Annotated in this window: 119 protein-coding genes and 1 tRNA gene (2 of these 120 only partly in view); 68 read left to right on the forward strand and 52 right to left on the reverse strand. The window is 59.5% G+C overall.

The features are described 5' to 3' along the window. From Q1A63_RS18655 to Q1A63_RS18665, 3 genes are all read right to left on the reverse strand, one after another. Positions 1-613, reverse strand: the 5' portion of a protein-coding gene (locus Q1A63_RS18655) for a DUF2145 domain-containing protein (protein ID WP_298974443.1). Its footprint begins 188 nt before the window's first position; the window shows 613 of its 801 coding nt (coding positions 1-613); the start codon lies at positions 611-613; its stop codon lies off the left edge, out of view. Positions 614-638: 25 nt separating this feature from the next. Continuing rightward, complete coding sequence (locus tag Q1A63_RS18660; protein ID WP_298974444.1) at positions 639-968, reverse strand: hypothetical protein; 330 nt, start codon at positions 966-968, stop codon at positions 639-641. A gap of 192 nt (positions 969-1,160) precedes the next feature. Continuing rightward, positions 1,161-2,639, reverse strand: coding sequence for an NAD-dependent succinate-semialdehyde dehydrogenase (locus Q1A63_RS18665; RefSeq protein WP_298974445.1), 1,479 nt, complete (start codon positions 2,637-2,639; stop codon positions 1,161-1,163). A gap of 86 nt (positions 2,640-2,725) precedes the next feature. Between Q1A63_RS18665 and Q1A63_RS18670 the strand changes: the two genes are divergently transcribed. The 4 genes from Q1A63_RS18670 to Q1A63_RS18685 all read left to right on the forward strand — a co-directional run bounded on the left by Q1A63_RS18670 (position 2,726) and on the right by Q1A63_RS18685 (position 5,988). Further along, positions 2,726-3,514, forward strand: coding sequence for an alpha/beta hydrolase (locus Q1A63_RS18670; protein WP_298974995.1), 789 nt, complete (start codon positions 2,726-2,728; stop codon positions 3,512-3,514). A gap of 121 nt (positions 3,515-3,635) precedes the next feature. Next, a complete protein-coding gene (locus tag Q1A63_RS18675; protein ID WP_298974446.1) occupies positions 3,636-4,859 on the forward strand; it encodes an aminopeptidase P family protein in 1,224 nt (407 codons plus the stop codon). 198 nt (positions 4,860-5,057) lie between these two features. Then, a complete protein-coding gene (locus tag Q1A63_RS18680) occupies positions 5,058-5,324 on the forward strand; it encodes a hypothetical protein (protein ID WP_298974447.1) in 267 nt (88 codons plus the stop codon). Between the two features lie 13 nt (positions 5,325-5,337). Continuing rightward, positions 5,338-5,988 carry a DUF1523 family protein gene (locus Q1A63_RS18685; RefSeq protein ID WP_298974448.1) on the forward strand — a complete coding sequence of 217 codons (651 nt, stop codon included), beginning with the start codon at positions 5,338-5,340 and terminating at the stop codon, positions 5,986-5,988. On the opposite strand, the gene Q1A63_RS18690 is transcribed toward Q1A63_RS18685, so the two are convergent. Further along, positions 5,985-6,362 (reverse strand): histidine triad nucleotide-binding protein, encoded by a 378-nt coding sequence (locus Q1A63_RS18690; RefSeq protein WP_298974449.1) that lies wholly within the window; start codon positions 6,360-6,362, stop codon positions 5,985-5,987. The genes Q1A63_RS18685 and Q1A63_RS18690 overlap by 4 nt on opposite strands. A gap of 9 nt (positions 6,363-6,371) precedes the next feature. Next, positions 6,372-7,949: a DUF5928 domain-containing protein gene (locus tag Q1A63_RS18695; RefSeq protein ID WP_298974996.1), complete on the reverse strand. Its 1,578-nt coding sequence runs from the start codon at positions 7,947-7,949 to the stop codon at positions 6,372-6,374. A gap of 143 nt (positions 7,950-8,092) precedes the next feature. Between Q1A63_RS18695 and Q1A63_RS18700 the strand changes: the two genes are divergently transcribed. After that, entirely contained in the window at positions 8,093-8,911 is an 819-nt protein-coding gene (locus tag Q1A63_RS18700) for a sulfotransferase family protein (protein WP_298974450.1), read from the forward strand. Between the two features lie 8 nt (positions 8,912-8,919). Here the strand turns inward: Q1A63_RS18700 and Q1A63_RS18705 are convergent, their stop codons facing one another. Continuing rightward, a complete protein-coding gene (locus tag Q1A63_RS18705) occupies positions 8,920-9,771 on the reverse strand; it encodes a hypothetical protein (protein WP_298974451.1) in 852 nt (283 codons plus the stop codon). A gap of 162 nt (positions 9,772-9,933) precedes the next feature. Between Q1A63_RS18705 and smpB the strand changes: the two genes are divergently transcribed. The 3 genes from smpB (at position 9,934) to Q1A63_RS18720 (ending at position 12,605) form a co-directional block, all read left to right on the forward strand. Further along, on the forward strand, positions 9,934-10,422 hold the full coding sequence (gene smpB, locus Q1A63_RS18710) for an SsrA-binding protein SmpB (protein WP_298974452.1): 489 nt from the start codon (positions 9,934-9,936) through the stop codon (positions 10,420-10,422). A 144-nt stretch (positions 10,423-10,566) separates the two neighbouring features. Next, the gene (gene sseA / locus Q1A63_RS18715; protein ID WP_298974453.1) at positions 10,567-11,421 is read left to right on the forward strand and encodes a 3-mercaptopyruvate sulfurtransferase; all 855 of its coding nucleotides are present in this window, start codon (positions 10,567-10,569) and stop codon (positions 11,419-11,421) included. Further along, positions 11,421-12,605: an amino acid aminotransferase gene (locus Q1A63_RS18720; protein WP_298974454.1), complete on the forward strand. Its 1,185-nt coding sequence runs from the start codon at positions 11,421-11,423 to the stop codon at positions 12,603-12,605. The genes sseA and Q1A63_RS18720 overlap by 1 nt, the downstream gene beginning before the upstream one ends. Before the next feature lie 136 nt (positions 12,606-12,741). Here the strand turns inward: Q1A63_RS18720 and Q1A63_RS18725 are convergent, their stop codons facing one another. Together Q1A63_RS18725 and Q1A63_RS18730 are read right to left on the reverse strand one after the other, a co-directional pair. Then, a complete protein-coding gene (locus Q1A63_RS18725; protein ID WP_298974456.1) occupies positions 12,742-14,061 on the reverse strand; it encodes an ammonium transporter in 1,320 nt (439 codons plus the stop codon). Between the two features lie 27 nt (positions 14,062-14,088). After that, a complete protein-coding gene (locus Q1A63_RS18730; RefSeq protein WP_298974997.1) occupies positions 14,089-14,427 on the reverse strand; it encodes a P-II family nitrogen regulator in 339 nt (112 codons plus the stop codon). A 256-nt stretch (positions 14,428-14,683) separates the two neighbouring features. On the opposite strand from Q1A63_RS18730, the gene Q1A63_RS18735 reads away from it, so the two are divergent. Beyond that, a complete protein-coding gene (locus Q1A63_RS18735) occupies positions 14,684-16,879 on the forward strand; it encodes a PBP1A family penicillin-binding protein (protein WP_298974458.1) in 2,196 nt (731 codons plus the stop codon). 107 nt (positions 16,880-16,986) lie between these two features. Here the strand turns inward: Q1A63_RS18735 and Q1A63_RS18740 are convergent, their stop codons facing one another. Both Q1A63_RS18740 and Q1A63_RS18745 read right to left on the reverse strand, forming a co-directional pair. Further along, positions 16,987-17,586, reverse strand: coding sequence for a phospholipid-binding protein MlaC (locus Q1A63_RS18740; protein WP_298974459.1), 600 nt, complete (start codon positions 17,584-17,586; stop codon positions 16,987-16,989). Continuing rightward, the gene (locus tag Q1A63_RS18745; RefSeq protein ID WP_298974460.1) at positions 17,576-18,355 is read right to left on the reverse strand and encodes a VacJ family lipoprotein; all 780 of its coding nucleotides are present in this window, start codon (positions 18,353-18,355) and stop codon (positions 17,576-17,578) included. The genes Q1A63_RS18740 and Q1A63_RS18745 overlap by 11 nt, the downstream gene beginning before the upstream one ends. Before the next feature lie 450 nt (positions 18,356-18,805). Here Q1A63_RS18745 and Q1A63_RS18750 point away from each other — a divergent pair, with 450 nt between their 5' ends. The 5 genes from Q1A63_RS18750 to Q1A63_RS18770 are packed head-to-tail and all read left to right on the forward strand — an operon-like array spanning position 18,806 to position 22,402. After that, positions 18,806-19,264 carry a RidA family protein gene (locus tag Q1A63_RS18750; protein WP_298974462.1) on the forward strand — a complete coding sequence of 153 codons (459 nt, stop codon included), beginning with the start codon at positions 18,806-18,808 and terminating at the stop codon, positions 19,262-19,264. Then, the gene (locus Q1A63_RS18755) at positions 19,261-20,028 is read left to right on the forward strand and encodes a glycerophosphodiester phosphodiesterase family protein (RefSeq protein ID WP_298974463.1); all 768 of its coding nucleotides are present in this window, start codon (positions 19,261-19,263) and stop codon (positions 20,026-20,028) included. The genes Q1A63_RS18750 and Q1A63_RS18755 overlap by 4 nt, the downstream gene beginning before the upstream one ends. A 47-nt stretch (positions 20,029-20,075) precedes the next feature. Further along, a complete protein-coding gene (locus Q1A63_RS18760; protein ID WP_298974465.1) occupies positions 20,076-21,263 on the forward strand; it encodes a GNAT family N-acetyltransferase in 1,188 nt (395 codons plus the stop codon). Then, the gene (locus tag Q1A63_RS18765; protein ID WP_298974467.1) at positions 21,260-21,556 is read left to right on the forward strand and encodes a 4a-hydroxytetrahydrobiopterin dehydratase; all 297 of its coding nucleotides are present in this window, start codon (positions 21,260-21,262) and stop codon (positions 21,554-21,556) included. Before Q1A63_RS18760 ends, Q1A63_RS18765 begins: the two co-directional genes overlap by 4 nt. 3 nt (positions 21,557-21,559) lie before the next feature. Then, positions 21,560-22,402: a mechanosensitive ion channel domain-containing protein gene (locus tag Q1A63_RS18770; protein ID WP_298974468.1), complete on the forward strand. Its 843-nt coding sequence runs from the start codon at positions 21,560-21,562 to the stop codon at positions 22,400-22,402. A 52-nt stretch (positions 22,403-22,454) separates the two neighbouring features. Here the strand turns inward: Q1A63_RS18770 and Q1A63_RS18775 are convergent, their stop codons facing one another. Further along, positions 22,455-22,943 carry a peroxiredoxin gene (locus Q1A63_RS18775; protein WP_298974469.1) on the reverse strand — a complete coding sequence of 163 codons (489 nt, stop codon included), beginning with the start codon at positions 22,941-22,943 and terminating at the stop codon, positions 22,455-22,457. 97 nt (positions 22,944-23,040) lie between these two features. Between Q1A63_RS18775 and Q1A63_RS18780 the strand changes: the two genes are divergently transcribed. Genes Q1A63_RS18780 through Q1A63_RS18790 form a run of 3 tightly spaced genes read left to right on the forward strand, consistent with a single transcriptional unit; the run spans position 23,041 to position 24,994 of the window. Further along, positions 23,041-24,249 carry an FAD/NAD(P)-binding oxidoreductase gene (locus tag Q1A63_RS18780; protein ID WP_298974470.1) on the forward strand — a complete coding sequence of 403 codons (1,209 nt, stop codon included), beginning with the start codon at positions 23,041-23,043 and terminating at the stop codon, positions 24,247-24,249. Continuing rightward, complete coding sequence (gene rsmD, locus Q1A63_RS18785) at positions 24,246-24,803, forward strand: 16S rRNA (guanine(966)-N(2))-methyltransferase RsmD (protein WP_299632369.1); 558 nt, start codon at positions 24,246-24,248, stop codon at positions 24,801-24,803. The genes Q1A63_RS18780 and rsmD overlap by 4 nt, the downstream gene beginning before the upstream one ends. A gap of 17 nt (positions 24,804-24,820) precedes the next feature. Continuing rightward, a complete protein-coding gene (locus tag Q1A63_RS18790) occupies positions 24,821-24,994 on the forward strand; it encodes a hypothetical protein (RefSeq protein WP_298974476.1) in 174 nt (57 codons plus the stop codon). Here Q1A63_RS18790 and map read toward each other — a convergent pair. Continuing rightward, a complete protein-coding gene (gene map, locus Q1A63_RS18795) occupies positions 24,991-25,809 on the reverse strand; it encodes a type I methionyl aminopeptidase (RefSeq protein WP_298974479.1) in 819 nt (272 codons plus the stop codon). The genes Q1A63_RS18790 and map overlap by 4 nt on opposite strands. A gap of 65 nt (positions 25,810-25,874) precedes the next feature. Next, positions 25,875-26,582, reverse strand: a complete 708-nt coding sequence (gene sfsA / locus Q1A63_RS18800; RefSeq protein WP_298974481.1) for a DNA/RNA nuclease SfsA — start codon at positions 26,580-26,582, stop codon at positions 25,875-25,877. Between the two features lie 50 nt (positions 26,583-26,632). Between sfsA and Q1A63_RS18805 the strand changes: the two genes are divergently transcribed. From Q1A63_RS18805 to Q1A63_RS18820, 4 genes are read left to right on the forward strand one after another with little or no spacing between them, the layout of a single operon-like run. Further along, on the forward strand, positions 26,633-27,358 hold the full coding sequence (locus tag Q1A63_RS18805; RefSeq protein ID WP_298974484.1) for a molybdopterin-binding protein: 726 nt from the start codon (positions 26,633-26,635) through the stop codon (positions 27,356-27,358). Further along, positions 27,355-28,077 carry a GNAT family N-acetyltransferase gene (locus tag Q1A63_RS18810; protein WP_298974487.1) on the forward strand — a complete coding sequence of 241 codons (723 nt, stop codon included), beginning with the start codon at positions 27,355-27,357 and terminating at the stop codon, positions 28,075-28,077. The genes Q1A63_RS18805 and Q1A63_RS18810 overlap by 4 nt, the downstream gene beginning before the upstream one ends. Positions 28,078-28,079: 2 nt before the next feature. Further along, positions 28,080-28,652, forward strand: a complete 573-nt coding sequence (locus tag Q1A63_RS18815; protein ID WP_298974490.1) for a peroxidase-related enzyme — start codon at positions 28,080-28,082, stop codon at positions 28,650-28,652. Continuing rightward, positions 28,649-29,605 (forward strand): OmpA family protein, encoded by a 957-nt coding sequence (locus Q1A63_RS18820; protein WP_298974492.1) that lies wholly within the window; start codon positions 28,649-28,651, stop codon positions 29,603-29,605. Before Q1A63_RS18815 ends, Q1A63_RS18820 begins: the two co-directional genes overlap by 4 nt. Positions 29,606-29,681: 76 nt before the next feature. Here the strand turns inward: Q1A63_RS18820 and Q1A63_RS18825 are convergent, their stop codons facing one another. The 4 genes from Q1A63_RS18825 to Q1A63_RS18840 form a co-directional block, all read right to left on the reverse strand. After that, positions 29,682-30,587, reverse strand: a complete 906-nt coding sequence (locus Q1A63_RS18825) for a LysR family transcriptional regulator (RefSeq protein ID WP_298974494.1) — start codon at positions 30,585-30,587, stop codon at positions 29,682-29,684. Between the two features lie 151 nt (positions 30,588-30,738). Continuing rightward, entirely contained in the window at positions 30,739-31,476 is a 738-nt protein-coding gene (locus tag Q1A63_RS18830; protein WP_298974495.1) for a hypothetical protein, read from the reverse strand. Beyond that, complete coding sequence (locus Q1A63_RS18835) at positions 31,473-32,003, reverse strand: RNA polymerase sigma factor (RefSeq protein WP_366524384.1); 531 nt, start codon at positions 32,001-32,003, stop codon at positions 31,473-31,475. The genes Q1A63_RS18830 and Q1A63_RS18835 overlap by 4 nt, the downstream gene beginning before the upstream one ends. A 106-nt stretch (positions 32,004-32,109) precedes the next feature. After that, entirely contained in the window at positions 32,110-34,137 is a 2,028-nt protein-coding gene (locus Q1A63_RS18840; protein WP_298974497.1) for an NADPH-dependent 2,4-dienoyl-CoA reductase, read from the reverse strand. 108 nt (positions 34,138-34,245) lie between these two features. Between Q1A63_RS18840 and Q1A63_RS18845 the strand changes: the two genes are divergently transcribed. After that, on the forward strand, positions 34,246-34,692 hold the full coding sequence (locus Q1A63_RS18845) for a GNAT family N-acetyltransferase (RefSeq protein ID WP_298974499.1): 447 nt from the start codon (positions 34,246-34,248) through the stop codon (positions 34,690-34,692). Further along, complete coding sequence (locus Q1A63_RS18850) at positions 34,689-35,171, forward strand: RNA pyrophosphohydrolase (RefSeq protein ID WP_298974501.1); 483 nt, start codon at positions 34,689-34,691, stop codon at positions 35,169-35,171. The genes Q1A63_RS18845 and Q1A63_RS18850 overlap by 4 nt, the downstream gene beginning before the upstream one ends. Here Q1A63_RS18850 and Q1A63_RS18855 read toward each other — a convergent pair. The 3 genes from Q1A63_RS18855 to nth are packed head-to-tail and all read right to left on the reverse strand — an operon-like array spanning position 35,168 to position 37,394. Beyond that, positions 35,168-35,764, reverse strand: coding sequence for a GNAT family N-acetyltransferase (locus Q1A63_RS18855; RefSeq protein ID WP_298974502.1), 597 nt, complete (start codon positions 35,762-35,764; stop codon positions 35,168-35,170). The two genes, Q1A63_RS18850 and Q1A63_RS18855, sit on opposite strands and share 4 nt — an antisense overlap. A gap of 2 nt (positions 35,765-35,766) precedes the next feature. Continuing rightward, on the reverse strand, positions 35,767-36,753 hold the full coding sequence (locus Q1A63_RS18860) for an adenosine kinase (protein ID WP_298974504.1): 987 nt from the start codon (positions 36,751-36,753) through the stop codon (positions 35,767-35,769). Further along, positions 36,750-37,394: an endonuclease III gene (nth, locus tag Q1A63_RS18865; RefSeq protein WP_298974506.1), complete on the reverse strand. Its 645-nt coding sequence runs from the start codon at positions 37,392-37,394 to the stop codon at positions 36,750-36,752. The genes Q1A63_RS18860 and nth overlap by 4 nt, the downstream gene beginning before the upstream one ends. 146 nt (positions 37,395-37,540) lie before the next feature. Here nth and Q1A63_RS18870 point away from each other — a divergent pair, with 146 nt between their 5' ends. The 4 genes from Q1A63_RS18870 to Q1A63_RS18885 all read left to right on the forward strand — a co-directional run bounded on the left by Q1A63_RS18870 (position 37,541) and on the right by Q1A63_RS18885 (position 41,002). Beyond that, positions 37,541-38,626, forward strand: coding sequence for a Hint domain-containing protein (locus Q1A63_RS18870; protein WP_298974508.1), 1,086 nt, complete (start codon positions 37,541-37,543; stop codon positions 38,624-38,626). Between the two features lie 51 nt (positions 38,627-38,677). Next, positions 38,678-39,544, forward strand: coding sequence for a bifunctional helix-turn-helix domain-containing protein/methylated-DNA--[protein]-cysteine S-methyltransferase (locus Q1A63_RS18875; protein WP_298974510.1), 867 nt, complete (start codon positions 38,678-38,680; stop codon positions 39,542-39,544). Positions 39,545-39,677: 133 nt separating this feature from the next. After that, positions 39,678-40,346, forward strand: a complete 669-nt coding sequence (locus Q1A63_RS18880) for an OmpA family protein (protein WP_298974512.1) — start codon at positions 39,678-39,680, stop codon at positions 40,344-40,346. Between the two features lie 113 nt (positions 40,347-40,459). Further along, positions 40,460-41,002, forward strand: a complete 543-nt coding sequence (locus Q1A63_RS18885; protein ID WP_298974513.1) for an NAD(P)H-dependent oxidoreductase — start codon at positions 40,460-40,462, stop codon at positions 41,000-41,002. On the opposite strand, the gene Q1A63_RS18890 is transcribed toward Q1A63_RS18885, so the two are convergent. After that, entirely contained in the window at positions 40,999-41,415 is a 417-nt protein-coding gene (locus Q1A63_RS18890) for a VOC family protein (RefSeq protein WP_298974515.1), read from the reverse strand. The two genes, Q1A63_RS18885 and Q1A63_RS18890, sit on opposite strands and share 4 nt — an antisense overlap. 76 nt (positions 41,416-41,491) lie before the next feature. Beyond that, complete coding sequence (locus Q1A63_RS18895) at positions 41,492-42,523, reverse strand: FAD-binding oxidoreductase (protein WP_298974516.1); 1,032 nt, start codon at positions 42,521-42,523, stop codon at positions 41,492-41,494. 63 nt (positions 42,524-42,586) lie between these two features. Between Q1A63_RS18895 and mnmD the strand changes: the two genes are divergently transcribed. Continuing rightward, positions 42,587-43,264 (forward strand): tRNA (5-methylaminomethyl-2-thiouridine)(34)-methyltransferase MnmD, encoded by a 678-nt coding sequence (gene mnmD, locus Q1A63_RS18900; RefSeq protein WP_298974517.1) that lies wholly within the window; start codon positions 42,587-42,589, stop codon positions 43,262-43,264. After that, entirely contained in the window at positions 43,261-44,130 is an 870-nt protein-coding gene (locus Q1A63_RS18905; RefSeq protein WP_298974518.1) for a DMT family transporter, read from the forward strand. The genes mnmD and Q1A63_RS18905 overlap by 4 nt, the downstream gene beginning before the upstream one ends. Here Q1A63_RS18905 and Q1A63_RS18910 read toward each other — a convergent pair. Further along, positions 44,095-46,068 carry a lytic transglycosylase domain-containing protein gene (locus Q1A63_RS18910; RefSeq protein ID WP_298974520.1) on the reverse strand — a complete coding sequence of 658 codons (1,974 nt, stop codon included), beginning with the start codon at positions 46,066-46,068 and terminating at the stop codon, positions 44,095-44,097. The genes Q1A63_RS18905 and Q1A63_RS18910 overlap by 36 nt on opposite strands. Before the next feature lie 127 nt (positions 46,069-46,195). On the opposite strand from Q1A63_RS18910, the gene dapA reads away from it, so the two are divergent. Together dapA and Q1A63_RS18920 are read left to right on the forward strand one after the other, a co-directional pair. Next, positions 46,196-47,071 (forward strand): 4-hydroxy-tetrahydrodipicolinate synthase, encoded by an 876-nt coding sequence (gene dapA, locus Q1A63_RS18915; protein WP_299632370.1) that lies wholly within the window; start codon positions 46,196-46,198, stop codon positions 47,069-47,071. Positions 47,072-47,173: 102 nt separating this feature from the next. Beyond that, complete coding sequence (locus Q1A63_RS18920; protein ID WP_299632371.1) at positions 47,174-48,337, forward strand: M20 aminoacylase family protein; 1,164 nt, start codon at positions 47,174-47,176, stop codon at positions 48,335-48,337. On the opposite strand, the gene Q1A63_RS18925 is transcribed toward Q1A63_RS18920, so the two are convergent. The 6 genes from Q1A63_RS18925 to Q1A63_RS18950 form a co-directional block, all read right to left on the reverse strand. Next, positions 48,334-49,206: a DmsC/YnfH family molybdoenzyme membrane anchor subunit gene (locus Q1A63_RS18925; RefSeq protein WP_299632372.1), complete on the reverse strand. Its 873-nt coding sequence runs from the start codon at positions 49,204-49,206 to the stop codon at positions 48,334-48,336. The two genes, Q1A63_RS18920 and Q1A63_RS18925, sit on opposite strands and share 4 nt — an antisense overlap. Then, complete coding sequence (locus tag Q1A63_RS18930; protein ID WP_298974528.1) at positions 49,206-49,967, reverse strand: 4Fe-4S dicluster domain-containing protein; 762 nt, start codon at positions 49,965-49,967, stop codon at positions 49,206-49,208. The genes Q1A63_RS18925 and Q1A63_RS18930 overlap by 1 nt, the downstream gene beginning before the upstream one ends. 160 nt (positions 49,968-50,127) lie before the next feature. Beyond that, the gene (locus tag Q1A63_RS18935) at positions 50,128-52,941 is read right to left on the reverse strand and encodes a molybdopterin-dependent oxidoreductase (protein ID WP_299632373.1); all 2,814 of its coding nucleotides are present in this window, start codon (positions 52,939-52,941) and stop codon (positions 50,128-50,130) included. Positions 52,942-52,956: 15 nt separating this feature from the next. Further along, positions 52,957-53,955, reverse strand: coding sequence for a phosphate acetyltransferase (gene pta / locus Q1A63_RS18940; RefSeq protein WP_299632374.1), 999 nt, complete (start codon positions 53,953-53,955; stop codon positions 52,957-52,959). A gap of 44 nt (positions 53,956-53,999) precedes the next feature. Next, positions 54,000-55,778, reverse strand: a complete 1,779-nt coding sequence (gene xsc, locus Q1A63_RS18945; protein ID WP_298974533.1) for a sulfoacetaldehyde acetyltransferase — start codon at positions 55,776-55,778, stop codon at positions 54,000-54,002. Between the two features lie 70 nt (positions 55,779-55,848). Then, a complete protein-coding gene (locus Q1A63_RS18950; protein WP_298974534.1) occupies positions 55,849-57,345 on the reverse strand; it encodes a PLP-dependent aminotransferase family protein in 1,497 nt (498 codons plus the stop codon). A gap of 270 nt (positions 57,346-57,615) precedes the next feature. On the opposite strand from Q1A63_RS18950, the gene Q1A63_RS18955 reads away from it, so the two are divergent. Then, positions 57,616-57,975: a hypothetical protein gene (locus tag Q1A63_RS18955; protein WP_298974535.1), complete on the forward strand. Its 360-nt coding sequence runs from the start codon at positions 57,616-57,618 to the stop codon at positions 57,973-57,975. A gap of 122 nt (positions 57,976-58,097) precedes the next feature. Here Q1A63_RS18955 and ppk2 read toward each other — a convergent pair whose 3' ends face one another. Continuing rightward, a complete protein-coding gene (gene ppk2, locus Q1A63_RS18960; protein WP_298974537.1) occupies positions 58,098-58,988 on the reverse strand; it encodes a polyphosphate kinase 2 in 891 nt (296 codons plus the stop codon). Positions 58,989-59,178: 190 nt separating this feature from the next. On the opposite strand from ppk2, the gene Q1A63_RS18965 reads away from it, so the two are divergent. Then, the gene (locus tag Q1A63_RS18965; RefSeq protein ID WP_298974539.1) at positions 59,179-59,496 is read left to right on the forward strand and encodes a DUF3775 domain-containing protein; all 318 of its coding nucleotides are present in this window, start codon (positions 59,179-59,181) and stop codon (positions 59,494-59,496) included. Between the two features lie 73 nt (positions 59,497-59,569). Here Q1A63_RS18965 and Q1A63_RS18970 read toward each other — a convergent pair whose 3' ends face one another. Together Q1A63_RS18970 and Q1A63_RS18975 are read right to left on the reverse strand one after the other, a co-directional pair. Further along, positions 59,570-59,824, reverse strand: coding sequence for a YMGG-like glycine zipper-containing protein (locus tag Q1A63_RS18970; protein ID WP_298974541.1), 255 nt, complete (start codon positions 59,822-59,824; stop codon positions 59,570-59,572). Positions 59,825-59,935: 111 nt separating this feature from the next. Continuing rightward, positions 59,936-61,330, reverse strand: a complete 1,395-nt coding sequence (locus tag Q1A63_RS18975; RefSeq protein WP_299632375.1) for an aminotransferase class III-fold pyridoxal phosphate-dependent enzyme — start codon at positions 61,328-61,330, stop codon at positions 59,936-59,938. A 340-nt stretch (positions 61,331-61,670) separates the two neighbouring features. Here Q1A63_RS18975 and Q1A63_RS18980 point away from each other — a divergent pair, with 340 nt between their 5' ends. From Q1A63_RS18980 to Q1A63_RS19000, 5 genes are all read left to right on the forward strand, one after another. Next, positions 61,671-62,300, forward strand: coding sequence for an FAD-binding oxidoreductase (locus tag Q1A63_RS18980; protein ID WP_298974545.1), 630 nt, complete (start codon positions 61,671-61,673; stop codon positions 62,298-62,300). A gap of 341 nt (positions 62,301-62,641) precedes the next feature. Continuing rightward, positions 62,642-63,643: an ABC transporter substrate-binding protein gene (locus tag Q1A63_RS18985; protein WP_298974547.1), complete on the forward strand. Its 1,002-nt coding sequence runs from the start codon at positions 62,642-62,644 to the stop codon at positions 63,641-63,643. Positions 63,644-63,753: 110 nt separating this feature from the next. Then, positions 63,754-64,560: an ABC transporter ATP-binding protein gene (locus tag Q1A63_RS18990; protein WP_298974548.1), complete on the forward strand. Its 807-nt coding sequence runs from the start codon at positions 63,754-63,756 to the stop codon at positions 64,558-64,560. Further along, positions 64,557-65,825, forward strand: a complete 1,269-nt coding sequence (locus Q1A63_RS18995; RefSeq protein ID WP_298974550.1) for an ABC transporter permease — start codon at positions 64,557-64,559, stop codon at positions 65,823-65,825. Before Q1A63_RS18990 ends, Q1A63_RS18995 begins: the two co-directional genes overlap by 4 nt. 232 nt (positions 65,826-66,057) lie before the next feature. Further along, positions 66,058-67,080 (forward strand): fatty acid desaturase, encoded by a 1,023-nt coding sequence (locus Q1A63_RS19000; RefSeq protein ID WP_299408477.1) that lies wholly within the window; start codon positions 66,058-66,060, stop codon positions 67,078-67,080. A gap of 141 nt (positions 67,081-67,221) precedes the next feature. Here the strand turns inward: Q1A63_RS19000 and Q1A63_RS19005 are convergent, their stop codons facing one another. The 4 genes from Q1A63_RS19005 to Q1A63_RS19020 form a co-directional block, all read right to left on the reverse strand. Further along, on the reverse strand, positions 67,222-69,321 hold the full coding sequence (locus tag Q1A63_RS19005) for a DEAD/DEAH box helicase (protein ID WP_298974552.1): 2,100 nt from the start codon (positions 69,319-69,321) through the stop codon (positions 67,222-67,224). A gap of 187 nt (positions 69,322-69,508) precedes the next feature. After that, on the reverse strand, positions 69,509-69,949 hold the full coding sequence (locus tag Q1A63_RS19010) for a carboxymuconolactone decarboxylase family protein (protein ID WP_298974554.1): 441 nt from the start codon (positions 69,947-69,949) through the stop codon (positions 69,509-69,511). Positions 69,950-70,110: 161 nt separating this feature from the next. Further along, a tRNA-Ala gene (locus Q1A63_RS19015) sits at positions 70,111-70,186 on the reverse strand. Between the two features lie 118 nt (positions 70,187-70,304). Further along, positions 70,305-70,640 (reverse strand): TIGR02300 family protein, encoded by a 336-nt coding sequence (locus Q1A63_RS19020; protein WP_298974557.1) that lies wholly within the window; start codon positions 70,638-70,640, stop codon positions 70,305-70,307. Between the two features lie 112 nt (positions 70,641-70,752). Here Q1A63_RS19020 and Q1A63_RS19025 point away from each other — a divergent pair, with 112 nt between their 5' ends. The 3 genes from Q1A63_RS19025 to Q1A63_RS19035 all read left to right on the forward strand — a co-directional run bounded on the left by Q1A63_RS19025 (position 70,753) and on the right by Q1A63_RS19035 (position 72,776). Continuing rightward, positions 70,753-71,445, forward strand: coding sequence for a SprT family zinc-dependent metalloprotease (locus Q1A63_RS19025; protein WP_298974558.1), 693 nt, complete (start codon positions 70,753-70,755; stop codon positions 71,443-71,445). A 48-nt stretch (positions 71,446-71,493) separates the two neighbouring features. Then, positions 71,494-72,144: a GntR family transcriptional regulator gene (locus Q1A63_RS19030; RefSeq protein WP_298974561.1), complete on the forward strand. Its 651-nt coding sequence runs from the start codon at positions 71,494-71,496 to the stop codon at positions 72,142-72,144. Positions 72,145-72,293: 149 nt separating this feature from the next. After that, a complete protein-coding gene (locus Q1A63_RS19035) occupies positions 72,294-72,776 on the forward strand; it encodes a GNAT family N-acetyltransferase (RefSeq protein WP_298974563.1) in 483 nt (160 codons plus the stop codon). A 3-nt stretch (positions 72,777-72,779) separates the two neighbouring features. Here Q1A63_RS19035 and Q1A63_RS19040 read toward each other — a convergent pair whose 3' ends face one another. Continuing rightward, positions 72,780-73,742: an acetyl-CoA carboxylase carboxyltransferase subunit alpha gene (locus tag Q1A63_RS19040; protein WP_299632377.1), complete on the reverse strand. Its 963-nt coding sequence runs from the start codon at positions 73,740-73,742 to the stop codon at positions 72,780-72,782. Between the two features lie 63 nt (positions 73,743-73,805). Continuing rightward, on the reverse strand, positions 73,806-74,402 hold the full coding sequence (locus Q1A63_RS19045) for a LysE family translocator (RefSeq protein WP_298974567.1): 597 nt from the start codon (positions 74,400-74,402) through the stop codon (positions 73,806-73,808). A 71-nt stretch (positions 74,403-74,473) separates the two neighbouring features. Between Q1A63_RS19045 and Q1A63_RS19050 the strand changes: the two genes are divergently transcribed. Next, entirely contained in the window at positions 74,474-74,926 is a 453-nt protein-coding gene (locus Q1A63_RS19050) for an Lrp/AsnC family transcriptional regulator (protein ID WP_298974568.1), read from the forward strand. Positions 74,927-74,994: 68 nt separating this feature from the next. Here the strand turns inward: Q1A63_RS19050 and Q1A63_RS19055 are convergent, their stop codons facing one another. Further along, the gene (locus tag Q1A63_RS19055) at positions 74,995-75,465 is read right to left on the reverse strand and encodes a DUF302 domain-containing protein (protein ID WP_298974569.1); all 471 of its coding nucleotides are present in this window, start codon (positions 75,463-75,465) and stop codon (positions 74,995-74,997) included. Positions 75,466-75,531: 66 nt separating this feature from the next. Next, positions 75,532-76,488, reverse strand: coding sequence for an L-malyl-CoA/beta-methylmalyl-CoA lyase (locus tag Q1A63_RS19060; protein ID WP_298974570.1), 957 nt, complete (start codon positions 76,486-76,488; stop codon positions 75,532-75,534). 251 nt (positions 76,489-76,739) lie between these two features. Here Q1A63_RS19060 and dgcN point away from each other — a divergent pair, with 251 nt between their 5' ends. The 3 genes from dgcN (at position 76,740) to Q1A63_RS19075 (ending at position 79,700) form a co-directional block, all read left to right on the forward strand. Continuing rightward, positions 76,740-77,741, forward strand: coding sequence for an N-acetyltransferase DgcN (gene dgcN, locus Q1A63_RS19065; protein WP_298974571.1), 1,002 nt, complete (start codon positions 76,740-76,742; stop codon positions 77,739-77,741). Between the two features lie 59 nt (positions 77,742-77,800). Continuing rightward, a complete protein-coding gene (dgcA, locus tag Q1A63_RS19070; protein WP_298974573.1) occupies positions 77,801-78,766 on the forward strand; it encodes an N-acetyl-D-Glu racemase DgcA in 966 nt (321 codons plus the stop codon). A gap of 73 nt (positions 78,767-78,839) precedes the next feature. Then, positions 78,840-79,700: a D-amino-acid transaminase gene (locus tag Q1A63_RS19075; RefSeq protein ID WP_298974576.1), complete on the forward strand. Its 861-nt coding sequence runs from the start codon at positions 78,840-78,842 to the stop codon at positions 79,698-79,700. 41 nt (positions 79,701-79,741) lie between these two features. On the opposite strand, the gene Q1A63_RS19080 is transcribed toward Q1A63_RS19075, so the two are convergent. Continuing rightward, positions 79,742-80,299 carry a hypothetical protein gene (locus tag Q1A63_RS19080; protein WP_298974577.1) on the reverse strand — a complete coding sequence of 186 codons (558 nt, stop codon included), beginning with the start codon at positions 80,297-80,299 and terminating at the stop codon, positions 79,742-79,744. Positions 80,300-80,364: 65 nt separating this feature from the next. Further along, a complete protein-coding gene (locus Q1A63_RS19085; RefSeq protein ID WP_298974578.1) occupies positions 80,365-80,676 on the reverse strand; it encodes a DUF1244 domain-containing protein in 312 nt (103 codons plus the stop codon). Positions 80,677-80,883: 207 nt separating this feature from the next. Here Q1A63_RS19085 and pyk point away from each other — a divergent pair, with 207 nt between their 5' ends. The 14 genes from pyk to Q1A63_RS19155 all read left to right on the forward strand — a co-directional run bounded on the left by pyk (position 80,884) and on the right by Q1A63_RS19155 (position 93,827). Then, positions 80,884-82,332 carry a pyruvate kinase gene (gene pyk, locus Q1A63_RS19090; protein WP_298974580.1) on the forward strand — a complete coding sequence of 483 codons (1,449 nt, stop codon included), beginning with the start codon at positions 80,884-80,886 and terminating at the stop codon, positions 82,330-82,332. A 34-nt stretch (positions 82,333-82,366) separates the two neighbouring features. Further along, positions 82,367-82,591 (forward strand): hypothetical protein, encoded by a 225-nt coding sequence (locus Q1A63_RS19095; RefSeq protein ID WP_298974583.1) that lies wholly within the window; start codon positions 82,367-82,369, stop codon positions 82,589-82,591. A gap of 141 nt (positions 82,592-82,732) precedes the next feature. Continuing rightward, positions 82,733-82,933, forward strand: a complete 201-nt coding sequence (gene rpmI / locus Q1A63_RS19100; RefSeq protein WP_298920221.1) for a 50S ribosomal protein L35 — start codon at positions 82,733-82,735, stop codon at positions 82,931-82,933. A gap of 17 nt (positions 82,934-82,950) precedes the next feature. After that, a complete protein-coding gene (gene rplT, locus Q1A63_RS19105; RefSeq protein WP_138662406.1) occupies positions 82,951-83,316 on the forward strand; it encodes a 50S ribosomal protein L20 in 366 nt (121 codons plus the stop codon). Positions 83,317-83,498: 182 nt separating this feature from the next. Next, the gene (locus tag Q1A63_RS19110; RefSeq protein ID WP_298974586.1) at positions 83,499-84,398 is read left to right on the forward strand and encodes a lysophospholipid acyltransferase family protein; all 900 of its coding nucleotides are present in this window, start codon (positions 83,499-83,501) and stop codon (positions 84,396-84,398) included. Positions 84,399-84,518: 120 nt separating this feature from the next. Next, positions 84,519-85,328 (forward strand): ABC transporter substrate-binding protein, encoded by an 810-nt coding sequence (locus Q1A63_RS19115; protein ID WP_298975001.1) that lies wholly within the window; start codon positions 84,519-84,521, stop codon positions 85,326-85,328. Between the two features lie 7 nt (positions 85,329-85,335). Further along, entirely contained in the window at positions 85,336-86,145 is an 810-nt protein-coding gene (locus Q1A63_RS19120; protein ID WP_298974588.1) for an amino acid ABC transporter permease, read from the forward strand. After that, positions 86,132-86,869 carry an amino acid ABC transporter ATP-binding protein gene (locus Q1A63_RS19125; protein ID WP_298974590.1) on the forward strand — a complete coding sequence of 246 codons (738 nt, stop codon included), beginning with the start codon at positions 86,132-86,134 and terminating at the stop codon, positions 86,867-86,869. Before Q1A63_RS19120 ends, Q1A63_RS19125 begins: the two co-directional genes overlap by 14 nt. Before the next feature lie 99 nt (positions 86,870-86,968). Further along, positions 86,969-87,961 carry a hypothetical protein gene (locus Q1A63_RS19130; RefSeq protein ID WP_298974591.1) on the forward strand — a complete coding sequence of 331 codons (993 nt, stop codon included), beginning with the start codon at positions 86,969-86,971 and terminating at the stop codon, positions 87,959-87,961. 118 nt (positions 87,962-88,079) lie between these two features. Beyond that, a complete protein-coding gene (gene pheS / locus Q1A63_RS19135) occupies positions 88,080-89,153 on the forward strand; it encodes a phenylalanine--tRNA ligase subunit alpha (protein ID WP_298974593.1) in 1,074 nt (357 codons plus the stop codon). 22 nt (positions 89,154-89,175) lie between these two features. Then, positions 89,176-89,946, forward strand: coding sequence for a type 1 glutamine amidotransferase (locus tag Q1A63_RS19140; protein ID WP_298974595.1), 771 nt, complete (start codon positions 89,176-89,178; stop codon positions 89,944-89,946). 57 nt (positions 89,947-90,003) lie between these two features. Then, positions 90,004-90,810 (forward strand): polyhydroxybutyrate depolymerase, encoded by an 807-nt coding sequence (locus Q1A63_RS19145; RefSeq protein ID WP_298974596.1) that lies wholly within the window; start codon positions 90,004-90,006, stop codon positions 90,808-90,810. Positions 90,811-90,897: 87 nt separating this feature from the next. Next, positions 90,898-93,297, forward strand: a complete 2,400-nt coding sequence (pheT, locus tag Q1A63_RS19150) for a phenylalanine--tRNA ligase subunit beta (protein ID WP_298974598.1) — start codon at positions 90,898-90,900, stop codon at positions 93,295-93,297. Positions 93,298-93,377: 80 nt separating this feature from the next. Next, on the forward strand, positions 93,378-93,827 hold the full coding sequence (locus Q1A63_RS19155; RefSeq protein ID WP_298974599.1) for a YtoQ family protein: 450 nt from the start codon (positions 93,378-93,380) through the stop codon (positions 93,825-93,827). 83 nt (positions 93,828-93,910) lie between these two features. On the opposite strand, the gene Q1A63_RS19160 is transcribed toward Q1A63_RS19155, so the two are convergent. After that, entirely contained in the window at positions 93,911-94,615 is a 705-nt protein-coding gene (locus tag Q1A63_RS19160; protein ID WP_298974601.1) for a glutathione S-transferase N-terminal domain-containing protein, read from the reverse strand. A 147-nt stretch (positions 94,616-94,762) separates the two neighbouring features. Here Q1A63_RS19160 and mscL point away from each other — a divergent pair, with 147 nt between their 5' ends. Continuing rightward, on the forward strand, positions 94,763-95,191 hold the full coding sequence (gene mscL, locus Q1A63_RS19165) for a large conductance mechanosensitive channel protein MscL (protein WP_298974603.1): 429 nt from the start codon (positions 94,763-94,765) through the stop codon (positions 95,189-95,191). A gap of 56 nt (positions 95,192-95,247) precedes the next feature. Here the strand turns inward: mscL and Q1A63_RS19170 are convergent, their stop codons facing one another. Continuing rightward, complete coding sequence (locus Q1A63_RS19170; protein WP_298974606.1) at positions 95,248-95,529, reverse strand: DUF1330 domain-containing protein; 282 nt, start codon at positions 95,527-95,529, stop codon at positions 95,248-95,250. Positions 95,530-95,629: 100 nt separating this feature from the next. Here Q1A63_RS19170 and Q1A63_RS19175 point away from each other — a divergent pair, with 100 nt between their 5' ends. Then, positions 95,630-96,526, forward strand: a complete 897-nt coding sequence (locus Q1A63_RS19175; protein WP_298974608.1) for a LysR family transcriptional regulator — start codon at positions 95,630-95,632, stop codon at positions 96,524-96,526. Here Q1A63_RS19175 and ald read toward each other — a convergent pair. Beyond that, positions 96,516-97,634 carry an alanine dehydrogenase gene (gene ald / locus Q1A63_RS19180; protein ID WP_298974609.1) on the reverse strand — a complete coding sequence of 373 codons (1,119 nt, stop codon included), beginning with the start codon at positions 97,632-97,634 and terminating at the stop codon, positions 96,516-96,518. The genes Q1A63_RS19175 and ald overlap by 11 nt on opposite strands. 139 nt (positions 97,635-97,773) lie before the next feature. Here ald and Q1A63_RS19185 point away from each other — a divergent pair, with 139 nt between their 5' ends. Continuing rightward, entirely contained in the window at positions 97,774-98,232 is a 459-nt protein-coding gene (locus Q1A63_RS19185; RefSeq protein ID WP_298974613.1) for an Lrp/AsnC family transcriptional regulator, read from the forward strand. 148 nt (positions 98,233-98,380) lie between these two features. Here the strand turns inward: Q1A63_RS19185 and Q1A63_RS19190 are convergent, their stop codons facing one another. Both Q1A63_RS19190 and rpsU read right to left on the reverse strand, forming a co-directional pair. After that, positions 98,381-100,270 (reverse strand): GGDEF domain-containing phosphodiesterase, encoded by a 1,890-nt coding sequence (locus tag Q1A63_RS19190; RefSeq protein WP_299632379.1) that lies wholly within the window; start codon positions 100,268-100,270, stop codon positions 98,381-98,383. A 272-nt stretch (positions 100,271-100,542) separates the two neighbouring features. Beyond that, positions 100,543-100,749: a 30S ribosomal protein S21 gene (gene rpsU, locus Q1A63_RS19195; RefSeq protein WP_007118112.1), complete on the reverse strand. Its 207-nt coding sequence runs from the start codon at positions 100,747-100,749 to the stop codon at positions 100,543-100,545. A gap of 114 nt (positions 100,750-100,863) precedes the next feature. Here rpsU and Q1A63_RS19200 point away from each other — a divergent pair, with 114 nt between their 5' ends. From Q1A63_RS19200 to Q1A63_RS19210, 3 genes are all read left to right on the forward strand, one after another. Next, on the forward strand, positions 100,864-101,562 hold the full coding sequence (locus tag Q1A63_RS19200; RefSeq protein ID WP_298974626.1) for a COQ9 family protein: 699 nt from the start codon (positions 100,864-100,866) through the stop codon (positions 101,560-101,562). 105 nt (positions 101,563-101,667) lie between these two features. Next, a complete protein-coding gene (locus Q1A63_RS19205; RefSeq protein WP_298974629.1) occupies positions 101,668-102,654 on the forward strand; it encodes an NAD(P)H-quinone oxidoreductase in 987 nt (328 codons plus the stop codon). A 63-nt stretch (positions 102,655-102,717) separates the two neighbouring features. Then, entirely contained in the window at positions 102,718-103,692 is a 975-nt protein-coding gene (locus Q1A63_RS19210) for a quinone oxidoreductase (RefSeq protein WP_299632419.1), read from the forward strand. 17 nt (positions 103,693-103,709) lie between these two features. Here the strand turns inward: Q1A63_RS19210 and Q1A63_RS19215 are convergent, their stop codons facing one another. Next, entirely contained in the window at positions 103,710-104,339 is a 630-nt protein-coding gene (locus tag Q1A63_RS19215; RefSeq protein ID WP_298974634.1) for a ribonuclease T2, read from the reverse strand. Between the two features lie 139 nt (positions 104,340-104,478). On the opposite strand from Q1A63_RS19215, the gene Q1A63_RS19220 reads away from it, so the two are divergent. From Q1A63_RS19220 to Q1A63_RS19230, 3 genes are all read left to right on the forward strand, one after another. Continuing rightward, complete coding sequence (locus Q1A63_RS19220) at positions 104,479-105,252, forward strand: DUF1013 domain-containing protein (protein WP_298974637.1); 774 nt, start codon at positions 104,479-104,481, stop codon at positions 105,250-105,252. 118 nt (positions 105,253-105,370) lie between these two features. Next, entirely contained in the window at positions 105,371-106,471 is a 1,101-nt protein-coding gene (locus tag Q1A63_RS19225; protein ID WP_298974638.1) for an endonuclease/exonuclease/phosphatase family protein, read from the forward strand. Positions 106,472-106,599: 128 nt separating this feature from the next. Then, positions 106,600-106,941, forward strand: a complete 342-nt coding sequence (locus tag Q1A63_RS19230; RefSeq protein WP_298974640.1) for a RidA family protein — start codon at positions 106,600-106,602, stop codon at positions 106,939-106,941. Here Q1A63_RS19230 and recR read toward each other — a convergent pair. The 4 genes from recR to Q1A63_RS19250 all read right to left on the reverse strand — a co-directional run. Then, the gene (recR, locus tag Q1A63_RS19235; RefSeq protein ID WP_298974642.1) at positions 106,938-107,531 is read right to left on the reverse strand and encodes a recombination mediator RecR; all 594 of its coding nucleotides are present in this window, start codon (positions 107,529-107,531) and stop codon (positions 106,938-106,940) included. The two genes, Q1A63_RS19230 and recR, sit on opposite strands and share 4 nt — an antisense overlap. 104 nt (positions 107,532-107,635) lie before the next feature. After that, positions 107,636-107,980 (reverse strand): YbaB/EbfC family nucleoid-associated protein, encoded by a 345-nt coding sequence (locus Q1A63_RS19240; RefSeq protein ID WP_298974644.1) that lies wholly within the window; start codon positions 107,978-107,980, stop codon positions 107,636-107,638. Between the two features lie 51 nt (positions 107,981-108,031). Beyond that, a complete protein-coding gene (locus tag Q1A63_RS19245; RefSeq protein WP_298974646.1) occupies positions 108,032-108,430 on the reverse strand; it encodes a Rid family hydrolase in 399 nt (132 codons plus the stop codon). Further along, positions 108,423-109,563 carry the 3' portion of a DNA polymerase III subunit gamma/tau gene (locus tag Q1A63_RS19250; RefSeq protein WP_298974648.1) on the reverse strand. The gene runs 626 nt beyond the window's last position, so 1,141 of the gene's 1,767 nt are visible here — the last part of the coding sequence; the start codon falls outside the window, past its right edge; its stop codon occupies positions 108,423-108,425. Before Q1A63_RS19250 ends, Q1A63_RS19245 begins: the two co-directional genes overlap by 8 nt.

Below are 109,563 nucleotides of genomic sequence, written 5' to 3' on the forward strand. Positions count from 1 at the left end.
GGTCAAAATGTGCCGCGATATTGGCCTTGATCTGCGCCTGATCCGTGGTGCCGTAGAGGCTCGCCATCAGCACATCAAGCGTGTGTTCGGTGCAGTTTTGAAACTGCGGTGTCATTGGATTGGCAAGCACCGAATAGCTGGCGTTGTGCAGCGACACATAGGTCGGGCTGGCGATCACCTGCAGCAGTTTCTTTTGCAGTCTCGGGTCGGGGATGATGACACCTGCGTCCAGTTCAAAGACACCGGCGAAGAAGTCCGCGGGGCTGTCCTGCACCAACCGGCTTTGGGAATCGTCGTCTGCCAGCTGGTAAAGGTTATAGACCCGGTAGCCTTTGTCGGTTGTGCCATCTGCACGCTGGATGGTCGAGTAGACCCAATAGGCGACGTGGGTGTAGTCGATCCCGCCGGGCAGGGTTTCGGGGTCCCGCCCAACGCGCCCGACGATGGCCACATGGGCCCCTCGGGCGGCGAGGTCCTGTTGCAGCGTGGTGGCGAAGACCAGAACTTCGGCGCGGGGCAGGACGGGTTGCGCGTCTTCGGCGCTGCCGGCCCAGGAAAGGGACGGCAGCAGCAATGTCAGCGCGATGGCAAAGAGGGTCAGAAAACGTTTCATATCGAGGTCTCCCGGAAATTTGTCGTTAGTCCAATGTGGGCGCCGCGTTGGGCATCACGGTGATGTTGATGGTCTGTTGCGGGCGGCTTGCGTGACCGATGTCAGCGCCCAGGTCGATGGCGCTGGTGCCAATCTCTTCCAGGGCAGACCCTGTCAGGGCGATGGCGGATCCCACGGCAACAATCGGTACCGAAGCAACAGTCGCCGCGCCCGAAGAGACGGCAGCGCCCCCGTGGCTCGCGGCTTCACCACTGTGATAGGCGGCCTCAGCGGAGTGCTGACCACTGGGGCCTGCAAAGGCGGCGGTTGCGGAAACAGCCATGGTCAGACCGATGAGAGCAGAGCGAATAAACATTGTTGTTTTCCTTTTGTGAACATTGTTCATAACAAATAGGAGGGCGCAGTGATTCCGTCAACATATTTTTTGAACAACGTTCACAAAAATCGGAAATTCATTGTGGTGCGATGTGGAATGTTCATGAAAATAGGGGCTGGACACAAAAAAAGAGCCGCAAAAATGCGGCTCCTTTGGTCGATGTCGCTGCTTTCAGACTGACATGCAGATGTATTTCATTTCCAGATAGTCTTCGATGCCGTGGTGCGAGCCTTCGCGCCCGAGCCCGGATTGCTTCACCCCGCCGAAGGGGCCGAGCTCGGTTGAGATGATGCCGGTGTTCACGCCGACAATCCCATATTCCAGCGCCTCGGCGACTTTGTACACGCGGCTGAGATCTTTGGCGTAGAAATACGAGGCCAGACCAAAGATCGTGTCGTTGGCCATGGCGATGACTTCGTCTTCATCCTCGAATTTGAAGAGCGGAGCGAGCGGGCCGAAGGTCTCTTCGGTGGCGACCTTCATGTCCTGCGTGACCCCTGTGACCACGGTGGGCTCAAAGAAGGTGCCCCCCATCTCATGAGCTTTGCCGCCCGTCAGGATCGCGCCGCCGTTGTTCACGACGTCGTCCATATGCTCTTTCACCTTCTCGACCGCGTCCTGGTTGATCAGGGGACCGGTGGTCACACCTTCTTCGAGACCGTCGCCGACTTTCAGGTTTTCGACGGCGACCTTCAGCTTGGCGGCAAAAGCGTCATAGACCCCGGCCTGCACGTAGATGCGGTTGGCGCAAACGCAGGTCTGGCCATTGTTGCGGAATTTGCAGAGCATCGCGCCTTCGACGGCTGCATCCAGATCGGCGTCATCAAAGACAATAAAGGGCGCATTACCACCAAGCTCCATGGAGCATTTCATGACCTGATCGGCGGCCTGCTTCATCAGGATGCGCCCGACTTCGGTTGAGCCGGTGAAGGTCAGTTTGCGCACGGCAGGGTTTTCGCAGAACTCCTTGCCCACTGCGGAGGACGAGGAGGAGGGCACCACGTTGAACACCCCCGCCGGAATGCCGGCGCGTTCCGCCAACACGCCCATGACAAGGGCAGAGAGCGGCGTTTCGGCCGCAGGACGCGCCACGAAGGAGCAGCCAACCGCAAGGGCAGGGGCGGCCTTGCGCGTGATCATCGCATTGGGGAAGTTCCACGGCGTGATCGACGCGGCCACCCCGATGGGTTGTTTCAGCACGGTGATGCGTTTGTCGCGCTGATGACCGGGGATGGTCTCGCCATAGACGCGCTTGGCCTGCTCGCCCATGAATTCGATGAAGCTGGCGCCATAGGCGATCTCACCTTTGGCCTCCGCATGCGGTTTGCCCTGTTCGGCGGTCAGGATCGTGCCCAGATCGTCGGCATTCTCCATCATCAGGTCGAACCATTTGCGCATCACCGCCGCGCGTTCCTTGCCCGTCCAGGCGGCCCAATCTTTCTGCGCTTTTTCCGCTTGGGCAATCGCACCAGCCACCTGGGCACGGCTCAGATCAGCCACCTGGGCAATCACATCGCCCCGGGCGGGGTTGGTCACATCAAAGGTGCCGTCCTCCCCATCGACCCATTGCCCGCCGATGTAGGCGCGAGTTTCCAAAAGGGTGGGGTCTTTGAGCAGGGATTTGAGATCGGTGTTTAGAATATCTTTCATTTCGGGTCCTCCACGAAAATGGCTGTGGTTCTCAAATCAACTCTGAGTATGATTGTCCAGTTCCGATAAAGAGGGTGAAACAAATGATGCCATTGGACGATGCCTATGCGAATGCCGCCTACATAGAAGGGGCAGAAACATATCCGCCCAAATGGGCGGCGGCGGCATCGGCGTTTCGCCAGGGGTTGGGGCCGCGTGCCGAACTCGGCCTGTCTTACGGTCCGAGCGACCGTCAGGTGTTTGATTTCTTTAACGTCGAAGGTGTGTCGCGCGGGACGCTGATCTTTGTGCATGGCGGGTATTGGAAGGCTTTCGACCACAGCTATTGGTCTCATCTGGCAGCGGGTGCGATGGCATCGGGCTGGTCCGTGGCCCTGCCAGGTTACGATCTGTGTCCGCAGGTGCGCATCTCGGAGATCACGCGTCAGATTGCGATGGCGGTCACGAAAATCGCGGATCGCAGCGTTGATCCCATCGTGCTCGCGGGTCATTCGGCGGGGGGGCATCTGGTCTCCCGGATGATGGATCCGCTGGTATTGCCGGAGCCTGTGCGTCGCCGGATCGAGCGAGTTGCGCCGATTTCGCCCGTGGCTGACCTGGCCCCGCTGCTTGAGACATCGATGAATGAGATACTGAACCTGGACGCGGATGAGGTTACGGCCGAAAGCGTGACCAACATGGCCCCACCGCAAGAGGCGTTGGTGAAGATTTGGGTTGGCGGGGATGAACGCCCGGTGTTTCTCGAGCAGGCCGATGCGCAGGCGAAGGCTTGGGGCGTGGGGCAGGTAATTGTGCCGGGAAAGCACCATTTCGATGTGATTGAGGCGCTGGAAGAACCTGAAAGCGATCTGGTGCGGTTTCTGACCCGGCAATAGGCCTTGATCGCGGGCATGGAATCATCCAAGCATTCAACTGGCTGCGGGCGATGGCGTCGTCCGGTGGATGGCCATGATTTGTCCTGAACGCCGGGACCTTTCTGCATAAGGAGGGTCTGACATGACCACCCAGAAACACTCTGATCGCCCGGAAATCTACCGCTATCACAATGGTGAAAAATCGCCTTTGCCTTTTGCAGCGGCTGAATATGAGGCGCGCCTGACCGAGCTGCGGGAACGGATGGAGGCTGCCGGCGCCTCTGCGGCTGTCTTCACGTCGATGCATAATATCGCCTATTATTCCGGCTTCCTCTACTGCGCCTTCGGGCGGCCCTACGGTCTGGTTGTGACGGATAGGGATGCAGTCACCATCAGCGCGGGCATCGATGCAGGCCAGCCGTGGCGGCGCAGCTTTGCCGATAACATCACCTATACCGACTGGCAGCGCGACAATTTCTGGCGCGCTGTGGCCTCGGTGACCGGCAAGAATGCGATCATCGGCTATGAGGGCGACCACCTGACGCTGATGCAGCGCGACAAGCTGGAGGATTTCCTGAACCCGCTCACGATGGTGGACCTCTATGAGACCACGATGCGCCAGCGGATGCATAAATCCGACGCCGAGATCGCGCTGATCCGCCATGGTGCGCAGGTAGCGGATGTTGGCGGCTATGCGATCCGGGAGGTGATCAAACCGGGCGTGCGAGAGATCGAAGTGGCCATGGCCGGACGTGACGCAATGGAGCTGGAGATCGCAAAGCGGTTTCCGAATGCGGAATACCGCGATACCTGGGTCTGGTTCCAGTCGGGCCTGAATACCGATGGCGCGCATAACCCGGTTACGGGGCGGGTGCTGGAACGGGGCGATATTCTCTCTCTCAACGCCTTTCCGATGATTTCGGGATATTACACGGCGCTCGAACGCACGCTGTTTGTCGGGGAGGTGGATGCGGCGAGCCTGAAGATCTGGGAAGCGAATGTCGCGGCGCATGAATACGGCATGAGCCTGCTGAAACCGGGTGTGTCCTGTGCTGATGTCACCCATAAGATCAATGATTTCTTCGCCGAGCGCGACCTGCTGCGCTATCGCACCTTTGGCTACGGGCATTCCTTTGGCGTGCTGAGCCACTACTACGGGCGGGAGGCCGGGTTGGAACTGCGCGAGGACATCGACACGGTTCTGGAGCCGGGTATGGTGATCTCAATGGAACCGATGCTGACAATTGCGGCGGATCAACCGGGCGCGGGTGGCTACCGGGAGCATGACATTCTGGTGATCACCGAAGAGGGCCACGAGAACATCACCGGCTACCCCTATGGGCCTGGGTTTAACGTCGTGGGCTGACGGGCAGCGGCATAGGTTGTGGCGGCCCAGCCAACCGGACCGGTTTCGGGCAGGGCACGGCCGACCACAGACCTGATTGGACCTTTCCAACGGGTGCTACATTTGCGAAAGACCATGAGAAACTTGCGCAGGCGGGGCATGTAAATTGCGTTCACATACCCTATCTAATAGCACAGGCGCATAAACCGGGAGATGGGCATGTTCGCACTGGCACGATTGCTGGTCATTGGCTTCGTCGTTTTGACGATCATCTATGTCTGTCTCTCCTTCTATTCACGCGCGGTCAGACGCGGTAAACTCGAAGCAGAGTGGGACGCGGCGCGGGGTCCGGGCAACCGCGAGAGCTTTGTGCGCGCTGGATTGCAAGACTATGACAGCTCGCTGCGGCGTAAGCTGATCCTCGGGGTCTACGTCATTCCGACCATTGCGGTTGGCCTGCTGATCTATTTTACGAATTTCGCCTGAGAAAGGGCCTGTCATGTTTTACGTTAAATGGGGTTTCATCGCTGTCATCTGGACGCTGATCGTGGCGGTGTTCCATTACACGCTGCCTCAGGTCGATATTGTACGTGTGACAGACACCTATGAAAAACGGATTGATCCCGGTGAAAACCGCCTGTTCTGGGCGCAGGCTGATGCAGGGTCAAATCCAAACGCTACCAGCCGTGATGTGTTCTTTATCCAGACCCGCCGGGCCGACAATCGGGTGATGGTCTATCGCAACGAAGACACGGGCTGGGGCTGGCCGCCCTATTTCAAGTTCGACACTTCCAACCTGCAGGCCGAAGCGGCAGATGCGAAATCAACAGCCGCCGACCCGCAGTACATTGCCATTCGTCACTATGGATGGCGGTTGGAGTTTTTCTCGATTTTCCCCAATGCCATTTCGGTCTGGCCGGTGGAGGGGCCGGAGGCCAGCAAGCCTTTGCCCTGGTTGAACACGCTGATCCTGTTGTTTTTCGGCGCAATTTTCTATGGCATTTGGGTACGCTGGCGGCGTTTCCGCGAGGCGCGGATCGACCCGAAACTGGAAGAAATTCAGGACAGCTGGGAAGCCGCCGAGGACAACATGGCCGAAAAACGCAGCCGGTTCCGCCGGTGGTGGGCCGCCAAGCGCCGCGGATACTAGGCTTTTGCCAGCATCCGCCCCAACGCACGCCCGCCCAGAATGTGCACGTGCAGATGCGGCACTTCCTGCACGCCGTCCGCCCCGGCATTTGAGATCATACGAAACCCATCGCCGGCGGCGAGGGTGACGCCTTCCATGCGGCACACCTCGCCGATGGCGCGGGTGTAATCGACAATCTCCGCCTCCGATGCCTCAGCGGCAAAGTGGTCGTAACTGATATAGGGTCCTTTGGGGATCACCAGCACATGTGTGGGCGCCTGCGGATAAAGATCGCGGAAGGCAAGGCTGTGGTCCGTTTCCAGCACAGTCGTATTCGGAATTTCGCCGCGCAGGATCTTGGCGAAGATGTTCTGATCATCGTAGGCGTAGCTCATATAGGCTCCTCAATCGGCAAACAGATGCGGGTTGCCTGCAATCTCGCGCGCGGCATCGGGCGAGATTGACAGGAATTCGGCCAGCGCCTGCGCATTGTCATCCATGTCACCGGATTCACGAATGCGGCTGTAGTTTTTGAAATCCGCATCGCGAATGCGGTCGCTTTCGAAGATCATGTCGTTGCGAATGGTCGGCAGCAGGCGTTCGAGCGTCTCAGACGAGGTCTGCTCGCCTGCCAGCCCGACACGCATGGCGTGCCCGATCAGATAATCATCGGTGAAACTACACTCGATCTCGAGCAGTCGGGTCACGGATCTGTCGGCGGCGAAATCCTGCAGCAGCTCGATGTTGCCGGGATCCATGCAGACGATCATGCGGTCCGTCTCGTAGAAATCAAACAGCATCCGCATCAAGGCGCGCCGGTGGCGCGTGCGTTTTTCCAGCGAGGTCTGGATGCCGCCAAGGTCGGGCAGGGGCGTGTCTTCTTCGTTAAAGAGATATTCGACCGCAGGCACATTTGTCGTCTGTCTGATCCGCTCCAACACGCGTTTGGCCACGTGCCATTTCTTGCAGACCACAACCAGCAATTCGCGTTCGCGGCCAAGGGTCGATTCCGTTTCCCAGAACCGCGAAGCAAAGCGGCGACCGATCCGGCCCCGACCCGTCAGGAACTTGAACAGACTGGGACCTTCTCCCGAAATCTGGAAATGCACGCCCGATGCCGCATAGAGCAGTCCAAGGCGACGTTTGAGATCCCGTGCTTCGGGGCTGATCTTGCGGGCAAAAAGGTAGTCCTGACTGATCAGCATGTCGTAGTGATCGTTATAGAACGTCACCGGCATCCCATAATCCGTGAACATCAGGAAGGTCAGGGTGCGGCTGCGGATCTCCGGTTCAGGCACAAGATGGGGCACGATGGTCTGAAAGAAGGTCTCGTCCGGGATCCAGGTGGTCGAAAAAAATCGCATCACGTCGCGGCGTTCTTTGATGAAAGCCAGCACCTTTTCCACGGTTTCTCGGCGCAGGCACCACCATTGGCTGCCGATCCTGATCTGGATGTCGTCGGGCAGGGTGCGCTGCAGTTTCAACCGGCGTTGCAGCTCCATCGAGGCGTAGAAAAGCGGCTTGTTTTTGCGCTCGTTAAAGAAGTGGCGGTAGATCAACCGCTCCTCCTTCATACCGGTCTTGATCCAGTCACTTTCGAAATAATCGAAGTTTTCAATGAAATCCGCATCGTTTTCACCAAGAAACTGATGCGTATATTCGGCGGTCTTGATGGCCATGCAATCGCCCGACAGCATGTAGAAATGCGTCGCGCGCGGATAGGCCTCGACCGCCGCCTGCACCGCGTTCAGAGTGGCCTGAACCAGGGACCACTCGCCCCAGCCGCATTTCACGCGGCGTTTGACGAAGGTTACATTTGCGTTCCCATTCAAGGCCTTGCGGATTTTGTCGTAGTGATCGGGGTTGGCGCGCGCATCAAAATGGACCGCCATGTAGTCGCCTGCCGCGGTCAAGCGCTCCGCTTGCCGGATGATGGCATCGGGATCTTTATGGCACAAAAGGATAAAGGCGATCTTTGCCACGATGAAACTGGTCTGCTCTTTTTTCTGCCACTCTATACTTTGATAAGCATGAAGGCGCATTGAATAAACTGTATTTTTTTGCTTTTTTCGCAACCAACACGTGCTGCGTTCCCAAACGCGCCGGTCGAGCAGGAGTACGACAGATGGGTTTTCCCGGAACCTGGATGACCACAAGTCAAAGCATGGTGTACCGTGTGGTGCCCAAATGTGCCTGCTCCACCATTGGTCAGATCATGTATTATTCCGACCACGGAGAGTTCTTTGAGGGCGACATTCACGATGCAAAAGAGGGGCTGCACAAATGGGCGCTGGAGGACAGCCAGGCACCGATCACCGACAATGTGCAACAGCACAAATCCTATGCTTTCACCTGCGTGCGCAATCCTTACACGCGGATTCTAAGCTCCTTCTTTGACAAGATTTGCGGGATTCAACGCAACGGCAAGCGGTATCGCGGCAATCTGGTGCCCCAGCTGGCACAAAAATACGGGATCGACGTGGGGGGCGACGACGGTGAGGGCGCGTTTGATCAGATCGCTTCGTTCAGGCGGTTTTTGCTGTTCGCGCGGGACACCATAAAGTTCCGCAAACCCATGGACCCGGATATCCACTGGTCCGCCATGTCCGGTCATGTCAGCACCTTTATCGTGAATGGCGGGACCTATGACAAAATAGTCTGGACGGAGCAGTTCAATGACGGGATGCAGGATGTTCTAAAAGCCATTGAGACACCTTTCCCGATCACGCTGGACAAGGTGCCGAGGTTCAATGAGAGCGAAGGGCACGGCCCCAAACGTATCCATGCGGTCGAGGATTATTTCGACGATCTGTCGATGCATCTGGTCTATGAGATTTACAAACGCGATTTCGAACTATTCAAATATGACTTTGAAAATCCGGGCAACAAGCTGCCCCTCAGCGAGATCGACCTCGACGAAGTGCACGCCAAGCTGGGCGACTGATCACAGCCTCAGGAACCGCTGAACGGCCCCAACACACTGGTGCGGTGATCGACCTGGAAGATGTGATTGTAGAGCTGTGCCACCCATTGCTTGCCCTCCATCGTCTGTTCCAGGTGCCCCAGTGCCGGCCCGATGAGCGGCTGCACCTGTGACCAGAAAAAATCGGGGAATTTCTCCATCAGGTCCACCGCGCTTTCATAGCCCAACTGCTCGGCCATGCCGGTTTCCTGAAATTCCAGGAACAGCGCACCGATTTTGCGGTGATAAAACGGATCGGCCATCTGCCCAATCAGATCGGCGGCACGCACCAGCGCAGGTTCGCTCGAGGTGGAGTGATAATAGGGGTCGTCGGGGACCGGAAATCGCGTGTAGTCCACGGCCGTTGCTATTCGTTCTTCGTCAATCAGAACCGATTCTGAAAATCGCTTGCGCGCGTACATCATACCCCGGTCGACATGGTAGGGCGCAAGGAAGGCATCCGAGCCACCGCGCGGCGGTGTGATTGTATTTCCCTCAGCGTCGATCACAACCGTCGATCCTTTATCACCTTCGCAAATGTCGCGCAGGTACCCGATGTCATGGACCAGCAGAGAGATGATATAGTGCAGCCAGTCACGCGGCTGGATGGCCTCGGTCACCAGTCTGCCGCGCATGATCTGTTGGCCGACCAGTGTGACCATAATGGTGTGTTCCGCGTTGTGATAGAGCGCGTCAGAATTTGCGAGACGTTCGAGGACCATCTTGGCGCAGCCATTGATGTAGGCGGCATATTCGGGGTCGCGACCCGAGAAATACTGGAGAAACGTCTCCGACAGATGTTCGCCGAAAGAAGACGCCAGCGTTGCCGTCGGATTAAACATCGGGAGCTCCCGGTCAATTGTCGTTAGATCGTCATACAACATTTTATTGTGAACGCCTAATGGGAGAGTGTCACGATCAGAAAACACGTTTTGGGTGCTGTCCTTTGCTGTTGAGACCGGGCCAACTTGCGCCTTCACGCGTCTGGGATTACATCACCAAGTATGGCCCAGGTAAAATCTGCATCAAAGTCCGATCCCAACTACAAAGTCGTGGCCGAAAACCGGCGTGCGCGCTTTGACTATGCGATCGAGGAAGACATCGAATGCGGGATCATTCTGGAAGGATCAGAAGTGAAGTCGCTGCGGATGGGCGGGGCGAATATCGCGGAGAGCTATGCTGCGGTCGAGGAGGGGGAACTGTGGTTGGTCAACAGCTACATCGCCCCCTACAAGCAAGCGAAAACCTTCCAGCACGATGAACGGCGCCGCCGCAAATTACTGGTCTCGCGCAAGCAGCTGTCGGACTTCTGGAATGCGACTCAACGCAAAGGCATGACATTGGTGCCGCTGGTGCTTTACTTCAATCACCGGGGCATGGCGAAGATCAAAATCGGCGTCGCCAAAGGTAAAAAGCTGCACGACAAACGGGAGACGGCGGCCAAGCGGGACTGGTCGCGTCAGAAGTCGCGGCTGATGAAGGATCACGGCTAGGAAAAACCCGCTCTGGCGCTGCTCAGATCCGCCGGAAACGGGCGTCTTGTCATGCGGGCTGCTGGCCATCGCTGCGCAAGTGGACTTGATACCAAAGCCCGTGGGCGGTACCCAGAGTTTGATTTGCACCGCCGGGAGACTCGCATGGCTGATGATCCAAAAACACTGGTGTCCACCGCATGGTTGGCCCAACACCTGAAAGATCCCGATTTGCGGATTTTGGATGCCTCCTGGTATCTGCCCGAAGCGGGCCGCGATGCGCGCGCCGAATACGATGCGGGGCACATTCCGGGCACCCGGTTTTTCGACATTGACGAGATTTCGGATCACCGCTCCGATCTGCCGCATATGGCGCCGCCCGTTGAGAAATTCATGTCGCGTCTGCGCGCGATGGGCGTGGGAGATGGGCATCAGGTTGTGGTCTACGATGGGGCCGGGCTGCTGTCGGCCGCCCGCGTCTGGTGGCTTTTCCGTCTGATGGGGCAGGAAAACGTGGCCGTGCTGGACGGTGGATTTCCCAAATGGCAAGCGGAGGGGCATCCGGTGGAGGACATGCCACCGATCATCCGCGACCGTCACATGACCGTGCGGATGCAGAACCAGTTGGTGCGCGATGTCACGCAGGTCTCCTCTGCGTCCAAGCTTGGCGATCATGTGATCGTTGACGCCCGCGCCGCCCTGCGGTTTCGTGGAGAAGCGCCGGAGCCGCGTGATGGGCTGCGCGCCGGTCACATCCCGGGGTCGCGCAACGTGCCCTATGCGGACCTGCTGAACGCTGACAAGACGATGAAAGACCCCGAGGCCTGCCGCGCGATCTTTGACGCCGCTGGTGTTGATTTGACGATGCCCATCATCACTTCCTGTGGGTCCGGCGTGACCGCGGCCATTCTGGCACTGGCGCTGGAACGTCTGGGCCATGCGCATTGGTCGCTTTATGATGGATCCTGGGCCGAATGGGGCATGTTTCCCACGGTACCTGTCGCAACCGGAGACGCTTGATGTTTGAAACCCTGGAAAAACGACCTGCCGATGGCATTCTTGCCCTGATGCAGATGTACAAGGACGACCCGCGCCAGACCAAGATTGATCTGGGCGTAGGGGTCTACAAGGATGCAACGGGCCTGACACCCGTGATGCGTGCGATCAAAACCGCAGAGCAACAGCTTTGGGAACAGGAAAACACCAAGGTCTACACCGGACTGGCGGGCGATCCTGCGTTTTCGGACGCGATGATTAAGCTTGTCTTGTCCGACGCCGTGGCGCGCGACACCATCGCAGCGGTCGCAACGCCGGGCGGCACAGGTGCCGTGCGGCAGGCCTTTGAACTGATCCAAATGGCGCGACCTGAGGCGCGGGTTTTCGTATCCGACCCAACCTGGCCAAACCACATTTCGATTCTGGGGTATCTTGGCATCGAGGTGGTGCGGTACCGGTACTTTGACGATGAAAGCCGCGGTGTCGATTTCGATGGCATGATGGAAGACCTGCGGCAGGCCAAGGCGGGCGATGTCGTGCTGCTGCACGGCTGTTGTCATAACCCGACGGGTGCAAACCTGAACATGACGGAATGGCAGGCGGTTGTGGAGGTGTTGAACGACACCGGTGCCGTGCCGATGATCGATATTGCGTATCAGGGGTTCGGAGATGGTCTGGAGGAAGATGCAGCGGCAACGCGTCTGGTTGCCGCGTCGGTGCCGGAGTGCCTGATTGCCGCCAGCTGCTCGAAGAACTTCGGCATTTACCGCGAAAGGACCGGCCTGTTGATGGCGGTGAGCCAGAATGCGGAGGCCCGCAAGCTGCATCAGGACACGCTGGCGTTTCTGAACCGGCAGAATTTTTCTTTCCCGCCGGATCATGGGGCGCGGTTGGTGACGATGATTCTGAACGATGAGGCGCTGCGCAAAGACTGGATGGCTGAGGTTGAAGAGGTGCGCAGCAGCATGCTGGGCTTGCGGACCCAATTGGCCAATGAGTTGCAGCGCCTGTCCGGATCTGACCGGTTTGGTTTTATTGCGCAGCACCGGGGGATGTTTTCCCGACTGGGTACGACCCCGCAAAAGGTCGAGGAGATGCGGGAGAAAAACGGCATTTACATGGTGGCGGACAGTCGCATGAACATTGCGGGGCTGAACGCCGAAACCGTGCCGATTCTGGCCAAGGCGATCATCGACGCGGGTGTCTGATGTTCGGCGCGGAGGGTAAGAGGTATTGGCCTCCGGCGGGGATACTTAGTGCCAAAAGAATGTGGGGCCGCATGGCTGTTTGCAAAAGAAAGCCCGGGCGCGAAGGCCCGGGCTTTTTAGTTTGTTCTGAAAGGGCTTATCCCTTGGAGAAGTCCGGATAGGCTTCCATACCTAGTTCGCTGGTGTCGAGTCCGTTTATCTCAGCCTCTTCGCTGACGCGAATACCCATGGTGGCCTTCAGGATGGACCAGACGATGAGGCTGGCCACGAAGGTGAAGACACCGTAGCCAATGATCCCCATCAATTGCGTACCGAGGCTGGCGTCGCCGTAGAAGATGACGGCGATGGTGCCCCAGATGCCCGCCAGAAGGTGAACGGGGATTGCGCCAACCACATCGTCGATCTTGAACTTGTCCAGCATCGGGACTGCGAAGACCACGATCACGCCACCAATGGCGCCAATCCAGAGCGCGCCGAAGAGCGTGGGCGCCAGGGGTTCGGCGGTGATGGAGACGAGGCCCGCAAGCGCGCCGTTGAGCACCATGGTCAGATCGACTTTCTTGTACATGACCTGCGTCAGGATCAGAGCTGTTACAGCACCGGCAGCCGCCGCCATATTGGTGTTGGCGAAGATGCGCGAGACGTCGGACACATCACCGACAGTGCCCATCGCAAGCTGCGAGCCACCGTTGAAACCGAACCAGCCGAGCCACAGGATGAACGTCCCCAGGGTCGCCAGCGCCAGGTTGGAGCCGGGCATCGGGTTCACGCGGCCGTCCTTGTACTTGCCCAGACGCGGACCAAGCACGATGGCACCGGCCAGAGCGGCCCAACCGCCAACCGAGTGCACGACGGTGGAACCGGCGAAGTCGGAGAAGCCTGCTTCGGACAGCCAGCCGCCACCCCACTGCCAGGAGCCGGAGATCGGATACATGACGCCTGTGAGGATGATCACGAAGACCAGGAATGGCCAGAGCTTGATCCGCTCGGCCAGTGCACCTGACACAATCGATGCTGTGGCGGCGACAAAGACCAGCTGGAAGAAGAAGTCCGACCCGATGGAGGCATAATCCAGTGCTGCATCCGCAGCCGCAACACCGACTGGGTCAAGCGTTGTTGTGGAGAAGAATGGGCCCACCCAACCGGCAATGATCCAGCCGTCGCCAGGGTACATCAGGTTGAAACCGATGAGCCAATACATTATCGCGGCAAACGAATAGAGCGCGATGTTCTTGGTCAGCTGCATGGTCACGTTCTTGGACCGCACGAGGCCCGCTTCGAGCATCGCGAAGCCTGCGGCCATGAAGAAGACCAGGAAGCCAGCCACGAGGAACAGGAGCGTTGTCATGATATACGGGCCGATTTCATCGAAGCCCGGTGCCGCGTCCTGTGCGAGAGCCAGCGTCGGCAGCGCGGTGAGCGCCGCTGCGATGGCGAATGTTTTGAGGTTTTTCATAAGTCTTATCCCTAAGCTACAGCGGCTTCACAGCGCGTCTTCGTTGGTTTCGCCGGTACGGACGCGAACGGCCTGATCGACACTCAGAACGAAAATCTTGCCGTCGCCGATTTTTCCTGTGTGCGCGGTCTTGGTGATCGTTTCGACCACCTGATCAACGGCGCTTGCCGCCACGACGATCTCGATTTTGACCTTCGGCACGAAATTCACCGCGTATTCAGCGCCGCGATAGATTTCGGTGTGACCTGACTGTGAGCCAAAACCTTTGATTTCGGTTACCATCATGCCGCGCACTCCGGCTTCGGTCAGTGCTTCACGCACCTCCTCCAGCTTGAACGGCTTGATTGTTGCAATGATGAGTTTCACCTCGTGTCCCCTTAACTTGGCAGAGTTCTCTGCAATGGTTGCGCCTGAAGAAAACGTCATCGGGTCGTGAACATGAAAGTTTCGGGGGGTAGTTCTCGGGAGAAACCGAAGTGAGTTGATCAATTATTAGGCGTTTCGAAAAAATCGCTTAATAATTAATCAAACAAATAATGATCTTTCGTACTGCCACCACCTCAACAATTCCGTCCAGCCGGGGTAAGCTGCACAAAACAACACTGGGCCGGGCAGGTTCTTCATGAGTGATTCACGTAAAGGCAGGCGGCCACTGGTCGCGGATAAGCGCTACGGTGCGCAACCGAAAAAGGCGCGCAAACCCAAAGCCAAGCCGAAAGCAAAACCGCGCAAGACCGCGCGGCGTCGCACGCCAGCGAAGAAGCGCGGCGGTATCATCGGCTTCTTTCAACGCATCATCCGCTGGATCTTGCGTCTGATCTGGCGTGTGACCTGGCGGATCGGCGCGGTCGTTTGCCTGATGCTGGGGCTGATGGTTGGATACTACTATACCACGCTGCCAGACGTGACCGAGCTATTGGATGCGCGTGCGCGCGGATCCGTGACCATGCTGGACGATGCCGGGCAGGTTTTTGCCTGGCGCGGTGATCAGTTCGGTGGCGTTGTAACCGCAGATACGGTCTCGCCACATCTGCGCAACGCGATTGTTGCGACCGAAGACAAGCGGTTCTACCGTCACTTCGGCCTCAGCCCGCGGGGCATTGCAAGTGCCGTGCGCATCAACCTCAGCGAGGGGCGCGGTCCCCTATCCGGGCACGGCGGGTCCACGATTACGCAGCAGGTGGCCAAGCTCCTGTGCCTCGGAGTGCCGTTCGATCCGACGGTTCAGTCCGAAGCGGAATACGAGGCGGAGTGTCGTCGCGGTACGATCAAACGCAAGGCGTCCGAGGCCATCTACGCGCTGGCGATGGAGGCGAAATACTCCAAGGACGACATCCTGACGATCTACATGAACCGTGCCTTTCTGGGCGCGGGCGCGCGTGGGTTCGAAGCGGCGAGCCAGCGATATTTCGGTAAGTCAGCCGCAAATGTGAACCCGGCTGAGGCTGCGATGCTTGCGGGGCTTCTGGTGGCCCCTACACGCTTCGCCCCGACGAATGACCTCACGCGGTCGCAGGGGCGGGCGGCAACGATTGTTCGCCTGATGAATGAACAAGGTTATCTGTCGGACGCTGAAGCCCGCGATGCTCAAAGCAAACCTGCGCAGTTGTCACAGGCGGCCGAAGCGCGGGCGGGCGGGTATTTTGCCGATTGGGTGATGTCATCAGGGCCGGAATTCTTCACCCGGAAGACCACCGAAGATGTGATCATCAGAACCACCCTGGATCAACGCATTCAGCGCGCCGCGGATGAGGCCATGCAATGGGTGTTCGAGAACAAGATCCGCGACGGCAGCAAAGCACAGGCCGCCATCGTTGTGATGTCTGCCGACGGCGCGGTGCGCGCGATGGTGGGCGGGCGCAAGACCAAGGTCGCGGGGGCATTTAACCGCGCGGTTCAGGCGAAACGCCAGACCGGCTCAGCTTTCAAGCCGTTCGTTTATGCGGCAGCCCTTGATCTGGGGTATTCCCCGAATGACACGGTTGTAGACGAACCGCTGACCATTAATATCCCCGGGTCGGGCCCCTGGTCGCCGCGCAACTACACCAACAGGTTTTATGGCAAGGTGTCCTTGACCCAGGCCTTGCAGGACAGCCTGAACATTCCAGCGGTCAAGGTTTCTGAATTCGTGGGCCGAGATCTCGTGCGGCAGGTTGCCAGCGAATTCGGCCTGCAGAGCGATCTTGCCGCGGGGCCGGCACTGGCGCTGGGCGCGTCCGAAAGCACGCTGATCGAAATGACCGGGGCCTATGCGGGCATTCTGAACGGTGGATCGTCGGTTGTCCCTTACGGTCTCGTCGAGCTTCGGCTTTTGGGCGACGATGAGCCGTTGATGGGGACCGGCGGCGGCATTGGTGAGCGGGTGGTGCAGGAACCGGCGGCGCGGCAGCTCATCTACATGATGGAGAGGGTGGTCTCAGAAGGCACCGGCAAGCGCGCGCAGTTCGGCGGGCGTCAGCTGGCGGGGAAAACCGGCACGACGCAGGCCGCACGCGACGCCTGGTTTGTCGGGTTCTCTGCGGACTACGTGGCCGGGGTCTGGATGGGATATGACGACAACACTCCCTTGACCGGCGTCACAGGCGCGGGTCTGCCTGCCGACATCTGGCGTGAGACCATGATGCGCGTGCATGAAGGTGTGCCGCTCAAGCCTTTGCCCCTGATGTTGCCCTCACAATCAGGGGAGGTCCGCGAACCGTCTGGGGGCCAACAGGGCGGCGGTGCGGTCGGAGTTCTGGAAGGTCTATTGCGCGATATTCTGGGCGGTGGCGGCGGGTCCGGAAATACGCCGCCAAATGCCAATGGCGGCGATCGCTAGATCGGGTTCAGCCCTTCTCGGAACACCTTAAACATCGGGTCCCGAGAAAGGCGTTGAAATCTTGATTTCAAGCAGCCTTGGGGGACCCGAGTTGTTCGGGAGGTGCCTTAGCCCGCTTTCTTAAGGTCCGCGATCATCGCGTTGATGTCGCCGCCCCGGCGGTCGAGCATCGAGCCGATCTCGCTCCGTTCTGTCAGGAGCAAGTTGACGCCTTCGATGAAGATGTTGAAAAACTTGTTTCTGCCGGATTTGTCGGAGACATGGAAGGAGACCTCAAAAGGTCCGTCGCCGCGCAGATAGGCCAGCGTGTTGATTTCATAGCCAGCCTTGATCTGACGCGCGGATTGCACCTCGACACGGCCGCCGATGAAATCACGGAACTGCTTGCCGTACTTCCGGGCGATATAGCCGGTAAAGGCATCATTGAACGCACGCTTTTGCGACGCAGACGCGGAGCGGCCATCCGCCCCCAGTGCGTATTGCGCCATGATGTTGACGTCCGCGTAGCGCACGAAGAGCTTTTCGAACTCGCGCAGGACGGCGCTGTCGGACTGACCGGAACTGATGACCCGGTCAATGTCTGCGACAACCTCGTCCACGAGTTTACGGGCATCTGTTTCGGTCAAAGCAAGCGCGGGCTGCGCCGTCAGTAGAGCGAAAGCGGCGGTACTCAGGAAAAAATCTCTGCGGTTGAGATTACTCAGCATAGGGGTCCTCATATGGGTCTGCTGCAAATGGGTCGACGTCTTCGCGGGCCTCCTGGCCCAATTCGAAACGGCGGTTCTGAAGGTAGATCAAACGAGACTGTGAATAGCTGTCGGTACTCTCGTAAAGCACCGAATCGATGGTGTCGCTGAACCGTTCCCGGTCGTTCAGGACGGCGCCACCCTTGGCGGTGGGCGGGATCAGCTCGGCATCGCCGTCGAGTGTGTTGTAGGTCAGCGGGTTAGTGAAGAAATCGACCACCAGACCAACCGTGTCACGCTGAGTGGAGGGTCCAAAGACCGGCAATTCGATGTAAGCGCCTTCGCCAACGCCCCAAACTGACAGGGTTTCCCCAAAATCAGTGTCATGGGCGGGGATCTTGAGCTCATCCGCCGCATCAAAGAAGCCACCGATCCCGATGGTCGTGTTCATCACGAAACGCAAGGTGGCAATACCGGTGCCGCGCAGGTCACCCTGCAACAGGCTGTTGATCGCAACGCCCGGCATGCCAAGGTTTTCAGAGAAATTGTTGACAGTATTCCGCATCTCAACGGGCACAACGCCGTAGCCCTGTGCCACTGGGCGGACCAGGTTTTTGTCCAGACCCTTGTTGAACGCGTGGACTTTGCGGTTCTGCGTCTCATAGGGATCGTTGATTCCATTGGAACGGGTGGCCACGTCCTGCGATGTGGCACAGGCGCTCAACGTCAGCGCAGCAACCAGAAGAACAGAGGGTCGCGCGAAAGCCTTGATTTTTAAGGAAAGAGACACTGGGATGATCCTGCAAAAACTGTGGAGAGGTAGGTAATTCTTTTTGTGAGGATGCCTAGGGGGCAACAGGTGGGTAATCGTATGATGTGGCAGATGCGCGACAGCGCAACTCTAACTTGATTGTGCGTATAACGTCCACAGCAACGGCCACAAGGTGAGACTTGTAAGCGGAAATGTGAGCGACGGGTAGGTGGAACCTGCCGCTCTTGACTAATCTCGACCACTTTCGCGTTGTAAGAGCGCGAAATTATATTTTATTTACAATAATTTAATCGGTTGGGTCGACGACACCTGCAGTCACGCATAACATAATTGCGGTTCGGCATAGCCAAGGTGGTTTGGCATTTGCGCAGATTGGTGAAGTGTGCAGAAGCTCAAATTGCACCCTTGACCGGAATGCGTCATTACTCGGCAGAATATCGCTTTGATCTTACTCAAAAGGACCCTGCTATGAGTTTTGCTTCCCGCCTCGCCGACCTTGGTGTGTCTCTGCCCGATGCGCCTGCCCCTGCAGCCAACTACGTACCTTTCGTGAAATCCGGCAGCACCCTTTATGTTTCAGGGCAGATCTCAAATGGCCCCGATGGGCTGGTGACGGGCAAGCTGGGCGCGGATATGGACGTCGACGCCGGGGCTGCGGCTGCGCGCCTCTGTGCGATCAGCCTGCTGGCACAGGTCAAAGCGGCTTGCGGGGGTGACATCGATGGTCTGCTCCGGGTGGTCAAGCTGACGGGCTTCGTCAATTCGACGGCTGATTTCACCGATCAGCCCAAGGTGATCAACGGCGCGTCAGATTTCCTGGTCGAGGCCCTGGGCGATGCAGGTCGCCATGCGCGCTCTGCCGTATCGGCAGCGGCTCTGCCCTTGGGTGTTGCGGTTGAGATCGAAGGCATCTTTGAAATCAAATGATGGTCGCCCTGCCAGAGCCCTTTCTGACCACGCCGCTGGCACATCGTGCCTTGCATGATGTGTCAGACGGTCGACCGGAAAACAGCCGGGCGGCCATCCGTGCGGCGATTGCCGCAGGCTATGGGATCGAGATCGACGTGCAGCAAAGCTCTGATGCGCAGGCCATGGTCTTTCACGACTACGTGCTGGACCGGCTGGCCGAGGCATCAGGTCCCGTAAGGGCGCAAACCTCGGCGACTTTGGCGCAGACAGCTTTACGCGGCGGTGAGGAGGGCATCCCCGATCTGCCGGAAATCCTGTCACTGGTGGCCGGACAGGTGCCCATACTGATCGAGATTAAGGATCAGGATGGCGCAATGGGGCCGGATGTTGGTCCGTTGGAGGCGGCTGTTGCCAGCGCATTGGAAGGGTATTCAGGGCCGGTAGGTGTCATGTCGTTTAACCCGCATTCTGTGATCCGGATGGCCGCGCTATGCCCGGAGACCCCACGCGGTCTTGTGACCGAAGCCTATGAGGAAAAGAATTGGTCACTGCCTGCTGAGACACGCTCGCATCTGCGCGAAATTCCAGACTATGAGAGGGCGGAGTGCAGCTTCATCAGTCATAGCATCCATGATCTCGACCGCCCGCGCGTGGCGGAATTGAAAGCGCAGGGTGCCGCGGTGCTGTGCTGGACAGTGAGATCGTCGGAAGATGAAGCACAGGCGCGCAAGGTTGCGCAGAATATTACCTTTGAGCAGTACCTCGCGGCGCTTCCCGCTTGATCCGGGACGTCGGGGCCACACCTTAGGCAGGGGCAAGGGTAAAGTTGATGCAGGAACAGGAATTCGAAATCCGGATCATTCCGTCGCTGCGCGCAATCGACGCGCAGGATTGGGATGCCTGCGCCTGTCCCGAGGCCACAGATGGCGCGCGGCCCAATGATCCCTTCACCACCTACCGGTTTCTGAGCGCGCTGGAAGAAAGCGGATCCGTCGGCACGGGCACGGGCTGGCAGCCGCAGTACCTCACGGCCTATGTGTCGGGGCAGTTGATTGGCGTGGCGCCGATGTACGTCAAATCCCACAGTCAGGGTGAGTACATCTTTGATCACAACTGGGCGCATGCCTACGAGCGCGCGGGTGGGCGATACTATCCGAAACTGCAGATCGCGGTGCCACACACACCGGCGACGGGCAGGCGGCTGCTCGTCAGGCCGGGGTTCGAGGATGCAGGCACCGCTGCACTGATCCAGGGCGCGGTGCAACTGGCGGATAACAACAACATTTCGTCCTTGCACCTGACCTTTTGCACCGAAGAGGAAGCACAACGCGGCGCAGCCATCGGGCTGATGCTGCGCAAAACGCAGCAGTTTCACTGGCAGAACGATAGCTACGCTCAATTCGATGATTTCCTTGCGTCCCTGAGTTCGCGCAAGCGCAAGAACATCAGAAAAGAACGGCGGCAGGCGCAAAACTTTGGTGGTGAGATCCACACGATTACCGGGGATGCGCTGCAGCCGGAGCATTGGGATGCTTTCTGGCGGTTTTATCAAGATACCGGCGCGCGCAAATGGGGAACACCCTATCTGACCCGGCGGTTTTTCGACATCGCGCAGGAAACTTTGCGAGATGACATCGCGCTGGTTCTGGCGGAGCGGAACGACCGCTGGGTGGCGGGCGCGCTGAACTTTATCGGTGCTCAGGCGTTATACGGCAGGTATTGGGGATGCACCGAGCATCATCCATGTCTGCATTTTGAGCTTTGTTATTATCGCGCCATCGACATCGCAATCGAAATGGGGCTCGACCGCGTCGAAGCCGGCGCACAGGGCGAACACAAGCTGGCACGCGGCTATTTGCCGAACCCGACGTGGTCTTTGCATTGGGTGAATGACCCCAGTTTCGCCAATGCTATAGACAGTTATCTCAAGGCGGAGCGTGACGCTGTAGATGAGGAGATAAATGTGTTGACCGAATTTGGCCCGTTCAGACGGGCAGATGTTGAGGAACAGGAATGACAGAAAAACTGAGCGAAGAAACCAGAGGCCCGCTGCTGGAACCCCTCTTTGCCGCGGGGTGGGAAATGGTGGACGGGCGCGACGCGATCCAGAAAACTTTTGTTTTCAAAAACTTCGTGGATGCCTTCGGGTGGATGACCCGCGTCGCCATCTGGGCTGAGAAATGGGATCACCATCCTGAATGGCACAACGTTTACAAGACTGTGCAGGTGGTGTTGACCACCCACGACGTCGATGGCATTAGCGCGCTCGACGCAAAGCTTGCGCGCAAAATGGACAGTCTGGCGGAGTAAACGATGGATGAGTTGTTAGCGACTGAAATCTGGCAGGGGAAAACCGTGTCGGATCTGCTTACTTTGGACTTCCTGCTCAGCACGGCGGGGTCGGTGCTGGCGGCCATCGCAATCCTCTTTGTTGGGTGGACTATCTCGGCGTGGCTGCAGCGCCGCGTTCGGGCGCTGGGGTTCAAATACGCGCATCTTGATGACATGCTCTTCGACTTTCTGTCGTCGATTGTCCGGTATCTGGTGCTCGGGTTCACCTTTCTTTTTGTTCTCAACACTTTCGGCGTGCAGACGACCTCCGTGGTGGCGATCATCGGTGCGGCGGGTCTTGCGATCGGCCTGGCCCTGCAGGGGACGCTGTCCAACATCGCGGCGGGCGTGATGTTGATCCTGTTCCGGCCCATCAAACTTGGCGATTTCGTCGATGTTGGTGGGACCATGGGAACCGTCAAAGCCATCACTTTGAACTTCACCGAGCTGGCGGATGTCAGCAACGTGCAGGTTATTATCCCGAATGCGCAGGTCTGGGGCAATGTGATCACGAATTATTCTAGCAACCCGACGCGCCGTGCGGAGTGGTCTTTCGGGGTCGGATATGGGGTCAATCTGGCGGATGCGGAGCGGATCATTCTGGACACGATCATGGCGGATCCGCGCTCCAAATCCGATCCGGCGCCGTTCATTCAGGTCAATAATCTGGGCGCAAGCTCGGTGGATTTTCTGGTGCGCGTCTGGGTCGATGCGTCGGAATACTTCGCCTATCAGGCGGATATGAAGCGCGCCGTCAAGGAGGCGCTGGACAAGGGGCAGATCGACATTCCCTTCCCCACCACGACCATCGTTCAGGCCTCGTAGGCTTGCTACATCAAAAAAGGCCCGCAGCATCTGCTCCGGGCCCTTTGGTGTCTCACATGTTGTCGAGCAAAGCTTCCCCGGCGGAGACTTCGCACATGCCGGGGCTTTCCTCGGGCTGAAAGAGGGTCACTTTGCCGTCTTCCACCAGCATCGCGTAGCGTTTGGAGCGTGACAGCAACCCTGCGGGCGGGGCGTCAAATTCCATGCCAATCGATTTGGTAAACGCGCTTTCCGTGTCGCCCAGCATGGTGATGCCCGCGGCTGTTGCACCGGTGACCTCACCCCAAGCTTTCAAAACGAAGGGGTCGTTAACGGAGACGCAGATGATCTCATCCACACCTTTCGCGTCAAACTGGTCTTTGGTCCGCACAAAGCTTGGCACATGCGCCGAATGGCAGGTCGGCGTATAGGCCCCCGGCACGGCGAAGATCACAACTTTGCGGCCTTTGGTTTTGTCGGCCATCGAGACAGGCGATGGTCCGTCTGCGCCCATTTCCACCAGTGTTGCGTCGGGTAGCTGGTCGCCTTGAGAAATCGTCATGTGATACGCCTTTCTTGCAATTGCGTTTGTCGTTGCAGTGGATATAGGCTGCGGCCTTGGGCAGCACCAGAAGAAATGGTTAACAAAAGGGGGCCCCATGCGCCACATCGTCGTGATCGGAGCCGGGCAGGCGGGGTCTTCCTGCGTCGCGAAACTACGCAACAGCGGCTGCAAAGATGCGATCACACTGATCGGCGCGGAACCGGTGCCACCCTATCAGCGTCCGCCTCTGTCCAAGGCTTATCTGATGGGCGACATGGCCTTGGAGCGGCTCTTTTTGCGCCCGGAAACCTTCTATTCGGAGAGCGACATCACGTTGCGCATGGATGCGGAGGTGACGGCAATCGATCCGGCGCGCCGGACGGTCACGCTTGGGTCCGAGGCCTTGCACTATGATGATCTGGTGCTGACAACGGGCTCTGTGCCGCGCCGTTTACCCAGTAGTATCGGCGGCGATCTGAACGGGGTGTTTGTGGTGCGTGATCTGGCGGATGTCGATGCGATGGCGCCGCATTTCCAGGCGGGCAAGCGCGTTTTGATCGTGGGCGGCGGTTACATCGGTTTGGAGGCGGCCTCCGTCGCTGCCAAACTGGGGCTTGAGGTTACCCTGGTCGAGATGGCAGAGCGCATCCTGCAACGTGTCGCGGCCCCGCAGACCAGCGATTATTTTAGAGACCTGCACCACTCCCATGGCGTGAACATCCTCGAAGGCACAGGCCTCGACCGGTTGATCGGCGAGGAAACGGTGACCGGGGCCGTTTTGAGTGACGGGACCGAATTGAGCGTTGATTTTGTCATTGCGGGCGTTGGAATTGCGCCGGCAGCCGCCTTGGCCGAGGCGGCGGGGCTGGCCATCGACAACGGGATCAAGGTTGATGCACAGGGACGTACATCTGATCCCCATATCTGGGCTGCGGGCGATTGCGCGTCCTTCCCCTATCGCGGCGGGCGCATTCGGCTGGAAAGCGTGCCCAATGCGATTGATCAGGCCGAAGTGGTCGCCGAGAACATCATGGGCGCTGAAAAAGAGTATATCGCCAGGCCCTGGTTCTGGTCCGATCAATATGACGTGAAGCTGCAGATTGCAGGGCTGAACACCGGGTATACGGATGTCGTCAGCCGTATTGGCGCGGGGCGGACCGCTTCCTTCTGGTACTACCGGGATGGCGATCTGTTGGCTGTGGATGCGATGAATGACCCGCGCGCCTATATGATCGGAAAACGCCTGATCGAGGCCGGAAAGACCGCTGATCCTGCGGTTGTCGGCGATCCCGGTGCTGATCTGAAACCGCTTTTACAGGCGTGAGGATCATTGCCGGGCGATATCGCGGCACCGCCCTTGCGAGCGTCGGTAAGGGCGACAAGGGTGCGCATCTGCGCCCCACAACCGACCGCGTGCGTGAAAGCCTTTTCAGCGTTCTGACCCACCATGATGTGATCGACGATGCGCGCGTGTTGGACCTTTTTGCGGGGACCGGCGCGCTGGGGCTTGAGGCGTTATCGCGCGGGGCGGCGCATGTGACCTTTGTCGACGATGGCCGCGTGGCACAAAAGCTGATCCGCCAGAACATCGACAAGCTGCGCGCAGCTGAAGGGACGCAGGTGATGCAGCGAGACGCAACGCGGCTGCCACCCTGTGACACGGATCCCTTTGATCTGGTGTTTCTCGATCCGCCTTACGGCAAGAATTTGGGGTTGAAAGCGCTTGAGGCAGCGGCGGCAGGTGGCTGGCTGGCCCAGGACGCTTTCGTGGTCTGGGAGGAATCGCACCCGATGCCGACGCCCGGTGGTTTCACACCAGTGGATCAGCGCAGATACGGGGACACGCATGTTACCTTATTGTCGAAATCGGCCATCTGATATGCTATCGGTCGCGCATGTTCGCATCAGCACTCTCTTTCTTCTGGCCGACCTTCTCACTCGAACGGGCGGCAGAAAAACCACCCCGCCCCCGTCCCGCGCCGATCTTCATCGGAGATGCTGTCCAGCCTTGGGGAGGCGAGACCATGCTGTTGCAGATTCTGCGCCACGAGGCTGAAACGAAAGACTAATCTTTGGCGTAGGTCGGGTGGAACAGCCCGCCGGGGGACAGCGTGAAGATGTCGGCACCGGTTGCGGTCACCCCGATGGAATGCTCGAACTGCGCAGACAGGGATTTGTCACGGGTCACTGCCGTCCAGTCGTCCGAAAGGGTCTTGGTCTCCGGACGCCCCAGATTGACCATGGGCTCGATGGTGAAGAACATGCCCTCTTCCAAAACCGCCCCCGTGCCCGGACGCCCGTAGTGCAGCACATTGGGGGGCGCGTGGAACACCCGGCCCAGCCCGTGCCCACAGAAATCGCGTACCACCGACATGCGATGGCTTTCGACATAAGACTGAATCGCGTGTCCGATGTCGCCAAAGGTGTTACCGGGTTTGACAGCCTCGATCCCCAGCATCAGCGCGTCATGGGTGATCTGGATCAGGCGTTCAGCCTTGCGGGGCAATTTGCCCGCCACATACATGCGGCTGGTGTCGCCGAACCAGCCATCGACAATCACGGTCACGTCGACGTTCAGAATGTCGCCGTCCTTGAGCGTCTTGTCACCAGGAATGCCGTGACAGACGACATGGTTTACCGAAATGCAGCTGGCGTGCTTGTAGCCCTTGTAGCCGATGGTCGCTGAGGTGGCCCCGGCGGCCTCGACCATTTCGGTGATGGCCCTGTCGATGGCACCCGTGGTCTGGCCGACAAAGACAAGTGCCGCGACATCATCGAGAATGCGCGCGGCCAGAGCGCCCGCGGTGTGCATGCCGGCAAAGTCAGCCTTTTCATAAATGCGTATGCCGTCTTTGGTATGACGGCCCCGAAGGTTTTCGTCCACGCAAGTGCTCCATCATCTTTATTCTGCGCTTTTAACGCGCGACAAATCCAAGGGCCAGAGGGCCTTCAGATCGCAATATCCAACATGCCTGCCACGGCAATGCCCTTTGGCGAGATATTGGTATCATAGCAAATAGTTTCAACGCCTGCATCTCGCGCAGCCCGGTAGGCCGTGGCATAGGTCGGATCGATATCCTCCGCCAGCGCAAAACTAGTGCAATCCGTGCGCTGCACCAGATAGAGCATCACGGCCCGGTGACCCATGCGGGCCATGGTGGCAAGCTCGCCCAGATGCTTGGCGCCACGGGCGGTGACACTATCGGGGAATTCGGCCCGTCCCGCTTGCCGCGAGAGTGTCACGCTTTTGACCTCGACATAGGCGTCGGGCAACCCATCCCCTTGCAGCAGAAAGTCGATCCGGCTTCTTTCACCGTATTTCACTTCTGGTCGCACCATATCATAGGCGGCAAAGGGGGCCAATTCCCGCGCTTGCAGGGCTGCCTTGAGCGCGCGGTTCGGCAGCGATGTGTCCACACCGGTAAAATGCCCGTTCTGATGATCGACCAAGCGCCAGCCATACTTCAGCTTCTTTTTCGGATCATCATTGGGTTCCAGCCAGACCCGCATACCGGGCTCTGCCAGACCCATCATTGAGCCGGGATTGGCACAATGAGCGGTGATTTCCGCGCCTGATCCCTCCAGCACGCAGTCGGCCAGAAATCGTTTGTAACGGCGGGTCAGCGTTGCTGGCACAAGATCGGTTTGAAAGCGCATAAACGCAGGTCTATACCTCGCATAAGGTGAGACGCAAGGAGAGCAGAGCGATGCCCAATCCAACGGCAGCCATGATGGTGATCGGCGACGAAATACTGTCCGGTCGGACGCGCGATGCCAATATGTACCATCTGGCGGGCAAGCTGACAGAGGCGGGCATTGATCTGCGCGAAGTCAGGGTTGTCAGCGATGACCCGGATGCGATTGTTGCGGCGGTTCAGGCGCTGTCCTCCAGCTATGACCACGTCTTCACCAGCGGCGGCATCGGTCCGACGCATGATGATATCACTGCCGATTGTATCGCTGCGGCTTTCAACAAACACATTGATGTGCGCGACGATGCCCGCAGCATTCTGGAGGCGCATTACAAGAACACCGGGACAGAGTTGAACGCGGCCCGCTTGCGCATGGCACGCATTCCCGATGACGCGGTATTGATCGACAACCCGGTCTCTTCCGCGCCGGGGTTCACGCTTGGGAATGTTCATGTGATGGCCGGTGTGCCATCGGTGTTCCAGGCCATGGTCGAAAGCTTGCTGCCGACCTTGATCGGAGGGGCACCGCTGATCTCGGAAACGCTGCGGATTGATCGTGGCGAAGGGGATATTGCCGGCACGCTGGGCGCGCTTGCTGCAGAATACCCGACCTTGAGCATGGGATCTTATCCGTTTCAGAAAAAAAGCGGCAAATATGGATCGAATGTCGTGGTCCGTGGCTCTGATCCGGCGCTAGTGCGTCTGGCGATCGAACGCCTTGCTGAGTCGTTCCCAAAATGACACCTGAAACGCTGTTTGCGGCCATCGACGCAACCTGGCCCGCCGCCGCAAAGCGCGCCGTAGGACCCTGGGTGCTGCGCCATGGTGCAGGGGGTGGCAAAAGGGTCTCGGCGGCGACCGCGCAGACCTTGCCCCAGCAAACAGATATCGCAGCCGCCGAAGCGGAAATGGGGCAAGACGGGCAGGACCCGCTTTTCATGATCCGCCCGGAGGATGCAGATCTGGATCAAAGGCTTGCGGCCCAGGGCTACCACGTCCTTGACCCCACCAACGTCTATTGCACGCCCGTTGCCCGACTGACGGATAAGCCAGTGCCGCGGGTCACGGCCTTCTGCATATGGGAGCCATTGGCGATCATGGAGGAGATCTGGGCGCAGGGCGGCATCGGTCCGGAACGTCTGGCGGTGATGGCGCGCGCGCGGGCGAAGACCGGTATTCTTGCCCGCTGGAATGAAAAGCCCGCCGGGACCGCGTTTGCTGCGATGCATGAGACCATCTGCATGGTCCATGCGGTCGAAATCCTGCCGGAGCAACGCCGCCAGGGAGTGGCACAATGGGTCATGCGGGCGGCGGCCTTCTGGGCCCAAAAACAGGGGGCAACCCATATTGCCGTGCTCTGCACACAGGCGAATACCGCCGCCAACGCGCTCTATTCCTCTCTGGGCTTTGAGATCGTGGGGCAGTACCATTACCGACACAAAACCGCGCAAGGAACCTAACCATGGCTGATACCGCACTCCCGACGGCCCTGAACCTGCCCATGGTCGATCCGCTCCCCGCCCCGACGCAGAAGTATTTCGATGTCTGTCAGGAGAAACTGGGCATGGTGCCCAATGTCCTGCGCGCCTATGCCTTTGACATTGAGAAACTCGATGCTTTCACGGGCATGTACAACAATCTGATGCTGGCGCCCTCCGAGCTCAGCAAGCTGGAACGCGAGATGATCGCGGTGGTCGTCTCCTCGATCAACAAGTGTTTTTACTGCCTCGTGGCGCATGGTGCCGCGGTGCGCGCGATGTCTGGTGATCCGATGCTGGGCGAGGCGCTGGTGATGAACTACCGGGTGGCCAAGCTGGATGCACGCCAGCGCGCGATGCTGGATTTCGCCGCGATGATGACAACCGCAAGTGCGATGATCGAAGAAAACGACCGCGATGCCCTGCGCCAGGTCGGATTTACCGATCAGGATATCTGGGACATCGCCAATGTGGCGGGCTTTTTCAATATGACCAACCGGGTGGCGAGCGCCACCGCCATGCGCCCGAACGAAGACTACCACGCGCAGAGCAGATGACCCTGCGCGCGCTTCTGACAGTCGCACTGCTTTGCGACGCGCCGGGCGTGTTTGCCGCTGATCTGGCCCTGCCCGCAGGTGCCAGCAGGACGGTGGAACGCGCCACTGAGCTTGACAGTTTTAACGCCCCGCTGGGCGCTTTTGATGGCGCGCATGTGCCGATGCAGACCCTCGAAGGCTCTGTGACACGCACCGCCTGGCGTATTGATACCGGCGGCCTGACCTCGTTGCAGGTCATGGCGCCCCTGCGCCAGCAGATCGAAGATCTTGGCTACCGCATTGATTTCGAATGTGAGAGCGCAGCCTGCGGTGGCTTTGACTTTCGCTTCGCCATCGAGGTGCTGCCGGGGCCGAATATGTATGTCAACATCGCCTCATATCGGTACCTGACTGCATTCAAAGGCCCTGCCGACAACCCATCTGCGGCCCTCACGGTTCTGGCAAGCGTCACGGCGGCGTCGGCCTATGTGCAGATCATCAATGCGGTTGCAGCGTCTGCACTTGCGGAAAATGGCGCTGCGACAACGCCTGTACCCCGCGCCGATCCGGGGAGCGCGGGTCAAGGCGAAGGCCGCACACCCCCAACCGGGGATTTTCTGGCGCAGGGGTTTGTCATTCTTCAGGACCTAGAATTTGCCACCGGGACGTCGGAGTTGGGCGCGGGTCCCTTTGCCTCGCTGGCGCAGCTGGCCGAAGCGCTTGCCCGCCGCCCCGATCTGCGCGTGGCGCTTGTCGGGCATACGGACACGGTTGGTGGTTTGGCGGTGAACATCACCCTATCGCGTGAACGTGCCCGGGCTGTCCGGACCCGGTTGATAGATGGGTACGGTATCGACGCAAGCAGGCTGGATGCTGAAGGCATGGGGTATCTGGCGCCCGTGGCGACAAATCTGACGCCCGAAGGGCGAGAGCAAAACCGCCGTGTCGAAGCCATTGTTCTGAACGTCGAGTGACCCCCAGCGCCAAAGAAAAAACCCCCGGAACATGAATGTTCCGAGGGGTAGGTCACCGAGGGGGGTGTAGATTTGATTACCAGTCCGAGGGGCCTTTTTCGGCAAAGGCGTGGACGAGGAAGTCGATAAAGGCACGGACCTTGGGCTGCGTGAAACGCCCGGGCGGGTAGACCGCATAGATGCCTTGGGTCTCCAGGGGCAGGTCAGGGATCGCGTCTTCGATCAGCCCTTTGTCCATGGCGTCCGCATAGAGAAAACTGGGCAGATAGGCGATGCCGAGACCGGAAATCGCGGCGTTCAGCAAGGATTGCCCGTCATTCACACTTAACCAGCCCGCGGTACGGACCTGACGTTTTTCGCCCGAAGGGGCTGTCAGTTTCCACACGTTGCCTGAGGATTGGTTGGAGTAATGCAGCAGTTTGTGGTTGTTCAGGTCGTCGATCTTTTCCGGCCGCCCGTATTTTTCAAAATACTCCGGGCTGGCGATCATACGCTTTGTGGTCTCAGTCAGTTTGCGGGCGCGCAGGGAGCTGTCTTCCAGCTCTCCGATGCGCACGGCCATGTCGAAGCCTTCTGAGATCAGCTCAACATAGCGGTTGTTCAGCACCATATTGACCGTAATATCCGGGAAATCGGACAGGAATTCGCTGAGCACGGGCGACAGGTGATTTACCCCGAAATCTGTCGCAACGGAGATGCGCAGCAGGCCGGAGGGCGCGCTTTGCATGGATGTGACCAGCGCATCCGCTTCGCCCGCGTCATTCAGGACACGGCGGGCGCGGTCATAATAGGCCAGACCGATTTCTGTGGGGCTGACCCGACGGGTTGTCCGGTTCAGCAGGCGCGCACCGAGGCGCGCTTCGAGGGAAGACACATGTTTTGAGACAGCAGATTTTGAAATCCCCATCTTTTTGGCCGCGTCAGTGAAGCCGCCCTGGTCCACTACCGTGGCGAATGCTTCCATTTCCGTGAGGCGGTCCATTGCCTTCCCCTTTTATTCTGTCAGTTCCGAAAATGGTTATGCGCACCAATTCGGGCAGGAACGCGGCGGAGGTGAGACAGTATCGCGGTTTTTGCATGGATCGTTGAGGGCGTGGAAACGCGATGGCCACAATTCCGGCGGAAAATCGCGCCTAAAGTGCCGCGGCAAAAACCTCTGCTGCCTGTCGCAGCGGTGCCGGATCCATGTCGCCGATCAGTAGAAATCCATGCGCATCGCGGTTCCAGCGCACGGTCTGAAGACCTCTTGCCTCGCCTTCGGTTAGGGCAAGCGGTGCCTGCCCGTCAGCGAGAATGATGCACAGCGCAACGGGTGTGCCATCTGCATCCTGATAGGCAATCTGCACCAGGGGTTGTCCGCGAAATCCAAGGACCTGCGCGCGTTTCAGGGTCAACCCATCGATCTCGGGCAGGGTGCTCAGGTCCAGATCCACTGCGGCGGAGACGCGTTGCAGCTGCGCGCGGGTGTCCGCGTCGCTCTGATCCACCACATCTAGCGTCTCGGCGGTGTAAAGCATCTGGTAGCTTGCCACGAAACCGGCCCATCCTTCGGCGGGCTTAGGTTGCGCAAGGAATGAGGCAAAGACGATCCCGCTGATGGCCAGCCCTGCCACCAGCCCGATGGCGAATATGCCGGTGGAACTGCGCGCAGTTGGTGCGACCGGCATTTCCGGCAGCGGCGGTGCGGGCGGGTAGCTGGCCAGCATATCGCGGCGCAGGCTGGCGATATCCAAGGTCAATCCCGTCAGCCGGGCCTTGATTTTGGGATCCGCCGCAAGCGCCGCTTCGATACGCGCACGCATCTCAGCGGTTACCTCATCATCAAGGTAGGCCGTCAGGTCTTCGTCCGTGATATGTGCGGCGTCCGTCATAGGGTCGACCTTTGTTCATCCGGCATCTTCGTGTTCAGCGTCTTGCGTGCAGCGGCCAATCGGCTCATCACGGTGCCGATTGGTATCTCCATGATGTCTGCAGCTTCGCGGTAGCTCATTCCTTCCACGTAAACCAGCGTGACCGCATGTCGCTGTGCATCAGGCAGGGCGCTTATCTGGGAAAACACTTCAGAAACGAAAATATTCGCCTCCGCGCTGTTATTTTTCTGATCTGCAAGATCCTGCTCCTCCACAGGCACAAGCCCGCTCGCCGTGCGCACCTTGCGGGCGCGCAGCTCGTTCAGCCAAAGCCTGTGTGCGATCCGCATCAGCCAGCGGTCAAGATGGGTCCCGGGTTCAAACCCATCTGCCTTTTCGATGGCCCGAAGACATGTCGTTTGCGCGACTTCCTCCGCCCAATCCTTGCGACCGGTCAGCGAGATGCAAAACCGCCAGAGCGCCGGATAGGCATCGGGCAGCCCCTCCCGTACCGCTTTGTCGCTTGAGGTATTGCTAAAAAGGCCGATGGCTTCTGTCCTGCGTCATGATCGATGCAGGTTACGCGAACCAGGGCGCGCCAACAATGTCAGCCTATTGTAATCTGTGTCACTTTCGCTTCATCACATGCCGTGTCTAAAGCGCTGCTGCGAGGCGAGTGCCTTGATTGATCGCACGTTTGGCATCCAGCTCGGCGGCAACATCAGCACCGCCGATGACATGGCAGGGGGTCCCTTGCGCCTCCAGCGTATCGGCCAGAGAGCGATCAGAGAGCTGACCGGCACAGAGCACGATGGTGTCCGCCGCGATCAGCGTTGGGTTTTCCCGCGCCTCGCCGTGCGAGACCAGGATGCCGCTGTCCTCAATCCGTTCATAATTCACACCGCCGATCATCTTGACGTCTTTCATCGCGAGCGCTGCGCGGTGGATCCAGCCGGTGGTCTTGCCCAGACGTTTTCCGGGCTTTTCCGCCTTGCGCTGCAGCAGCGTGACCTGTCGTGCGGGGGCGTGCGGTTGCGGGCCTTCGGGGGCGAGGCCGGATCGGTGCTCAGCCGGGTCCGCCACGCCCCATTCGCGCATCCAATCTGGCAGGCTCTCGGTAGGGCTGGTGCCTTCATGCACAAGGTATTCTGCCACATCAAACCCGATGCCGCCTGCGCCGACGATGGCCACGCGTTTACCCACCGCGACCTTGCCGCGCAGCACATCAATGTAGCTGACCACATGGGGTGCGGACTGGCCGGGAATTTCCGGGTCGCGCGGCACAACGCCGGTGGCGACGATCACCTCGTCAAATCCTTTCAGATCCGACGCGCCGACCTCGCGGCCCAGCTGCTGATCGATGCCCAGATCGTCGACCATGGTGCGGTACCAGTCCACCAGCCCCCAAAACTCTTCCTTGCCGGGGACCTGTTTGGCCATGTTGAGCTGGCCGCCGATGTCCGCGGCCCGGTCAAAGAGCGTCACTTTGTGGCCACGCTCCGCGGCCGTCATGGCGGCGGAAAGCCCCGCCGGTCCGGCGCCAACGACGGCAATGGATTTGAGCGCTTCGGCTGGGGTGATCTGCAGTTCGGTCTCATAGCAGGCGCGCGGATTGACCAGACAGCTGGAGATTTTGCCGCTGAAAGTGTGATCCAGACAAGCCTGATTGCAGGCAATGCAGGGCGCGATCTGTGCGGATTTCCCCGCCATGGCTTTTGCCACGAAATCGGCATCGGCCAGCATCGGGCGCGCCATGGACACCATATCGGCGCAACCCTCCGCCAGCACCTCTTCGGCCACCTCGGGCGTATTGATCCGGTTCGACGTGATCACCGGTATGCCGACCTTGCCCATCAGCTTTTTCGTGACCCAGGCAAAGGCGGCGCGTGGCACCGAGGTGGCAATGGTCGGGATGCGCGCCTCATGCCAGCCGATACCCGTATTGATGATGGTCGCACCGGCCTTCTCGATTTCCCGCGCCAGCTGCACGACCTCTTCATGAGTAGAGCCATTGGGCACCAGATCAATCATCGACAGCCGGTAGATGATGATAAAATCGGTGCCCACCGCCTCGCGCACCCGGCGCACTACCGCGATCGGCAGGCGCATGCGGTTTTCATAGGACCCGCCCCACGCGTCCTCGCGTTTGTTGGTGTGTGTGACGAGGAATTGGTTCAGGAAGTACCCCTCCGACCCCATGATCTCGACCCCGTCATACCCGGCCTCTTGCGCGCGCTGCGCACAGGCCACGATATCAGCGATCTGTTTTTCGATGCCCTCTGCGTCCAGCGCTGCGGGCGGAAAAGGGGAGATGGGGGATTTGACCGCAGAAGGGGCCACGCATTTGGGCCCGTAGGCATAGCGACCTGCGTGCAAAATCTGCATCGCGATCTTGCCACCGGCCTCATGCACGCGTTTGGTGATGACGCTGTGATTGTCCACATCCTGCTGGCTGACCATCATCGCCGCGCCGGGCAAAACCGATCCTTCGAGGTTGGGGCCAATCCCGCCAGTAACCATCAGGCCGACCTCGCCGCGCGCGCGCTCCGCGTAGAATTCCGCGACACGGTTCCAGTCCTTGGTCTCTTCCAAACCGGTATGCATGGACCCCATCAGCACCCGATTTTTGAGCGTGGTGAAGCCCAGATCAAGCGGTGCCAGTAGATGTGGATAGTTGGCCATGCGAAACCCTCCCCGGTTTTGGTTGCCCTGAGATCACATTTTCACATATGCGCTGTCACGTCGAACGCCGCGTCACATGAAAGGATCGTGGCAACAAGGAGCAGGACCATGTTGCGATGGGCAGCCCCCGCAGATGCACCGGAACTGGCGCAGGTCTTCTTTGCCGCTGTGCGCGAGGGGCCAAGCCCCTATAGCCAAGCGCAGCGCCGCGCGTGGTTGCCCGAGCCGCCAACGGGGGAGCGGCTGGCGCGGCTGGAGACCTTGGTGGCTGAGAGCGATGGTCGGATTACGGGGTTCATGACCGTGGAACCGGGGGGCTACATCGATCTTGCGTTCGTTTTGCCGGAGCATCAGGGCACTGGGCTCTTCCGCAAGCTTTACGACTGTATTGAGCAGTGGGCGCGGGGACGACAGGAGCCGCGTCTGTGGATCCACGCAAGCCTCATGGCGCAACCGGCCTTTCGGGCAATGGGGTTTTTGGTTATCCATCATGAGACGGTTGTGCGCGATGGGCAAAGCCTGGCGCGCGCTGAAATGGAGAAGAGGCTGAAATGACCCCCGAAGAAATTGCGAAGCTACCCTACCGGCCATGCGTCGGTGTGATGCTGATCAACCGCAACAGCGAGGTCTTCGTGGGCCAGCGCCGGGACAGCCAGATTGCCGCCTGGCAGATGCCGCAGGGCGGGATCGACAAGGGCGAGGCGGCAGAAGCCGCAGCCCTGCGCGAACTTTGGGAAGAAACCGGTGTGACGGCGGATCTGGTGCGTGTCGTGGCGGCCAGCGATCAATGGTTGCCCTATGAGCTGCCCTTCGATCTGGTGCCAAAGCTCTGGAAAGGCCGCTACCGGGGGCAGAAGCAAAAATGGTTCCTGATGCGGTTTGAAGGTGAGGACAGTCAGATCGATATCGCCACCGAGCACCCTGAGTTTTCGGAATGGCGCTGGTTGCCCGCCCATGCGCTGGTCGATAATATCGTGCCTTTCAAGCGTGACGTCTATGCCGCCGTCATGGATGAGTTCAGCGCGCTGATCTAGGGACGGAAGCTGGGCACATTCGGCGCGGCGGTATCGGGTAATACGCCAATGACACGCGGATCGTCGTCAATCTCCACCGCCTGTCGTATCGGGGTAAATCCGCTGCGTCGATAGAAGCTCAGCGCCTGCGGGCTGTCGATGGTGCAGGTGTGCACGTGAAACCGGGAGATCGGCCTTGCCCAGGCGCGTCGGATCGCTTCGTTCATAAGATAACGCCCCGAACCGGTTCCGATCAGGTTTGAGGTCAACCCGAAATACGCAAGCTCGCAGGCACCGTCCTGACGGAAATCAAGCTCCAGCAAGGCCTCGTCCTGTCCATCACGGGACAGGGTGAAGATCTCCACCTTCGGATCGTTCAGGATCTGCAGCAAATCCGCGTCGTTCTGCGTCAACCGCCCGTACCACAGCCAGTCCAGCGACCCCACGCGCCTGAAGATATCGCGGTACCAGTCCAGCGCCGCATCCACCTGCCGGAACGCAACGCCCTCGGGCAGGGTGCTGTGCTTGATCTCGGGTTTCGATGTCATCTCCAGATAGGTCACGATCATCGCGACCTTGCCCGGTGGAATGGCATGTAACCCGTCCGTCAGCATGATCAGACGAGGCCTTCCTTGTGGAACACCTCTTTCATGTCGATCTGAGGCCGGGGGCCCACGTGGCTGATGACCTCTGCTGCACAGAGATTGCCCATACGCGCACAAACCTCCAGATCGCGTCCGGTGGCCAGACCGTAAAGGAACCCGGCGGCAAATTGATCGCCAGCGCCCGTCGCATCGACGGGAATGACCTCCTGCACCGGCACATCGATGCGGCGGCCGTCGGACAGAACGGTGACGCCATCGCCGGAGCGTGTGCAGACCACAAGCGGACAGATGTCAGCCGTCCGCGCCAGCGCTGTTTCCAGATCGGTCTCGTAGAGCGATTTGATCTCGTGCTCATTGCCAATCACGTAATCCAGATCATGTTCGATCAGGGACAGGAAATCCGCGCGGTGACGCTCAACGCAGAACGGGTCCGAAATCGCGATCCCTGAAATCCCATTGCCGGCTTTGGTGGCGCGTGCCGCTTCACGGAATGCGGTTTTGCCCGCATCGTGATCAAAGAGATACCCCTCCAGGAACATGATCCGCGCATTGCCGGAGACCTGCACCGGCACGTCGTCCGAAGTCAGCCCGGTGGAGATGCCCAGATAGGTGTTCAGCGACCGCTCCCCATCCGGGGTCACAAAAATCATGCAACGCGATGTGGGTGTTTCCCCATCCGCCACCGGCGGGTTCACGAAATCGATGCCATTGTCGGTCATCGCGCTGGCGTAAAACCGGCCCAGGGCATCATCGCGGACGCGGCCGATAAACGCGGTCTGCAACCCCAGAGCGCCAACGCCCGCCACCGTGTTGGCCACAGCCCCACCGGGGGTCTGCAAGCGGTCGTTCATCGACGCAAAGAGCTTTTCTGACCGGCCCTGATCCACGAGCTGCATGATGCCTTTTTCGATGCCCATATGGTCGAGAAAGGTGTCATCAGCATGGGTGATCACATCAACAACGGCGTTTCCGATGCCAACAACTTCGTAGGTTTTCATAAGGTTTTGTCCTCAAATGGGCAGAGATCACGAATGATGCAGGTGGGGCACATCGGTTTGCGGGCCTTGCAGTGGTAGCGCCCGTGCAAAATCATCCAATGGTGGGCATGCAGCTGAAAATCAGCCGGAATATTGTCCTCTATGGCGCGCTCGACGGCTTCGACGGTTTTGCCCGGCGCGATGCCGGTGCGGTTGCCGAGCCTGAAGATATGGGTGTCGACCGCCTGCGCCGGGAACTGCCACCACATATTCATGACCACATTGGCCGTCTTGCGCCCGACACCCGGCAAACCCTGAAGCGCGGCACGGCTGTTGGGCACCTCGCCGCCATAGTCATCGACGAGAATCTGGCTCAGCTTGATGACGTTCTTGGCCTTTTGCCGAAAAAGGCCGATGGTCTTGATGTGTTCGGTCAGCCCCTCAATCCCGAGATCCAGCATCTTTTGCGGGGTGTCGGCGATCTGGAAAAGCTTGCGCGTGGCCTTGTTCACGCCGGCGTCCGTCGCCTGTGCACTCAACGCCACGGCCACGACCAGAGTATAGACATTCACATGCTCCAGTTCGCCCTTGGGTTCCGGGTCTGCGTCCTGAAAGCGCGTGAAAATCTCGCGGATTGTATGATAACCAAGCTGTTTTGCCATTTTTCCGGTATGGGAGGATTCCGGGCAGGGAGCAAGGCCAACCATGGCCGATGTTTAAAATGCGTCTCAAAAGCCGCAGCATTTTTAAGCAAGATATTCACCAACATGTGTCAGGTTCAGCATTCATCTGTTGCGAGGAGGCCGCGGTGCCGACCAGTGTATTTTATGGCTACTCGTCGGACGCGCTTGTCTACGATCCCAATACGGGCAGTTTCACGCTGGATTCGAACTATGATTTCCGTACCGACCGGGTGCGTTTTGAAATCACGGATGACGATAATTTCCTGGACGGTGACGAGAAAAATGACGAGGTGGGCGAGGATGCCAACCAGACCGGTGTGGTCACAATGCCTGATGGCACACCGGTCTCGTCCGGGTTGATCTATGGGGAGCAATACGCGGTGCTTCAAGCACCCGATGGATCGTATGTCACAATCGACAGGATCGAAATTGACGGGGTGAAGATGGGATATGTCCCATCCGAGCCGCTGCAACCGGGCGTAAGCTATTCATATGTTGGTGGGCGGGACATCGACAACCTTCTGGGCGGACCGGATGGCGATGACACGCGGCAAACTTACGCAGCCTACGAAGCTGACAGCGTGCCGTGTTTTGGGCCGGGCACGATGATCCAGACACAGGAGGGTGAAATCCCGGTTGAATGGCTGGAAACCTCGGACATGGTTCTGACCCGCGATCACGGGTATCAGCCCATTCTTTGGATCGGACGCACGCGGATCCCATACAGTCATTTTATCAAGAACCCTGAGGACCGTCCGTTGTGCATTCCTGCGGGGTCTTTGAGCACCAACATCCCCACCCATGATTTGCATGTAACCGGCGATCACCGGGTGCTGTTAACGTCAACGGGGGCGGAACTGCTCTATTTCGAGAGCGAGGTGCTGGCACCGGCCAAGGCATGGTTGGATCGCGGTGTGGCACATCAGATTTCGCCGGAAAAGGACTACACGGTCACGCATATTGTCTGCGCGCGGCATCAAGTCATTGTTGCACAAGGTGCATGGGTGGAGACGATGTTTCCCGGCCCCGAAGCATTGAAACGCATGTCGGCGGAAAACCTTGCGCGGTTGAAGGCTGTGTTGGGTCCGGAGCTATACGACCAGCGCACAGCGCGCCCCTGTCTGTCGCGAAAAGAGGCGCGGCTACTCATTGAACCGGTCAAAGTTGCTGGGGTGGATCAACGCCACGCTGTCGAAAAGCAAAGCGCCTGAAACAGCAGGTTTCGGGTCGCGCGATGCGGGCGCATTTTGTAATGTGCGGGCATGACACAGCATCAAACACTCCCCGATACATCGGAAACAGCCTATCACTATCAGGTGGTGCGGCGCGCCATTGATCTGATTGATCAGGCCGAAGACCCCCTGTCGCTGGACGCCATTGCCGCTGAGATGGGGATGAGCGTCGCCCATTTCCAACGTCTTTTTTCACGCTGGGTGGGCGTGTCGCCCAAAAGGTATCAGCAATATCTGACGCTGGGCCACGCAAAGACCCTGCTGCGCGAAAAATTCACCACGCTGGAGGCATCCCATGCGCTGGGTCTGTCTGGCAGTGGTCGGCTGCATGATCTTTTCGTGCGGTGGGAATCGATGAGCCCCGGTGAATTTGCCCGCGGTGGGGCCGGTCTGAAGATTTTCTGGGGATGGTTCGAAAGCCCCTTTGGGCCGACCATTGTTATGGGCACGGATAAAGGGATTTGTGGCATTGGTTTCGCCGCAGAAATGGGGGAGGAGGCTGCCCTGCAGGACCTTTTGGCGCGGTGGCCCAAAGCTGATTTTGTAGAGGATCCAATGATGCTGCGCCCGTGGGTTTTGCAGGCCTTCGGGGCCGGTGATGGCACGCTCGACACGGCCCCGCTTTTCCTCATCGGCGCGCCGTTTCAGATCAAGGTTTGGGAGGCCCTGCTCAGCATCCCCTCGGGGCAGGTCACAACCTATTCCGAGATTGCACAGGCCATTGGTAAGCCGCGCGCCGTGCGCGCGGTCGGTACTGCGGTGGGCCGTAACCCGATCAGTTGGCTGATCCCGTGCCACCGGGCGTTGCGTAAATCCGGCGGGTTGGGTGGCTATCATTGGGGCCTGCCCATGAAACGCGCCATGCTGGCCTATGAGGCGGTGCGCGCGGAAAGTTGATGGTTTGTGTCAGTGGCGGGTTATTGCCGACGGTTTTTCCCCTTGGTTTGAGCAGGAACTGCGGCCATATAGGATGCGTTCACATCAAGACGCCCTGCCCGAACGGGGCCGCAACCATTGAAGGCAGTACGCTATGACATTCACAAAATCCACTTTGATCGTGGCCCTTTCGGGCACGCTGGTGTTGGCCGCTTGTACGGATCCCAACCAGATTGGTGCCAATTCGAATACGCCCAGAACGCAGCAGGGTGCGTTGATCGGGGCGGGTGCCGGTGCCTTGCTTGGCGCTTTGTCAAAGGGTGACGGCAATCGCGGCGATGGCGCCATTGTCGGGGCCGTTGTCGGCACCGCATTGGGCGCCGGGATCGGATATTCATTGGACCGGCAAGAAGCGGATCTGCGCAGAGAGCTCGGCAATGACAACGTGACCATCACCAACACCGGTGATCGTCTGATCGTGAGCCTGCCTCAGGATATTCTCTTTGCCACAGACAGCTTTGCCGTCCGCCCGGATTTGCAAAACGATCTCTACACGGTTGCCGGCAACCTGCAGCAATATCCGCAGTCCACGATCCAGATCATCGGACACACCGACAGCGATGGCGATGCGGCCTATAACCAGCAGCTCTCTGAACGCCGCGCAAGCGCCGTGGGCAGTGTGCTGCTGAACGCAGGTGTATCCGGTGCACGTATTCAGACCTTCGGGCGCGGTGAGAACCAGCCGATTGCCAGCAACCTGAATGCTGCCGGAAAAGCCCAGAACCGCCGGGTGGAAATCGTCATCGTGCCGAACGCTGCGTAGGCGATATCTGAAAAACTGCATCAAAGAGCCCCGGTAATCTGCCGGGGCTCTTGTCTTTTGGCCGATTGCCATCAGGATGTCGCGAAATCCTTTGGTATCGGAAAGACATATTTATGGCGAAATACACTGTTCTTGGGCTGTCCGGATCGCTGCGCAAAGACTCTGCAAACAGCAAGCTGCTTCGTGAAGCGGCGCGTCTGTTCGAAGATTGCGATTTCGATCTCGCAGACTTGCGGTTTCCGCTCTACGACGGCGATCTTGAGAGCGATCAGGGGGTGCCTGCAGCCGTGCAAAAGCTCTCCGACGATATCGCCGATGCCGACGCGGTGCTGATTGCCACGCCCGAGTACAACAAGGGACCGTCAGGTGTTTTGAAAAATGCCCTTGATTGGATCAGCCGTACAAAGGCGAAACCGTGGAACGGGAAACCTGTCGCCGTCATGTCCGCCGCTGCGGGTCGCGCAGGAGGGGAACGGGCACAGATGGTTTTGCGGGGCTTTATGGTGCCCTTCCGTCCGCGGATTTTGCAAGGCCCGGAAATACACCTTGCGAATTGCGGCGCTCAGTTTGACGAAGACGGCAAGCTGACCGGGGAGATGTACATACGGGAGCTTACGGCCCTGATGCAGGTTCTGCGTGCCGAAGTGGACCGCTAAACCTGCGGCACGGAGACTTCAATCAGGTTGTCATCTGGGTCTCTGAGGTAGAGCGACATGATCGGGCCGATGGCGCCGGACCGTTGCACGGGACCATCCTCGATGTCGATCTGATGTGTTGCCAGGTGGGTCATCCAGGCGTCGATGGGCGCATCCGTCAAAAAACACAAATCCGCCGTGCCGGGATGTGCGTGCGCAGCTCTGGGCTCGAACTCCCGTCCTTTCTGATGCAGGTTGATCTTGCTTTGACCATAAAGCAGCGCCCAGCGGCGTGATCCATCCGCAACCTCGAACTGTTCGCCGCGCATTCCCAGGACCTGCGTGTAAAACCGGACCGTCTCGGGAATGCTCTTGACCGTCAGGACCAGATGATCCAGCGCGCGAACGCGACATTGTATCTCGGTATGCGGCATGAGCGTTTCCTTATATGTCGGCGTGATTGGGCGCGGATGTCGTGGTAAACTTGCACGCTGAAACAGCGCAGGACAATCAAAACGATGCGCTGACCTCAAACCCTTGCGGTATGTCGTTGCGGTTTTCCAGGACAAGATCGGCCATCACGGTCGCGATTTTGGTCGCCATGCCAAAACCGATCTTGAAGCCGCCATTTGCGATGAAATGCCCGGTTCGGCCCGGCCATTCCCCCAGCATGGGTGCGCGGCTGCGCGCGCGTGGACGTACACCAGCCCACCGTTGAACAACGGGTGCGTTTTTCAGCACTGGAACGGCATTGCGTGCCTTTTCAATGACTTCGTCCAGTTTTTCATCGGTGCTGCGCGGGTCGTCGAAATCACGCTCCGAGGTCGAGCCAACGGCGACCGTGCCATCCAGATGCGGGATGATGTGCACCGTATCTGCAAAAATCTGGGCCGCCCCTGGTGCGTTAAATTGCAAGAGCGCAGCTTGCCCTTTCACACCATTTCCCACCAACCGCGGGCGTTCTTCGTTCAGCATGGACAGGCCTTCAACACCGCAGGCCCAAATGACCTTGCCGCGCTCTTTCCCTTCCGAGGTGATCGGGACGTCTTGTGCCGCCAGGGCTGCGACCAAAGCGGCGCAGGCGCGGCGCGGATGCAGATGTGCGCTCAATGTATCCCGGATAACCCATCCCGTTGGTGACGCGGGCATCCAGGCGTCATCACCGATTTTTTCGACGGACCAGGTTGCCTTGTTTTCCCAGTGGACCCGCGCCGTTTCCGTCCGCTGTTTTGCAAGCGCCAGCCCCGCTGCGTCCAAAATCGGCTGGATCCGCCCGGACTGTGTGTAACCCGCAGAGACCGCACCCGTTGCTTCAACCTCTTGCCAGAAGTTTTGCGCCATGAGCAGGCTGTCCAGTTGAAAGGCTTTCTTCGGATTCCAATTCTCCGGCACATGCGGGGCCAGGGCGCCGACCACGCCGCCACTGCTGCCAGACCCGGCACCGTTGGGGTCGATAATCTGGACCTTTGCACCGCGTTGCACGCAGGCCCACGCGATCGACAGGCCGAAAATACCTGCGCCGCGTATGGTGATATCGACCATTGCAAATCCTTGTCATGTCGCACAGTGTCGCGCCAGTTTTCGGCGATATTATAGGGACCATCCGTGCAGAACCAGTCGGCAGATGTAACCTGGAACGCGAATGGTGTGCCTGTTTCCAACCGTTTTGACGACCCCTATTTCAGCCTCGAAAACGGATTGGAAGAAACGCGCCATGTGTTTTTGCAAGGCAACGGGTTGCCTAAACGCTTTTGTGACGGTTTTCATGTGGCGGAACTTGGGTTTGGGACAGGTCTGAATTTTCTGACAACCGTTCGCGCCTGGCAGCAATTCGGTGTCGCGGGGCGTCTGAAGTTTACGAGTTTTGAGGCCTACCCGATGTCTGCACCGGAGATTGAAAAGGCGTTGTCCGCTTTTCCGGAGCTGCATGACCTGGCCGCTGCCCTGGTTGCTCTGTGGAGCCCGGAGGGCGGTCCTATCGCGTTTGGTGAGGATGTCGTGCTGAACCTGCTGGTCGGCGATGCCAGCACTGAACTTCAAACCTGGTCCGACAAGGCAAATGCGTGGTATCTGGACGGGTTTTCGCCCGCAAAGAATCCTGAGCTTTGGTCGGATGCTATCCTGAAACAGGTCGCGCTGCACACCGCCAGCAGGGGCAGCTTTGCCACCTATACGGCGGCCGGATTTGTGCGCCGCGCGCTAACGGACGCCGGATTCGAGGTCACAAGAACCAAGGGGTATGGTCGCAAGCGGCATATGTCGGTCGGAGTACTGACATCGTGACGCAGACAAACAATGTCCGTCTTGGCGTCATCCTGATGCTGCTGACCACCATCGTATTTGCGCTGCAGGATGGCATCTCACGGCATCTTGCCGACGCCTATAATGTCTATCTGGTGGTGATGGTACGCTATTGGTTCTTTGCGGCGTTTGTCATCGCAGTGGCGCGCAGAAAGGCTGGCGGCATAGGCGCGGCGGCGCAGACAAAACAGCCTTTGGTTCAAGGGTTTCGCGGCGTCCTGCTCGCTCTGGAGGTCTGCGTCATGGTCACGGGATTCACGCTTTTGGGACTGGTCGAAAGCCATGCCGTCTTTGCCTGTTACCCTTTGTTGGTCGCGGCGCTCTCTGGTCCCCTGCTGGGTGAAAAAGTCGGGTGGCGCAGGTGGGCGGCGATCGGCGTGGGGTTCGTTGGGGTCATGATCATCCTGCAACCGGGCGTTTCGGTCTTTAACACCTACGCAGTGATCCCCTTGCTAGCGGCCCTGATGTTCGCACTCTATGGGCTTTTGACCCGGTTCGTCGCCAGACAGGACAGCACAGCAACCAGCTTTTTCTGGACCGGAACCGCGGGTGCCATCACGATGACCATCATTGGCATCTGGTTTTGGGAACCTATGACGGGTGTGGACTGGATGTGGATGGCGCTTCTATGTGTGACCGGCGCGTCCGGCCATTGGCTGCTGATCCGCTGCTACGAAGTTGCTGAGGCCAGCGCCGTGCAGCCCTTCGCCTATTTCCAGCTGGTCTTCGCGTCCGCGCTGGGGATCACGATCTTTGGCGAATCTATTCGGCCCAATGTGGCCCTGGGCGTGACGGTCATTGTCGCCGCGGGCCTATTCACCCTTTGGCGCGAACGGCAGCAGCGTTGAGCCCATCAATTCCTCGGTGAAGCTCTGCGGCAAAGGTTCCTGGCCCAGCCGCGCGCGGTAGATTGGCAGGCTTTCGGTGACACGCATGACGTAGTTGCGTGTTTCCCGAAACGGAATGTGCTCAATCCAATCGATGATGTCGACGTCGCCCCTGCGCGGGTCCCCATAGGTCAGCATCCAGCGGTCCGGGCGGCTGGGACCAGCGTTATATCCGGCTGACATCATCACCACATTCCCGCGGAACCGTGCTGCAAGTTTGGACAGATAGGCCGCACCGAGCTCTGCATTATATTTGGGATCTGAGGTCAGCCGATCCGTGCTGTGTTCGCCTTTGCGCCCAAGGGAGGCAGCAACCTCACGCCCTGTCGCCGGCATGATCTGCATAAGCCCACGCGCGCCCACGCCGCTTTGCACACGCGGATCAAACTCGCTTTCCCGCCGCGCAATGGCGAGCACCATATCGCGGGCCATGGGAAGGTCCTGGGCCGCCACCGAATGCAGTGGGTAATATCCGCGTGGCACAACCACCGCGCGCCGCGCTGTCCGTTTGCCAATCATCACGGCGAGGTGGGGTTGTTCTGCATCCAATGCGGCTTCGGCCAGCAGCGTGGCTTCTTCCTCGTTGAGGCTCTCCGCAAGGTGCGTCCAGAACCGCTCCGCCAGATCGAGTTCGCCTGAGGCCTGCAACAACAACCCTGCGATGAAGACAGGTGATTTTGCCAGCGGTGCCTCCCGCCAGTCGCCGGGGGCGCGATCCGCAAATAGTGCGTCATCAAAGGGCAAGTCTGCACGTTCCGCGGCCAGCAAACCATAAAATGATGTCTGATACTGTGCGCCCCGCGCATAGGCCTGATCAGCCGCGGCGACATCGCCCATCGCTTCCAGCGCCCGGCCCTGCCAATAACCCGCGCGCCCCTTGGAAATCGGAGAGCGCACAGCGGCGCCGTGATTCTTGAAGTGTTGCAACGCCGTTTCCGGCTCGTTCAACTTGCGCAACGCGATATACCCGGAAAGCCATTCCAAATCGGCGTAATTCGATCCGGCTGTTAGGAAATGCCGCGACGCAATCTCATAGGCACGCTCGGCATTACCATCGCGCATTTCATCGCGCGCCATGGACCGGCGACGGCTGCCCCAGGCTTCGGGCTCACCAAGCGCTTCGGCACTGGTGGAGGTGGCTTGCAACAGAGATTTCGCATCATCCCAGCGGCCCTTCCGCGCGCGCCAGACAAATCTTTCGTACTGCAGCCCAGGGTTTTTCGCATGGCTCCCTGGGATTTTCGCGATCAATGCATCCACACCATTTGCCCGCGCACGCAGGGCAATCCGGGCATTGGCCACGGCGAGGTCCGCAGCAGGTACCAGATCAAACAGCCGCCGGGCGTTTTCGATCGCACCAGCCCATAGCATCGCATCCAACCGAGCGACGGTATGTTTTTTCAACAAGGCGCTGTGGTTGGCCAGAAAGAGCGACTGGGCGCTCGATCCCATCGGCATGGCGCGCCATGCAGACACCAGAATATCATTTGCCTTTTCGGGCGATCCGCTGCGTGCAAGCGCTTCGGCATGGCGCAGCACACCTTCCGGCGTCTGCGCCGCGTATTCGGCAAAGAACGCGATCACGTTGGAATCTTTTTCTTTGATCACGACACGTTCGGATTGCTTACGCAAATAGGGCTCGCCCGGCCAATCCGGGCGCCGCTCCAGGAACGCGGTAACCTCGCGATAGGACCCTTTGCCAGCGCGCAAGCGCGACCATTCAATAACGTCTGCGGCGACGTCACCGTCGCGCGCGGCAATTTTCGCAGCTGTACGCCAATCGCCGTCTCGCAGAGCATCCATTGCCCATGCCAGGGGTCTGGGCCGTTCCGCCAAAGCCGGTGCCGCAGTCATTAAAACCAAAATCAGTGTCGTCAGCCAGCGTCTGATCACTTGCATTTCCCAGCGTTTGAGGGCTAGAGCCTCTGATACATATAACTTCATAGTCGTGGATCAAATCACGATCATGCTGAAATGTGGTTAATCTCAGGCCATTTGCCGGCCAAATTAAAAAAGGAGCGTGCACATGTTCAAAGGCTCAATGCCTGCCCTCGTCACGCCGTTCAGGAACGGCGAGCTGGATCTTGAGACCCTCAAGAAGCTGGTCGAGTGGCATATCGGTGAAGGCAGCAACGGTTTGGTCCCGGTGGGCACAACCGGTGAAAGCCCGACCCTGACCCACCGCGAACACGAGATCGTCGTCGAAGAGGTCGTGAAAGCGGCCGCGGGGCGCATCCCGGTCATTGCTGGCGCGGGGTCAAACAACACGATCGAAGCGATGCGGCTGGCCCGCCATGCGGAAAAAGTGGGCGCGGATGCCGTGCTGGTTGTCACGCCTTACTACAATAAACCCACGCAATCCGGTCTGATCGCGCATTTCACCGCGCTGCACGATTGCTGCGAGCTGCCAATCATCATCTACAACATCCCCGGTCGGTCGGTTGTGGACATGTCGCCGGAAACCATGGGCGAATTGGCGAAACTGCCGCGTATCGTCGGCGTGAAAGATGCCACCGGCGATCTGGCGCGGGTCAGTGACCAGCGGATCACCTGCGGGTCGGATTTCATCCAACTTTCGGGCGAAGACGCGACTGCGCATGGCTTCAACGCACAGGGCGGTGTCGGCTGCATTTCCGTGACGGCCAATGTGGCGCCAAAACTGTTGAGCGACATGCAGGCGGCTTGCCGCGCCGGGGATTATGGCGCCGCGTTGAATATTCAGGACCGTTTGATGCCACTGCACAAGGCGATCTTTACCGAGCCTGGGCTTGTGGGCGTGAAATACGCCATGTCGCGGCTGGATCTGTGTTCGGATGAGGTGCGCCTGCCGCTGACCGGCCTGTCGGATGCGACACGTGGATTGGTGGATGACGGCCTGCGCCACGCGGGTCTGACAAACTGACGGGGGTGGCGGGATCACCCTGTCACCCCTTCCAATCGCCTTCAAACACGTCATGATGGCTTCGGGCTTTGTGCGGACATTGCACGCTGGGAGGAGGCCATCATGAACATTCTGCCGATCATTTCCAAAAGCACCCCGGAGCTGGAAGCGATTTTTCGCGATTTCCACAGACATCCGGAAATCGGTTTCAAGGAGAGCCGCACCAGCGGGATCGTCGCCGATGTGCTGACGCGCTACGGCGCTGATGAGGTGCACACCGGGATTGCAGAGACGGGCGTTGTCGCGCTGATCCACGGTAAAGGCCAGGGCAATCGCCGCGTCGGTCTGCGGGCGGATATGGATGCCTTGCCGATCCTTGAGGCCAGCGCCCTCGACTATGCCTCCGCTACCCCCGGTGTCATGCATGCCTGCGGTCACGATGGGCATACGACCATGCTGCTGGGGGCGGCGAAGCATCTGGCCGCGACACGGGATTTCGATGGCACGGCGGTGTTGATCTTTCAGCCCGCCGAAGAGGGCCTCGGCGGCGCGCGCGGCATGATCGCAGAAGGGCTCTTTGACCGCTTTCCCTGTGACGAGATTTTCGGCATGCACAATTATCCAACAGGTTGTCCGGGGCGTTTCGGCATTTGCAAAGGGCCCGCACTCGCCGGGGCTGCCTTCTTTGACATCAATATCCAGGGTCTCGGAAGCCACGCGGCGATGCCGCAGGAAGGTCGCGATGCCTTGATGGTTGCAACGACCTTGGCGGCGCAATTGAACACCATCCTCAGCCGGAATATCGACCCGTTGGAAACCTGCGTCCTATCCGTCACGCAAATCCATTCCGGTAACGCCTATAACGTCGTGCCCGAAAAAGCGCATCTGGCCGGCACCATTCGCTATTTCAAGGACGAGATCTACGCAGTCGCTGCAGAGCGCATGGAGACGATATGCAAAGGTTTCGCGGCGGCGCATGGTGTCGAGATCGATCTGGATCTGCGCAATGTCTTCGATGTCCTGATCAATGATGCCGATCTGTCAGAGGCCTATATGGCAGCGGCGGCCGACATCGTTGGAGTGGAAAATACCTCAACCGAAAACACGCCGGTCACCGGGTCGGAGGATTTTGCCGACATGCTCAAGGTTGTGCCCGGCGCCTATTGCAACCTGGGCCACAGCGGCACGGTGCCGCTGCATAACCCGGGATTTGTGCTGGGCGAGGAGATCCTGCCCATCGGCGCGTCGATCATGGCCCGCGTCGTGGAACGCAGGCTGCCGCTTTAGCGCTTGCCGTAGTAGAGACCCACCACATGTTCGGCTTCTGCGAAAAACAGCCAGCGCGCGGTCAATACACCTGCGACGTGACTGATCACCGCCAGCAGCGCGAAGAAATGCGAGAAGGGTAGGATCAGCAGCACGAAGGGCACGGCGACCATCAGGATCAGCGAGATTGCCCGCAGTTTCTGGCTGTGCTTGCGTCCGATTTCATGCACGAATTCGCGCAGCAGGTAGTTGGTGCCGGTGTGGGGCGGCTCGAACGCCCGGACTTTGCCAATGCTGCCAAGCCCCGTGGCCGTTGCCATATCGGTCCCCGATGCGGCCAGCGCCTTATCGCCCTCAACCCAGGTGAAGACTTGCACAAGCCCGGCGATCACCAGCAGCACCAGGGCAATCGAAACCTGTCCGGCAAAGAGCGCGCCGCCCGCCAGCGACAGGGAGAGGAACTTCACCGGGGTGATGTTCATGTTCCAGCGCGGGATGGTCTTGAGCTGGGTGTAAATCATCGATGTGGTGAAAACCGTTGCCAGCGACATCACCGCGCCCAGAATGCCAAGGATCGCGATGCGGGTTTGAAAGAACACCAATCCCGCAGCATACAGACCCATCAGAACCAGGGCGCCGACGGCGCACCAGGCTTCGCGGCTGAGCCAGCTGGAGCGCCACTGGGTGAAGGCTTTGACCGCGCGTTCAGGGCGCCCCAGGTGGAAGGTCGACGCCAGCAAGCCACCCACGGCCATCGCATAGGCGATCGCAAAGAAGGCAAAAGCCATCCAGCCGGTGACAGCCGGGTATCCCAGCCCCAGAAAAAACAACAAACCGAAGCCCAGGCCGCTGAACGTCGTGAAGAAAATGACAGAGGGTGCCGGATGCATCAGAGTTTCTCCAAGGTCTTGTCGAGCCAGCCGAGGAAGCCTTTTGGCTCCTCCGCAACCGGTTCGAGGAAGGGGGCGAGCACATCAAACTCAGGTCCCGATTCCGGGATCGTGTCTTTCGGACGTGGTGGCAGGTATTGGTTGACCGGTTTGGTGCCTTGTTCGGGCATCAGGTCCATGCCACCGCGTTCTGCCACCAGTTTGCTGACGTCGCTGTTTTCATCGCCAAGATCGCCAAAGTGGCGGGCGCCGGCGGGGCAGGTGCGTACGCAAGCGGGCTGGCGGTCCTCTTCGGGCAGGTTCTCGTTGTAGATCCGGTCGACGCAGAGGGTGCATTTTTTCATCACCCCTTCGGCTTGATCCAATTCGCGGGCACCATAGGGGCAGGCCCAGGCACACAGGCCGCAGCCAATACAATTGGATTCGTTGACCAGCACAATGCCGTCTTCGACACGCTTGTAGCTGGCGCCGGTGGGGCAGACGGTCACGCAGGGAGCGTCGTCGCAGTGCAGACAGGACTTGGGAAAGTGGATCAGCTGAGCGGCCGCATCGCCTTCCGGCTGCACCTCGAAGCTGTGCACGCGATTCAGAAAGGTGCCGGAATTATCGGCACCGTAGGCGTTCTGATCGCTGAGCGGCGCACCGTAGTTTTCGGTATTCCATCCTTTGCAGGAGATCACGCAGGCATGGCAGCCGACGCAGGTATCGAGGTCGATGACGAGCCCCAGTTTCTTTTCGGTTTTGGCTGGCAGAGTGGTCATGAGAGGCCCTCTTTTCTGGCTGTCAGTGCGACGCCGGTATCACGTCGGTTTTGCGCGGGTGTTACGTCGGGGCATCGTAGGAGACCGTTGAGGTTTGGGGGCTCTGCCCCCGCGCGCGGGGCGCGCTCCCCCGGGATATTTGCGGCCAGAAGAAGCAGGGTCATTCGCCCACCTTCCAGGTCAGGTCTTTTGGACCGGTACCGACGGGTGATTTGATTGGCGCGAAGCCTGGTTGGGATTCGTCCGGTGCTGCGGCCTTTTCGAGGCGCACTTTCAGGTCGAACCAGGCGGCCTGACCGGTGATTGGGTCGGAGTTGGCCCAGCGGAGCCCGTCGCCTTTCGGGGGCAGTAGCTCGTGGATCAGGTGGTTCAGCAGGAAGCCGCGTGTGGCTTCGGGGGCGTTTTCCTCCAGCGCCCAGGCGCCCTTGCGCTTGCCGATGGCGTTCCAGGTCCAGACGGTGTTTTCGTTCAGCGCTGCCATCTCCAGCACGGGCACGGTGATTTCGCCATGCGGGGAGGTCACCTTGGCCCAATCACCATCCGTCAAACCGTTTTCGCGCATCAGCTTTGTCGGCAGGTAGAGCGGGTTGTGCCCGTGCAACTGCCGCAACCAGGCGTTTTGCGAGCCCCAGGAGTGGTACATCGCCATCGGGCGCTGGGTGAGCGCGGTGACGGGGTATTCGTCCGCTTTGTTTTCCTCCTCGGAGGAGTACCAGATTGGCAGCGGGGCCATCTTTTCGCGGATCCGGTCGCGCAGGTGTTCGGGCGGTTGCCGCTCGCCGTGGCCTTCGGCGGCCAGCTGGAATTTCCGCATCGGCTCGGAGTAGAGCGAGAAGAGGTAGGGTTCGGGCTTGTCATAGATGCCCATGCCCACCGCCCAATCCTGATAGGCGGTATTCCACGGTTTGTAATAATTGGCGCCAGCAGGAATGTGTTCGACGAAAAAGCCGCCGTTTTCGATGTAGCGATCCAGCTGGTTCGGGTTCACCTCTCCGCGTCCGGATTTATCGCCGTTCTCACCCCGGAAACCAGCCAGTGGCCCGATGCCCGGCTTGCGCTCGTGATTGACGATGTAATCGCCGTAGTCCGCGTATTTCTGGCTGCCATCGGCGTTAATGAAACCGGGCAATTGCAGTTTCGCGCCCAGTTCGCAGAGCATGGACTGGAAGCCTTTCACATCGCGGTCGGGTTCAATCACCGGCCAGCGGATGGCGTCTGCCGCGGCATCGGCCTCGCAGATCGGACGGTCGAGCAGGGAGATACAGTCGTGGCGTTCCAGATACGTCGTGTCGGGCAGAATCAGATCGGCATAGGCGACCATCTCGGAGCTATAGGCATCTGAATAGATCAGTTTCGGAATGACGTATTCGCCGTTTTCATCCTTGTCGGTCAGCATGTCGATCACGCCGCGCGTGTTCATCGAGGAATTCCACGACATGTTGGCCATATACATGAAGAGCACGTCGATCTTGTAGGGATCACCTGCGTAGGCGTTGGAGATCACCATATGCATCAGCCCGTGGCTGGACATCGGGTTTTCCCAGGTGAAAGCCTTGTCGATGCGGGCGGGGGTGCCGTCTTCCTTGAGCGCGAGATCATCGGGGCCGTGCACGAAGCCCAAGTGCGGGCCATCAAGCGGCGTGTCCGGCGTCACCCTGCAGTGCGGTTTGGGGTGCGCGGTGGCCGGTTTCGGATAGGGCGGTTTGAAGCGGAAGCCTCCGGGGACTTCGACGCTGCCTAGGAGGATTTGCAGAACGTGTAGCGCGCGGCAGGTCTGGAAGCCGTTGGCATGGGCGGAGATGCCGCGCATGGAGTGGAAAGAGACCGGGCGGCCGATCATCTTCTCGTGCTTTTCGCCACGGAAATCGGTCCAGCTGTGGTCCAGCTCAAAAGCTTCCTCGAAGGCGACGCGGGCGAGTTCAGCGGCGATGGCGCGGATGCGCTTGGCGGGGATGCCGCAGCGATCGGCCACGGCTTCGGGCGCGTATTGGTCGTCCAGATACATCTCGGCCATCTTGTGGAAGACGGGGCGGTGGGTCTGGCCGTCTTTCTCGTATGTGGCGGCGAGGTCAGGTTTCACGCCCGGTTGGTCGAAGGCGGTGAGCTTGCCGGTGGCGCGGTCGATCACCAGCTCTTTGCCATTCTCGTCGCGCATCAGCAGGCCGTGGTCGGCCTGGCCGGGGTTGTTGATCACCAGCACCGGGGCGTTGGTGTATTGCGCGAGGTAGTGCAGGTCGATCTTGCCCGCTTTCATAAGGCAGTGGATCATCGACAGGATAAAGAGCCCGTCGGTGCCGGGTGTGATGCCGACCCAATCATCGGCCACGGCGTTATAGCCGGTGCGGATCGGGTTCACGCCGATCACACGTGCGCCGCGCTTCTTGATCTTGCCGATGCCCATCTTGATCGGGTTGCTGTCGTGGTCTTCGGCGACGCCGAAGAGCATGAAGAGCTTGGTGTGGTCCCAATCGGGCTGGCCGAATTCCCAGAACGCCCCGCCCATGGTGTAGATGCCCGCCGCGGCCATGTTGACGGAGCAGAAGCCACCGTGAGCGGCATAGTTGCAGGTGCCGAAGTTCTGCGCCCAGAAGGACGTGAAGCTTTGGGACTGGTCACGGCCCGTGAAGAAGGCCAGCTTTTCGGGATTATCCTTGCGCACCGGATCCAGCCAGTCGGTGGCGATTTGCAGCGCCTCATCCCATGAGATCTCTTCGAACTCGCCCGATCCGCGTTCGCCCACGCGTTTCAGTGGTGCGCGCAGACGCGACGGGGCGTTGACCTGCATGATGCCCGCCGAGCCCTTGGCACAAAGTACGCCCTGATTGACCGGATGGTCCTTGTTGCCTTCGATATAGGCAACTTTCCCATCCTTCATGTGCACATTGATGCCACAGCGGCAGGCGCACATGTAACAAGTGGTTTTGCGCACCTCGTCAGAGACTTTCGGGCTCAGATCGATAACGGGCTGGTTCATGGAAAGCTCCTGAAGTTAGCGGGCGACCTGAAGGGTGGTCACGGCGATCATATTGGTCACGTCCTGGGCGGTGCAGCCCCGGCTGAGGTCGTTGGCGGGTTTGGCGAGACCCTGAAGGGTCGGGCCGATGGCATCGGCGCCGCCAATGCGCTGCGCGATCTTATAGCCGATGTTGCCCGCGTCGAGGTTGGGAAAGATCATTACGTTGGCATGCCCCGCTGTCGGGGAGCCGGGGGCTTTGGAGGCCGCAACCTCGGGCACAAAGGCCGCATCAAATTGCAGCTCGCCATCGGCCTTGAGGTCGGGATGGTTGGCCTTCAACAAGGCGGCGGCTTCGCTCACCCTGGTGACAGCGGCGTGTTTGGCCGAGCCCATGGTGGAGAAGGACAAAAGCGCCACCTGCGGCTCGACTCCCAGCAGCTGCTGACAGGAATTGGCGGAGGCGACAGCAATGGCGGCGAGTTCCTCGGCGGTTGGTTCGATCACCAGACCGCAGTCCCCAAAGATCATAGCGTCACGACCGGAGGGGTGGCCTTCGGGCAGCGCCATCAGGAAGAAACTGGACACCAGCGGCGCGTCCTTGGCCTTGCCGATGACCTGCAAGGCGGCGCGCACGGTGTCGGAGGTGGTCGCAACAGCGCCGCCAACGGTGCCGTCGGCGTGCCCCTCGCGGACCATAAGGGCGGAGAAGACCAGCGGGTTCTGCACCTGCGTCTCGGCGATCTCGGGCGTCACGCCCTTGTGCTTGCGCAACGCGTAGAACGCCTCCGCAAGACCAGCGCTGAGCGCGGAGGTGGCGGGGTCTTCGATTGAAATGGCGGGATTGTTGGGCGCACCGGCAGCAACAAGCTGTGCGGTGACGTCATCCTGCGCGCCGACCAGGGTAATCCGGGCGGTTCCGGCCTGCACGGCGGCAATGGCGCCGGCCACGATCCGGGGATCGTGACCTTCGCTCAGGACAATATGGGCAGGCCGGGCGGCTGCGCGGTTGGAAAGGGCGCGCAGAACGCTCATGGCCTGATCCTTTGTTTTATGCAGTTCGTGATGTGCACCTAGGCTTACACAACCTGCGCGCGCATGTCGTCTTTGCTGATGCCAGCAACTTCGACGGGCTTCTTCATCGCGTCGCGGCGGAACGGGTCACCCAGTTCCTGGTTGATCATGGCTTCGATCAGCGTGGTCACGCCGTTTTCCATCTGGTCCTTGATCGCCTGATCCAGCGCCGCTGTCAGCTCTTCCTGTGTGCGGGCGATGACGCCTTTGAGACCACAGGCATTGGCGATCCCGGCGTAGGACACTTCCTCGTCCAACTCGGTGCCGACGAAGTTGTCGTCAAACCACAGTGTCGAGTTCCGCTTTTCAGCGCCCCACTGGTAGTTGCGGAAAACGATCTGCGTGATTGCAGGCCAGTCGCCGCGGCCGATCGCCGTCAGCTCGTTGACGGAGATGCCGAAAGCACCGTCGCCTGCAAAGCCCACAACCGGCACGTTCGGCTGGCCGATCTTTGCACCCACGATGGAGGGCAGGCCATAACCGCAGGGACCAAAGAGGCCGGGGGCCAGATACTTGCGGCTCTCGTTGAACGACGGGTATGCGTTGCCGATGGCGCAGTTGTTGCCGATGTCGGAGGAGATGATCGCCTCGACCGGCAGAGCGGCCTGAATCGCGCGCCAGGCCATGCGGGGGGACATCCAGTCCGGCTTCGCTGCACGGGCCCGCTCGTTCCAGTTGGTGCCGGGATCGTCCTGCTCTTCGTTCAGCGAGGTCAGCTCCTGCGCCCAGGCCGATTTGGTGGTGGCGATGGTGTTCTTGCGTTCCGCGCGGTTGGTGTCGCCTGCGTCGTCAGAGAGTTGCGCGGTGATGCCCTGGGCCACCTTGGCCGCGTCGCCGACGATGCCGACGGTGACCTTCTTGGTCAGGCCGATGCGGTCGGGGTTGATGTCCACCTGAATGATCTTGGCCTCTGTGGGCCAATAATCGATGCCGTAGCCGGGCAGAGTGGAGAAGGGGTTCAGGCGGGTACCGAGGCAGAGCACGACGTCAGCCTTGTTGATCAGCTGCATGCCGGCCTTGGAGCCGTTGTAGCCCAGCGGACCTGCGAACAGCGGGTGGTTGCCGGGGAAGGCGTCATTGTGCTGGTAGCCGACGCAGACGGGGGCGTCGAGCTTCTCGGCCAGCACGCGGGAGGCTTCGATGCCGCCCTTGGATAGAACCGCACCGGCGCCGTTCAGGATGACCGGGAATTTCGCGTTGCTGAGCAGCTCTGCCGCATTTGCGACGGCAGCTTCGCCGCCCTGCGGCAGTTCGAAGTCCACGATTGCCGGCAGTTCGATGTCGATGACCTGTGTCCAGAAGTCACGCGGGATGTTGATCTGAGCCGGACCGGAGGCGCGTTTGGCCTGCATGATCACGCGGTTCAGGGTCTCGGCGATGCGGGAGGGGTCACGTACTTCTTCCTGATAGGCCACACAATCGGCAAAGAGGTTCATCTGCTCCATTTCCTGGAAGCCGCCCTGGCCGATGGTCTTGTTCGCGGCTTGCGGGGTGACCAGCAGCACCGGCGTGTGGTTCCAGTAGGCGGTCTTCACAGCCGTCACGAAGTTGGTGATGCCGGGGCCGTTCTGCGCGATCATCATGCACATCTTGCCGGTGGCGCGGGTGAAGCCGTCTGCCATCATGCCGCCGGATGTTTCATGGGCGCAGTCCCAGAATTTGATGCCCGCATCGGGGAAGATGTCGGAGATCGGCATCATGGCAGAGCCGATGATGCCAAATGCATTGTCGATCCCATGCATCTGGAGTGTTTTAACAAAGGCTTCTTCAGTGGTCATTTTCATGGCGCGGGTCCTTGGATAGAGGTTTCGATTCTTAGTTTTCGGCCAAAGTAGAGCGTCGGGCAGGACGCGGTTAGGGCCAGTTGCTTGCTTCACTTAATCCCAGATGACTCATGGCGCGCATTTCGTCCGCAACGATTGCAACGCCATCTGCGATGCGGTTTGCCGGGATGGAGGAATAGGCGAGCCGGTAGTAGTCCTTGGGGCGGGCGGGTCCGGAAAAAAACGAATGTCCGGGTTCGATCAAAACGCCGCGGGCCTGCAGGCGACGGGCGAGTTCGTGAGTGTCTACGCCGTTGTCAGCGCGCATCCAGAAAGAGGAGCCGCCATAGGCGCCCTGGCCTGCGATCTGCAGATCATGCGCCGCGATGGCCTTGGCCATGACTTCGCGACGCTCGTGCAGGGCGCCGCCCATGCGGCGGATCAGGGCGTCGTGGTGGCCGAGCGACAGGAAATAGGCCGCCGTGCGCTGCACATGTCCGGGCGGGTGCCGCAGGACGGATGCGCGCAGCGCGCGGGCCTCGCGAATGAAGGGCTCAGAGCCCACCAGATAGCCCAGGCGCAGGCCGGGAAACAGCGACTTCGAAAAGCTGCCCACATAAATTACACGCCCATCGGTATCGAGACTTTTGAGCGCAGGAGAGGGGCTTTTGAGAAAGGACATCTCAAATTCGTAGTCATCCTCGACGATCAACGCGTCCATTTCCGCGGCCCGCTCCAGCAGGTCGTGGCGCCGGTGCATGGGCATGGTGTTCGTTGTCGGGCACTGGTGGCTGGGCGTGGTGAAGATCACGTCGGTATCTGGCGGGATCGCATCAGGTGGCATCCCGTCGGCATCCACGCGCACAGGCGTCGTATGGCAACGAGATTGCGAAAGGATGTCCCTAAGCGCGTGATAACAAGGGTCTTCCAGCGCCGCGCGCCGCCGCTGTGTCAGCAGAACCTGTGTGGTCAGCCAGAGCGCGTTCTGCGCGCCCAGGGTGATCAGAATCTGTTCGGGCCGGGCCGCAATCCCGCGTCGCGGCAGCGTGTGCCGCGCGATGAACTCGATCAGCTGCGGATCGTCCTGATCGTAGTAATCCGTTGTGAGCGCGGTGAAATCCTTCTGCCCCAGCGCCTTGAGTGCACAGAGCCGCCAGTTCGCGTGATCGAAAAGCTCCGGATCGGCCTGTCCGTAGATGAAGGGAAAGCGGTAGCCGCCCCAATCCGATGGCTTGCGGGGCATGTCGCCGCCGGAAAACCGCTGACCAATCGCCCGCGTCCAGTCCACCGCATCGGGGCCGGCCTGACTGGGTGTGAAAGCCGGCGGCACGGGCGCGTTTTCTGAAACGTAATAGCCCGACCGTCCGCGTGAGGTCAGATAGTCATTGGCCAGCAATTCCGTATAGGCAATCGTCACTGTGATCCGGCTGACCCCGAGGTGTATGGCGAGTTTGCGGGTCGAGGGCAGCTTTTCCCCACGCTGAAACCGGCCCGAGAGGATCCCCTGAGCAATCATCTGCTGTATCTGCGATTGCAGCGTTCCCTGAGCATCAGGGTGCAGGAAAAAGGTTTCGACGGGCAGCGCCATGCAAGGAGCCTATACTGGACATAGACTGCCTTCAATCTGGTATTAATCGGACACCAAAAGCCCGATTTATCCCCCCATGCGTGCAGTCAGATTTGACTAAATATTGTATTATTGAAACTCTGAGTATCATTAATGCGCTCATCTTGCAAGCGCTGTGCAAATCCGCAGTGGCTTGATGCATCCTTGTAGCATCCATTTCTATGCGTTGTGGTGATTCTTGCAGAGCACAGGGGTATAAGCTTCGAGCCTGGCGTTAGGGGAGGGAAGGCGATGACACTGGATCGGATCGCGCAGACATATGGCGCCGCTTGGTGTGAGCCGGAGGTCTCCAAGCGACGCGAGTTGCTAGAAATTGCCTGGAGCAAGGAGGGCCGGTATCAGGACCCATCCGCCGACATAATGGGCCGCGAGGCGTTAGTGGATCATATCGGCGACGTGCATCGACAATGGCCGGGCGCACGGATTGAGCTGACCAGCGGTGTCAGCACGCATCACGACAAGATCTATTTCTCCTGGCGGATGATCACCGCAGATGGCGCGACGGCCATCGAGGGTGTGGATTTTGGCAGCCTGTCGCCAGATGGGCGTCTCGCGCAGATCATTGGCTTTTTTGGACCACCAGGTAGCTAGCTGCGTGCTGCACGGGATATGCCGCATGCGGTGCAGTTGCCGAGCGGAAGGGGCCAAAGCACATGGGGGCCACACAGAAAGACCGATGCGGCCCCCACGGCAGGGAGACTGGGAGATTTGATCTAGCTCTTTCGGGTTTTCGGGTGGAGTGAGGCCGCAAAAATATGGTCAGAGGCCCGCACGATACTACCCGCTTGATGCACGATATTCTGGTCAGGCCGCAACGCCACGGTCTCGTCCTTGTCCGGATAATCCAGATCGTACAGGAAATGCTTCATGCAATTCAGCCGCGCCCGTTTCTTGTCGTTTGACCGAATGACGGTCCAAGGCGCATCAGCGGTGTCGGTGTAAAAGAACATCGCCTCTTTCGCTTCGGTGTAATCGTCCCACTTGCCGAGGCTGGCGCGGTCGATGGGCGAGAGTTTCCAGCGTTTGAGCGGATCGGTCTCACGGGAAGCGAATCTGCGTTTTTGCTCCTCCTGCGTGACCGAGAACCAGTATTTGAAGAGCTTGATGCCACTGCGCACCAGCATACGTTCAAATTCCGGGGTCTGCCGCATGAATTCGAGGTATTCGTTCGGTTCGCAGAAGCTCATCACCCGTTCGACGCCTGCGCGGTTGTACCAGGATCGATCATAAAGAACGATTTCGCCTGATGTCGGCAGGTGCTTGGCGTAGCGCTGAAAAAACCATTGGCCTTTTTCTTCTTCCGTGGGTTTGTTCAGGGCAACAACACGCGCGCTGCGGGGGTTCAGGTGCTCGGCGAAACGTTTGATGGTACCGCCTTTGCCGGCCGCGTCCCGACCTTCGAACAACATGACGACCTTTTGCCCGGTTTCTTGCAACCAGAGTTGCACTTTGAGCAATTCGACCTGAAGTGCTGCTTTCTCCGCTTCATAGGCGGCGCGACCGAGGCGCTCCGCATAGGGGTATTCACCTTGTTCGAAACCGATGATTTCCGCGGTAGGTTGTTTAACTTTCGCCGTTACCGGCGTTTTTACTTGCGTTGACATATAGTCCCTCCTTTTAGAAGGCGGAGTCTAGCAAAGTAGTTACAAAACCGTCGTTGACCTGAATCAACATCTGCGGTGGGGTGAGAACCGCGCTCTGCCATGCATCATCAGCGTTGATCTAAATCATGTACGACCACGCGCGGACCTGAGATGCATGTTTACAGATGCCGAAAAAGAAAGTGGGGCGACGATGTTGGATATTGCTGTGACCAAAGTGGCTCAGATCATTCTCTATGGGCATGAGATTGACCGGGCAGAGGCCGAACTGCGTGGGTTTTTGGAAACCCTGAACGAAGATGAATGCCACAGCCTGATTGCCATCATGTGGATCGGGCGAGATAGTTTTGGCGCGGATGAGTATAGCGAGGCCTTGGAAACAGCAAAACGCGAGGCTGTGACACCGACGGCGGATTACCTGATCGGGACACCGCATTTTGCCGATCATCTTGAGGCTGGCCTGGAATTGCTGGGGACGTCAGCCTCGGATGCGGAGCAGTCACTGCTTTAAGACGCAGGAGGCGTGGCACAGAAACAAAGCCCCGGCGAAAACCGGGGCTTTTTCTTTTGCGAGCAGGGCGCGATCAGGGGCAGGCGGCGGTATAACGGGTGCCGTCGGCGTTCTGATAGACACAATCACCGCTGGCAGTGCGGCCGAGGAAATTGCCAGCAACGGCCCCGGCTGCCGCACCGATCAGGGCGCCTCTGCCACGGTCGTTGTCATCGAGGGCATACCCTACTGCAGCACCACCAAGGCTGCCGGCGATGGTGTTCTGGTCCTGGGTGGCGCAGGCGGCAAGCGCCGCGATCACGGGCAGCGTGAGAAATGCTCTATTCATGATGTCACTCCTTTTGACTGCCGGAAAAACGCAACGGGGCGCGGGAAGGTTCCCGCGCCCCTTTAATCTAGGCGGTGCGTCGCTCAGGCCAGCAGCCCGTCCGCGCGGGCTTTAGCCGAAGACGCGGGTAAGGGCGCCGTCGACGGCCTCAACGATCTGGTTGATGTCGTCCTTGGTGGCGATCAGCGCAGGCGAGAAGCACAGCGTGTTGTTCTTGCCGGGCAGCGAGCGGTTGGTGGCACCGATGATCACCGCCTGCTTCATGCAATCGCCGACCACGGCCTGCACCATCTTCTCGGCGGCCGGTTCGCGTGTGGCACGGTCTGCGACCAGTTCGGCACCGACGAAGAGGCCTTTGCCACGCACATCACCGATCACGGGGTGCTTGTCCTGCAACTCGCGCAGCTTGTCGACCATATAGTCACCCATCTGCACCGTATTCTCGAGCAGGTTCTCATCTTCGATGATCCGCATGTTTTCCAGCGCCGCCGCCGGACCCGCCGTGCAGCCGCCGAAGGTCGAGATGTCGCGGAAATAGTTCATGTGGTCCGAGGTGTCGTCCTTGAACATGTCAAAGACTTCGTTGGTGGTCGCGAGGCAGGAGATCGCGGCATAGCCGGAGGCCACACCTTTCGCCATCGTGACCATGTCTGGCTGGATGCCATAGTGCTGGTAGCCGAACCATGTGCCGGTCCGGCCCACCCCGCAAACGACCTCATCGATGTGCAGCAGGATGTCGTACTTTTTGCAGATCTCGGCAACGCGGGGCCAGTAGCCATCGGGTGCTTCGATTACGCCGCCGCCAGCGGTGACGGGCTCAAGGCAAAGCGCGCCCACGGTGTCGGGACCTTCGCGCAGAATGATCTCTTCGATCTGGTTGGCGGCCCATTCACCGTAGTTCTGCTCGGGCGCGCCTTCCTGCTCGTGCTTACGGTACTCCAGGCAATGCGGCACGCGGACAAAGCCCGGCGTGTAGGGGCCGTATTGCGCGTTGCGCTCGTCCTGACCGCCCGCGCTGAGGCAGGCGATGGTGGTGCCGTGATAGTCGCGGTCGCGATAGAGGATCTTGTGCTTCTTGCCACCATAGCGCTTGTGCGCGATCTGGCGGACCATCTTGAAGGCTTTCTCATTCGCCTCCGAGCCGGAGTTGGCATAGTAGATACGGTCAAGACCCGGCACCTTGGTCAGCAGCTTTTCGGCAAAGAGCGCGCCCGGCACGGAGCCCACGGTGCCGCCGAAGAAGTTCATTTTCACGATGGCGTCGCGCACGGCATCGCCCATGGTTTCGCGGCCATAGCCCACATTCACCGTCCAGACGCCCCCCGAAACGGCGTCGATATGCTCGATGCCTTTCTGGTCCCAGACCCGCAGGCCCTTGCCTTCGATGATGATCTTGGGATCGGCGCCGGTAAAGAAGGGCTGGTGCTGGATCAGGTGGTGCCACACATTTGCGCGGTCCGCTTCGACGACGCGGCTAAGGTCGTTCTCGTTGAAATTGCCGTCCATGGGTCGGGCCTTTCTGTTAGCGTAGAATCAGGTGAAATCGGATGGCGAGCGATCCGGATTTGACTGACATGACTGTTTTTCAGGCACTGGAAGTAGGGCCAGATATACCACAAAGATAGATCCAGATAGGCTGGTTGATCAAGCGATATCGGGTGCAGTGCCCTGTATTTATGGGCCAATTGGTACCAGCCAGTCAAATCCCATGCCAATATCACCCCGTTGACCGGTGCCGCATTTGTGAGCAACACCCGCGGCCATTTAAATCCCTGACGCTCTTTGGCGTGTAACTGCCCCCGATGCCGCCCCAGCCCAAGCGCTGGAGGGTGATCTGACGCTGGACGTGGCAGGGCACGAGGTGACGGCGGCCTCGGTGATCATTGCGACCAATGGCTATTCTGACAGTCTGGTCAAAGGGCTGAAGCAGTCGGTGCTGTCGCTCTATTCCAAGCAGATGGCGACCGATCCGTTGTCGGAAAGCGAGATCGGGCCGATCCTGCCACAGGGGCATATGATTTCTGACACCAAGCGCCTGATCATGTACACGCGGCGTGAACCCGGCGGGCAGATGTGTTTCGGCGGCATTGGCTTCAGCGACCGGCGGGGCGGCTTCGGTGGGTTCGGTTGGATTGAAAAAGATGCACCGGAGACCGTTCCCAGCCGCAAGGGCGTGAAGTGGTGTTGCAAATGGAGCGGGCGCATTGCGTTGACCGAAGATCGGGTGCCGCATTTGCATGGGCCCGCCCCCGATCTGATTGTTGGTCTGGAGTACAACGGGCGGGGCGTGGCAATGAGCCATGTGATGGGGCGCGAACTGGCCCGCAGGGCGCTGGACACCTCGGCGGAGGATCTACCGTTTCCGGTGACGAAGATTCCGTCCTACAAATTCCGCACCTCACAGGTGCTTGGCGCCGGGTTGGCCATGGCCGTGCTGCGCAGGCGCGACCAGATGGAGTGGAAAAGCGACGCCTGATGGTAAACTGGACTCATCTAGATGCAGAAAGTGGACGTTTGTTCTGATGCGCGCAACGTCACTATGCCGGGCGATGGAAGGCAGAAGGCCCTCCTGACTTCAGGCTTTTGCAATAGAGACTTTCAGGATTTTACAATGTCCTGAGATGATCAAAAAAGAGAGGCATAAATATCGGGCAGTTCCATTAAGATGACAGTTTTGTGCCAATAATGCTCTTGCAGGCGCTTCAAAACTGACATTGGATGACGATGTGCAGCGAAATCAAGAAGCGGCATGAAGCCGTGACGCACCAATAGAAGGCCGCCTTTGGAAGGTCGGCGTATGATCAACGGGAGAAAAAAATGATCAAGAAGACAGCATGTGCTTTTGTAGCGGGCGCCGTGATGGCGCTGAGCGCGCAAACAGCCGCAGCAGACGGCCACGGTGAGATCACCGTAGGCTATTTCCTTGAATGGCCGATGCCGTTCCTGGCGGCGAAAGCCTCGGGCGCCTATGATGAGGCACTCGGGATGAAGGTGAATTGGGTGTCCTTCGAGACCGGCACGGCGATGTCGGCGGCAATGGCATCAGGTGATGTGCAAATCTCCGTCAGCCAGGGTGTGCCGCCGTTCGTTGTGGCAACCTCGGGCGGCCAGGACATCCAGATCGTGGATGTGGCGGTCTCCTATTCGGAAAACGACAACTGTGTCGTGGCTGCATCGCTGGAGATTGACAAGGACAGCGCGGGTGAGTTGGCCGGTAAGAAGGTGGCTGTGCCGCTGGGCACTGCGGCGCATTATGGGTTCCTGCGCCAGATGGATCACTTTGGCGTGGACCTGGCGTCGCTGCAGATCGTCGACATGGCACCGCCAGAAGGAGCTGCTGCCCTGAGCCAGGGCGCGGTTGACTTTGCCTGCGGGTGGGGTGGTGGCCTCGCGCGGATGAGAGAATATGGCAACATCCTTCTGACCGGTGCGGAAAAGCAGGAACTTGGCATTCTGGTCTTTGACGTGACCTCGGCCCCGGCCTCCTACATTGCCGAGAGCGGTGATGTCGTTGCGAAGTTCGCGGCGGTGACGGCTGCGGCAAACGCCGAGTGGAAGGCCAACCAGAGCGACGAGATGCTGGCGGTGATCGCCGAGCAATCCGGTATGGATTTGGAAGCGGCGCGCGCTTCGATTTCGGGCTTTGAATTCCCTTCTGTCGAAGAGCAGCTTTCCGAAGCCTGGCTTGGCGGCAATGCAGCGACCTTCATGAAAGGCGTGGCGGATGTCTTCGTTGAATCGGGCTCCATCGACAAGGCGCTCGACAGCTACGAGGACGCGGTGAACACCGGTCCGCTCTCAGCAGCCAAGGGTATGTAAAACATACTGTAACGGCGCGAGGCATCCTCGCGCCGTTACTCTTTAAGGACCAGAGGCGGGGCCAACCCTGCCCGGCAAGCCGCCCTTTTTGGGCAACAGGTGGGGACCTCATGACCGGATTATCTATAGAAAATTTATCGATGCGCTTTGAGTTGCCCAACGGCGATCATGTGCAGGCTTTGCAGGATGTGTCGCTTGACCTCAAGGCGGGGGAATTGCTGAGCGTGCTGGGGCCATCGGGCTGCGGCAAGACCACATTGCTGAATATCGTGGCGGGTTTTCTGGCGCCGACCGCCGGAGAGTTGATCCTGAACGGCCACAAGGTGACGGGGCCGGATGCGGAACGCGGCATGGTGTTCCAGCAGGGGGCCTTGTTCGAGTGGATGTCGGTGCGCGAGAACGTAGGCTTTGGCCCCTCGATGAAGGGCACGCCGAAGCGCGACAAGGACGAAACGGTGGACCATCTGCTCGATGTGGTCGGTCTGCAGGACTTCAAGGAAAAGGCGGTCTACGAGCTGTCAGGCGGGATGCAGCAGCGGGTCGCCTTGGCGCGCTGTCTGGCCAATGATCCCGATGTTATCCTGATGGATGAGCCGCTGGGCGCGCTTGACGCGCTCACGCGCGAGAAGATGCAGAGCCTGGTGCTGAAGCTCTGGAAAGAGACCGGTAAGACCATCATCCTCATCACCCACTCGGTGGAGGAAGCTTTGCTCTTGGGCGAACGCCTGATCGTGATGGCGCCGCGGCCCGGACGCATCCACAAGGAATACCGGTTGCCCTTTGCGGATCTCGGCGTGGATGCCGATCTGCGCGAAGTGAAGAAACATCCCGACTTTGGGCCCAAGCGCGAAGAGATCTTGAACATGATCTGGGATATGGAAGAAGAAATTATGGGCGGTAAGGAGGACGCGGCATGATCCCTTTACTGATCTATATCATCATCTTTGTCGCCGCTTTCTTCATTGTCACCAAGGTGGTGCAGGGGGCTGGCCTCTCGGACTACACCTCGCTGAAAACCGTGACCTTCGGGGATGAAAGTGCGGTGCGGCCCAACCGGGCGGCGGGCATCATCTCGATCCTGACGATCTTCCTGATGTGGGGGATCTTCACCGGCTCCAGCCTGTTGCCGGGGTTCCTGCATGCGCCGGGCCCCTATGAGGGCACGACGAGCTTTACCTATACCGCACAGGCCGAAGGCCAGGCGCCCGATGACGCGACCGTCACCGTCGTTGTGCATCCGCGCGAGGTCGCGACGGATGCGCCGGAAGTCGATCCGGGCGACGGCTTTGCCAAGAACGATTCCGCGGCAATTGCACAGTGGCGCACCGGTCTGATCAACGTGGACCGCAACGATGACATCACCAAGAAAGATGGCGCCAAAGTCATCGCCATCAACGGCGAAAAGATCGCGCCAGGTGAGACGGTGAAGGTTGATGGCGGTGCGGTGACCCTGTCGGACAAGGGCACGCCGAACTTTGAGCCCACCAGGGGCTGGCAGATGGAACCGCTCTACCTGCCTGCGCCTGAGGCCGTCTGGACCCGTTCGCTTGAGATCATGAGCTCCGGCTTCCGGAACTTCACGCTGCTTGAGCACCTGGGATACTCGCTCTTCCGCGTGGTCGTAGGCTTTCTGATCGGTGCTGTCGTTGGCATCCCGCTGGGCTATGCGATGGGTCTGAGTGACTGGTTTCGGGGCTGGTTTGACCCGATTGTCGAGTTCATGCGGCCGGTGCCGCCGCTGGCGCTGATCCCGCTGGTGATCATCTGGGCGGGTATCGGTGAGGCGGGCAAGATCATCCTGCTGTTCCTGGCGGCTCTATGGATCATGGCGATTGCGGCGCGGTCCGGGGTCTCGGGCGTGAAGATCTCCAAGGTGCACGCGGCTTATAGCCTCGGCGCCAGCAAGTGGCAGATCATGCGCCACGTGATCGTGCCGAACTCGCTGCCCGAGATCTTCACCGGCGCGCGGGTTGCGATGGGGGTCTGCTGGGGCACGGTGGTTGCCGCTGAACTGGTCGCAGCCGAACAGGGGGCCGGCATGATGATCATGACCGCCTCGAAGTTCCAGAACACCGATATCGTGATCATGGGCATCATCCTCATCGGCGTCATCGGCTTCGGCATCGACATGCTCATGCGATGGGCCGAACGCATCCTCGTCCCATGGAAAGGCAAAGGGTGACGCAGCTGGAATCACCTAAATCCGGAAAGGCCCCGTGTGGGGCCTTTCTGCTATTGGCGACCGATCATTTGTGTAGCGGCATGCCAAAAGCAACATAACTGCGTCAGAAATCCCCAAAAACGTTCAGAATTACTCAATAAGCTTGTGTAATCGTGGATCATCAGTATCCCTGAGGAAACGAGCATATAAAAGGCAGGCTACCATGACATCCGAAACTCCCTTTGAGGGCGCCATGCCGGTGGATCCTGCGTCTAAACCTGCGGCTGCGTGGGTGAGCATTCTGGCCAAATATCGCGACCCGAACCCGGCGCGGTCGACCTTTGAAATTGCGGTGAGCCTTATCCCGTTTCTGGCAATCTGGGCCATCGCATGGTGGCTGCTGTCGATCAGCTATTGGGCGGCGTTTGCCCTTGCCTGCCTCAACGGACTGTTCCTCGTGCGCCTTTTTTGCATTCAACACGATTGCGGGCACGGGTCGTTTTTTGCCAATCGTGTGCTCAGCGACTGGACCGGGCGCGCCTTGGGCGTGCTGACACTGACGCCTTATGACGTCTGGCGACGGTCGCACGCGTTTCACCATGCCAGCGCTGGCAATCTGGACAAGCGTGGCATGGGTGATGTGGTCACGTTGACAGTTGACGAATATCGCGCGCGCGGCTGGTTTGGCCGGCTGCGGTATCGCGCTTACCGCAATCCCCTGGTTCTGTTTGTGCTGGGGCCCGCCTACCTGTTTTACCTCGAAAACCGGCTGCCTTTTGGCATGATGGACGATGGTTGGCGCATCTGGCTGAGCTCGATGGGTACCAATCTGGGCGTGGCGCTGACGGTGGGGCTGATCGTTTACTTTGGCGGCCTTATGCCACTGCTGCTGGTGTTTGTGCCGACAACGCTGGTGGCCGCGACGCTGGGTGTCTGGCTGTTTTACGTTCAGCATCAATTCGAAGAAACGCAATGGGACCAGCCAGAGGATTGGGCGCTACACGAAGCGGCGCTGCATGGCTCTTCGCATTATGTAATGCCTGGGATTTTGCAGTGGTTTACCGCCAATATTGGCATTCATCATGTGCACCATCTTTACAGCCGTATTCCCTTTTACCGGCTGAAAGAAGTGTTGCGCGATCATAGCGAATTGGCAGAGGCCCAACGGCTGAGCATTCGCGAAAGCATCGCCTGCGCGCGCCTGCACCTTTGGGATGAAAAACAACGGCGCTTGCTGTCATTTCGCCAGATGCGTGCGGCCTACGGCGTGATCTGAGCATCACGGTAAGGCTAACGGTACAGCGCCCATCGCAGTGCGTTCCGCTTCGCGAAACCGTTGCTGGCGATCGTGCCTGGCGACCATTCAGGTGGCTTCGGCATCCATCGCGCTGACGGCGCCAATGATGGGACACCAACCTTAGGATTTACGGCGTGGTGTGGCATTCGGGCCCTTGCCGGAGGGTTTGCCGCGTTTGTGAGGCGGTACAAACCTCTTGGAGGGATCTGCCGCGCGTTTTTTGGACGCATTCTGATCGCGGGGCGCGCCGCCTTTGCCACCGGGTTTTGTATCCCTGTTGCGATCCCCGCGGTTTTCGTTATCGCGTGTCCGACGCTCTGCCTTGGCGGTATCACGATTTTCCTTCGTCCAGACCGGCTTGGCCCGCGGTCCGTCGGCGGGAGCACTGGATTTGGCCTTCGGTTTGGCACCCGGTTTCATCGGCGAGCGCTCGGTCTTGTGGGACTTGGGCGGCTTTTTCCCCTTGGGTGCCGCGGCTGGTTTATAGGGTTTATCCGTGACTTCCGAGCGAGGCTTTTCGCGTTTGCGCGGCGCACCCGCGGCCTGCTCAGCCGCCAGCGGATCATAAGCTGGCTTTGCACGCCCGGGCTTCTTGAAGTCTGGTTTTGGGCCGCGCGGTTTCCGGTTTGGCGCCGGGCCGCGATCCAGGTTTGGCGCGGCGTCCAGACGCGTCAGCTGTGCACCCTTTTCCAGCACCATATCCGGGCCCACGGCTGCAACAAAAGCCTCCGCGCGACTGGCCAGCACCTCGACAAAACTGTGGCTTGGTTGAATGCGAATGGCACCGATATCGTCCTTGGTCAGGTTCCCCTTGTTGCAAACCATCGGCAGGAGCATCCGGGGCTCCGCGCCGTCTTTGCGCCCCAGGGAAATCGAGAACCAGACCGACGGGCCGAATTCCTTGCGCGGACGATCATCCTTCGCCGCGGGATCAGATAGCTCCTCCGGCGCAGACTTTCGTGCGCGGGTGAGGTTCACGAAAGCAGCAGCCAATTGCTCCGAGGTAAACTCTTCGACCAAACGCGCCACGATGTCCTGGGCGTCCTCGGGCACCGGCTCCGACCAAGAGGGATCGGCCAAGAGACGCGTCTCATCCTCCGCCAATACCTCTGCGGCGGAAGGCGGTTCGGCCCAGGCAACCTTCAGCTTCGCACCACCGATCAGCCGGTTGGCTTTTGAGCGCAGCTTCGGCGGAACGATCAGCGCCGAAACGCCCTTGCGACCCGCCCGCCCGGTGCGCCCGGACCGGTGCAGCAAAGTATCGGAATTAGACGGCAGATCGGCGTGGATCACCAGTTCCAGATTGGGCAGGTCAATCCCGCGTGCGGCCACATCGGTGGCCACGCAAACTCGCGCCCGCCCGTCACGCAAGGATTGCAAGGCGTTCGTGCGCTCAGATTGGGTCAATTCCCCCGAGAGCGCCACAACCGAGAAGTTTCGGTTCGTCAGCCGGGACGTCATGCGCGCCACAGCCGCGCGTGTGTTGCAGAAGATGATGGCGTTTTTGGCCTCGTAAAACCGCAGCACGTTGATGATGGCATTGTCGATGTCGCGCGGATGCGTTGTCAGCGCCCGGTATTCGATGTCCGAATGCTGGCGCGTCTCACCAGCGGTGGACACGCGCTGCACATCTCGCTGGTAGCTTTGCGCCAGCTTAGCGATGGCCGCTGGCACCGTGGCGGAGAACAGCAGGGTGCGCCGATCCTCGGGTGTTTCCGACAGAATGAATTCCAGCTCTTCGCGAAATCCAAGATCCAGCATCTCGTCGGCTTCGTCCAACACCACCGCGCGGATCGCGGAGAGGTCAATATTGCCGCGCTTTATGTGATCGCAAAGCCGTCCCGGGGTGGCGACCACGACATGCGCGCCCCGCTCCAACGCGCGCCGTTCGGTCCGGCTGTCCATGCCGCCCACGCAGGAGGTGACCACGGCACCGGCCAATCCATAGAGCCACGTCAGTTCACGGTTGACCTGCATGGCCAACTCGCGCGTCGGCGCGATGATCAATGCCAAAGGCGCGCTTGCCGGACCGAAGTGCAGCGCCTCGCCCAGCAGGGTCGGGGCGATGGCAAGGCCAAAGCCGACGGTCTTGCCTGACCCGGTCTGGGCCGAAACCAGCAAATCGGCCGCTACCAGATCGGGATCTGTTACGGCCTGCTGCACGGGGGTCAGCGTTTCATAGCCTTGTTTTGCCAAGGCGTCGGAAAGGGTCTGGATCACGGAAGTACCTGTCTCTTGGGCGGCAGAGGGTCGTTGGGATGCACCAAGGGGTGCGCCGCGTTGCGGCGTCGTTATGCCTTTGGGGCGCAAGAGTCGATGAGAATCTGCTCTGTTGCCGGCAGGGCCCGGGTGGTCATAGCGGCTTTGACCTTAAAAACCGAAGGTTGGTCCGCGCGAGGCGGCGCGCCTAGGGCCGTTCGTCAGGCAGATGACCAAAGCTGACAGCCAACCGGTTCCATGCGTTCATCTGCGCAATGATCAGGGTAAGATCGACGATCTGCGCGTCAGAGAATTCGGCTTTCATCGCATCGAACAGGTGATCAGGCGCGCCGTTATCAGGCAGCAGGGTGATGGCTTCGGCCCATGCCAGGGCAGCCTTTTCGCTGTTGGAGAAAAACGGGCATTCCCGCCAAACGGTCAGACAATCTAGGCGTTGTTCGGTCTCACCAGCGGCGCGTGCCTCGCATGTGTGCAGATCGACGCAATAAACGCACCCATTGATCTGCGAGACGCGCAGCTCGATGAGCGCGCGCAGTTTTGCGTCTATGGTGGGCATATGCGTCTTGGCTTTCGCCATGCTTGCGATCGCAGGTCCGTTCACGGAGAGATAGTCCAGGCGTTCAATCATCATCTCGCTCCCAACAGTCTGCGCTACTCTGGCAGGACTTTGATCTCGCGGCCAGTTCCAGGTCTCAGGCGCCACCACGTTGACCACAATCAAGCCACTCCGCTTGAACGGGCAGGCCGCGGAAGCTGGTCAGGAAGCCTGAAGATGTCGGGTCGGGATTTTGGTGGAGCCTAGCGGGATCGAACCGCTGACCTCCTGCATGCCATGCAGGCGCTCTCCCAGCTGAGCTAAGGCCCCATTGTGCGCCCTTACGGGTCTCACGGGATGGATCGTTAAATCCAGTGCGCCGCTGAATAGGCGCATCACGGGGCGGGATCAAGTCAAAAAACCCGCCGCCCCGCGCGAAATCGTCAAATCAGTTGTCGTCGTCTTCCGATGCGACGTCCGCAATCTCTTCGAGCGGCACGCTGTCATCATCATCTTCGTCGTCATCCAGGATATCGTCACCCAGATCTACATCAACGTCCTCTTCATCATCCAATACCACATCATCCTCTTCCGTAGAGGTTTTGGCCTTGGCCTTGGCGGATGCAGCATCCTCGGCGTCCGCCGCGATCATGCGTGATTTGCTGAGGTCAATCTCGACCACTTCGCCGGTGTAGGGGCTGACGATCGGATTCTTGTTCAGATCATAAAAACGTTTGCCGGTGGTGGGGCAGAGGCGCTTCGTTCCCCATTCTTCTTTGGGCATGAAAAACCCCCTTTTCAATTGCTGTTCTGCTGTAGATGATTCCGGCCAAGTGCCATATGAAACGGAGGCTGTAAAGGCCTGCCGCGCGGAAGGTCACCCCAGAGAGCCCGTTATGCCCCAGATCATCCTGCCCGGCGACCCGCCCATCCCCTTGATCCTGCGGCGATCGACCCGTGCCCGCCGGATTTCGCTGCGAATCTCCCAACTGGACGGGCGCGTTACACTGACCTTGCCAAACCGGGTGCCCGAACGCGAAGCCATGGCCTTTGCCCGCGAAAAGGAGGGATGGATTCGCAAACATCTTGAGGCGCGTGGCGACGATGTTGCGGTGCGTCTCGGCGCGGTATTGCCGGTAGGCGGTGTGATGCACGAAGTGGTTGCCGGTGCGGGCAGGCAGGTGCGCTTTGACGGCGCGCGCGTCGCGGTTCCCGGCCCGTCTGATCGGATTGGCGCGCGTTTGGCGGGGTATCTCAAAACCGTGGCTCGCGCGCGTCTGGCGGAGGCGTCGGATCATTTCGCCGCCAAATTGGGAAAGCCCTATTCTGCGATCACCCTGCGCGATACCCGTTCCCGCTGGGGCTCCTGCACTGCCGAAGGACGGTTGATGTATTCATGGCGGTTGATTATGGCGCCGCCGGACGTGCTCGACTACGTCGCGGCGCATGAAGTCGCGCATCTGTCCGAGATGAACCACGCGCCTGCTTTCTGGAACGAAGTCCAGCGGATTCACGGTGCGTACACCGCGCCACGCGCATGGCTGCGCAAACATGGGGGCGATCTGCACAGATATCGGTTTGACCGGTGAAACGCGCCGGGGCTTGACCTGAGCAAGGTTTGTGATCACAAACCGATGATGATCCTGAACCCGCGCCCCGTTGATGCCACGCCCGTTGCCCATGATCGCGTTTATCGCGCGTTGCGCGGTCGGATCATGCAAGGGGATTTGCCGCCTGGACAGGGGCTGACACTGCGCGGCATTGGCAAGGAATATGAGGTTTCGATGACCCCTGCACGAGAGGCGGTGCGCCGCCTTGTGGCGGAGGGGGCGCTCACGATGTCATCTTCGGGTCGCGTGACCACACCTGAGTTGAGCAACGAACGGATCGAAGAGCTTGCAGCGCTGCGCGCCCTGATCGAGGTGGAACTGGCCAGCCGCGCCTTGCCCCGTGCACATATGGCATTGATTGAACGGCTGCAGAGCATCAACGCGACCATCGCCGAAGCAGTCGCGCATCGGGACGCGGTGAACTACATCAGGACCAATCTGGAATTCCACCGAACCTTGTACTTGCGCGCGCAAGCGCCTGCGATGTTGGCCATGGCCGAAACCGTCTGGCTGCAGATGGGGCCCACGATGCGCGCGCTCTATGGTCGGCTGCGCAAGACAGAACCACCCCAGTTCCATCGGTTGATCATCGCCGCTCTGCGCGCCGGGGATGAGCCGGGTTTGCGTCTCGCGGTACGCTCGGATGTGACGCAGGGTTTGCGAATGCTGGCCAGCTAAGCCACGTTCTGACGCGACGTCTGCCCTTGTGTATTTCAACCATAAATTGAATTTTACCAAAATTCAGCCCTTTCGGGGACACAATTATACGTTGTATTCAGCGCATGGCGTGAGGGGTTGGACTTTGGTTATTTTTGGTAAGTGGTGTAATGAGCAAAGAGAAAAAGGTGTTTTCCGGGAAGATCAGACCCGCGGAAGCAAATGATATTCCGGCTGTATTGCGGATGGTGTCAGAATTGGCGGATCATCACGGGGATGTGGCCACCGTCACAGCACGGGAACTGGCGCGCGATATTCTGGGACCGCAGCCTTGGGTGCGTATTCTGCTGGCCCTTCATGAAGACGAAACCATTGGCTATGCGGCCCTTTGTCCCTTGGCGCAGATGCAGTTCGGGGTGCGGGGCATGGACCTGCAGCATCTCTATGTTATCCCGGAAGCGCGCCAAATGGGGGTTGGCAAAGCCCTGATCAAGGCCAGCCAACGGCTCGCGCAGCACCAAGGTTGCCGATATCTGATCGTTGGGACCCATCCCGACAACACCCTGGCCCAGCAGATTTACCCAGCTTTGGGGTTTGACGAGATCGACCCTCCGGGCCCGCGCTTTCGGATCCGGTTTGAGGCGGCGGTGTAGCGATCAGGCCGCGAGGCCTTTTGCGCCAATTTCAAGGAATTTGTTGCGGCGGTCCGCGACCAGAGCCTGCGCGTCCTTGCCCTGCAGATCCTGCAACATGCCTTCAATGGCGCGTCCAACGGCCGCGATTGCCGTGGCTGCATCGCGGTGCGCGCCGCCCATGGGTTCAGGGATGATCCGGTCAATCACACCCAATTGCTTGAGATCGCTGGCGGTCAGGCGCAGCGCTTCCGCGGCCTCGCGCATTTTTTCCGCGTCTTTCCACAGGATCGAGGCGCAGCCTTCGGGGCTGATCACCGAGTAGACTGAGTGTTCCAGCATGGCCACGCGGTTTGCCGTTGCAAAGGCTACCGCCCCACCGGAGCCACCCTCGCCGATGACCACGGAAATCAGCGGGACGCCGATTTGCAAGCATTTCTCCGTCGCGCGCGCAATGGCTTCGGATTGGCCGCGCTCTTCGGCACCTTTGCCCGGGTAAGCGCCGGGCGTGTCGACCAGGGTGATCAGCGGCAGGCCAAACCGATGGGCGATGTCCATCAGGCGGATGGCCTTGCGATACCCTTCAGGACGCGCCATGCCGAAATTGCGCTCGATACGGGATTTCGTGTCATTGCCCTTTTCATGGCCGATTACCATGATCGGTGTGTCATTGAACCGCGCCAGCCCGCCCATCACCGCGTGGTCATCCGCAAAATTCCGGTCACCTGCCAGCGGAGTGTAATCGGTGAAAAGGGCGTTGATGTAGTCCTGACAATGCGGGCGCTCGGGGTGCCGTGCGACCTGGCATTTGCGCCAGGGGGTCAGAGATTTATATAGGTCTTCCAGCATCGCACTGGCCTTGACGTCCAGTGCCGCCGCTTCTTCGGTGACGTCCATTTCTTCATTGGCGCGCGCGAGGGCCCTGAGTTCCTCCGCCTTGCCTTCGATCTCGGCCAGCGGTTTCTCGAAATCCATGTATTGGGTCATGGTCGACCTTATCGTTGTTGCTCACCCGTATATGGCGGGCATTGCGGGGCAATGCAACGGCTCTCAGGCGGGCAACAGGACGGGGTAGAGCGAGGCGATCAGCAATCCGGCCATTGTCCAGTTGAACACCTGCAGGCGGGTCGGATTGGTCAGCACGCGTGCCATCTGTTGGCCCAGAAGGGTCCAAAGCGTGATCGACGGCAGGTTCACAAGGCCAAAGACCACCGCGACGATGGCGAAGGCGGGCAGGGTTTGTCCGGGCGCATAGACCGAAAGTGCGGTGAGTGCCATTGCCCAGGCTTTGGGGTTGACCCATTGAAAGGCGGCCGCCTGGAGAAAGGTCATTGGCGTGCCTTCGGCGGCAGATTTCCGGATCGGTGCGGCGTTGGCGATCTTCCAGGCGAGATACACAAGATAGACAACCGAGAATACTTTCAGAAGCGTGTAGCTGACCGGATAGGCGTCAAAAATCCGGACCAGCCCGGCGCCAACCAAGATGATCATTACCGCAAAACCGATGGAGATGCCCAGCATATGAGGAAGGGATCGGACAAAGCCATAGTTGGCCCCCGAGGCCATCAGCATCAGGTTGTTGGGGCCCGGGGTTGCCGAGCTGACAAAGGCGAAAAGCGTGAGAGCGGAGAGAATTTCGAAAGTCATGGCGCAATTATTGCGGTTTTTTACGACTGGAAATTGCGTTTTTGTGTATTTTGGGTCAAAGATCGCAACATATGGGCGGAATTGATCAGAAATCAGAGCATATATTGCGTGAGTTGAAGCGCAATGGGCGCATCAGTAACCTCGAACTGGCCGACCGGGTGGGTCTTTCGCCTTCTGCTTCGCTCCGCCGGCTACAGGAATTGGAGCGCAGCGGTGTCATCAAGGGCTACCGCGTTGTGCTGGATCCGGCGCCGCTCGGGATCGGGTTCGTTGCCTATATCGGGGTCGGGCTGGGGGATCATTCAAAAGCCTCGCAGGAGGCATTCGAGCGGGCGATTTCGCGGGCCTCGGAGGTTGTGGAGTGCCACAATATCACCGGTTCCATCGAGTATCTGCTGCGCGTGGAATGTGCCGATCTGCCGAGTTACAAGAGTTTTCACACGGACAAATTGGGGGCTCTACCGCAGGTTAATTCGATCACGTCTTATGTGGTGATGGGGTCGCCCAAGGACGAACGCGCGTAGGCGAATCTCCCGCTGCGCCAAAAGAGATGAATACCTTCGGTGAGGATATTTTTGGCCAGAAGAAACCGCTACTGACTGGCGGCGGTGGCGATTGCGTTGAATTTGGCGTCAAGTTCGACCGCGAGATCGGCAAGCGCCTGGCCGCCCTCGTCCAAATAGGGCGCAAAGACGAAGCCCGGAGTTTTGTAAGAGAGGGTCGCGGTGCCATCCGCCTCTTCGGTGACGTAAAAGCGAATGGGCGCTTCGATCATCGCGGCGGTTGAGGTCGCCAGCACTTTCACCGCAAAATCATTGTTGAATACGCCGACAACGCGGTTTTCGGGAATGGCAATGCCCCGGTTGCGCGCCGCCCCAGTTGGGCCTGCCTGTGTGACGACACCCATCTTGTTCGCCTTGACCGCTTTTTTCAGGTCGGCGAGGAGCGTCGCGTGCGCCTTGCCGGTTTCGATGACAACCCAACCCTCGCGCGGCGCGATAGATTGCGCCTGGGCGGAAGTGATCCACAGGCAGGTGACGGCCAGGGCGAAGAGTCGGTACATGGGAGGCTCCAGTTCTGATGTGGACACTCAGCCACCAACCCGCGCGAAAGCCAAATCAAAGATACGTTAGCCGTTGATCATTTCGGACTGTCGTACGATGACTTCGGCCTGTTTGATCGATGCAATGTCAACCAGACGACCCTTGTAGACGGTTGCGCCTTCGCCCTTGGCTTTGGCCCCTTCCATGGCGGCGAGGATTTCGCGTGCTTCGGCCACGGCTTCGTCGGAGGGGGTGAAAACCTCATTGGCGATGGCAACCTGCTTGGGGTGAATGGCCCATTTGCCAACCATGCCCAGCGTGGCGGAGCGGCGGGCCTGGGCGCGGAACCCGTCATCGTCCGAAAAATCGCCAAAGGGGCCATCGACGGGCAGAACACCGTGCGTGCGGCAGGCGGCAACGATCGCGGCTTGCGCCCAGTGCCAGGGGTCGGACCAATGTTTCTGACCCTCGCGGATCATGTAGTAGTTTTCCTGCGTGCCGCCGATGCCGGTCGTTTGCATCCCCATGGAGGCGGCGAAATCGGCTGCCCCCAGGCTCATGGCCTGCAGGCGGGGTGAGCTTGCCGCGATCTCCTCAACATGTGCAATGCCAGCGGCGGATTCGATAATGACCTCGAAGCTGATTTTTTTGGCACGCCCCTTGGCGGCTTCAATAGCCGTGACGAGCGCGTCCACGGCGTAGATGTCGGCGGCGCAGCCGACCTTGGGGATCATGATCTGATCCAGCCGGTCGCCCGCCTGCTCCAAAAGATCGACCACATCGCGATACCAGAAAGGCGTGTCCAATCCGTTGATCCGCACGGACAAGGTCTTGGTACCCCAGTCGATGTCAGAGATGGCGGCAATGATGTTCGCGCGCGCGCTGTCCTTGTCGGAGGGCGCAACGCTGTCTTCGAGATCGAGATTGATCACATCCGCAGCGGAGGCCGCCATTTTCTCGAAAATCGCCGGGCGCGACCCGGGACCGAAGAGCTGGCAACGATTGGGGCGGGCGGGGGCGGCAGGCTGGATGCGGAAACTCATGCGGGACCTTCGGGTAATAAAATTACGATTGCGTTGCGTCTGTTGATATTAAATTGCGCAAGATGCTGCAAGTGCATTTTGCAGATGCAGCATGGGATTCGACGGGTGGCTCTTGGTGCGGTGCTGAATTCTTCGTCAATTTCTAAAAATATTCGAAGAAAATTGCGTGTGAGGAACAAATATTACTTCATTAACGATGTCATTGCAGGTCAAAGGAGAGAAATTGCACTGAAATTTACGGAGGCTTAACCATGATCCAGACACCATATCTTTTGTTCCTTGGCGACGCGCCGGATCAACTGGCCGCAAAGGTCGCGCAGGGCATCAAGGACTGGCGTCCGGAAAACGCGGTTGGCCAGTTCCGCCTGCCGGGCTGTGGTGCGGACATGGGTCTTACAGACCTGACGCTAGAGGAAGGCCTGAAAGCGGGGGCCAAGACGCTTGTGATCGGCGTGGCCAACCGCGGCGGCGTGATTTCGGATGAATGGAAAGTGGTTTTGGTGCAGGCGTTGCAGATGGGGTATGACATCGCTGCCGGCCTGCACAACCTGCTGCGCAACGAAGATGAGCTGCAGGCAGCGGCGAAGGTCAACGGCGGCACGCTACATGATGTGCGTGTACCTTCGGTGGCCTATCCGATTGCAAACGGTGTAAAGCGCACGGGCAAGCGGGTGCTGGCGATCGGTACCGATTGTTCCTGCGGCAAGATGTATACGGCGATGTCCATGGATGCCGAGATGGTCAAACGGGGGTTGAAATCCGATTTCCGCGCCACCGGACAGACGGGTATTCTGATCACGGGCAAGGGCGTGCCGCTGGACGCGGTGATCGCGGATTTCATGGCGGGAGCGGTCGAGTACCTGACACCGGACAATGACGCGGATCACTGGGATCATATCGAAGGGCAGGGGAGCCTTTTCCACGTATCCTATTCCGGCGTGACCATGGCGCTGATCCATGGCGGGCAGCCGGATGCGCTGATCCTCTGTCACGAGCCGACACGCACGCACATGCGCGGGCTGCCGAGCTACGGCCTGCCCACGTTGGAGCAATTGCGCGACACCGCACTGCCGATTGCGCGCGTGGCCAATCCTGACTGTCAGGTCACAGGCGTTTCGGTCAACACCAAGGCGCTGGATGAGGACGCGGCAAAGGCGTGCCTGCAGGAGATCGAGGACCGGATGGGCCTGCCGGCTTCCGATCCGTTCCGTTTTGGCGCGGGCAAGCTGGTGGATGCGTTGCTGGCGCTGTAAATCGGTCTTTGTGTCGCCGCGTCGGGCGTGAGTGTTTGAAGAAGGGTAGAGGAGCCAGCATGCGCATTACCGTCAGCCACGATGTATTCCGTCTCGCGCAGGTTTTCACGATCAGCCGAGGGTCGCGGACGGAGGCAAAGGTGCTGACCGTGCAGGTGACAGACGGGACGCATACGGGATGGGGCGAATGCGTGCCCTACGCCAGATATGATGAAACGCTCGACAGTGTAACGGCGGAGATCGAAAATCTGCCCGAGGATGTAACGCGCGCTGCGCTTTACGATCTGTTGCCTGCGGGGGCCGCGCGCAACGCGGTGGATTGCGCGCTATGGGATCTGGAGGCGAAACAAGCAGGCAAACGTGCGTGGGAGCTGGCCGGATTGCCCGCACCGGGGCCAGAGATCACCGCCTATACCCTGTCGCTGGACACGCCCGAAAACATGCGTGCGCAGGCGGCGCAACACGCCCACAGACCCCTGCTGAAAATCAAACTGGGCACGCCAGACGACATGCCCCGGCTGGAGGCCGTGCGGGCGGGCGCGCCGGATGCCAAGATCATCATTGATGCCAACGAGGGCTGGAGCGCAGAGGTCTACGCGGATCTTGCGCCGCATCTGGTGCGTCTGGGCGTGGCCCTCGTGGAGCAGCCCTTGCCCGCAGGTGAGGACGAGGCGCTGATCGGGATGGAACGCCCTGTACCGGTCTGTGCCGATGAAAGCTGTCATGACCGCGCGAGCCTGCCCAAGCTCAAAGGCAAATACGATGTGATCAATATCAAGCTGGACAAGGCGGGTGGGCTGACCGAGGCGCTGGCGCTGCGCAGCGAGGGGTTGGCGCAGGGCTATGACATCATGATCGGATGCATGGTCGGTTCCAGCCTGGCCATGGCCCCGGCGGTTCTACTGGCGCAGGGGGCAATGGTGACGGATCTGGATGGCCCGCTTTTGCTGGCCGAAGACCGTGACACGCCGCTGCTTTTTGATGAAAAAGGCGTTCATCCCTCAGATGTGGGGTTGTGGGGCTGAGGAATGCCGGTAAACCCTTGAAGACGTGGGATCGAAACCAGCAACCGGCGGCACCCGGACGAAGGAGACCAAAATGCGCACAGTATACTTGAATGGTGACTACCTGCCCGAAAACGAAGCATCGGTCTCGATCTTTGATCGCGGGTTTCTGATGGCTGATGGCGTCTATGAGGTGACCTCGGTTCTGGGCGGCAAGCTGATCGATTTTGACGGTCACGCGGTACGGTTGCAGCGGTCTCTGGACGAGTTGGATATGCGCAGCCCGATCAGCAAAGAGGATCTGTTGGAGGTGCACCGCGAGTTGGTGCGCGTCAATGAGATCGACGAAGGCATGATCTATCTGCAGATTACCCGCGGTGCGCCGGGGGATCGGGACTTTGTGTTCCCCGATCCCGAAACGACGGTGCCGACAATTGTGCTTTTCACCCAGTCCAAACCGGGATTGGCCAACAGCCCGGCGGCGCAAAAGGGCATGAAGGTCATTAGCATTGACGATATCCGCTGGGGGCGGCGTGACATCAAGACGGTGCAGTTGCTCTATCCTTCGATGGGCAAGATGATGGCGAAAAAGGCCGGTGCGGATGATGCTTGGATGATCGAAGACGGATTTGTCACCGAAGGCACCAGCAACAATGCCTATATCGTCAAGGGCAACAAGATCATCACCCGGGGTCTGAGCAACGATATCCTGCATGGGATCACGCGGGCGGCTGTGCTGCGTTTTGCGCAAGAGGCCCAGATGGAAGTGGAAGAGCGCAATTTCACGATTGATGAAGCGAAGGCGGCGGACGAAGCTTTCATCACCTCGGCCAGCACCTTTGTGATGCCCGTTGTGGAGATTGACGGGGTGGCTTTGGGTGAAGGTGTCCCCGGGCGGGTCGCGCCGCGGCTGCGCGAAATCTATCTGGAAGAAAGCATGAAAGCCGCGATCTGACGGCGCACCGGCTTTTCCTGATCACGTTAGGGCGGGGGGGGTCAGCGGATGACCTCTCCTGGAATGTGACCGCAGCTTTCGATCATCTTGAGGTATGCGGCTGTAAAACCCGCCAGCGAAAAGGTTGTGACAGGCTCGCGTGCCGCGGTGTCCCTGCTGACACGGTAGATTGAAATGGTCTGCGCGCTGCGCATCGATTGTAGCATCCACAGGATTTCCCGCGGGAAGGGCTGTACGCGCGCGAAGGGGAAAACACCTTCCTCATATCCGGTCTCCAGCGTAGCTTCGGCGCCGGAGCCATCGTCAAATTCATAGATGATGTAGTCGCCGGGCTGGATCTGGGTGCCATAGCCGCGGGGTGCCCGTTCCTCAATGAGCGGCGCGGGATAGTCCAGCGGCGGGCCGACATCGCCATTGCTTGTGGTGATCGACAGCCGTGGCAGCCCATCACCGCCGGTCGAAGCAGAGCAGGTGCGGCGCAGATCCTGACCGGTGTCGACTTCGGTGATGTAAACCGACCAATCCTTGTACTGCACATAGGTGTTGGCAAGGGGCCAGCCGGGCAAGGCCGCAAGCAGCAAGATAAGCAGAGGTCGCATCCGAAGGCTCCTGTCTCGGGATGCACGGACCCTAACCGCAGATGACTTAACGTGTTGTTACGGTTTCACCCCTTGCCCACGTTCTCCGCGAAACTCTTTTCGAATGCCTTTTGCTGATCGCCTGTCGCCTCGGTCTGATAGTTGGTTTTCCACGTGTCCATCGTCATCCCGTAGAACAGCTCGCGCGCTTCCTCTTTGCCGATCTCGACACCCTGTTCCGCGGCCGCCTCCGCATACCAGCGGCTCAGGCAATTCCGGCAAAACCCGGCAAGGTTCATCATGTCGATGTTCTGAACGTCGGTGCGATCCTCCATCAGGTGCTTTTGCAACCGGCGAAACGCGGCGGCCTGAAATTCGATCTCTTGTTGCGATGGCATGGTGGGCTCCTTTGTATGACATGTCAGATTGGGTCGGCGCGCGCGCATGTCAACCGCGGACGGTGTGCCTACGTCCTGTACAAATGCGATGTCATCAAGGCTTAATTGAAACCACGCAGGGTGACGGCAGTTGCTCTGCGTGCCATCATGCGACATAAGGTGCGCAAGCCGTTAGCGGTAACAAGCCCAAGAAGGACGACTATCAAGATGAGACGCACCCGCAACGTCAAAATCGTGGCCACCCTCGGACCGGCGTCTGAGACCTACGAGATGATTCATGCGCTCCACACCGCAGGCGCGGATGTGTTCCGGCTCAACATGAGCCACGGCAGCCACGAAGAAATCCGCGAAAAGCACAAGATCATTCGCCAGATCGAAGAAGACACTGGCGGTAGCATCTGTATCCTCGCGGATCTGCAGGGGCCAAAACTGCGTGTCGGTGTCTTCACAAATGAAGATGGCGAGATGCTTGAAGAAGGTGCGTCCTTCCGCATGGATCTGGATACGGCGGAGGGCGATGCGACCCGCGTTTGTCTGCCCCATCCGGAGATTTTTGCGGCCCTTGAACCCGGTGCCAGCCTGCTGGTGAACGACGGTAAAATCCGCCTCAAGGTCAATGAATGTGGGCCCGATTTTGCCAATTGTACGGTGGTTGCGGGCGGCGTGATTTCCAACCGCAAAGGCGTGAATGTGCCGGATGTGGTGCTGCCGCTGGCTGCGCTGTCTGACAAGGATCGCAAGGATCTGGAGTTTGTTTGCGAATTGGGCGTGGACTGGCTGGCGCTTAGCTTTGTCCAACGGCCCGAAGATGTGCTGGAGGCTTCTGATCTTGCAAATGGTCGCGCTGCGATCCTCTCCAAGATCGAAAAACCGGCTGCGGTGCAGAACTTCGAGGATATTCTTAAGGTCAGCGATGGGATCATGGTGGCGCGCGGCGACCTTGGTGTGGAATTGCCGGTGCAGAATGTACCACCGATTCAGAAACGTCTCGTTCGCAAATGCCGGTCTGCGGCCAAGCCCGTGATCGTGGCCACGCAGATGATGGAAAGCATGATCGAAAGCCCGATGCCCACGCGGGCCGAGGTCTCCGATGTGGCAACGGCCATCTATGAGGGTGCGGATGCGGTGATGTTGTCAGCGGAATCCGCAGCGGGTGCCTATCCCGTTGAGGCCGTAACGACGATGAATAACGTCGCCACTGAGGTCGAGCTTGACCCGACCTACACCCAGATCATCGAAGCCTCGCGTGAGAGCAAAGGTGCCACCATCGCGGATGGGATCGTCTCGGCGGCACGGGAGATCGCTGAGACCACGGATATCAAGGCCATCTGCTGTTTCAGCCAAAGCGGTACAACCGCCCTGCTGGTTGCGCGCGAACGGCCCCGTGTGCCCATTCTGGCGATGACCCCGCTGGTGCGCACGGCGCGCCGCCTGACGCTGAGCTGGGGCACCAATTGCGTGATCACCGACAAGCTGGAACGGTTCAAGCTTGCGGTTGTTGCCTCGGCGCGGGCCGCCCTGCGCCAAGGATATGCCGAGGAAAACGACCAGATCGTCGTGACCGCGGGTGTGCCCTTCAATGTGCCGGGCAGCACGAATATTCTGCGCGTTGCCCCCTGTGACGAACGTTTGATTTTCAATACCGATCCAGAGTAAACTTGCCCCGGCGATACGGGGGAAGGGTCAGGCGATGGATGCAGACACAGCTATGGTGCTGGGGATCATCATTGGTGCGTTTTCACTTATTTCAATCTTTTCGGCGCTGGTGGATCGGCGGGTGCCGCGCGCATCGGCACTCACGGTTTTGCTGGCCACAGGGCTGATTGTCTACGCCTCTGCCACGTCTCCGGTTGGCTACACCGCCGCGTCGCTGCCCAAAACCTTCGTGCAGGTGTTTGTGAAATATCTGCCCTGAGACACCCGTGCCGTTGCTGGGGCCAATCGGCTCTTGCCATATTCGGTGCAACCTCTTAAAGAGCGGCTTCTGAGTTGCGGGACCGGCCAATGTGGCATGCCGAGTCGCGTGAGATACCGATCTGAACGATAGGAGACGGAAATGCCCAAGATGAAGACGAAATCGAGCGCCAAGAAGCGCTTCAAGGTGACGGCCACTGGCAAGGTCATCGGCGGTCAGGCTGGCAAACGCCACGGCATGATCAAACGGACGCGCAAATTCATCCGGAATGCACGCGGGACAACAGAATTGTCCGCACCAGATGCCAAAATCGTCAAGGGCTTCATGCCCTACGACCGCTAAGTGACAGGAGAACTGATATGAGCCGAGTTAAAGGTGGAACCGTCACCCACGCGCGTCACAAGAAGGTCATCAAGGCCGCCAAAGGCTACTACGGTCGTCGCAAGAGCACCTTCAAGGTTGCCCGCCAGGCCGTCGACAAAGCCAACCAATACGCCACCCGTGACCGTAAGAACCGCAAGCGCAATTTCCGGGCGTTGTGGATCCAGCGGATCAACGCAGCTGTGCGCAGCCACGACGAGGCGCTGACCTACAGCCGCTTCATCAACGGTCTGAGCCTTGCAGGTATCGAAGTGGACCGTAAAGTACTGGCCGACTTGGCCGTGCATGAACCCGATGCATTTGGTGCGATCGTCAAACAGGCACAAGACGCACTGGCCGCCTGAAGCCATTGTGAACAGGAATTGAGAAAGCCGCTCCAAAAGGGGCGGCTTTTTTCGTTTCAGACCCCATATGGGGTGGGCGGCAGAAACCGGTTCGGGCGCCCCGCAATAAGCTGACCGCAGCCTATTGAGCGGGTGCCGTTAAGTGATACAACCCCGGACAGAGAAACCTACAAGAATTTCAGATGGCAGCGACCGGCAGTAAAAATCAAAAGAGCGATGAAGAGCCTGATCTGAAGGATCGGATCGTCAGCGCCGTGATCATCGGGATCATCAGGTCACTGACGCTGTTGCCCTACCGGACGCGCGTGCCCGTTGGTGGTTGGGTGATCTCGCGGCTGGTGGCGCCGGTCATCGGGTATCGCGGGCGGATCCGCGATAACATGCATTTCATCTTCCCCGATATGCCCGAGGAAGACGTGGCGCAAATGACCCGAGATGTGCCCGATCAGATTGGGCGCACCTTGTGTGAGCTGTTTTCGCCCAAGAAACTTGTCGAAACCGCGCGGAATACACCGATTACGGGGGACGGGCTTGCCGCCATCGACGCAGCACGCGAGGCCGGACGCCCGGTCATTCTGGTGTCAGGTCATATCGGCAACTACGACATCGTGCGCTCTAAGCTGATCCAGCGCGGTCTGCAGGTGGGCGGGCTCTACCGGAGCATGAACTACAAGGGGTTCAATGACTTCTACGTCTCGCGCATTTCGCAGGTCGGCACGCCGCTGTTTCTGCGGGGGCGGCGCGGGATGGGCGAAATGGTCAGGTTTCTCAAAGCGGGCAACGCGATTGCCTTGCTGATCGATCAGCACATGCAGGCGGGTGCGCCGCTCACGTTTTTTGGTCACCGGGCCTATACCGCGCTGTCCGCGGCGGAGCTTGCGCTGCGGTACGACGCGCTCTTGGTGCCCTGCTATGGTATTCGCCAACCCGATGGGCTGAGCTTCGAGATGATCGTGGAGCCGCCCATTCCGCATACCACCCCCGAAGAAATGACCCAGGCCCTCAACGACAGCCTTGAGGCTCAAGTGCGCGCGAACATGTCGCAATGGCTCTGGGTGCACCGGCGCTGGAAATCATCCTAGCCCGATTCTCGGGCGGATCCTTGGCGCGCGCTCCTCTGCTGGCTGATCCGGACTTGCGCGTTGCAGGTGCAAAAGAGATAAACACTGTCAGAAAACCAACGATTTCGGGGAGAGATCATGATGTGGAAATTTCTGACCAGCGCCGCTCTGGGAACTGTCTTGATGGCTGGAGCCGCCGCGGCGCAAAGCTGCGCGGATGGCAAAACCCTCGCGGAAGGCAAGCTGACCATCGCAACCGGCAACCCGGCGTATTATCCTTGGGTGATTGATGACGCGCCGGAAAGCGGGCAGGGGTTTGAAGCCGCCGTGGCCTATGCGCTGGCCGATGCGATGGGCTTTGCGGAAGGGGACGTGGTCTGGACCCGCACCTCCTTCGATCAGGCGATCCAGCCCGGGGCGAAGGATTTTGACCTCAACATGCAGCAATTCTCGATCACGGCGGAACGCGACAAGGTCGTCGACTTTTCCGAGCCTTATTACACCGCCCCGATGGCGGTACTGGTGCGGGGTGGCGATGGTCTGGACCCGAGCCTCGATGCGATGAAGGAGATGAAATGGGGCGTGGTGGCCTCGACCACGGCGCTGCCGGTGGTGATGGAAACCATATCGCCAGGCTCCAGCCCGCTCGTCTATGATGACAATGCGAATGTTGTCGAAGCCATGAAAGCGGGGCAGGTCGATGCGGCGCTGTTTGATCTGCCGACCGCGCTCTATCTGTCTGCGGTTGTGCTGGAAGGTGGCGCCGTTCTGGGCCAGTTTGCGCCGGATGAGACGGCCAACCCCGATCACTTCGGCATGTTGATGACCGAAGGCAACCCGCTGAAGGAATGTGTGGATGCGGCGCTGGCGGCGCTGAAATCGGATGGCACATTGGCGGCGATCGAAGCCGAATGGCTGCAGGAAGCGACGGGTGTGCCATTGATCAAATAAGGCGCCGATGAACCGCAGACAGGCATATGAGGCGGGGCAGCGACGACGCGCGCTGAGGGTCGCGGGCATCAGTACGGCCCTTGTCCTGGCTGCGATCATGGTGCTTGTGCCCTTGGCGCCAGGCTGGCCGCAGGTGAAGGCCAGCTTTTTCGACGGCGCGGTCTTTGCGCAGACCTTTCCGACGCTGCTCAAAGCCTTTCTGATCGACGTGATGATTTTTGCCTGGTCGGTGCCGCTCATTCTGGCGTTGGGCTTGGCGATTGCACTGGCCAGGGGCGCGCAGGCCCCGGCGCTTTTCCCGTTGCGGGTTTTCGGCGCAGTCTACGTCGATGTCTTTCGCGGTGTACCGGTTGTGTTGACGATCTACCTGATCGGTTTTGGTGTGCCGGGCCTGGGCCTGCCGCGCCCGTGGAACAGCCCCTATATCTGGGGCACCGTTGCCCTGGTGCTGACCTATTCCGCCTATGTGGCTGAGGTTTTGCGGTCGGGCATCGAAAGCATCCATGCCAGCCAGCGCAACGCGTCGATCTGTCTGGGGCTGAGCGAGCGCGACACCATGCGCTACGTCATTCTGCCCCAGGCCATCCGCCGGGTTGTGCCGGCCAATATGAACATGCTGGTGGCCCTGCAAAAAGATGTGGCGCTGCTGAGCTTCATCGGTCCGGTGGAGATCCTGCGCCAGGCGGGGATCTACAAAAGCCTGCTGGCAAATTTCACACCCTATGTGGTCGCCGCGGTGATTTTCCTGATGGTGACGGTGCCCGCAACCCGCTACGCCGATCATCTGCTGAACCGGGACCGCAATGCCAGAAGCTAAGCTGTCCCTGCGCGGTGTCACCAAGTCATTTGGCGACAATGCGGTCCTGCGGGGCATCGACATGGATGTGGCGGCAGGTGAAATGATTTGCCTGATCGGCGCGTCCGGATCCGGCAAGTCGACCTTGCTGCGCTGCATCAACCAGTTGGAACCGATTGACGATGGCGTTGTCTTGCTCGACGGGCTGGACATCTCGGAACCCGGACTCGATCTGGGGCCGATACGGCGCCGGATTGGGATCGTGTTCCAGTCGTACAACCTTTTTCCGCATATGAACGCTGTGGAGAACGTGTTGCTGGCACCACGACGGGTGCTGAAGGAGGAGGTCGGTGCACTGCGCGTCCGTGCTGAAGCCCTTTTTGAACGTTTCGGGCTGGCGCAGCATATCGAGAAATATCCCGATCAGCTTTCAGGCGGTCAGCAGCAGCGCGTGGCGGTCATTCGGGCGCTGGCCATGCGCCCCGAGATTATGCTCTTTGATGAAATCACGGCGGCGCTGGACCCCGAGCTTGTGGGTGAGGTGTTGAATGTCCTGCGCCAGCTGCGCGGTGAAGGCATGACCATGCTGTTGGCGACCCATGAGATGGGGTTTGCGCGTGAACTGGCGGACCGTGTTTGCTTTATGGACGGTGGTGTGATTGTCGAGGAAGGCGCCCCGGAGGAGATTTTTTCCACCCCACAGGTTGCCCGCACACAGGCCTTTTTACGGTCGGTGCTGCGATAAGCGTCGCTGCTGAGATACGCTGGCTGATCCAATGCCACAGATCGCTCTATTGAAAATTTTCAAATATTTACAGAGCCTTGCCCTGGAAGGAGAATCGGCATGGCAGCCTGTGGCTATCGAACGGGAAAGATCCACGACCCGGCGCGTCCAAACTGGCAGAACAGCGGTGACCGGCCGATTGCGTGGTCGGCATGGTACCCCATTGAGGGTCAGGAGGATGCAGAGCATGCTGCGGGGCATTTCTTTGATTTGGGGCATGTGATCCGGAACGCCGATCTGGCCGGCAAGGCGAGGCTACCGGTGGTTCTGCTGTCGCACGGCACTGGCGGCACAGCGGAAAGCCTGGGATGGTTGGCACAGGCCCTTGCGTGCAAGGGCTATGTGGTTATCGGGGCCAATCACCATGGAAACACCGGATTGGAATCCTACGATGCAGCGGGTTTCCTGTGTTGGTGGGAACGGGCGGCAGACCTCTCCCTGCTGCTGACATCGCTCGGCACAACCGGGTTTTTCGCCAATAGGTTTGACGAAAATAACGTTTCGGCAATTGGTTTTTCGCTCGGGGCTCATACTGTGCTGGCACTGGGGGGCGCCAGAACCTCGCTGACGACATTCGACGCCTGGCGCCGTGCCAACACCATAGCGGACGGCGGTCCGGCAGAGTTTCCTGACGTGGCGGATCACATCCCGGTTCTCGAAAAAACATCGGAGGCTTTTCGACATTCTTGGGCCCGGCACGGCGAGGATTTTTCCGACAGCCGCATCGGGACGCTGGTCGCCATCGCACCTGCGCCGCCGATCCGGTCGTTCACCCCACAGGCCATCGCGGCGCTGAAGTTACCTGTTACGGTGCTGACCGGCGGCGCGGACCTTGAGGCACCCTCCGCGCAATGTGCGGATTGGCTGATGCAGCAAAACAAGAGCTTTCAGCGGTATGATCTGGGGCAAAAGGTGGGGCACTACACCTTTCTTTCGCCACCGTCTGACAAGTCGCTTGTCGGGAAAATCGATGTCTTTTCAGACCACAAAGATGTCGACCGAAAGCAGGTACATCGCGCTGTGGCGGACATCGTGCTGGCGGCGATAGGGTGATCCACATATCAGGTACGTTGACTTGGATCGAAAAACATTGGGTCCCACCGCGCGGGCGCGCCTTGCAATCATCGGTCATTCTGCTAGCACCGCTTCAAGATGAACCTGCGAGGCAGAGATGGACGATCTCAAGCAAAAATACCTGGATCAGATTGCAGATGCTGCGGATGAGGCAACGCTGGAATCCATCCGGCTGGCGGCTGTGGGCAAGAAGGGCGAAGTTGCGCTGAAAATGCGTGAACTTGGCAAAATGACCCCTGAGGAGCGCCAGGTGGCGGGGCCAGTGCTGAACGCGTTGAAAGACGAGATCAATTCCGCGCTTACCGCGAAAAAAGCCGGTCTGGCAGATGCCGCATTGGATGCGCGCCTGCGCGAGGAGTGGTTGGATGTGACGCTACCGGCGCGCGGGCGTCCGCAGGGTACCATCCACCCGATCTCTCAGGTCAGCGAAGAGGTCACCGCCATCTTTGCCGAAATGGGGTTTTCGGTCGCAGAAGGGCCGCGGATTGACACGGACTGGTACAACTTCGATGCGCTGAACATTCCCGGTCATCACCCGGCGCGGGCGGAGATGGACACCTTTTACATGCACCGCGCCGAAGGCGACAATCGCCCGCCGCATGTTTTGCGCACGCATACCAGCCCGGTGCAAATCCGGTCGATGGAGAAGATGGGCGCGCCGATGCGGATCATCTGCCCCGGTGGTGTCTACCGCGCGGATTATGATCAGACTCACACGCCGATGTTCCATCAGGTCGAAGGGCTGGCGATCGACAAGGACATCTCTATGGCGCATCTGAAATGGGTGCTCGAAGAATTCGTGAAGGCCTATTTCGAGGTGGACGGTGTGGACCTGCGCTTCCGCGCGTCGCATTTCCCGTTCACGGAACCTTCGGCCGAGGTCGACATCCGTTGTTCCTGGGAAGGTGGTACGCTGAAAGTGGGCGAAGGTGACGACTGGCTGGAAATCCTCGGCAGTGGCATGGTGCACCCCAAAGTCCTGTCCGCAGGCGGGATCGATCCGGAATACTGGCAGGGCTTTGCCTTTGGTATGGGGATCGACCGGATCGCGATGCTGAAATACGGCGTTCCTGATCTGCGGGCCTTCTTCGATTCCGACCTGCGCTGGCTGCGCCACTATGGTTTCGCCAGCCTCGACCAACCCAATCTGCACGGTGGGCTGAGCCGCTAGTCAGCCGGGGAGGGGAAGCAACATGCTGAAGATTCTCATTGTTGATTCCGATCCCGGCGATGCCAACACGCGCAATCAGGCGGAGGTTGGGCACACCACGGGAGAGGGTTACGCCGACGCGCTGAAAGCCTGCCGCAGCGATCTGACAATCGACATCGTATCCCCCTACGACGGTGAAGACTTGCCCGACCTTACAGGTTTTGACGGGGCCGTTTTCACCGGATCGGGCGTTGCGTGGTGCACGGACGCGCCAGAAGCAAAACCCCTGGCCGCCGCCATGCAGCGGTGCTTTGCCGCCGGTCTGCCGACGCTTGGGTCCTGTAACGGTATGCAGCTTGCCGCGACGGTTCTGGGGGGTCGCAACCATGCCTCCCCGAATGGTCGCGAAGATGGTCTGGCGCGGGACATTCAATTGACCGCGCCCGGTCGGCGCCATCCGCTGCTTGCTGGGCGTCAGGATGGTTATGCGGTGCCTTGTGTGCACCGGGATGAGGTTGCGCAATTGCCCGATGGCGCGGTTTTACTGGCAACAAATGCGCATAGCGATGTGCAGGCCTTTGCCTATGAGCAGAACGGCATCCGCTTTTGGGGCGTGCAATATCATCCCGAATACACGCTGCCGTTTATTGGCGGACGGGTGCGTGCGTGGGATCGTCTGCCGGATCAGGAAGCGCGCGATATCGAGATCGCCGACACAGACCCGGAGGCCGCAAAGCGCCTGGGCGTGCGCTACGAGGATATGCAATCGGACATGCGGTTGACCGAATTACGCAACTGGCTTTCGAGCCTCTGATCCGAACTATCGTGCTTGTGAAGTGACAGTGGGTGCGTGATCCCTAAGGTGCTTTTCATGAAGTATTTGATAGCGTTACTGGGTGCCCTGCTGTGGGCAAATACCGCCACCGCCATGGGCCCCTGGAACAGGGAGTGCGAAGGTGAGACCCCCTGCCTTCTGGGCGACCGCAGCTATCATGTCCGCGCCCCGGACGATTGGGACGGGGTGACGCCTCTGCCGATCATGCTGCATTTTCACGGGTGGCAACGACAAGGCACTTTGATCGTGCAACATCAGCGAATTTCCGGGGCAACACGCCGACGCGGGGTTTTGCTGGTGGCCCCGAATGGTCTCGGGCGCAGTTGGGATTTCCGGCATGCTGGCACCGATGATGTCGGGTTCGCGCGCGCGGTTCTGCAGGATGTCAAAAAGCGCTACCCCGTCCTCGCAGATCAGGTTTTCGTGTCGGGCTATTCCTGGGGCAGCAACATGGCCTGGCGATTTGTCTGCGAGGATGGCGCGGATGTGGCCGCCCTGTTGGCCATTTCCGGAACGCTCAGCCAGACAGAGGACTGCGCCACCGCCCCGGGCGAGGTGCGGCAGGTTTACGGGTTAAACGATCAGGTTCTGGACTATCCCTACGGCCCAAATGGCGAGTTGGACTACCCGGTGTATCTGTGGCGGGAGAAATTCGGTTGCGACACCGGTGCCCCGCAAGGCCCGTGGAATGCGCGCGATTTTCTGACCTTTGAGCGGACGACATGGGACTGTTCCGGGGGGCGTGTCAGCCTTGATATCCACCCGGGCGGGCATTTTATCCCGCATGGCTGGATCGCGCGTCAGCTCGACGAATTGTTGGGGCTGCCGCACTCATATCCTTAAGCCGCACCATTGGCTCTGCTATGGCTTCCCCCTCTGGTCGCTTTGAGCTATCAGGGCGCGACATAGAATTGACGCCGGTGATACCCCATGAAATTCACGCTCTCCTGGTTGAAAGACCATCTGGACACATCTGCAACGCTGGATGAAATCCTCTACGCCCTGACCGACCTCGGACTGGAAGTCGAAGGGGTCGAAGATCGGGGTGCGAAACTGCGCGATTTTACCATCGGCTACGTCAAATCTGCGGAAAAGCATCCGGATGCCGACCGTCTGCGTGTGTGCCAGGTGGACACCGATGAAGGTGTCAAGCAGATCATCTGTGGCGCCCCAAATGCGCGGACAGGTATCACCGTTGTTGTCGCCAAGCCGGGCGTCTACGTGCCGGGCATCGATACGACGATTGGCGTCGGCAAAATTCGTGGCATCGAGAGCTTTGGCATGATGGCCTCCGAGCGCGAAATGGAGCTGAGTGACGAGCACGATGGCATCATCGAACTGCCCTCGGGCGAGGTCGGGCAGTCTTTCGTCGATTGGCTGGCCGAGAACGATCCGGCCAAAGTGGACCCGGTGATCGAGATTGCGATTACGCCAAACCGCCCCGATGCCTTGGGTGTGCGCGGCATCGCCCGCGATCTGGCAGCGCGCGGGCTCGGCAAGCTCAAGAAACGCGATGTGGACGCGGTCGAAGGGGCATTCCCGTGCCCGATTACCGTCACCATCGAAGGTGACACGCTGGACCAATGCCCGGTGTTCTATGGCCGCATGATCCGTGGCGTGACCAACGGGCCGTCACCTGCATGGTTGCAGGATTGTCTGCGCGCGATTGGCTTGCGCCCGATCTCCTTCCTTGTGGATGTGACCAATTTCTTCACCTATGACCGCAACCGCCCATTGCACGTCTTTGACGCGGATAAGATCGCCGGCAACGCCTTGCGTGTACACCGCGCCGCAGGGGGCGAAACGCTGGTTGGCCTGGATGAAACCGAATACACCTTCAGCGAGGGGATGACGCTAATCTCGGACGCCAATGGTGTCGAAAGCATTGGTGGCGTGATGGGCGGTCTGGCGTCTGGCTGTACGCCCGAGACCACGAACGTGTTCATCGAAGCGGCTTATTTTGATCCCATTCGGACGGCCTATACCGGTCGTGCGCTCAAGATCAATTCCGACGCCCGCTACCGGTTTGAACGCGGCATCGATCCCGCCTGGACGCCCTATGGTATCGAACACGCCACCCGCATGATCCTCGATCACGCAGGGGGCGAGGCCTCTGAGGTGATTGTCGCGGGCAAGGTTCCCGATACCGACCGCGCCTATAAGCTCGACGCTGCACGTGTCCAGTCGCTGGTAGGCATGGACATTCCCGAAAGCGAACAGCGGCAGACGCTGACCTCGCTGGGCTTCATCCTCGAAGGTAATATGGCGCATGTGCCAAGCTGGCGTCCGGACGTGCAGGGCGAGGCTGATCTGGTGGAAGAGGTCGCGCGGATTGCGTCACTGACGAAGCTGAAGGGCAAACCCCTGCCGCGCCTTACGGACGGGGTGCCCAAGCCGATCCTATCGCCGATGCAACGCCGCGAGGCGATTGCGCGCCGGACCTGCGCGGCCCTGGGCTACAATGAATGCGTGACTTACAGCTTCATCGATCAGGCATCCGCCAAGCTCTTTGGCGGCGGCGACGATACCACGCGCCTCGAAAACCCGATCAGCAGTGACATGAGCCACATGCGGCCCGCGCTTTTGCCCGGGTTGTTGCAGGCGGCCGCCCGCAATCAGGCCCGTGGGTTTGCCGATGTCGCGCTCTTTGAAGTCGGCCCGGCCTTTCACGGGGGTGAACCGGGGGAGCAGCATTTGCTGGTGAGCGGATTGCTGGTGGGGCGGACCGGGCCAAAGGATGTGCACGGCGCATCGCGCGGTGTCGATGTTTTTGATGTCAAAGCCGATGCGGAGGCCGTTCTGTCGGCCATGGGCGCCCCGGCAAAGGTGCAAATTCTGCGTGGTGCTGCGGAGTGGTGGCACCCCGGGCGGCACGGCATGATCTGTCTGGGGCCAAAGAAAGTGCTGGGCATTTTCGGTGAAGTGCATCCGAGAGTTCTGGCGGCGATGGATGTGAAAGGCCCGGCAATGGCCTTCACCCTTTGGCCTGCCGAAGTGCCGATGCCACGCAAAACCGGCGCCTCTCGTGGAGCGCTGCACATCAGTGATCTGCAGGCTGTCGAGCGTGACTTTGCCTTTGTCGTCGATGCTGAAGTAGAAGCGCTGACCCTCGTCAATGCGGCGATGGGGGCGGACAAGGCGCTCATTCGGGACGTGCGCATTTTCGACGAATTCATCGGCGGCAGTCTGGGGGCGGGCAAGAAATCACTGGCCCTGACCGTACGGATGCAGCCGGAGACGGAAACGCTTAAGGATAAAGACATCGAAGCGGTGAGCGCCAAGGTCGTGGAAAAGGTCACCAAAGCCACCGGCGGTGTCCTGCGCGACTAAGCTGCGGGACATTCCGTCGCTGCGTTCTATGTCGTCACCCTGACGCGGGGTGATCACACCCGTGCACCAAGGAGAAAGACATGACACTCAAAGTTTATCTGTCCGGTGAAATTCACACCGACTGGCGGGACCAGATCATGACAGGGGCGCAGTCTCTTGACGTTGCCTTTGACAGTCCGGTCACAGATCACGCGGCCAGCGATGATTGCGGGGTGTCAATTCTGGGCGCCGAGGACAACAAATACTGGCATGATCACAAAGGGGCGATGGTCAATGCGATCCGTACCCGCAAAGGCATCGCAGATGCGGATGTGGTGGTTGTGCGGTTTGGCGATCAATACAAGCAGTGGAATGCGGCCTTTGACGCAGGCTATGCGTCAGCCTTGGGCAAGTCGCTGATTATTCTGCATGGCCCCGATCACGCGCATGCTTTGAAAGAGGTGGATGCCGCCGCTCTGGCCGTGGCGCAGGAACCGGCGCAGGTTGTCGACATCCTGAAATATGTGCTGACCGGCACATTACCCGCGTAAAGCCGGACGGTCGCGCATCGACATGTGTCCATGGTTCGGACAAGGCGTGCAGAGTAGCTAAAGACACTACTCTGCGCTTTTGTTTATGATGGTTCGCGCGGTGGGATCAGCAACCCTTTGGCAACGGCTGGACGCTCAAGAAAACGCTCAAGATACGCTGCCGCATTCTTGTGATCGGCAAAGCCAACGACCTCTTTTGCTTCGTAGAAATCGAGCGCCCGCAACCAGGGTGCAATCGCGATATCCGCAATGGAGTAATCACCGGCAATCCAGGTTTTGCCTTCCAGTACCCCGTCCAACACGCCCAACAGGCGTTTGGCCTCGTCAATGTAGCGTTGTTGCGGACGCTTATCTTCCCATTGCGACCCGGCGAATTTGTAGAAGAACCCAAGCTGGCCAAACATCGGGCCGAGCCCGCCCATCTGGAACATCAGCCATTGGGATATTTGCGCCTTCTCGGTGGCATTGGAACCATGCAGTTTTCCTGATTTTTCGGCCAGATACAGCAGGATCGCACCGCTTTCAAACAACGTCACCGGGGCGCCGTCGGGGCCATTCGGGTCAATAATCGCCGGGATCTTGTTGTTTGGATTCAGCGACAGGAATTCCGGGCTTTTGACGTCCGCGTCCGACAGGGTCACCGTATGCGCCTCGTAGGGGATGCCCATTTCTTCCAGAGCAATGGATACCTTCACACCATTGGGCGTGGGGAAGGAGTACAACTGTAGAACGCCGGGGTCCTTTGCGGGCCATTTGTCGTTGATCATAAAGTGTGACAGGTCGGCCATCAGGCATCTCCTTCTAAAGTTAGGGGTAAGACATAGGCGGATTTCCCCGCAAAAACAGTCTCGCCTGCGCGCAGCAATGTGTTAACAAACGCACATTGGGCAAAACCACGAAGAAAAAGCCCACGAAAGACAGTGTGAGGGACACCTATGATCAATGAATTCAAAGACTTTATCGCCAAAGGCAATGTCATGGACATGGCCGTCGGCATCATCATCGGGGCGGCATTTACGGCGATTGTGACATCGTTGGTGGGCGATCTGATCAACCCCATTATCGCGCTCTTTACAGGCGGCATCGATTTCTCCGGTTGGTTCTACGTTCTGGGCGAAGAAAGCTTTGCATCCATCGAAGCCGCCACCGAAGCAGGCGTGCCTGTTTTCGCTGTCGGCAAGTTCGTCATGGCGATCATGAACTTCCTGATCGTTGCCTTCGTGGTTTTCTTGTTGGTGAAGATGGTCAATCGCATCAAGGAAAACGCCGAGAAAGAAAAAGAGGCAGCACCAGAGGAGCCAAAAGGCCCATCCGAATTGGATGTACTGTTGGAAATCCGCGACTCGTTGAAGCGCGCTGACTGACAAAAACAGACGTACAAAAAGGCCCGCAATTCGAAAGATGCGGGCCTTTTTCGTGTCTACAGCAGAGCGATCAAAGTCTCCGCGCCCTTGGTGCGCAAGGCATGGGTTTCTGCAAGTTCCGGGTCGTCGATCCATGCTTGTGCGGCGTCCCGATCCGGGAACGTCAAGATCGCGACACCATCCGGCAGCGATTGTGCACCTTCCAGTCGGGTCAGCTCAGTAGAGGCCTGCAAGACCGCGCCACCGTGGCGCGCCAGGGCAGCCCCTGCTTTTTCGCGATAAGCGGCAAGCGCTTCCGGATCTTTGAGCTTAAGGGTGGCAACGGCATGTGCGGTCATTTTGTGTCCTTTCGGTAAATGTCTAAACACGAAATTATGATCCCCGACCTTGTGCGAAAACACTTCAGCTGCGCATATCTCATGTGCAATAACGATCAGCATGGTGGATTGGGATGATCTTAGATACGTGCTGGAAACGGTGCGACACGGCGGGTTGAGCGGGGCTGCGCGGGCGTTGAAAGTAAACCACGCAACCGTTTCACGTCGCATTTCCGCTGCAGAACGTGCGATGGGCGCACGCTTGTTTGACCGCGCGCCGGGTGGCTATCGCCCAACCGATGCCGGGCAGGAAGCGGCGCGTATCGCGGAACGGATGGAGACCGCGAGCCATGAGTTGAGCCGCAGTCTGAGCGCTCGGGATCAGCAGCTTAGCGGTGCATTGACCGTTACCGCGCCGCAGCTGATGGTCGAAAGGGTGCTGGCCCCGATCCTGAAGGACTTTAAAGAACTCTACCCGGCGATCGAGCTGAAAATCATTGCCGCAAATCGCCAGTTGAACCTGGCTGCGCATGAAGCCGATGTGGCGTTTCGCATTTCTGACACCCCCGGCGACACCCTGGTAGGGCGGCGGGTGACGGAGCAATCGGCGGCAGTCTATGTGGGCAAGGAACAGGCGGCGCGCCTGCGCGCAGATCCGACGCTCCCCCTCGATTGGATAAGATTTGCGCATTGGCCGGGCCCGCCCGACGTGTTGAAAGAGGCTTGGCCCACGCGCCGTGTCACCCTGACGGTGGATGACATGTACGCGGCCCTTGCAGGTGTGCGTGCCAACATCGGTGCCACGCGGATGCCGTGTTTTCTGGGAGACGCAGAGCCAGAGATGGAACGGCTGCCACGGGTGCCGCTGTTGCCCTACAGGCCGATCTGGGTACTGACCCATGCGGATTTGCGGGGCACGCGCAAAGTGACAACCTTCACCGAATTCGCCGCCTCCAGAATAAACCGCATGCGCCCCCTGTTCGAGGGGCGCTTTCTCGACACGCTTGTCAGCCCTTGATGGCCACGCTTGGGGCGATCACGTCGATCCCAAGCGCCTTACCGACCGCGTAATAGGTCAGTTGCCCAGCATGTACATTCAACCCGTTCATCAAGTGCGGATCGTCGCTGCAGGCTTGGCGCCAGCCCTTATCGGCGAGGGCCAGCATGAATGGCATCGTCGCGTTCCCAAGCGCAATGGTAGAGGTGCGGGCGACGGCGCCCGGCATGTTTGCGACGCAGTAATGCATGATGCCATCGACATCATAGATCGGGTCCTGATGCGTCGTGGCTTTGGATGTTTCAAAACAGCCGCCCTGGTCGATTGCGACGTCCACAAGTGCCGCACCGGGTTTGAGCTGGCTCAACTGCGCGCGACTGATGAGCTTGGGGGCGGCGGCACCGGGGATGAGGACCGCGCCGATGATCATGTCCGCCGCCTGCGCCAGTTCGAGCGTGTTACCTGCGGAGGCATAGGACGTTTTGAACACCCCGCCAAAAACATCGTCCAGATAGCGGAGACGTGGCAGCGACCGGTCCAACACGGTCACGTCGGCGCCCATACCAGCCGCGATTTTCGCAGCATGGGTGCCCACAACGCCGCCGCCAATCACGACGACGCGCGCTGGCCCCACGCCGGGAACGCCGCCCATCAAAACGCCGCGACCGCCGTTGGCCTTTTGCAACGTCCACGCGCCCACCTGCGGTGCGAGACGCCCAGCGACCTCGGACATCGGGGCGAGCAATGGCAAACCGCCCCGGTCATCGGTCACGGTCTCATAGGCGATACAAGTCGCGCCGGAGGCGAGAAGGTCATGTGTCTGATCGGGATCCGGCGCAAGGTGCAGGTAGGTAAAGAGTAGTTGGCCTTCGCGCAGCATCTTGCGCTCACCGGATTGCGGTTCTTTGACCTTGACGATCATATCCGCCGTGCCGAAGATTTCCGCGGCCGTTTCGATGATCCGGGCACCAGCGGTGCGGTAGTCGTCGTCCTCAAACCCGGCACCGGCGCCTGCGCCAGCCTGGATCAGGACTTCATGGCCATGGTTTACGGCTTCCTGAGCCGCATTGGGCGTGATGCCGACGCGAAATTCTTGCGGTTTGATCTCTGTTGGGCAACCGATAATCATGGGTGTCTCCTCCACCAAGTCGTTGTGTGGTGGATACGACAAGCCCCGCGCAATGTGGCACCAAATATGGCTCGTCAAACGGCTGCCTTTGTGAATAAACTAGCGTTCAGATGAGATTCTGTCGGAGATTTTTGCGGAAATGAGCTTGGACGCGATAGACAAACGTATCCTCAAGGCGCTGCAGCGCAAGGGGCGCATGGCGAATGCCGAACTCAGTGAGGTGGTGAATCTGTCGCCCTCCGCCTGTCACCGGCGCGTGCAGCGGTTGGAAAAGGATGGCTATATTCGTGATTATGTCGCCTTGCTGGATGCGCGCAAGATGGGTGTGCCGACAACGGTTTTCGTGGAAATCACGCTTCAAGGTCAGGCGGACGAGGTTTTGGAAGCCTTTGAAAAGGCGGTGCGTCGTATCCCGGATGTGCTGGAATGCCATTTGATGGCCGGCACTGCGGATTACCTGCTGAAGGTCGTCGCCGAGAATACGGAGGATTTCGCGCGGATACACCGCCAATATCTCGCACGGTTGCCGGGGGTGGGGCAAATGCAGTCGAGTTTCGCGCTGCGTACGGTTTTCAAGACAACCGCACTGCCGGTTTGAACATGATTTGATTTATGGCGCGATATGCGACTTTTCTGCGCCCTCTTCGGGCGAGCGTTCGTCGAAGGTATTGTTCTCGATTGAAGCCTCAAACGCGGAACTGCTTTTCGGATCCTGCAGTTTTAGGGTTTAAGCGCCGCGCGTCACATCATGCGGCGGACACATTGTCATCGCCTTCCGACAATGCCTTCAGGGCCTGATCTGCTGGCATCGGTCTGCCGAAGTAAAACCCCTGGTATTGATCGCAGGCGAGCAAATCCAGCATATCATGTTGCCGTTCTGTTTCGACGCCTTCAATTGTGACCTGCATCCCCATTTTATGACCCAGAACCACGATGGTCTCGATTATTTCCTGATAACGTTCACGATCAAAGTCGAAGCCTTCCAGGAACACCCGATCAATTTTCAGTTTGTCGAAGTCGTATTTCCACAAATACCCCAGGCTCGAATAGCCTGTTCCGAAATCATCCATGGCGATGGAAATGCCAAGCTGTTTCAGCCCAATCAGCTGGTCCGAGACCCGTTGTTCATCTGCCATCAGCAAGCCTTCCGTGACTTCAAACTCCAGGCGGCTTCCGGGGAAATCAAAGGTCTCAAGCAATTCCGCGACTTGATCCACCAGATTCCCGTGCTTGAACTGGGCGGGCGACAGGTTGACGGATAGGAATACATGATCCGGCCATGACTTCGCAGCTGTAAGCCCGCTTTCAAGGACAAATCTGCCCAAGGGGTGGATCATCCCGGTCTCTTCGGCGATTGGAATGAACTCGTCCGGCGGTATCGGCTCACCATCTTTGTCGTCCAAACGCAACAAAGCTTCAAAGCCAACAATCGATTTGTCCTGCGGGTTATTGATGGGTTGGAAAACCGCTTCAAAGGTGTTGCTCCGCAATGCATCACGCATGCGCGTTTCTACCTCGCGCCGCCGGAGCATCGCTTTATCCAGCTCGGGGAAGTATTCCATCATGGCGTTTCGGCCATTGGCCTTGGCATGGTATAGCGCCAGATCCGCGGCATGTAGCGCGTCTTTTTTGGGTGTCTCCGCGTCCGCAAGGTAGAACCCAATGCTGACGCTGGCCTGGATTGTGGTACCTTTGAACGCAAAGGGCGCGCGCGATTTTTGCAAAATGGCATCACCGATGCTGTGCATTTCGGCCAATGTCGCATTGGGCAACACGATGACAAATTCATCGCCGCCCATTCGGCCAATCAAGTCGCCGGAGCGCACACTGCTGGCAAGTGCAGAGCTGACAAACTGAAGATAGGCATCGCCAAATTCGTGGCTGTACTCGTCATTGACGGTTTTGAATTTGTCGATATCGAGAAAGAAGACCCCGGTCATGTCATCCGGTTTCCGATGCTCAAAAATCTCGTGACACGCCGCGTTCATCGAATGCCGGTTGAGCGTTCCGGTCAATTGATCAAATCGCGACAGGAGGGCCAGTTTCTTGGTACGCGCATGGACTTGCTCGCGTTTCATGACATAAGCAAAGGCTGGAAACGCATATAGAATTGCGCAGCTTCCCGGCAGCAGCCAGCCAAACCATCCCATAACCTTTGCGTAAACGGCTGCACTTTGTGTTTTGTCCAGAAACAGCCCAACGGTACCGATGGGCGTGCCTTCGGCGCCAATGGCGGGCACAAATACCTGCACGAACACATTTTGAACATCGCTCGCAGATGCGCGTTTGATGATGTCTACCGCCGGGCTTTGTGATGCGAATACGCCTTTTGCCTGCAGGTTCTGGGATTGCTCCGAAGGCGTGGTGGCGACGCCGTAGTCGGATGAATAGATCAAGACGCCCTGCGGATCGAAGACCGTAAACGAATAGACTTCTGAAAATGACAGGGCCGCGTCGATGACCTGCTGCTGGCGTTCCGATAGCGCACCTGCCTGGGTAATGGTTTCCAGATCGGTCAGTTCGGCATCAAAATTCGACGCCCATATCATCGCGACATGTTCGGCTTTCGCCATGATGGTCTTGTTCACCGCCCAGTCGATGGCCAGATGAAGCCCGATCCCGATCAGCACCGTCATGCAGAAAACAAAAGCCAGCGGGGTTTTGCTCCGTTTCAAAAACGAGCTGTCTCGCGCTTTGGATGAGTATTGATCGACGTTCACGGCCGGTTTCCTGAGGCTGATCCTGCAGCAGAATTATCAGCGGGACCCTTAACAGCCGGTGGCGTCCGAACGGCGATATCTCTCGACTTTGACACGTAGTTTACGCATCGCGATATGTCTGGGCAAAAAGAAACCCCCGTATGACCAGCATACGGGGGCAAACTCTTTCGGCTTCGAGCGGTGACGATTTACATCATCCCTTCGCGTTGGGCCTTTTTGCGTGCCAGTTTACGGGCACGGCGGATCGCTTCAGCTTTCTCGCGCGCTTTTTTCTCGGACGGCTTCTCGAAATGTTGCTTGAGCTTCATTTCACGGAAGACACCTTCACGCTGCAGCTTTTTCTTCAGGGCACGAAGCGCCTGATCGACGTTGTTGTCGCGAACACTAACCTGCATGTGGTTTTCACCACCTTTCTAAGTTGAGTTGCAAGGATTTGCAGGAAGTGGGCATATAGCAAGGACAACCTATGTTGTCCAGTGTAGCGCCCCTTTGAAACCCGGAGAAATGCCATGACCGTATCTTACGAGACCGCAAAGACACAGCTTTTGGATGCCGCTTTGGCGCATGTGCCGTTTGATGGATGGTCAGAAGCGACATTTCAGGCAGCGATTCGCGATGCGGCTGTCGCCCCTGCCGTGGCGCGTGCCATCTGCCCGCGGGGTGCCATAGACCTGGCGATTGCGTTCCACCACCGCGGGGATGAGGCCATGCTGGACCGCATCAAGTCGGAAGACATGAGCGCGCTGAAATTCCGGGATAAAATCGCGGCGGCGGTGCGCTTCAGGATCGAAGCGGTGACCGACAAGGAAGCGGTGCGGCGCGGGACAACGCTCTTTGCGCTGCCGATGCATGCGGCTGATGGGGCCAAGCTGGTCTGGGGCACCGCCGATCACATCTGGACCGCTCTCGGGGACACGTCAGAGGACGTGAACTGGTACACCAAGCGGGCGACGCTCAGCGGGGTTTATTCTGCAACCATTCTTTACTGGCTGGGCGATGACAGCCCGGACAACATGGCGACATGGGCGTTTCTGGACCGTCGCATCGAGGATGTGATGCAGATCGAGAAATTCAAGGCGCGTATGCGTCAAAGCCCGACGCTCAGCCGCATGATGACGGGGCCAAACTGGGTGATGAGCCACATCAAGGCACCCGCCCGCATGCCGAAAATGGACCTGCCCGGCAGCTGGACCGCGCCGCGCGATTGAGGTTTCCCTCGGGTCGTTTCCCGGCGCAGCCGTGCGGACCGCGACCTTTGGTTTGCCATTCCGCACCGTCCTGATACGGATAGGCCAACAGAAAGGATCGCGAAAATGTCCCAGATGATGCGCGCCGTTGAAATCACCAGCCCCGGTGGCCCCGATGTCTTGCAGCTGACCGAGCGGCCGGTGCCGGAGCCGGGTCACGGGCAAGTGGTGATCAAGGTGGCCTGGGCCGGGGTGAACCGGCCCGATGCGTTGCAACGCGCAGGACTTTACGCTCCGCCACCCACGGCCAGCGATCTGCCCGGGCTGGAGGCCTCCGGAGACGTAGTGGCCATCGGCGAGGGTGTGTCCGGGGTGAAGCTGGGGGATCAAGTCTGTGCCCTTTTGCCGGGCGGCGGTTACGCGGAATATGTCGCAACCCCCGCGGCACATTGTCTGCCGGTCCCCGATGGATTGGGGCTTATGGAAGCGGCCTGCCTGCCGGAGACACATTTCACCGTGTGGTCAAATGTTTTTACCCGTGGCGGGTTGCAAGCCGGGGAACGGTTTCTGGTCCATGGCGGATCCTCCGGCATCGGCACCACGGCCATCCAGCTGGCGCATGCGTTTGGCGCACGTGTCTTTGCAACGGCTGGGTCCGCGGATAAATGCGATGCCTGTACCGCATTGGGCGCGGAGATTGCGATCAACTACCGATCACAGGATTTCGTTGAGGTGGTGCGTGACGAAGGTGGCGCCGATCTCATTCTGGATATGGTCGGGGGCGAATACATTCCGCGCAACCTCAAAGCCTTGGCCGATGATGGCAGGTTGGTGCAGATCGCCTTTCTGGGCGGGCCGAAGGTAGAGGTCAATTTTGCCACGCTGATGACACGACGGTTGACGATGACCGGCAGCACACTGCGCCCGCAAAGCGATTTGGCCAAGGCGCGGATTGCGCAGGATCTGCGCGAGGCCGTTTGGCCGCTGCTAGAGGCGGGCCGGGTGAAGCCGGTGATGGATCAGAGCTTCGATCTTGAAGATGCAAATCAGGCGCATGCCCGGATGGAAAAATCCGAGCACATCGGCAAAATCGTTCTGAAAGTGGCCGGGTGAGGGTGGCCTGAAGCCCACCCTACGGCATGGATCTGATCTATGGGTGATATGGAGGACGGTCGAATGGCGCAGACGGTAATCATCGAAAAGGCGGGTGGGCCTGACGCATTGGTATTGACGGAACGCGATGTCGGCGCGCCGGGGCCAGGAGAGGTCAGGATCGCGCACAAGGCTTGTGGGCTGAACTTCATTGATGTCTACCAACGCACCGGCCTTTATCCGCTGGCGCTGCCGCATGCTTTGGGCATGGAGGCCGCAGGGATCATCGAGGCCGTGGGCGAAGGGGTGACGCATCTCAAACCGGGGGATCGGGCAGCATATGCGGCAACGCCGCCCGGGGCCTATGCGCAAGCGCGGGTCATGCCCGCAACACAGGTCTGCGCCCTGCCGGAGGGCATATCGTTCGAGCACGCGGCGGCCATGATGCTGAAGGGCATGACGGTCGAATACCTTTTTCACCGCACCACACCCATCGCCCGCGGAGACACGGTGCTTTTCCACGCGGCGGCAGGTGGGGTGGGGCTGATCGCCTGCCAGTGGGCGCGGTCAGAGGGGATCACCCTCATCGGTACCGCCGGTACGGATGAAAAGTGTGCATTGGCGTTGGCGCATGGTGCCACACATTGCATCAACTACCGCACCGAGGATTGGGTGGCACAGTTGCAGGAACTGACCGGTGGCCAGGGCGTGGATGTCGTCATGGACGCTGTTGGCGCGGATACGTTTGACGGCTCGCTGGACAGTCTGAAACCGCTGGGCATAATGATCTCTTTCGGCAATGCGTCCGGGCCGGTACCGCCGTTCAATCTGGCCGTTCTCGCGCAAAAGGGGTCGTTGAAGATCACGCGGCCCACGCTGTTTGCGCATATGGCGGATCGCGACGCCTGCCAGGACATGGCGGATCACCTCTTTGAAAAAGTGCTCTCTGGCGCCGTGGAAATACGCATCGATCAGCGGTTCCCACTTGCGGAAGTGCGCGCAGCCCATGAGGCGCTGGAAGCGCGCACAACAACGGGCAGTACCATCCTGGAAATCTAGCGCTGCGGGCGTCCCGCTCAGCGGATGGGGGTGAAGAGCGCGTCCGACTGACGGCAATCCCGGATGACATCGCGGCCGCAGGGCACTGGCGCCAGGTCCTTTGACAGGCAGACGCGTGCTTCCTGAATGTGACCATCACGGCAGGTGATGGTGATCGTGTCCGCATCAAGCTGCGGATTTTCTTTCAGAAATGCCTCCTCGACCACTTTGGCAGGCAGTTTGACGGGGTCTTCCAACCGGCGAAACACCTCGGGCCGGATGATCGTGGCATAGGCCGCGCGGGACAGCGCGTAATACGCATCGGCGTCCAGACCGGAACAGACGCCATGTTTTTTCCACTGATGCCAGGCGAGGCCCGATGTGCCCATGATGTCGGCCATCTCTGCTGTCATCTGACGGCTCGGGGCCCGTGCGAGGGTTTGACAATAAGACGGGTACCCCCGCGCGTATTGCGGCCACAACCCATGCAGAATCCAGCCGTGGCCCCGATCTGCATCGCATTGCGGGGACCGGCGTGCATCCCCCTCAAGAGCACACCAATTGGGCGACCAACTGAGCGACATGACGTAATAGTCAAATGCGCCGGGCTTGTTTTCCTGTGCGGCCAGCGGCACGGCCATCATCAGCCACAATAGGATCGCGCGCATTGGGTCTTTCCTTATTTCACCGTCCAGCCTATATAAGCCACAAGTTCCCCCACAATGGAAACCGTCCCAGACCACCGGGACAGCCTTTTCAGGCGACGGATGAGGTGTGGGCCGCGACATATGAGACAGGAGACCGACAATGGCAAAACCGATCATGGCGAAGGCCACAGCCGTATGGCTGGTAGACAACACAACAATCAGCTTCAAGCAGATCGCCGATTTTGTCGGTATGCATGAGCTGGAAGTGCAGGGCATTGCAGATGGCGATGTGGCGCAGGGCGTGAAGGGGTTCGACCCGATTGCCAATAATCAACTGACGCAGGATGAGATCGACACCGCGCAGGGCAACCCGCTGCACAAACTGCAGCTGAAATTCAACGCCGCAGCCCAGGGCGAGGAAAAACGCCGTGGCCCGCGCTATACACCGCTCAGCAAACGGCAGGACCGACCTGCGTCGATCCTGTGGCTGGTGAAATTCCACCCCGAATTGACCGATGGGCAGATCAGTAAGCTGGTGGGCACCACCAAGCCGACCATTCAGGCGATCCGCGAGCGGACGCATTGGAACATTTCCAACATTCAGCCCATCGATCCGGTGGCGTTGGGGTTGTGCAAACAATCCGAACTGGACGCCGTGGTGCAAAAAGCGGCGGCCAAGAAAGCCGCCGATGCGCCAGTAATGAGCGACGACGAACGCCGCAAGCTGGTGAGCACCGAGCAGAGCCTTGGCATGGACGCGGAGCCCAAAATCCCGACCGCCATCGAAGGGTTGGAGACCTTCACGCTGGCGGGTGACGCGGAAGAGGCAACCGAAGAAGAATCTGCGGGCGACTTCTCCGATGCGGATAGTTTCTTCAACCTGCCCGATGGCACCCATGACGATGAGACCGAAGAAGAGACCAAGCGCGACTGACGCCCTGAAATTCAAAAACTGCCCTGCGTTGTAAAACCGCTGGGCAGTTTGTCTTTTCGGGCTCTGTTTGGAACCGGACAGACCTCTGACAGTTTATCCGTGGAAGGATTGCACCCCCATGGCAATTTCGTTGGCAGGTTACGCCGTCTGGAGCCTCACCGGTGCCTTGGCATTGGCCACCTTGCTCCCACTCTCGAAGCTGCCGTTCGGCGCGATACGCGGGTTGGCCTTCCCCCGCGCGCAAATGGCGATTCTGGCCGCTCTTGCGGCGGTGTTTGCTGTTATCATGGGCGGGCCGTTGCGCGGACCAGCGGTGATGCTTGCGATCATCGCTTTTGTGCAACTGGGCTATATCATCAAGTTCACGCCCATTTGGCCAAAGCAATCACAACGCGCGACCCCGTCACAGCTTGCCGATAAGACGCGCCAGATGTCGCTGCTCTGTGCGAATGTTAAGATGTCCAACAGGTCCTACGCGCGGCTCATGCGCCTGATCAACGATCAAGACCCGGACGTCGCGGTTGCGATTGAGGTCGATGCGGAATGGACGCAAGCGCTCGAAGAGGCGTTTCGATATACCTATGAACATTGGGTGAAGGTCCCGCAGGACAATGGGTACGGTCTGTGCCTGATGTCTCGGCTGCCCTTGCATGACACCAAAGTGCGCACGCTCATCACGGAAAATGTGCCGTCGATCCGGACCGGTCTGACCCTGCCCTCGGGCGATCCTGTAGAGCTGCATATCCTGCATCCAGAACCGCCCGTGATCGATCACGACACCAAGGGGCGCGACAGCGAGATCGCGCTTGTCGGGCTGGAAGCGCAGCAGGCAGCGGTGCCAACCATCGTCGCAGGCGATCTGAACGATGTCGCCTGGTCCACCACAACGCGGCGGTTTCAGCGTCTTTCGGGCCTGCTGGATCCCCGTGTCGGGCGAGGTCTCTATAACACATTTCACGCGGATTTTGCGGTGTTCAGGTGGCCGCTGGATCACCTCTTTCACAGCGCGCAATTCCGTCTCGTCTCCATCAAGCGCCTCGATCATATCGGGTCGGATCACTTTCCGATTTTTTTCCAACTGGCGCTGACGGCTCAGCCTGCTGATGCCACGCCAATCGAGCCCGCGACCGTGCAAGAAGAGGTGGAGGTGCGATCAATGATCCGGGATGAAAAACAACGTGATCGCGCTCCAATTGGTGAGGATTGGGAGAAAGACTGACGCGCTGGATGATACCGATGCGCCCCCAATTCCGTTTCTTGCGCAGGCGGCTTCCGCGCTATCTTGCGCGCTCGTATTTTTACGGTCATTGAGGCAAGACCGCTGGTTAACCCGCAAAGGACCAAAGAATGATTGAACGCATCGATACCGGGGTGAGATCTTCCAAAATTGTGAAACATCAGGGTGTTGCCTATATCACCGGTCAGGTCGGCGAAGGCGAAACCATTCAGGCGCAGACCGAAGAGTGCCTGCGCCGTCTCGACGCCTTGCTGATCCAGGCAGGCTCATCCCGCGAAAAGATGTTGCGAGCGACCATATGGCTCGCGGATATGAGCGATTTCGCCGGTTTGAACGAGGTTTGGAACGCCTGGGTGCCGGAAGGCCATGCGCCAGCGCGCGCCTGCGGCGAGGCCAAACTGGCACGTCCGGAACTGAAGGTCGAAATTATCGTGGACGCCGCCTACGACTAAATCGTTTTGCGCGCCCGCATCGCCGCTGTGATGGTGCCGTCGTCAAGATAGTCCAACTCGCCGCCAATAGGCACACCCTGTGCCAGCGAGGTCAGGGTCACCTGTCCATCGAGCTGATCGGCGATGTAATGCGCCGTGGTTTGCCCATCGATGGTGGCGTTCAGCGCCAGAATGACCTCTGTAATGTTTTCTGATAGCACCCGGTCGATCAGGCGCGGTATCCGCAGCTCGTCGGGCCCCACAGCATCAAGGGCGGACAGCGTGCCGCCCAGCACATGGTAACGCCCCTTGAACACGCCGGAGCGTTCCATCGCCCAAAGGTCTGCCACATCCTCGACCACGCAAAGCTCGCCGTTTGCGCGCTTCTCCGAGGTGCAGATATCGCAGATATCCAGCGTGCCGACATTCCCGCAATTCAGACATTCGCGGGCTGTGACCGCCACCGTTTGCATCACATCCGCAAGCGGGGTGAGCAGCAGGCTGCGTTTGCGGATAAGGTGCAGCACCGCCCGCCGTGCCGACCGCGGTCCGAGGCCCGGCAATTTGGCCATCAGGTCGATCAGCGCGTCGATGTCTTTGGTGCTGCTCATATGTTGTCGGGGGGTGTTTCACTCAAAAGAGGGTGGGAGATCGCAGGCGTCCTGCGACAACCCTTTCTGCTTTGCTATCGTTGGTTTTCCGACCAAAGCTTGCGCTAGAAGGGCAGTTTCATGTCGGCGGGCAGGCCCATGCCTTCGGTTAGTTTCGCCATCTCTTCCTGCGCGCGCTCGGCGGCTTTGGTCTGAGCGTCCTTGATCGCCGCAAGGATCAGATCCTCGACCACTTCCTTGTCGTCACCATTGAAGATCGACGGGTCGATATCCAATGTTTTCAACTCACCCTTTGCCGTGCAGCTTGCCGTCACGAGGCCCGCGCCGGACGAGCCTTCGACCATGATATTTTGCATGTCTTCTTGCAGCTGGGCCATCTTGCCCTGCATTTCCTGCGCCTTTTTCATCATCCCGGCCATATCGCCGAGCCCGCCTAATCCTTTGAGCATCTCTTGTTCCTTCGCGTCGGTTGTTGGCTTGCGCCACTGTTGTCCTGTTACTTAGTCACTTTTAAGCCGGGCGACCACCTTAAGCTCAACAATCACGCCGGGGGTCGCAAAACCTGCTACCTCCAGGGCCGTCCATGCCGGATAGGGCCGGCTTATTCGTTCTGCCCGCAACCTGCGAAACAGCGACAGATGATCGGCCAGCCCAACATGAAAGGAGGTCATCTCAACCACATCGGCAAAACTGAGGCCCGCCTCGGCCAGCACCATTTCGATCATGTCGAAGGCCGTTGTGATCTGCGTTTCCGGATCGGGTGAGAGCGGCCCCTCCAGCGGGCAACCGTTGAACCCGGTCAGGAAAACATGGCCGTTTGACACAAGACCCGGAGACATCTGCCAGTCCCGTTCCAGCGCGGCCATGGCGGGTGGGATCAGCGCCTGCGGTTCAGTCATCCTCAAAAGGATCCCACTCGTCCTCGACCTCGGGCAGCGCCTCATGCACCGCCTCGGCCGCGATCTGATCGGGCGTGCGAATGTCTTTTATCGTCGCCTTTGGAAACTGTGCGAGAACGGCCTGCATCAGCGGATGCTCTTTTGCTTCGGCTTCAAGCGCGTATTTCTTGGCGTTTCGCACTTCGTCGATGGTCTTGTCACCGCCATCGCTCACGACGGTCACGGCCCAGCGGTTGCCGGTCCACATTTGCAGCCTTTGCCCCAGTCGTTGTGCCAGATCCCGCGGTGCGCGCTCGGTAGGCTCAAATTCGATCCGACCCGGCTGATAGGAGACAAGCCGCAGGTCGGTTTCGACATCCGCCAGCAGCTTGCCGTCCCGGTTGGCGCGGATCAATTCGACCACATGGGCAAAGGTCGGGAAGCGCGCCAGCGCCGCGTCGAGGTCAATCGCCTGCGCCGTGGCTGGACCTGCGCCGGTGCCCGCGTTGCTCCGGGCCGAGGCGACAGCCGAGGCCCCCCCGCCCGCGGCACGCGCGCCTGCGCCCTGCGCAGATCCACCACCGGGTCCATTTGGCGCCGGTGTCGCAGGTGGCGTGGTACCCTGCAATTTGCGCACCAATTCTTCCGGGCTCGGCAGATCCGCCACATGGGTCAGCCGGATGATCGCCATTTCTGCCGCCATCATCGCATTGGGCGCACTTGCCACCTCATCCAAAGCTTTCAGCAACATCTGCCACAGCCGTGTCAGCACGCGCATTGGCAAAGCCTCCGCCATGGCCAGCCCCCGGCTGCGCTCGTCCGGTGAAACGGTGGGGTCCTCTGCCGCTTCCGGTGTGATTTTCACAACGGACACCCAATGGGTGATTTCCGCTAGATCGCGCAATACTGCCATCGGGTCGGCGCCTTCGGCATATTGTGCGGAGAGCTCCGTTAGGGCCGCGGCAGCATCTCCTTTCAGGATCATGTCGAACAAATCCAGCACCCGGCCCCGGTCCGCCAGCCCCAGCATGGCGCGCACCTGCAAGGCGGTGGTTTCACCTGCGCCGTGGCTGATGGCCTGATCCAGCAGCGATGTCGCATCGCGCGCGGAGCCTTCCGCCGCACGGGCAATCAGGGCCAGGGCATCCTCGGCA

Origin of the sequence: uncultured Roseobacter sp. (assembly GCF_947499265.1) — a bacterium.
Taxonomy (GTDB): Bacteria; Pseudomonadota; Alphaproteobacteria; order Rhodobacterales; family Rhodobacteraceae; genus Roseobacter.

Coding starts and splice junctions, on each gene's coding strand:
- Q1A63_RS18660 (WP_298974444.1), bottom strand. CDS start 968: ATGTTTATTCGCTCTGCTCTCATCGGTCTGACCATGGCTGTTTCCGCA.
- Q1A63_RS18665 (WP_298974445.1), bottom strand. CDS start 2,639: ATGAAAGATATTCTAAACACCGATCTCAAATCCCTGCTCAAAGACCCC.
- Q1A63_RS18670 (WP_298974995.1), top strand. CDS start 2,726: ATGCCATTGGACGATGCCTATGCGAATGCCGCCTACATAGAAGGGGCA.
- Q1A63_RS18675 (WP_298974446.1), top strand. CDS start 3,636: ATGACCACCCAGAAACACTCTGATCGCCCGGAAATCTACCGCTATCAC.
- Q1A63_RS18680 (WP_298974447.1), top strand. CDS start 5,058: ATGTTCGCACTGGCACGATTGCTGGTCATTGGCTTCGTCGTTTTGACG.
- Q1A63_RS18685 (WP_298974448.1), top strand. CDS start 5,338: ATGTTTTACGTTAAATGGGGTTTCATCGCTGTCATCTGGACGCTGATC.
- Q1A63_RS18690 (WP_298974449.1), bottom strand. CDS start 6,362: ATGAGCTACGCCTACGATGATCAGAACATCTTCGCCAAGATCCTGCGC.
- Q1A63_RS18700 (WP_298974450.1), top strand. CDS start 8,093: ATGGGTTTTCCCGGAACCTGGATGACCACAAGTCAAAGCATGGTGTAC.
- Q1A63_RS18705 (WP_298974451.1), bottom strand. CDS start 9,771: ATGTTTAATCCGACGGCAACGCTGGCGTCTTCTTTCGGCGAACATCTG.
- smpB (WP_298974452.1), top strand. CDS start 9,934: ATGGCCCAGGTAAAATCTGCATCAAAGTCCGATCCCAACTACAAAGTC.
- sseA (WP_298974453.1), top strand. CDS start 10,567: ATGGCTGATGATCCAAAAACACTGGTGTCCACCGCATGGTTGGCCCAA.
- Q1A63_RS18720 (WP_298974454.1), top strand. CDS start 11,421: ATGTTTGAAACCCTGGAAAAACGACCTGCCGATGGCATTCTTGCCCTG.
- Q1A63_RS18725 (WP_298974456.1), bottom strand. CDS start 14,061: ATGAAAAACCTCAAAACATTCGCCATCGCAGCGGCGCTCACCGCGCTG.
- Q1A63_RS18735 (WP_298974458.1), top strand. CDS start 14,684: ATGAGTGATTCACGTAAAGGCAGGCGGCCACTGGTCGCGGATAAGCGC.
- Q1A63_RS18740 (WP_298974459.1), bottom strand. CDS start 17,586: ATGCTGAGTAATCTCAACCGCAGAGATTTTTTCCTGAGTACCGCCGCT.
- Q1A63_RS18750 (WP_298974462.1), top strand. CDS start 18,806: ATGAGTTTTGCTTCCCGCCTCGCCGACCTTGGTGTGTCTCTGCCCGAT.
- Q1A63_RS18755 (WP_298974463.1), top strand. CDS start 19,261: ATGATGGTCGCCCTGCCAGAGCCCTTTCTGACCACGCCGCTGGCACAT.
- Q1A63_RS18760 (WP_298974465.1), top strand. CDS start 20,076: ATGCAGGAACAGGAATTCGAAATCCGGATCATTCCGTCGCTGCGCGCA.
- Q1A63_RS18765 (WP_298974467.1), top strand. CDS start 21,260: ATGACAGAAAAACTGAGCGAAGAAACCAGAGGCCCGCTGCTGGAACCC.
- Q1A63_RS18770 (WP_298974468.1), top strand. CDS start 21,560: ATGGATGAGTTGTTAGCGACTGAAATCTGGCAGGGGAAAACCGTGTCG.
- Q1A63_RS18775 (WP_298974469.1), bottom strand. CDS start 22,943: ATGACGATTTCTCAAGGCGACCAGCTACCCGACGCAACACTGGTGGAA.
- Q1A63_RS18780 (WP_298974470.1), top strand. CDS start 23,041: ATGCGCCACATCGTCGTGATCGGAGCCGGGCAGGCGGGGTCTTCCTGC.
- Q1A63_RS18790 (WP_298974476.1), top strand. CDS start 24,821: ATGTTCGCATCAGCACTCTCTTTCTTCTGGCCGACCTTCTCACTCGAA.
- sfsA (WP_298974481.1), bottom strand. CDS start 26,582: ATGCGCTTTCAAACCGATCTTGTGCCAGCAACGCTGACCCGCCGTTAC.
- Q1A63_RS18805 (WP_298974484.1), top strand. CDS start 26,633: ATGCCCAATCCAACGGCAGCCATGATGGTGATCGGCGACGAAATACTG.
- Q1A63_RS18810 (WP_298974487.1), top strand. CDS start 27,355: ATGACACCTGAAACGCTGTTTGCGGCCATCGACGCAACCTGGCCCGCC.
- Q1A63_RS18815 (WP_298974490.1), top strand. CDS start 28,080: ATGGCTGATACCGCACTCCCGACGGCCCTGAACCTGCCCATGGTCGAT.
- Q1A63_RS18820 (WP_298974492.1), top strand. CDS start 28,649: ATGACCCTGCGCGCGCTTCTGACAGTCGCACTGCTTTGCGACGCGCCG.
- Q1A63_RS18825 (WP_298974494.1), bottom strand. CDS start 30,587: ATGGACCGCCTCACGGAAATGGAAGCATTCGCCACGGTAGTGGACCAG.
- Q1A63_RS18830 (WP_298974495.1), bottom strand. CDS start 31,476: ATGACGGACGCCGCACATATCACGGACGAAGACCTGACGGCCTACCTT.
- Q1A63_RS18840 (WP_298974497.1), bottom strand. CDS start 34,137: ATGGCCAACTATCCACATCTACTGGCACCGCTTGATCTGGGCTTCACC.
- Q1A63_RS18845 (WP_298974499.1), top strand. CDS start 34,246: ATGTTGCGATGGGCAGCCCCCGCAGATGCACCGGAACTGGCGCAGGTC.
- Q1A63_RS18850 (WP_298974501.1), top strand. CDS start 34,689: ATGACCCCCGAAGAAATTGCGAAGCTACCCTACCGGCCATGCGTCGGT.
- Q1A63_RS18855 (WP_298974502.1), bottom strand. CDS start 35,764: ATGCTGACGGACGGGTTACATGCCATTCCACCGGGCAAGGTCGCGATG.
- Q1A63_RS18860 (WP_298974504.1), bottom strand. CDS start 36,753: ATGAAAACCTACGAAGTTGTTGGCATCGGAAACGCCGTTGTTGATGTG.
- nth (WP_298974506.1), bottom strand. CDS start 37,394: ATGGCAAAACAGCTTGGTTATCATACAATCCGCGAGATTTTCACGCGC.
- Q1A63_RS18875 (WP_298974510.1), top strand. CDS start 38,678: ATGACACAGCATCAAACACTCCCCGATACATCGGAAACAGCCTATCAC.
- Q1A63_RS18880 (WP_298974512.1), top strand. CDS start 39,678: ATGACATTCACAAAATCCACTTTGATCGTGGCCCTTTCGGGCACGCTG.
- Q1A63_RS18885 (WP_298974513.1), top strand. CDS start 40,460: ATGGCGAAATACACTGTTCTTGGGCTGTCCGGATCGCTGCGCAAAGAC.
- Q1A63_RS18890 (WP_298974515.1), bottom strand. CDS start 41,415: ATGCCGCATACCGAGATACAATGTCGCGTTCGCGCGCTGGATCATCTG.
- Q1A63_RS18895 (WP_298974516.1), bottom strand. CDS start 42,523: ATGGTCGATATCACCATACGCGGCGCAGGTATTTTCGGCCTGTCGATC.
- Q1A63_RS18910 (WP_298974520.1), bottom strand. CDS start 46,068: ATGCAAGTGATCAGACGCTGGCTGACGACACTGATTTTGGTTTTAATG.
- dapA (WP_299632370.1), top strand. CDS start 46,196: ATGTTCAAAGGCTCAATGCCTGCCCTCGTCACGCCGTTCAGGAACGGC.
- Q1A63_RS18920 (WP_299632371.1), top strand. CDS start 47,174: ATGAACATTCTGCCGATCATTTCCAAAAGCACCCCGGAGCTGGAAGCG.
- Q1A63_RS18925 (WP_299632372.1), bottom strand. CDS start 49,206: ATGCATCCGGCACCCTCTGTCATTTTCTTCACGACGTTCAGCGGCCTG.
- Q1A63_RS18930 (WP_298974528.1), bottom strand. CDS start 49,967: ATGACCACTCTGCCAGCCAAAACCGAAAAGAAACTGGGGCTCGTCATC.
- Q1A63_RS18935 (WP_299632373.1), bottom strand. CDS start 52,941: ATGAACCAGCCCGTTATCGATCTGAGCCCGAAAGTCTCTGACGAGGTG.
- pta (WP_299632374.1), bottom strand. CDS start 53,955: ATGAGCGTTCTGCGCGCCCTTTCCAACCGCGCAGCCGCCCGGCCTGCC.
- xsc (WP_298974533.1), bottom strand. CDS start 55,778: ATGAAAATGACCACTGAAGAAGCCTTTGTTAAAACACTCCAGATGCAT.
- Q1A63_RS18950 (WP_298974534.1), bottom strand. CDS start 57,345: ATGGCGCTGCCCGTCGAAACCTTTTTCCTGCACCCTGATGCTCAGGGA.
- Q1A63_RS18955 (WP_298974535.1), top strand. CDS start 57,616: ATGACACTGGATCGGATCGCGCAGACATATGGCGCCGCTTGGTGTGAG.
- ppk2 (WP_298974537.1), bottom strand. CDS start 58,988: ATGTCAACGCAAGTAAAAACGCCGGTAACGGCGAAAGTTAAACAACCT.
- Q1A63_RS18965 (WP_298974539.1), top strand. CDS start 59,179: ATGTTGGATATTGCTGTGACCAAAGTGGCTCAGATCATTCTCTATGGG.
- Q1A63_RS18970 (WP_298974541.1), bottom strand. CDS start 59,824: ATGAATAGAGCATTTCTCACGCTGCCCGTGATCGCGGCGCTTGCCGCC.
- Q1A63_RS18975 (WP_299632375.1), bottom strand. CDS start 61,330: ATGGACGGCAATTTCAACGAGAACGACCTTAGCCGCGTCGTCGAAGCG.
- Q1A63_RS18985 (WP_298974547.1), top strand. CDS start 62,642: ATGATCAAGAAGACAGCATGTGCTTTTGTAGCGGGCGCCGTGATGGCG.
- Q1A63_RS18990 (WP_298974548.1), top strand. CDS start 63,754: ATGACCGGATTATCTATAGAAAATTTATCGATGCGCTTTGAGTTGCCC.
- Q1A63_RS18995 (WP_298974550.1), top strand. CDS start 64,557: ATGATCCCTTTACTGATCTATATCATCATCTTTGTCGCCGCTTTCTTC.
- Q1A63_RS19000 (WP_299408477.1), top strand. CDS start 66,058: ATGCCGGTGGATCCTGCGTCTAAACCTGCGGCTGCGTGGGTGAGCATT.
- Q1A63_RS19010 (WP_298974554.1), bottom strand. CDS start 69,949: ATGATTGAACGCCTGGACTATCTCTCCGTGAACGGACCTGCGATCGCA.
- Q1A63_RS19020 (WP_298974557.1), bottom strand. CDS start 70,640: ATGCCCAAAGAAGAATGGGGAACGAAGCGCCTCTGCCCCACCACCGGC.
- Q1A63_RS19025 (WP_298974558.1), top strand. CDS start 70,753: ATGCCCCAGATCATCCTGCCCGGCGACCCGCCCATCCCCTTGATCCTG.
- Q1A63_RS19030 (WP_298974561.1), top strand. CDS start 71,494: ATGATCCTGAACCCGCGCCCCGTTGATGCCACGCCCGTTGCCCATGAT.
- Q1A63_RS19035 (WP_298974563.1), top strand. CDS start 72,294: ATGAGCAAAGAGAAAAAGGTGTTTTCCGGGAAGATCAGACCCGCGGAA.
- Q1A63_RS19040 (WP_299632377.1), bottom strand. CDS start 73,742: ATGACCCAATACATGGATTTCGAGAAACCGCTGGCCGAGATCGAAGGC.
- Q1A63_RS19045 (WP_298974567.1), bottom strand. CDS start 74,402: ATGACTTTCGAAATTCTCTCCGCTCTCACGCTTTTCGCCTTTGTCAGC.
- Q1A63_RS19050 (WP_298974568.1), top strand. CDS start 74,474: ATGGGCGGAATTGATCAGAAATCAGAGCATATATTGCGTGAGTTGAAG.
- Q1A63_RS19055 (WP_298974569.1), bottom strand. CDS start 75,465: ATGTACCGACTCTTCGCCCTGGCCGTCACCTGCCTGTGGATCACTTCC.
- Q1A63_RS19060 (WP_298974570.1), bottom strand. CDS start 76,488: ATGAGTTTCCGCATCCAGCCTGCCGCCCCCGCCCGCCCCAATCGTTGC.
- dgcN (WP_298974571.1), top strand. CDS start 76,740: ATGATCCAGACACCATATCTTTTGTTCCTTGGCGACGCGCCGGATCAA.
- dgcA (WP_298974573.1), top strand. CDS start 77,801: ATGCGCATTACCGTCAGCCACGATGTATTCCGTCTCGCGCAGGTTTTC.
- Q1A63_RS19075 (WP_298974576.1), top strand. CDS start 78,840: ATGCGCACAGTATACTTGAATGGTGACTACCTGCCCGAAAACGAAGCA.
- Q1A63_RS19080 (WP_298974577.1), bottom strand. CDS start 80,299: ATGCGACCTCTGCTTATCTTGCTGCTTGCGGCCTTGCCCGGCTGGCCC.
- Q1A63_RS19085 (WP_298974578.1), bottom strand. CDS start 80,676: ATGCCATCGCAACAAGAGATCGAATTTCAGGCCGCCGCGTTTCGCCGG.
- pyk (WP_298974580.1), top strand. CDS start 80,884: ATGAGACGCACCCGCAACGTCAAAATCGTGGCCACCCTCGGACCGGCG.
- Q1A63_RS19095 (WP_298974583.1), top strand. CDS start 82,367: ATGGATGCAGACACAGCTATGGTGCTGGGGATCATCATTGGTGCGTTT.
- rpmI (WP_298920221.1), top strand. CDS start 82,733: ATGCCCAAGATGAAGACGAAATCGAGCGCCAAGAAGCGCTTCAAGGTG.
- rplT (WP_138662406.1), top strand. CDS start 82,951: ATGAGCCGAGTTAAAGGTGGAACCGTCACCCACGCGCGTCACAAGAAG.
- Q1A63_RS19110 (WP_298974586.1), top strand. CDS start 83,499: ATGGCAGCGACCGGCAGTAAAAATCAAAAGAGCGATGAAGAGCCTGAT.
- Q1A63_RS19115 (WP_298975001.1), top strand. CDS start 84,519: ATGTGGAAATTTCTGACCAGCGCCGCTCTGGGAACTGTCTTGATGGCT.
- Q1A63_RS19120 (WP_298974588.1), top strand. CDS start 85,336: ATGAACCGCAGACAGGCATATGAGGCGGGGCAGCGACGACGCGCGCTG.
- Q1A63_RS19125 (WP_298974590.1), top strand. CDS start 86,132: ATGCCAGAAGCTAAGCTGTCCCTGCGCGGTGTCACCAAGTCATTTGGC.
- Q1A63_RS19130 (WP_298974591.1), top strand. CDS start 86,969: ATGGCAGCCTGTGGCTATCGAACGGGAAAGATCCACGACCCGGCGCGT.
- pheS (WP_298974593.1), top strand. CDS start 88,080: ATGGACGATCTCAAGCAAAAATACCTGGATCAGATTGCAGATGCTGCG.
- Q1A63_RS19140 (WP_298974595.1), top strand. CDS start 89,176: ATGCTGAAGATTCTCATTGTTGATTCCGATCCCGGCGATGCCAACACG.
- Q1A63_RS19145 (WP_298974596.1), top strand. CDS start 90,004: ATGAAGTATTTGATAGCGTTACTGGGTGCCCTGCTGTGGGCAAATACC.
- pheT (WP_298974598.1), top strand. CDS start 90,898: ATGAAATTCACGCTCTCCTGGTTGAAAGACCATCTGGACACATCTGCA.
- Q1A63_RS19155 (WP_298974599.1), top strand. CDS start 93,378: ATGACACTCAAAGTTTATCTGTCCGGTGAAATTCACACCGACTGGCGG.
- Q1A63_RS19160 (WP_298974601.1), bottom strand. CDS start 94,615: ATGGCCGACCTGTCACACTTTATGATCAACGACAAATGGCCCGCAAAG.
- mscL (WP_298974603.1), top strand. CDS start 94,763: ATGATCAATGAATTCAAAGACTTTATCGCCAAAGGCAATGTCATGGAC.
- Q1A63_RS19170 (WP_298974606.1), bottom strand. CDS start 95,529: ATGACCGCACATGCCGTTGCCACCCTTAAGCTCAAAGATCCGGAAGCG.
- Q1A63_RS19175 (WP_298974608.1), top strand. CDS start 95,630: ATGGTGGATTGGGATGATCTTAGATACGTGCTGGAAACGGTGCGACAC.
- ald (WP_298974609.1), bottom strand. CDS start 97,634: ATGATTATCGGTTGCCCAACAGAGATCAAACCGCAAGAATTTCGCGTC.
- Q1A63_RS19185 (WP_298974613.1), top strand. CDS start 97,774: ATGAGCTTGGACGCGATAGACAAACGTATCCTCAAGGCGCTGCAGCGC.
- Q1A63_RS19190 (WP_299632379.1), bottom strand. CDS start 100,270: ATGACGGTGCTGATCGGGATCGGGCTTCATCTGGCCATCGACTGGGCG.
- rpsU (WP_007118112.1), bottom strand. CDS start 100,749: ATGCAGGTTAGTGTTCGCGACAACAACGTCGATCAGGCGCTTCGTGCC.
- Q1A63_RS19200 (WP_298974626.1), top strand. CDS start 100,864: ATGACCGTATCTTACGAGACCGCAAAGACACAGCTTTTGGATGCCGCT.
- Q1A63_RS19205 (WP_298974629.1), top strand. CDS start 101,668: ATGTCCCAGATGATGCGCGCCGTTGAAATCACCAGCCCCGGTGGCCCC.
- Q1A63_RS19210 (WP_299632419.1), top strand. CDS start 102,718: ATGGCGCAGACGGTAATCATCGAAAAGGCGGGTGGGCCTGACGCATTG.
- Q1A63_RS19215 (WP_298974634.1), bottom strand. CDS start 104,339: ATGCGCGCGATCCTATTGTGGCTGATGATGGCCGTGCCGCTGGCCGCA.
- Q1A63_RS19220 (WP_298974637.1), top strand. CDS start 104,479: ATGGCAAAACCGATCATGGCGAAGGCCACAGCCGTATGGCTGGTAGAC.
- Q1A63_RS19225 (WP_298974638.1), top strand. CDS start 105,371: ATGGCAATTTCGTTGGCAGGTTACGCCGTCTGGAGCCTCACCGGTGCC.
- Q1A63_RS19230 (WP_298974640.1), top strand. CDS start 106,600: ATGATTGAACGCATCGATACCGGGGTGAGATCTTCCAAAATTGTGAAA.
- recR (WP_298974642.1), bottom strand. CDS start 107,531: ATGAGCAGCACCAAAGACATCGACGCGCTGATCGACCTGATGGCCAAA.
- Q1A63_RS19240 (WP_298974644.1), bottom strand. CDS start 107,980: ATGCTCAAAGGATTAGGCGGGCTCGGCGATATGGCCGGGATGATGAAA.
- Q1A63_RS19245 (WP_298974646.1), bottom strand. CDS start 108,430: ATGACTGAACCGCAGGCGCTGATCCCACCCGCCATGGCCGCGCTGGAA.